Consider the following 112,465-nt stretch of genomic DNA (forward strand, 5'->3'; position numbering starts at 1 on the left):
CGTCGCGGACGACCTCGAACTCGCCGTTCTCGAGCACGAGCGACTCGCTCGTGACGACCCACTCATAGTGACCGTCGTCGTTCTTGCGCGTGCCGAGGATGAGGGGACGGATGCCGAAGGGGTCGCGGAACGCCAGCAGGCCGTAGCCCGCGATCAGCGCGATCGCCGCGTACGAGCCCTCGACGCGCTCGTGCACGCGGCTGACCGCGTGGAACACCTGCGCCGGGTCGAGCTCGAGGCCCGAGATCGAGGACTGGAGCTCGTTCGCGAGGACGTTGACCAGCAGCTCCGTGTCGGAGGACGTGTTGAGGTGGCGGCGATCCTTGTGGAACAGCTCCTCGGTGAGCTCACGCGTGTTCGTGAGGTTGCCGTTGTGCACGAGCACGATGCCGTACGGGGCGTTCACGTAGAAGGGCTGCGCCTCCTCCTCGTTCGACGCCGTGCCCTTGGTCGCGTAGCGGACGTGGCCCAGGCCGATCTCGCCGAGGAGCGCGCGCATGTCGCGCGTGCGGAACGACTCGCGCACCTGCCCCTTGACCTTGTGCATGTGCACGACGCCGTTGCGCTCGGCGGTCGAGATGCCCGTGGAGTCCTGACCCCGGTGCTGGAGGAGGAGGAGGGAGTCGTAGATCTCCTGGTTGACGGACCCGCGGCCCACCATTCCGACGATTCCGCACATGGGTGTTGCCTGCTCCTGCTGTGTTCTGACTGCGGCTCAGCGAGCCGCGTGGTCTGCGTACGCGCCCACGAGGCGCACCGCGCCGCCGTCGACGCCCTTGGCGCCCTGCTCCCAGTGGCCGTCGGCCGGGCGGTCGCCGGTGCGCACGACACCCACCTGCCACGTCGCGATGCCGTCACGGGAGAGAGCGGATGCTGCGGCCTCGGCCTTGTCGGAGGCCACGACCGCGAGGAACCCGATGCCGAGGTTCCAGGTGCCCTCGGTCGCCTCGAGCTCGAGGCCGCCGAGGTCGGCGAGGACGCGGAACACCAGCGAGGGCGACCACGTCGAGCGATCGACCTCGACCCAGGTGCCCTGCGGGAGCACGCGCGCGAGGTTCGCGGCGATGCCGCCGCCGGTGACGTGGCTGAGGGAGTGCACCGCGTCGCCGGTCGCCTCGATGAGGCGCAGCAGCGGCAGCGTGTAGAGGCGGGTCGGCTCGAGCAGGGCCTCGCCCCACGTCGTGCCGAAGTCGGCGGCGTTGTCGCCGTACTGGATGCCGGAGCCCGCCACGATGTGGCGCACCAGCGAGTAGCCGTTGGAGTGCAGGCCCGAGCTTGCGAGCGCCAGGACGACGTCGCCTTCGCGCACCCGCTCGGCGCCCAGCACGCGATCGGCCTCGACGACGCCGGTCGCGGCACCCGCGACGTCGTAGTCGTTGACGCCCAGAAGGCCGGGGTGCTCGGCGGTCTCGCCGCCGACGAGCGCCGTGCCGGTGGCCTCGCAGCCCTCGGCGATGCCCCGGACGATGTCGGCGATGCGCTGGGGGAAGACCTTGCCGCACGCGATGTAGTCGGTCATGAACAGCGGCTTCGCGCCGACCACGACGATGTCGTCGACGACCATGCCGACGAGGTCCTGCCCGATCGTGTCGTGCTTGTCGATGGCCTGCGCGATGGCGACCTTCGTGCCGACGCCGTCGGTGCTGGTCGCCAGCAGCGGCTTGTCATAGGCCTTGAACGCGGCCGCGTCGAAGAGTCCGGCGAAGCCGCCGACGCCCCCGAGCACCTCGGGGCCGTGGGTGCGCCGCACCGCCGACTTCATCAGCTCGACGGCGAGGTCGCCGGCGGCGGTGTCGACGCCGGCAGCCGCGTACGGGTTCACGGGCTCTTCGGGGCGGGAGGGGGCATCGCGTTCGGATGAGGCCACGGCTACCAGCCTACCGGCGCCCCGCCTGGACGGATGCCGGGGACCGCCGCTGTTACGCCGGGCCCCGCGAAGTGAAGACTCTCGCCTCGGCCGGGTGGCAGCATCCATGATCCCGCTCCTCGACGAGCCGGCTCCCGTGACGAGCGGAGGAGATGTGGGCAGCGGAGGACGGATGCTGCACCAAGAGGTCCTTCCCCGGCCACATCTCCGCCCGCGGTGACGAATCACGCGCCGCCGGTCGGTGCGAGATGCAGCCCCTGCGCGACCGCCTGCATGATCAGGGCCTGCACCCCGGGCCAGTCCTCCATGACCTGGATGTACCCCACTCGGATGACGTGGTACCCCATGTGGCGGAGGACCGCATCGTGGGTGTTGTCGCTTGCGCGTTGCCTTCCCACATGGTGGCCACCGTCCACCTGCAGCACCAGTCGCTCGCCGATGAGGAAGTCGACCCGGTGCCCCGCGATCCAAGCTTGGGGAACGATGCGGAGCTTCATCCATCGGAGCCGTGGCACGACATACGTTTCGAGCCCCGAGTCCGAGTAGGGACTGGCGACTTCGAGGATCTTCCGCACGCCGGGTGCGTAGGGCAGACGCAGGAGCGCTGACTTCTGCACGAGTCCCTTGTTGAGTGCGGACTCCACGATCGCAAGTGCAGATTCGAACGGCTGGCACACGCACACGAGGAGAAGCGCGTTCTCGATGGAGTCCTCGAGGGCGGCCGGGTCTCGCGGAATGACGGGCGCGGCCCGATGGACGTGGATCCCCTTCCTCACCACGACGCGACCTGCATGCGGATGCGCGGCCACGTGCGTCTCGGTGCTCTCGGCGGCGATCCAGAGCCCCAGGCGGCGTGCACGGGTGACGCATGAGATCACGACCCCTGCCTGCGCAGCCTTGAGAAGCAGTGGATCGACGCGGGGAACGGCGACCCAGACACGCCGCACCACGTGGAGGAGCCCGCCGGTGATCGCCGCCTCGATCGTGCGCTGTGCGTGCCCGGCTCTGACCAACGCAGCCCGACGGACGATTCCGCCTGCGTCGGATACCGCGGACAGGAGCGCGAGCGCGCGTTGCTCCGCCGTCAGCTTCATCGTCCTGATCATCGGGAACAGTGGGCTCGTCGGGTCGAGCCGATGTCATTGCTGTGCAGAACTCACCGCCCGGGGTGGTTGGGGAGGACCGCCTCCCATACGTCGGCCACGTCGTCCGCGCCGTGCCGCCGCGCGCGTGGCGCGTGAGGAGCGGAGGAGATGTAACGACGGGAGGATGCAAACGGCGTGTTCCGCCCTCCGTTCCCCACGTCTCCTCCCGTCATCGCGCGCGGGGTTCGAGCGGGGGTCCCGGGACGCGGTTCGCACCGCCTCGACGTCGATGCCCGGTTCTACAATGGCCACATGGGCGGCGCCGGTACTCCGGAGTGGCTGATCCGCGAAGACGCCGGTCAGCCCGTTCTCCTCGCCCTGTACCTGCGCCAGGTGCTCGGCATCCGTTCTCCGGAGGAGCTTCCGCACCTGCGCGGCATCCCTCCGCGCGCGAACGACCGGTCCGAAGAGGCCCAGGCGCTGCTGGAACGGCAGTGGCGTGAGTTCTGGGCGATGACTGTCGAGCCGCAGGCGCATCCGTCGCCGGTCCCCCTCGATCTGGTCGACGGCTTCGACACTGCGCTCGCCCTCCCCACCGAGGGATGCGACGAGCTCCGCGCAGCCTTCGTACCCCATGCGATCGAGGCGGTGGCGTTCGCGCAGTCGGCGAACGCGCGGTACCGAAAAGAGGCGTCGCACAGCACCGGAACGGCGTACCGCGCCTATGCGGGGGCGATCGCCGAGCACGAGCGGCAGGTCGGCCGCCGGGCGCACTCGTTCGAGCTCAACGTGCAGGTGCTGCCGCTGAATCAGCGCGGGGTCTGGTGGATCGGCTCTCTCACGATCGCCGTCACCGACGGACTGCGGGGCGATGTCGCGGCGTTCGACGCCGCGATCCACCCGATCATCGCCGAGCTGGCGTAGCGCTCGGGCTCAGTGGGCCGGGCCGTGGCCGTTGGTGCCGGGCTCCGGGTCGACGTGCACCTGCTGGTGGTCGACCGCGATCTGGTGCGTGTGACGCCGTGACCGGCGGTCGAGGATCAGCGCGAGGACGCCGCCGAGTGCGAGGCCGATCGGGGCGCAGATGAGCGCCAGGAAGCCGAACACCTGACCCTGCGAGTACATGACCCCGGTGTTCGGGCTGGCGTCGGCGGTGCCGTTGAACGCGAACGTCAGGATCATCGCGACGAAGACGCCGACCAGTGCACCGACGATCAGGAACACCGAGATCTTCGGTGCGCGTCGCACGCGCACGGTCTCGATGCGGTCCTGGCTGTGCTCGGGCATACATCCATTGTCCCACTCGGCGAGCGGGAACGCGCCCATAGGAGTGGCGGCGCCCCGCTCGGAAGCCGAGAGCGGGACGCCGCCGGGGTGACGGCCGGGGGTCAGCCGGCCGTCTGGTCTCCGTTGCCGCCGGCCGTCGCACGGCGGCGGGAGACCACGATCCAGACCACGGCCCCGATCCCGAGAGCCAGGGCGATCCCCACGAGCGCCCACGGCCACACGGGCGCCGTCGTCTGGTCGGCGGAGAGGACCTCGGCAGCGCCGGCCGCCGGCGCCTCCTCGGCCTTCACCGGCGCTGCAGCGACCGCGCAGTCGCCGGCCACCGGGAGCACGGCCGAGACCGGGTCGAGTTCGTCGCCCGCCGGGTACGTGCCGAAGGCGGCCGCGCCGGCGTCGGTCAGGGTCGCCGGAAGCGCGTCGAGCACGAGCCCGTCGTCGGTGACCTCGAGGTCGGGCAGGGCGAACTCGGCGAAGCGGATGCCCGCGGCCGTCACCGGCTCACCCGCCTGCGTCGTGCCGCTGACGTCGAACACCAGGTAGCCGGTGTCGCCCGCCAGCTCCACGCGGGCGTTCGCGAGCGTCGTGTCGAGCGCGCCCTGGTGACCGGTGAAACGGATGCTGCCGCCATAGGTGACGAGACCTGCCCGGGTCGCAGCATCCACCGCTCCCGTGCCCGCCGTCCAGACGAACTCGGGGTATTCGTACGCGACGTCGGTCAGCTCCCAGCCGCCGGCGGCGATGCCCTCGATGTACGTGCGGAAGGTCTCCTTGAAGCCCCAGTTCAGGCTGGCGGCCTCCACGAAGCAGCCGTCGGCGATCGCGGCGCGGGCGAGCGTGAAGCGGATGCCGCGGTCCACGGACCCCTGGAACGTCAGCGTGTGCTCGCCGTCCTCGAGCGTCGCGGGCAGCGAACCCGTCCACGTGGCGTTGCCCGAGGCATCCGCCGACACCTCGCCGAGGAGCGTCGGCGTCGAGTACACGACGACCTTGATGCCCTCCTCGTTCGGGGTGAAACCCGCCGCGGAGACCGTGACCGGCTCCCCCTTCTGCAGCGCGGAGAGGGTGTCGTCGTCGAGGTCGATGCCCGTCGATGCCGGCGGAGCGGCAGGGAGCGTCGTCGTGCGCGCGGTCGACGCGGGAGCCGCCGCGACGGTGCCCGTCGAACCCGCGGGCGCGGCCGCCGGGGCGCCGATCGTGAACGCCAGCGGGTCGAGGTCGGTCGTGTAGCCCTGGAACACCTGGCCGCGCCCGGCCGCGGTCAGCGTGGCCGGGACGCGCGAGTACGAGACGGTGCCGCTGGCGGTGACGCGCACCGCGGCCGACAGGTCGAGGTTCGCGAAGGCGACCTGCGAGCCGCCGCTCGTGACGTACAGCGTCGCCGCGTTCGCCGAGGTGATGCGCACCTGCGGGTTCGCGATCGTGACGTCGAGCACGCCGCCGTGGCCGGTGAAGCGGACCGACCCGGTGTACGAGACGGTGCCCGTGCCGGTCGCCGCGTCGAACGTGCTGCCCGTCGCCTGGCCGAACTGGAACAGGCCGCCGGAACGCGTGGCGCCGCCCGTCACGGCGATGCTGCCGTGCGCGATGCTGCCCGTGATGTAGCTCGCGAAGCTCGACGAGATCGCCCACGAGAGCGAGCCGCCCTGCACCGTCGCCGGCGGGGTCACCGGCGTGCCGGGATCGACCGGCGGCTCCGGGTCGGTCGGCGGCGTCACGTCGGGGAAGAGCTTCGTCCAGTGATCGGCGGTGAACGGCACGTCGGCGCGGGCGTAGATCGTGTCGGCACCCGGGTTGGAGTGCTGCTTCCACACGATCGCCTCGTACTGCTTCGTGCGGTCGAGCTTGTCCGTCGGCGCGACGAGGTCGACCGTGAACGCACCGCCCGAGATCGGGCGCACGCTCTGCACCGCCGCGAAGCCGTCGCCGGCGGTGACCGCCGACTCGGTGCCCTTCTCGATGATGGCGGCGTAGGCGCCGGTGACATCTCCGAGGTTCGAGGCGGCGACCTCGACGGACGCGCCGGCGGTGGCCGAGGCATCCGTCACCGTCACGTCGACGGCCGGCACCGGCGTGGGCTCGGCGAACGTGATCGGCGTGTACGTCTCGAACGCGGCGTACTTCGCGCCCGCTCCCGAGTAGGTGTAGACGCCGTAGTTTCCGGCGAGCGCCCGGGACGCCTCGCTGCGGGAGAGGGTCAGCGTCGTCTCGAACGTGCCGTCAGCGGCGATCGCGATCCCTCCGCGCGCAGCGCCGCCGATGGACGCGACATCAGCCGCGTGCACACCCCACTTCGTGTCGATGCCGGGCCGTGCGGAGGTCGGGGCACCGGAAGAAGGCGTCCACTCGTCGAGGAACTTGCCGAAGACGATGTACGAGCCGCCGAACTTCCCCGCGAGCGGCGGACGGACGCCGTCGGTCGCCGGCGCGTTCGGGACGAACCCCGAACCCGACACCGTGACGGTTTCCCCGTCGGGGTCGAGCCCCGTCGTCTTCGACACCGTCACGGTGGGCGTCGGGGTCTCGGGCTCGGGCTCGACCGGCGGCGCGGTGATCTCGTACGAGACGATGGACGAGGTCGAGCCGGTGAACGCCGTGGCGTCAGCCGGCGTGAACACGGCCCTCAGCTGCGCGGTGCCCGCGGTGGCGATGCTCGCAGTGACCGTCGTGCCGACGGGCGCGGAGCCGAGCTGCGTCTCGCCGTCGAAGTACGAGACGGTTCCGGATGCTGCGGGCTCGACGGTCGCGCCGAGCGCGAAGTCCGCGCCGGGCAGGCTCGAGGCGGCCGGGTCGACCGTCAGGGTCGTGGTCGTCGCGACGGCGGGGAGCGGCTGCCACGCGACTGCCGTCGAGGCGTTCTGGCTCGGGTCGGTGAAACCTCCGCCGTGGGCCTTGGAGGTGTAGACGGTGTACTGGGCGCCTTCGGCGTGCGCGGGGACGCTCAGCTGAACGCTGAACGTTCCGGACTCCGTCATCGGCGCGGTGCGGCCGGCGCCGGTGGAGCCCTCCGCGTTGCCGGGGGACACCCAGACGACGTCGCTCATCGTGCCCCCGTAGAAGCCGCTGAGACCTGCGACGCCGACGCCGACGTAGACCCCCGGCGCGACGCCCGAGAAGCCGGAGCCGGTGACGGTGATCGTGCCGCCCGCGCGTGGGGCCTGCGTGGCCGAGACGGTCGGGCTGGCGGCGAAGGCCGGAACGGCGGTGAGGGCTCCTGCCACGACGAGCAGGAAGGCGAGGAGCGCGGCGATGCTCGCGCGGCTGCGATCCAGGAACGGCTGCGTATTCACGGGGTGTCTCCGGCGCCGCGCGCGCCGAAGCGCACCGGCGCATCAGTGCGATTCGGGTTGGTTACTTAGGTTTGGCTAACCTAATATCGACACGAATGTAGGGCACTCTCACAGCCGGCGTCAAGCCTAAGGTAAGGCTCACCTAATGCTCCCCATCTCCTCTTCCCGCCGCGGTTCGCCGCGCCTGGCCGGCGTGATCGCGCTGCTCGTGGCCGCGGTCACCCTCGCCGGCTGTGCCGCGCCGGCCGCCGATGCCGCCGACGCGGACTGCCCCGCAGCATCCGTTCCGCTGGCGTCGCTGACTCTCGCCGAGAACCCGCGCACCACGACCGGGCCCTCCACGGCCTGCCTGGCGTCGCACGCGATCGAGCCTGTCGCGGCTGACGACGCCCCCGACCTGCCGGTGACGGTGACGGATGCTGAGGGCCGCGCGGTCGAGATCACCGATGTCAGCCGCATCCTGCCGGTCGACATCTCGGGCACGATCGCCGCGACCGTCTTCGGTCTGGGTCTCGGCGACGCGGTCGTCGGACGCGACTCATCGACGTCGTTCGACGGCACCGCGGACCTGCCGGTCGTGACGAAGTCGGGGCACACGCTCAACGCTGAGGCGATCCTCGAGCTCGCCCCGACCGTGATGCTGACCGACACCTCGATCGGCCCGAAAGAGGTGCGCCAGCAGCTGCGTGACGCCGGCATCGCCGTCGTCGTGGTCTCGAGCGAGCGGCGCGCCGACACGGTCGCCGACCTCGTTTCGGAGATCGCCGGAGCGCTGGGCGTTCCCGGCCGAGGTGACGCGCTCGCAGAGCGGCTCGATGCCGACGTCGTGGCGGCGCGCGCCGAGGTGGCCGAGATCGCGCCGGCGGCAGCATCCGATCGTCCGCGCATGCTCTTCCTCTACGTGCGGGGCAGCGCGAACGTCTACTACATCTTCGGGCGCGACTCGGGGGCGGATTCCCTGATCGAGGCGGTCGGCGGCGTCGACGTCGCGAGCGAGATCGGCTGGGAGGGCATGAAGCCCATGACCGCCGAGGCCCTCGTCGCCGCGCAGCCCGACCTCGTCGTGATGATGTCCGACGGCCTCGCATCCGTGGGTGGGGTCGACGGGCTGCTCGAGCGCATCCCGGCGCTGCAGCAGACGCCCGCGGGCGAGCACCGCCGCGTGGTCGACATGGCGGATGCCGAGATCCTGAGCTTCGGGCCGCGCACGGCGGAGATCATCCGGGCGCTCGCACGTGCCGTCTACGCGCCGGCGTCGAGCGCCACCCCGGAGCCGGCGTCGTGACGGGGACGATGACGGCTGCCGAGGTCGAGGCCGCGGAGGGCGGGACGGCCGAGGTCGTCACCGAGGTGCCGACGACGCACCGCCGTCGCCGGTTCGCGCTCACGGCGGCGGGGCTGTCGGTCGCGATCGTGCTCGTGGTCGTGGTGTCGCTCGGCCTCGGGCAGTACTGGCTCACCCCGGCGCAGGTGATCGGTGTGCTGCTGCAGTCCCTCGGGATCGACACGTCGTGGGCACCGGAGGCGCCGACCGCGGCCGGCGTGATCCTCGACATCCGACTCCCCCGCATCGTGCTCGGCCTCCTCGTCGGCGCAGCGCTCGCCGTCTCGGGCGTGCTCATGCAGGCGATCTTCGGCAACCCGCTCGCCGACGCGGCCGTCGTCGGCGTCTCGTCGGGTGCGGCATTCGGCGCGGCCGCGAGCCTCACGTTCGGGCTCGCGGTGTTCGGCATGTGGACGACCCCGGCCTTCGCCTTCGTCGGCGGGCTCATCGCGGTGTTCTCGGTGTACCTGATCAGCCGTTCGGGCGGGCGCACCGAGGTCGTGACGCTGCTGCTCACCGGCATCGCGATCAACGCCATCGCCGGCGCGGGCCTCGCGTTCCTCACGTTCGTCGGCACGACCTCGACCCGCGAGCAGATCGTGTTCTGGCAGCTCGGCAGCCTCAACGGCGCGCTGTGGCAGAACATCGCCGTCGTCGCGCCACTCGTCGCGATCGGCGTCGCCGCAGCCGTGTTCGTCGCGCACCGCCTCGATCTCTTCGCGCTGGGCGAGCGCACCGCGCGTCACCTCGGCGTACGCGTGGAACTGCTGCGCGTCGTCGTCATCGTCATGGTCGCGCTGCTCGTGTGCGCGGCGGTCGCGTTCGCCGGGATCATCGGCTTCGTCGGACTCGTCGTGCCGCACCTCATGCGCATGGCGATCGGGCCCGCGCACCTGCCGCTCATGGTCACGAGCGCCCTCGGCGGCGCGCTGCTGATCGCGGTCGCCGACCTCATCGCCCGCACGGCGGTGCCCCTCGCGGACCTGCCGATCGGCATGATCACGTCACTCGTGGGCGGCCCGTTCTTCCTGTGGCTCCTGCTGCGCACGCGCCGCAAGGCGGGGGCTGGGGATGAGCACGACGACGGATGCCGCGACCTCGACGGTCGCCGTTGCTCCGGGCGCCGTGCGGCTCAGCGCCCGAGGCGTGACCGTCACGCCGAACGGCGCCGGGCGGCCGGTGCTCGCGGACGCCGGGATCGACGTCCGCGCGGGTGAGCTCCACGCCCTCGTCGGTCCGAACGGCGCCGGCAAGTCGACGATGTTCGGGGTGCTCGCGGGGGATGTCACCCCGGATTCCGGCGACGTGAGCCTCGACGGGACGCCGCTGGGCAGCATCCGTCCGCGCCTTCTCGCGCAGCGGCGCGCGGTGCTGCTGCAGCAGAACGCCGTGTCGTTCCCGTTCACGGTGGAGCAGGTCGTGCGCATGGGTCGTGCCCCGTGGGCGCGCACGCCCGCCGAGGACGACGACGCCGCCGCGGTCGCGCGGGCGCTCGCGGCCACCGACCTCACGCCGCTGGCCGGGCGCGGCATCACGTCGCTGTCGGGCGGCGAGCGCGCGCGGGCCGCGCTGGCGCGGGTGCTCGCGCAGGGGTGCGACGTGCTGCTGCTCGACGAGCCCACCGCGGCGCTCGACCTCAAGCATCAGGAGGACGTGCTGCGCATCGCGCGGGATCGTGCGCAGGAGGGCGCGGCAGTGGCCGTGGTGCTGCACGACCTCAATGCGGCGGTCGGCGTCGCCGACCGCGTGACGCTGCTCTCGCGGGGTCGCGTCGTCGCCTCGGGTGCGCCGTCCGAGGTGCTGACGGCGGCGGCGATCGAGGAGGTCTACGGGCAGCGGGTCGACGTCTTCCCGCACCCGGTGTCGGGCACGCCCGTGGTCATGCCCCGGCGCTGACCAGGAGAATCGGCCTCATCCCCGGTCGTTGAGCGAGCGAGGAACGAGCGAGACGAAACGCCCGACGCAAACACCTGACCCGCGAGGTCAGGGGCGCAGCGGCAGGAGGTCCGAGATGTCGGCGCGCGTGCCCGAGGCGCTGATGCGACCGGCGGCGGCAGCATCCGTCCACTGCTCCGCGCCGGTCGCGAGGGCGATCCAGGTCGCGGGGTCCGTCTCGACGACGTTGGGCGGGGTGCCGCGCGTGTGCCGGGGCCCCTCGACCACCTGCACCGCACCGAACGGCGGCACGCGCACCTCGACCGAGTTGCCCGGCGCCTTCTCGGCGAGCAGCTGCAGCAGGTAGCGCACGGCCGTCGCGTTGTCGGTGCGGGCGGGAGCGACGGATGCCTCCACCGCCGCCGCGACCGCGCTCAGGGCGGCGCGGCCGTCATCGGTCGAGATCTTGCGGGCCACCCCTCCACGCTACGCCGCCCACCCCGGGCGCGTGCCCACCGCCCCACGCCCCACGCGCGGGCACCATCCCACGCCCACGCCCCGGGCCCCGGGCCCCGGGCCCCTCGTTCCGCCGTCACTTCGTGCGGGTCACCACGGGCCTCACCCACCAAAACCGACTGCGGAACACACACGCGACGGCCCGACKGCCCGCCGCCYCGTCGTTCCGCCGTTCCGCCGTTCCGCCGTCACGTCGTGCGGGTCACCACGCGCCTCACCCACCAAAACCGACTGCGGAACACCCACGCGAACGCCCCCGGCAGCCCGACGGCCCGCCGCCTCGTCGTTCCGCCGTCACTTCGTGCGGGTCACCACGCGCCTCACCCGCCAAGACCGACTGCGGAGCATCGGGGGGGGCGGAGCGGCGACGGGACGGAACACCGCCGGGGGGCGGGCGGGGTGCGGTTAGCGCCTCCGATTCTCCGAAACAGCGCGAAGGGCCGCCGGTAGGCTGGAACGCGTGAAGATCCTGGTTCTCGGCTCGGGCGCGCGGGAGCACGCCATCATCCTGGCGCTGCGGTCGGAGGAGGCGGAGCACGAGATCTTCGCTGCCCCCGGCAACGCCGGAATCGGGCAGGACGCGCAGCTGGTCGCCCTCGATCAGAACGACCCCGTGGCCGTCAGCCAGTTCGCGATCGACAACGACATCGCCCTCGTCATCATCGGTCCGGAGGCCCCCCTGGTGGCGGGCGTCGCCGATGCGGTGCGCACGCGCGGCATTCCGGCGTTCGGGCCCGGCCACGCGGCCGCGCAGCTCGAGGGATCGAAGACGTTCGCCAAGCGGATCATGGATGCCGCCGGGGTTCCGACGGGCCGCGCCGTGCGCGCGCACACGCACGCCGAGGTCGAGGCCGCGTTCGACGATCTCGGCGCCCCGCACGTCGTCAAGGCCGACGGACTCGCCGCCGGCAAGGGCGTCATCGTGACGAGCGACCGCGAGGCCGCCCTCGCGCACGCCGACGAGTACCTGCCGTCGGGCGCGGTGCTCGTCGAGGAGTTCCTCTCGGGACCCGAAGTGTCGCTCTTCTTCCTCAGCGACGGCGACCACGTGCTGCCGCTCAGCCCCGCCCAGGACTACAAGCGCCTGCTCGACGGCGACGAAGGCCCCAACACCGGCGGCATGGGCGCGTACTCCCCGCTCCCCTGGCTCGACGGCAGGTTCGGCAGCGAGCGCGAGTTCGTGGAGCTCGTCACGCGCGACATCGCCGAGCCCGTGATCCGTCAATTGGATGCTGAGGGCACCCCGTTCATCGGGCTCCTCTACGCCGGCCTCATCCTGACCGACGACGGCGTGAAGGTCATCGAGTTCAACGCCCGCTTCGGCGACCCCGAAACCCAGGTCGTGCTGCCCCGGCTCGTCGACCCGCTGTCGGAGCTGCTGCTGGCCGCGGCATCCGGTCATCTCGAGGATCTCCCCCTGCCGGCCTTCGCCAACGACGTCGCCGTGACCGTCGTTCTCGCGAGCGAGGGCTACCCGGCATCGCCGATCACCGGCCGGGCACTGACGAACCTGCGCGAGGCGGAGTCGGTCGACGGGGTGCACCTCGCCCACGCCGCCACCGCCGAGACCGACGGTGGCCTCGTCGCCACCGGCGGACGCGTGCTCAACGTGGTCGGCGTCGCCACCACCTTCGTCGAGGCCCGCGACCGCGCGTACCGGGCGCTCGGCGCGATCGGCCTCGAGGGGGGTCAGCACCGCACCGACATCGCCGCGCGCGTCGCCGAAGGGCTCTGACACATGCGTCGGCGCGCGACTGGGCCCACGCGCCCGGAGGCTCCGCGCGACGCGCCAGCGGCGCGTGGCGCGGGCGTGAGGACCGTTCTCTCCGTCGCCCTGCTGCTCGTCGGCGCGACCGTGACCGGGTGTTCGGGCGCCGTCGACATCGACGCTCCCGGCAAGGAGTTGATGGACCAGGCGCACCAGGTCGCGAACGAGGCCCTCGTGGCCGCGGCCACGACCGGGCTGCAGGCGCTGCAGGCAACCGGTGCGGTCACCGAGGACGCCGTGCGCGACGCGCTCGAGAAGGCCGGAGCGGCCGAGGTCGAGACCCGCGTCGAGGGCGACAGCCTGCTGTTCGGCGCGGAGGTCTCGGGCGGCTGCGTGTACGGCTCGGTCGGCACCTCGGGCACCGTCTCGATCGACCTCGGCGGCGTGAACGCCGGCGGCGGGTGCCTGCGCGAGCCGTGATCCACCTCGTTGCCCGACGCCTTCGTGCCGACCACCGCGATCGGGTGATCGCCTGGCTGGGTGGGATCGACAGGCCCCGTCGCCCCGAGGCGCTCGAATCGCTCGCGGCTGAGGGCGTCGACCACGAGACGGCGATGATCATCGACACCAGCGAAGGCCCGATCATCGTCTACGCGATGCAGACCGATGACCTCGAACGCTCGCGTGCCGTCACCGATGAGTCGCAGCGACCGATTGACGCGGAGCATCGCGCGGTGATGCGTGCGGCGGATGCGGGACCCGTCGCGGCGGAGATCGTGCTCGACCTGCGCGCCGACGAACGCTAGCGAGGACTGCGCGCGCCGCTGTGGAGCCTCCGCGACGAAGTGATCGGCGCGGGAGACGACCCGCTTCTACACTCGGGTGAAGACGGCGGTGAGGACGCATTGATGGGGACGACCGGGATCGTCGGTGGCGGCATTGTGGGCGTCGCGCTCGCCCGGGCGCTGAGCGCGCGCGGCGACGAGGTCACCGTCCTCGAGAAGGAGGGCCGGCTGTCGCAGCATCAGACCGGACACAACTCCGGAGTGGTGCACGCGGGCCTTTACTACAAGCCGGGGTCGCTGAAGGCGACGCTGTGCGCGACCGGGCGGGTGTCGATCCGCGAGTTCTGCGAGGAGAAAGGCCTGCCCTACCGGGAGGTCGGCAAGCTCGTGGTCGCGGTGGACGAGTCGGAGCTTCCCGCGCTGGCCGAGATCGAGCGGCGCTCGCTCGAGAACGGCGTGCCCGACCTGACTCGCATCGACGATCTCGAACACCTGCGGGAGATCGAGCCGCACGTCGCCGGGGTCGCGGCGGTGCATTCGCCGCACACCGCCGTGGTGGACTACGCCAGCATCACCGAGGCGATGGCGCAGGACGTCCGCGCCGGCGGCGGCGAGGTGCGGCTCGGCCACGAGGTCACCGCGATGACGCTCGAGAACGGCCGGGTGCGGGTGGTGACGCCGGTGTCGGAGGACGTGTTCGACCGGGTGATCGTGTGCGCCGGTCTGCAGTCCGACGTGGTGGCCCGGTTCGTCGGCGCCGACCCGTCACCGAAGATCCTGCCCTTCCGCGGTGAGTACTGGGAGCTCGCGCCGGAGCGCACCGACCTGGTGAAAGGCATGATCTACCCGGTCCCGGATCCGCGTTTCCCGTTCCTCGGGGTGCACTTTACGCGCGGGGTGTACGACAACGTGCACGTGGGCCCGAACGCGGTGCCGGCCCTCGCCCGTGAGGGGTACAACTGGCTGCAGTGGTCGGTGAAGGACACGCTCGAGTCGCTGCGGTGGCCGGGCGCGTGGCCGCTCGCGAAGCAGCACTGGCGGATGGGTGTGGACGAGGTCTCGGGATCGCTGATCAAGCCGCTGTACTTCCAGAAGGCGCGCCGGTTCATCCCCGAGCTGCGCTCGTCGGACCTGTCCCACAAGCACGGCGCCGGGGTGCGCGCGCAGGCGTGGGGCCGCTCGGGCGAGCTGCTCGACGACTTCGCGGTCGACCAGGTCGGCCCGGTCACGTTGCTGCGCAACGCCCCCTCGCCCGCCGCGACCAGCTCCATCGCGATCGCCGACTACGTCATCGACCACTACCTCGACGCGCCGGGGGCTGCTGCTCCTGCGGTGAAGACGGCGGCGACGGATGCTGCACCGCCCGCCACGCCGGCCCCTTGAGCGTCCACCGAACCAAGGCCCCGGAGCCGCGGCGCTCATGGCCGACGCGGTCGCCGTCCATCGGCCGATCGGACGAGGCGTTTCGAGCCGGGCGGCCGAAGCGGGCGACCCCTTGCCGCGGCGAACATGGCGGCATGACAACCGCCACCGCCCGCCCGCAGCCGACTCGACGCCGGCCCGAATGGCTCGTGCCCGCCGGCCTCATCGCCCTGAGTCTCGTGCCGATCGTGGCCGGCTCAGCCCGTCTCACCCAGCTCACCACGGGAGCCACGGTCACCGCCGAGAACGCCCGGTTCTTCGACTCGCCCATCCCCGTCGTGGCGCACATCATCGGGTCGAGCGTGTTCCTCGTGCTCGGCGCGCTGCAGTTCTCGCCGTCGCTGCGGCGGCGGCGATGGCACCGCATCGCCGGGCGCGTCGTCGCACCCGCGGGGCTGGTCTCGGCGCTTTCGGCACTCTGGATGACGCTGTTCTACGACATGCCGGCAGCCGTGACAGGGCCGGGACTCGCCGCCGTGCGGGTCGTGCTGGGCACGGCCATGGCAAGCGCCATCGTCGTCGCTTTCGTCGCGATCCGGCGGGGCGACGTGCGCACGCACAGCGCGTGGATGACCCGCGCCTACGCGATCGGCATGGGCGCCGGCACCCAAGTGCTCGTGTTCATGCCCTACACGCTGGTGATCGGCACGCCTGCCCCGTTCACCCACACGCTGCTGATGACCGCCGGCTGGGTGATCAATCTCGTCATCGCCGAGGTCGTCATCCGGCGGCGCGCTCGCGCCGGACGCAGCCGCCGCGGCGCCCCGATGGCGGCGACCGGTGCCCGCCTATCATGAGGGCATGACGAGCCCGGTCCGCGCGCTCTGGGACGCGCCCGCGGCGGTTCCGGCGCCGCCGCGGCGGGTCTGGCGCGACGGGGTGCTCGTCGGCGTGATCCCCGTGCTCGCGGTGTTCGAGGCATCCGTCCGCGTCGACGTGCCGTGGCGCTGGCTGTGGGCCGTCGTGCTCGCCGTGCTCGCTCCCACGCTGCTGTGGCGCCGGTCGCGGCCGTTCACGATGCTCGCGATCGCGTTCGCCGTCGGCACGGCCGTGGGCCTCGCGACGGCGGGCGACCCGCAGCTGTACACGACGGCGTACTTCCTGATCCTGCTGTACGCGGTGTTCCGTTGGGGCTCCGGGCGGGCGATGATCGGCGGCGGCGTGCTGGTGGGGATCGGGATGCTGCTCACCTTCCTCGCGACACCGCCCCAGGTCGCCGACGTCATCGGCGGCGTGGCCGTCGCGGTCATGACGGCGACCCTCGGCCTGGCCGTGCGGTGGAGGCGCCGCGCGCGCAGCCGCGAGCTCGAACAGGTGCGGCTGCTCGAGCGCGAGCAGCTCGCCCGCGACCTGCACGACACCGTCGCGCACCACGTGTCGGCGATCGCGATCCAGGCCCAGGCCGGCAGCGCCGTGGCCGCGACCGATCCCGGCGCGACGGTGCAGGTGCTGCAGGCGATCGAGGCCGAGGCGACGCGCACGCTCCGCGAGATGCGCGCGATGGTGGGCGTGCTGCGTGGGCCGGGCGACGCGCTCGCGCCCACTCCCGGGCTCGCCGACATCCGCGCTCTGGAGACGACGGATGCCGCGACGCCGGCCGTCGTCGTGAGGCTCGGCGGTGACCTCGACACCGTGCCGCAGGCGGTCGCCGCCGCGGTGTTCCGGATCGCACAGGAGGCGGTGACGAACGCCCGCCGTCATGCCCGCGACGCCAGCCGGATCGAGGTGGGTGTCGAAGTCGACGCGGAGGGTGTGCAGCTCGAGGTGCGCGACGACGGCGGGGCTGCAGCTGGGCCCACGCGCCCGGAGGCTCCGCGCAGCGCGCCAGCGCTGCGTGGAGGGGACGCCCGGAGCATTCCCTCGTTCGGCTACGGGATCACCGGCATGCGCGAGCGCGCGGCGCTGCTGGGTGGCACGTGCGAGGCCGGACCTGCGCTCGGCGGAGGCTGGGTCGTCGCCGCGAAGCTCCCGCGGGCAGGATGGACCGCATGAGCGTGCGCGTGCTCGTCGCCGACGACCAGGACCTCGTTCGGACAGGGCTGCGCATGATCCTGGACGCGCAGCCCGACATCGAGGTGGTCGGCGAGGCCGCCGACGGCGCCGAGGCGGTTGCGCTCGCGCGGAGCCTCCGGCCCGACGTCTGCCTGCTCGACATCCGCATGCCGGTGATGGACGGGCTCGCGGCGACCCGCGCCCTCGCCGGACCGGACGTCGCCGACCCGATTCCCGTCGTGGTCATCACGACATTCGATCTGGACGAGTACGTGTACGAGGCGCTGCGCGCGGGAGCGCGCGGGTTCCTGCTCAAGGACGCCGGCGCCGTGCTGCTCGCCGAGGCCGTGCGCGCGGCATCCCGCGGCGATGCGCTCATCGACCCGAACGTCACGGTGCGCCTGATCGAGGCGTTCGCGGGTGCGACGCCAGAGCCGCCGACGCCGCCGTCGGCTCCCCTCACCGACCGGGAGGAGGCTGTGCTCGCCGGCGTCGCCCGGGGGCTCGGCAACAGCGAGATCGGCGACGAGCTGCACGTCTCGCTCAGCACCGTGAAGACGCACCTCGCGAACATCTCGACCAAGCTCGGCGCCCGCAACCGCGTCGAGCTCGCGATCTGGGCACACGAGCGCGGTCGCGGCCGTCACTGAACCACGGGAAGCAAAGAAGGACGCCGGCGCCGCGTGCTGGGGGACATGCGGGCCGGCGTCCTGTCGACGCCCGGGATCGGGGAGGACCCTGCGGGCGCCGCGCGACCTGAGCTGGGGAAATCAGGTCTGACGACGGATGAAGCGCATCAGCCACGCGATCACGGCGATGACGATGATCACGAGGCCGATCCAGAGCAGGAACTTGGCCGCTTCGATGAATACGCCCAGCAGCAGCAGGACGATTCCGACGATGAGCAGGATCACTGCGAGTCCGGTCATGTGACCATGGTGGGCGGCTGAGCCGCCGCCGACCAAGCTCTTGACAAGCTCCCCGAACGGCGTTAGTCGGATGCGACAGCCGCGTTCGCGGCCTGCCAATCCTCGGTCGACGTCGTCTTCGGCCGACGAAGGAACAGCACCACGACGACGCCGACGAGCATGACCGCGGCCGGCAGCAGGATGGCCTGCGCCATCGCCTGCGAGAAGCCGTCGATCACGAACGGAGGCAGCGTTCCTTCGCCGAACCCGCCCGATGCGTCGGACGCGCCAGGAAGGTTCGCCTCGAGCCGGGCCTGCATGAAGGCCGCGATCGATGCCGAGCCGATCACCGAGCCGATCGTCCGGGTGGTGTTGTAGATGCCCGCGCCGGCACCGGCCTGTCGCGGAGGCAGGTTGCGCGTGGCCGTGGTCGCGAGCGGCCCCCACATGCCGGCGTTGCCGATGCCCATGAGCGCCGACGGCAGGAGGAACATCCAGATCGGGGTGTCGACGTTCATGAGCGACGAGTACCAGAACAGCGAACCCGCAACCATGAGCAGGCCCGGCACAAGGAGGAACCGCGGGTCGGTGCGGTCGAGGAGACGGCCGGCGAACGGCGCGCCGACGCCGGAGAGGACGGCCATCGGGATGAGCAGCAGCGCCGACTGCGTGGGGGTGAGCCCCCGGGCGAGCTGGATGAAGAACATCAGCGGCAGCGACATGCTCGTCACGGTGAATCCGACGATCGCTATGCCGAGGTTCGACACCGAGAAGTTGCGGTCACGGAAGAGCGGCAGCGGCACGAGCGGCTCGTTCTTGGTGCGCGCCTGCGTCCAGATGAAGAGCGCCATCACCGCCACGCCGCCGGAGACCATCGCCCACACCCACGGCGCCCAGTCGTACTTCTCGCCCTCCTGCAGGCCGAAGACGATCAGGAAGAGGCCGACGGCGCTCAGCACGACGCCGACGATGTCGAAGCGGTGCGGGTGCGTCTCGAGCTTGGGCACGAGAATCCACGCGAGCACGAACGCGATGACACCGACGGGGATGTTGATGAAGAAGATCCACTCCCACCCGAAGCCGTCGACCAGCAGGCCTCCGGCCAGCGGCCCGACGAGGGTCGCGACACCGGCGGTGGCGCCCCACAGGCCCATCGCCGCGCCGCGGCGGTTCGGTGGGAAGGTGCGCGTGATGACGGCCATCGTCTGCGGGGTCATCAGCGCGGCGCCGAGGCCCTGCACCGCGCGGGCGATGATGAGCATCTCGAGGGTGCCCGACAGACCACACCACAGCGACGCGAGCGTGAACACCGTCAGCCCGATCAGGTAGATGTTCTTCGGCCCGAACCGGTCGCCGAGGCGGCCGGTGATCAGGAGCGGCACCGCGTACGCGAGCAGATAGGCCGAGGTGACCCACACGACGTTGTCGAGGTTGTTGGTGTCGGGGTCGAGCGCCGCCTTGATGGCGGGGTTCGCGACCGAGACGATCGTCGTGTCGACGAGGATCATGAAGAAGCCGATGACCAGCGCCCAGAGGGCGGGCCAGGGGCTCTGGGGCTTGTGCCCGACGGCGTAGGCACCGGTGATCGGGCCGGCGACCCGGGCGGTGGCGGATGCCGCGCCCGCCGTGGGGCGGGACTGCGGCGTTTCGGGGGTGGTCACTGTCGTGCTGCCTTTCTCTGGGCGAGATAGCGTTCCGAGGGGGTGGGGGTGGGACCCCAGGCGAAGTCGGGATCGGCGATGCGCGGGAGCACCGCGTCCATCCACACGAGCTCCGCGCGCAGGAGCGCGAGCTCGCGGTCGATCTCGATGAGGTACTGCGGGGGCACGCCCTTCTCCAGGGCGTGACGCTGGCCGTCCTCGAGGGACCCGAGCGCCGCGGCGAGCGCGGCGCGTCGGACGCCGAGCAGCTCGATCGCCTCGTCGCGATCCAGTCCGTGCACCTCGGCGAGCGCGACGCGGAACTCCGCCGGGCGGTCCACGCGCGGCAGCTCGCGGCGCACCCATTCGAGCACCGCGGCGGCGCCGGCATCCGTCTGCGTATAGGTGGTGCGCTCGGGGCGGTTGCCGTCGCGGTCGACGCCGACCTCGGCGATCAGTCCCGCCCGCTCGAGCCGCCCGACGGTGTGGTAGACCGTGCCGTTCGTGATCGTGACGAGCCGGTCGTCCCGGCGGAAGTGCATCAGCCGGATCATCTCGTACGGGTGCATGTCCCCCTCGCTCAGCAGCGCGAGCACGGCCACCCCGAGCGGGGTGAGGCGGGCGACAGGGTCTGACACGGTGATCACTCCACTTCGATTAGTCCACGTGGACTATACGCTTCTTCGTCGCGACATGCATCCCTCGCGCTCTGTCGGTGGGGCGTCGTACGGTGAGGGTCATGGCAGACAAGGGCGCCGCGCGCAGGGAGAAGTTCCCCGAGTCGTACGCGATCTTCGACCCGATCGTGGCGGAATGGACGACGCGGCCCGACGTCTCGCTCGGCGCGATGTTCGGGTCCGAGGGCCTGAACGTCCGCGGCAAGGTGTTCGCCTTCGTCACCTTCGAGGGCGCCCTGATGGTGAAGCTGCCTGAGAGCCGCGTCGGCGAGCTGGCCGAGGCGGGCGAAGCCGAGCCCGCCGTCATGCGGGGGCGGCCGATGCGCGAGTGGGCGACCGCGGGGACGGATGCTGCCGACCGCTGGCCCGCGCTCGTCGCCGAGGCGTTCGCGCACGTCGACGAGATCACGCCGTGAGCCCGTCGGCCCCGATGCGACCCCGCCCCGAAACCCGCCGGAGTCACCCGGGATAATGGACGGGTGACGGCTATCCCCACCCCCACGACCGAGCTCCCCGGCTGGCGCCACGCCTACTCCGGCAAGGTCCGCGACCTCTACGTCCCGGCGGACACGCCCGAGGGGGCGACGCCCGAGCGCATGCTGGTCGTCGCGAGCGACCGCGTCAGCGCGTTCGACCACGTGCTGTCGCCGGGCATTCCCGGCAAGGGCGAGCTGCTCACCACCCTGAGCCTCTGGTGGTTCGACCGGCTCGCGGGTGCGGACGGGGGTCGCAGCATCCCGAATCATCTCGCCGCCTCGCACGAGCTCACGCTCGGGGCCGACGGCGCCGATGACCTCAAGAGCCTGATCCCGGAGGCCGTCGCCGGCCGCGCGATGGTCGTGAAGAGCCTCGACATGCTGCCGATCGAGTGCGTCGTGCGCGGGTATCTCACCGGCTCGGGCTGGGCCGAGTACGGCGAGAACGGCACGGTGTGCGGCATCGCCCTGCCCGAAGGGCTCTCGAACGGCGACCGGCTGCCCGAGCCGATCTACACCCCCGCCTACAAGGCGCCGCTCGGCGAGCACGACGAGAACATCTCGTACGAGCGCACCGTCGAACTCGTCGGCGCCGAGCGCGCGGCGGAGCTCCGCGACCTCTCGCTCGAGATCTACGCGCGTGCGGCCGCGACGGCCGAGGCGCACGGCGTGATCCTCGCCGACACGAAGTTCGAGTTCGGCCTCGACGGCAACGGGGTGCTGACGATCGCCGACGAGGTGCTCACCAGCGACTCGTCACGATACTGGGATGCCGCGGCCTGGGCGTCCGGCACGACCCCCGCCGAGCGCATGGCGAGCTTCGACAAGCAGATCGTGCGCGACTGGCTGGCCGCGAACTGGGCGGCCCCGCGCGAGGGGGAGCCGCCGGCACTCCCGGCGGACATCATCGACCGCACCACCGCCCGCTACCGCGAGCTGCTCGAGCGCCTCACCGCCGCCTGACGCCGCGGCGCGGCATCCGCCTCACGCGTTCTTCATCGCCTTCAGTCGGACGAGCAGCACCGGCCCCGTGCTGTCGAGCATCCTGCCGCCGATCAGGATGCCGGCGACGAGCACCGCGGTGCCGCCCACGATCCCGATGGCGAACGCGATCCAGCTCAGGGTCGGGTTCTGCGTGAAGTACCCGATGAGCCCGACGATGATCGCGGGCGCCGAGAGCGCGAGCGCCACCAGCCAGATGCCGAAGAACGCCATGCCCTGCAGGAACGTCGTGCCCGGGACGCGCTTGAACGGGTTGTCGCCCGAGCCCGGAACCGGCACCACGAGCTGGGCCGAGGTGACGGCGCAGACGCCGTAGCAGGTGAAGAGGATGCCGAGCGCCATGCCGAGGATGCCGGGCAGCTGCGTCCAGTCGCCCGCGAACACGAAGGGCAGCGCCGCGGCCAGCAGCACCAGCGGCACCGCGACCGCGGCGGCGGCGAGGATGCGCCCGAGCCGGTCGGCGCGACCGCGCGCGCCCGTCGCGACCTCGGTGCCGAACGCCGTGCCGTCGTACGAGATGTCGGCGTACACAACGATGCCGATGATGAACGCGATGATCGGCGCCGAGAACGCCAGCGCCACGAACGGGTCGCCGTCGCGGGCGTAGAACCACAGCAGCACCGGCACGAGCGGCACGGCGATGAGCTGGCGCAGATACCGCGGGTCGCGCGTCCAGTACGTCAGCGACCGCGCGAAGACCGCACCCGCGGCACCGCTCGGCACGCGGCCGAACCATCCGATCGACCCGGCCCGCACGGCGGCGGCCGACGTGAGCCGGGGCCGCACGAGGGAGCGTGCGAGCGAGGCGCGCCAGAGCAGCCACAGCGCCGCGAGGGTGGCGAGCGCGATGAGCAGCTTCGCCGCGGCGGCGGGCAGATCGCCGGCGGCCGCGTCGGCGGGCACGGCCCAGGCGGCGCCGAGCGGCGTCCAGCCGAGGAGCGGCACGAGCTCGGCGATGGTGTCCGCGTTCACGGTGACTCCGTTGGCGAGCCCCACGATGATGGGCCCCGCCAGGATGAGCGGGATGAAGATGAGGATGCCCGCGACCTCGCGGAAGCGTCGGCCTCCCCCGAAGCCGGAGGCGATCGTCGCGACGGCGCGTGAGGCGACCACCGCCGTGAGCACCGCCAGCGGCGTGCTCACCAGCCAGGCGACGAGCGCCGCAGGCCAGTGCGCCCACGTCGCGATCGTCGCGAGCGCGGCCGCCGACGTGATGATGCCCGGGATGCCGCAGACCGCGGCGAGCGTGAGCGCGACCATCATCCGCGAGGTCGTCAGAGGGAACACGACGAGGCGATCCGGGTCGAGCGTCGTGTCGACGCCGAACGCCACGAGAGGGATGAGGGCCCACCCCAGCGTCACCAGCGACCCGGCGCCCACGATGACGATGCCCGCGAGCCGGACGTCGGCGAAGCCCAGCGCGACGAGGCCCGCGACGATGCCCACGAGGATCAGGGCGCCGTAGAGGGCACCGAGGATGAACCCGACCAGCTGCCACGGACTGCGCGCGAGCTGGTTGCCGAGAACCCGGAACCGCAGCCTCAGGAGCGTCGCAACCATTCCGGCCCCTCCGTGTGGCGGCGGCCGCCGACGAGCTCGACGAAGCGGTCCTGCAGGGACTCCCCCGCCCGCACGTCGTCGACGGTGCCCGCGACGAGCAGCCGGCCCGCCGCGACGATCGCGACGTGGTCGCACATGCGCTGGACGAGGTCCATCGAGTGGCTCGAGACGATGACGGTGCCGCCGCCGGCCACGTAGCCGGCGAGGATGTCCTCGATGTTCGCCGCCGACACCGGATCGACCGACTCGAAGGGCTCGTCGAGCACGAGCAGCCGCGGGGCGTGGACCAGGGCGCACGCCAGCGCGATCTTCTTGGTCATGCCCGCCGAGTAGTCGACGACCATCGTGCCCGCGGCATCCGTCATGTCCATGAGGGAGAGCAGATCGGCCGTGCGCTGGGCGATCTCGTCGTGCGGCAGACCGAACAGCAGCCCGTTGTAGGTGACGAGCTGCTCGCCCGTGAGGCGGTCGAACAGCTTGACGCCGTCGGCGAGGTTGCCGACCATCGCCTTCGCCTTGACCGGCTCGCGCGACACGTCGACCCCGTGCACGAGCGCCTGACCCGCGTCCGGCATGAGGAGTCCGGTCGCCATCGACAGCGTCGTGGTCTTGCCGGCGCCGTTCGGGCCCACCAGCCCGTAGAACGATCCCGCGGGCACGCGCAGGCTGACGTCGGCCACGGCCACCTTCTCGCCGAAGCGCTTGTGGAGTCCCCGGAACTCGAGGGCGGGCGGTGTCGGCAGGGTCGCTGGGTCGGTCACGTCTCTCCGTCGGTTCTGCATCGAAGGTCCGGGTGCGAGCCGGAATCCGTCCAGCCTCTCGGATGCCGCGTGGCCGAGGCAACTCGCGCGCACCCGCTCGCTAGGGTGATCCTCGCACCATCACCCGAGCGCAAGGAGCGCGCATGCCTTTGTGGACCATTCACGGCAACGGCCGGACCGTCGAACCCGGGAAGGTGGTGAAGCCCGACGAGCGGCTGAACTGGCCCGCGACGGTCGCGATCGGCGCGCAGCACGTCATCGCGATGTTCGGCGCGACGTTCCTGGTGCCGGTGCTGACGGGTTTCCCGGTCTCGACGACGCTCCTCTTCTCAGGCATCGGAACACTGCTGTTCCTCCTCATCACGAAGAACCGCCTCCCCAGCTACCTCGGCTCGTCGTTCGCGTTCATCGCACCGGTCACCGCCGCGACCGCGTCGCAGGGCATGGGCTCGGCCCTCGCCGGCATCGTCGCCGTCGGCGTGCTGCTGGCCGCGGTCGGCTTCATCGTCCAGTTCGCGGGGCTCGGCTGGATCGAGAAGCTCATGCCGCCGGTCGTCGCCGGCGCCATCGTCGCGCTCATCGGCTTCAACCTCGCCCCGGTCGCGTGGCAGAACTTCCAGCAGGCGCCGATCACCGCGACCATCACGCTCGTGGCGGTGATCCTCGGCAGCGTGCTGTTCCGCGGATTCCTCGGGCGCATCTCGATCTTCCTCGGCGTGATCGTCGGCTACATCGTGGCGCTGCTGCGCGGCGAGGTGGACTTCACGCAGGTGAACGAGCTCGTCGCGAACGGGCAGTGGGTGGGCCTGCCGACCTTCCAGTTCCCGACGTTCGGCAACCCCGGCACCTGGAGCGTCATCGCCATGTTCCTGCCGGTCGTGCTCGTGCTCATCGCCGAGAACGTCGGACACGTGCGCGGCGTCGCGACCATGACCGAGTCCTCCGTCAACCAGTACACCGGCCGTGCGCTCATCGCCGACGGCGCCGCGACGGTGCTCGCGGGCACCTTCGGCGGTTCGGGCACGACGACGTACGGCGAGAACATCGGCGTCATGGCGGCGACCCGCGTGTACTCGACGGCCGCGTACTGGGTCGCAGGCGTCTTCGCGATCCTGCTGTCGCTGTCGCCGGTGGTCGGCGCGGTGTTCAACTCGATCCCCGCCGGCGTGCTCGGCGGCGTGACGACCGCCCTGTACGGCCTCATCGGCATCATCGGCATCAAGATCTGGGTCGACAACCGCGTGGACTTCTCGCGCCCGGTGAACCAGTACACCGCGGCCGTCTCGCTCGTCATCGCGATCGCCGGCTTCACCATGGTGTGGGGCGACTTCCAGCTGGGCGCGATCGTCATCGGCGCCGCCGCGGCCCTGCTGATCTACCACCTCGGCAACGCGATCGCCCGCTGGCGCAAGACCGGCGCCGACGACGGGGGCCCGCTCCCCGCCGTCGGCCAGCTCGATGGCGACCCGCAGGACTCGCAGGTCAAGTAGCGCCGGGCCGCAGCATCCGTCCCCGCCCTGTTTCTGGGGTTTGGGGCGCATTCTGTCCGTTGGGGCGCGATTTGCGCGCCCCAACGGAGGAATAACGCCCCAAACCCGGACGACCGTAGCGATGAAGCGGGAATGGATGCTGCGCGCAAATGGTTGTAGCTACACGTGAATGAGATCGCGCACCCTGACCGCCTCGCCGCCGCCACCTCGATGGGCGCCGTGACGCTTCTCGTCGGCGACCTCGACGGCATGACGGCGTTCTACCGCGACGTCATCACCCTCCAGGTGCTCTCGGCCGAGGGGGACGAGGTCGTGCTCGGGCGCGCGGGTCGGCCGGTCGTCATCCTGAAGCACGAGCCCGCCCTGCGCCACGCGAGCCCCGGCGCGGCCGGACTGTTCCACACGGCGATCCTCTTCGAGACGCAGGAGGCCCTCGCGGCCGCGCTCTACAGCGTCGCGCAGCGCGCGCCGCAGACCTTCACCGGCTCGGCGGACCACCTCGTGAGCCAGGCCTTCTACCTCACCGATCCCGAGGGCAACGGCGTCGAGCTGTACTGGGACCGGGTCCGCACCGAGTGGTCGTGGACCCACGGCAGTGTCGAGATGGCGACGCTGTACCTCGACCCCAACGGCTTCCTCCGTGAGCACCTGACGGAGCGGGCCGCGAGCGGCGGGACGGGGCAGGACGCAGCATCCGTCGGTCATGTGCACCTGTCGGTCGGCGACGTCGCGAGCGCCCGCGCCTTCTACGTCGACGCGCTCGGCTTCGACCAGACCGCCGAGCTCGGCAACCAGGCGCTGTTCGTGAGCGCCGGCGGCTACCACCACCACATGGCGATGAACGTCTGGAACTCGCGCGGCGCCGGCCCGCGGATGCCGGCGCTCGGCCTCGGCCGCGTCGATCTGGCCCTGCCCGACGCCGACTCGCTGGGCGAGCTCGCCGAACGCCTGCGCCACCACGGCCTCGAGGTGCGCGACGACGGCCGCACGGTGGCCTTCGACGACCCCTGGCGCAACCTCCTGCACGCGACGGTTCCCGGCCGCGCCTGAGTTCTCCCCCCAACCCCCCAAACCACGTCGCCTTCCGCAGTCACATCGTGCGGCTTCGCGGCCCCCGTTCCCGCCAAACCCGACTGCGGAGCGAAGGTCTTCGGTGTTCCGCAGTCGCAAGGTGCGGGTGCCGCCGCCCCGCGGACGCGAAAAGTGACTGCGGAACGAGGGGGCGGCGGGGGGAGCGGGGGCGGGTCAGACGGATTCGCGGATGACGAGCTCGGTCTCGAGGATCGTGACGTGACGCGGATGCCGCCCCGCGAGGAGGTCGACGAGCACCGTGGCCATGCGCTCGCCCTGTGCGAACGACGGCTGGCGCATCGTCGTCAGCTGCGGCGTGACGGAGGTGGCCACCGGGGAGTCGTCGAAGCCGATGATCGCGACGTCCTCGGGGACGCGGAGTCCCGCGGCCGTCAGCACCGTCAGCACGCCGCGCGCCATGAGGTCGCTGGCGACGAACACCGCGTCGGGCTGGGCTCCGGTCGCGAGGATGCGGCGCATCGCGTCGGCACCGCCGTCGGCGGTGAAGTTGCCGTCCTCGACCGCGATCTCGTCGAGGTCCCACGCGGCGAGCGCGTCGCGATACCCCTGCAGGCGGTCGACACCGGCGGGCATGTCGCGCGGGCCGGTGATCGTCGCGATGCGGCGGCGGCCGCTCTCGATCAGGTACACCGTGGCGTCGTAGGCCCCACGGACGTTGTCGACGTCGACGTAGTAGTCACGGTCGCGCTCGCGCACCGGGCGGCCGCCGTATACGACGGGCACGACGCTCGCGATGCGGTCGATGAAGGTGTCGCTGGTGTGGTGCGAGACCACGATCGCACCGTCCACCGCACCCGAGCGCACATAGCTCGTGGTCTTGTCGCCCGGGTCGTCGCTCGCGATGAAGAGGTTGAGCACGTAGTCCGAGCGGCTGAGGCGCGAGTTGATGCCCGACACGATCGCCGCGAAGAACGGGTCGCCGAAGAACCGGGTGGTGTCCTCGGGGACGATCAGCGCGATGGCGTGCGTCTTCTGGCTCGCCAGCGACCGGGCCGCGCGGTTGGGGACGTAGTTGAGCTCGCTGATCGCGCGGGTCACCGACTCCAGGGCCTCGGGGCTCACGGCGGTCGAGCCGTTCACCACGCGGGACACCGTCGAGCGGGAGACCCCCGCCGCGGCGGCGACCTCTTCGATCGTCACGGCGTGTGCGCTGCCGGCTCCCCGCTGGGTAGGCCGCATGGCGTCGGTGCTCATTCCTGTCCCCTCCTTCCCGGATGCTACTGCGCCACGACTCCGCGCGGCGCAGTGCTACGACGCGACCGTCGCCGCGCGCGCGGACTCCAGGTCGATCGCCCGAGCGCCGATGATGCGGCTGTACTCGAGCGCGCTGTCCTTGGGCGTGCGCTCCTGGGTGTCGTAGTCCACCCGCACGATCCCGAACCGCTTCTCATAGCCCCACGCCCACTCGAAGTTGTCGAGCAGCGACCAGTAGAAGTATCCGCGCACGTCGACGCCGGCCTCGGCCGCGTCGAGGATCGCCCCGAGGTGTCCGCGCAGGAACTCGACGCGATCGGCGTCGTGGACGTGCTTCACGTCGCCCTCCACCACGAGCTCGTCGTCGTAGGCGGCGCCGTTCTCGGTCACGTAGAGCACGGTGCCGGCCTGCTGCGCGTACTCGTCCCACACCCGCTCGAGGAGCGTGGTGAGCCCCTCGGGCTGCACCTCCCACTGCATCGGCGTGCGGGGAAGGCCGCGCTCGTGCCAGTAGATGCCCTCGTGCGAGGGGTACGGCGAGCGGGCGGGGCGGTCGGTCGGCGCGTCGCCGCCGATCGGCGGGTTCACCGGCTCTCGTCCGCCCACGTACTCGCCGTGGTAGTAGTTCACGCCGAGCGTGTCGATGGGCGTCGCGATGGTCTCGAGGTCACCCGGGCGCACGGCGGTCTCCCACGCGGCGATGGCCGCAGCATCCACCTTCCGGATGTCTTCCACGATGTCGGCGGGGTACTGCGCACGGAAGATCGGGTCGAGGAACCAGCGGTTGAACTGGCCGTCGATCCGACGTGCCGCGTCGACGTCGGCGGGGTCGCTCTCGTCGACCGGCTCGGCGACCGTGAGGTTCAGCGTGATGCCGAGCTTGAGCGACTCGTCACGAGAGCGCAGCTCGCGCACGGCCTGGCCGTGCCCGAGCAGCAGGTGGTGCGCGGCGAGCACGCCCTCCTCGACGCTGTAGTGGCCCGGCGCGTGGATGCCCGCGGTGTAGCTGAGGAACGACGAGCACCACGGCTCGTTGAGGGTGGTCCACACGTCGACCCGGTCGCCCAGGGCGTCGTGCATCGTCAGCGCGTACTCGGTGAAGAGGTCCGCGGTGTCGCGGTTCGCCCAGCCGCCCTTCTCCTGCAGCGCCTGCGGCAGGTCCCAGTGGTAGAGCGTCAGCCACGGGAGGATGTCGGCCCCGAGCAGCTCGTCGACCAGTCGCTTGTAGAAGTCGAGTCCCTGGAGGTTGACCGCCCCGCCGTCGGGCCGCACGCGCGACCACGACGTCGAGAAGCGGTACGTCTGCAGGCCCAGCTCCTTCATGAGCGCCACGTCATCGCCGTAGCGGTGGTAGTGGTCGCACGCCACGTCGCCGTTGTCGGCGTTGATGACGGCGCCCGGCACGCGGCAGAACGCATCCCAGATCGAGTCGCGGCGGCCGTCTTCGTGGGCGGCGCCCTCGATCTGGAAGGCGGCGGTCGCGGCGCCGAACAGGAAGTCCTGGGGGAAGGCGCGAGGGATCGCGGTCGTCATGAGGTCAATGATCCTCTCGGGGAACGTCGGTGTCAGGATGCCGAATGCTGTGGGGAACGGGAAGGGTCTAGCCCTTGACGGCGCCGGCCATGATGCCGCTGACCAGCTGCCGGCCCGTGAAGGCGAAGACGATGAGGAGCGGAATGGTGGCCAGGAGCACGCCGGCGAGCACGACCGAGTAGTCGACGAAGTAGTTCGACTGCAGGAGCGAGAGTGCCACCGGGAGCGTGGGGCTCTGCCGGTCGAGCACGATGAAGGGCCAGAAGAACTGGTTCCACGCGCCCACGAAGGTGAAGAGGAACAGCATCGCGGCGGCGGGGCGTGCGGCGGGCACGCCGACCGTCCAGAACGTGCGGAGCATGTTGGCCCCGTCCACGCGCGCCGCCTCGATCAGCTCGTCCGGCACGGTCTGCGACAGGTACTGCGTCATCCAGAACACCCCGAACGCGCTGGTGAGCGCGGGGATGATGATGGCGCCGATCTGCCCGGTCCAGCCCAGGTCGGAGAAGAGCAGGTAGAGGGGCACGACGCCGAGCTGCATCGGCACCGCCATGGTGGCGACCACGAAGGCGAGCAGCCACTTGCCGCCCGGGAAGCGGAGCTTCGCGAACGCCCAGCCGGCGAGGGTCGAGAACAGGACGACGGATGCCGCGATCACGGTCGAGCTGAAGATCGAGTTCCAGAGGGCCTGCCAGAAGTTCACGGCAGGGTCGTTGATGACCTTCAGGGCGTTGTCGATGAAGTTGCCGCCCGGCAGCCACGACATGTTCGGGTTGTTGATGGTCGAGGCGTCGCCCGAGCCGATCAGGAACGACCAGTAGTAGGGGAAGAGCGCCGAGACCACGACGACTCCGAGACCGACGTACACCCAGACCCCGGCGCGCACGCCGCGGATCTTCGTGGTCCGCCGGCTCCGGCGCGCGTTGGGCAGGTTCTCCTCGACGACCGCGAGGGGCGGGGTGCTGATGGCGCTCACTGCTGGGCTCCCTTCCGGCCGCGGCGGCGGCGCTGGATGACCCCGCGTCCGCCCTCGTCGCGTACGAGGGCACGGGTGATGGCGAGGTTGATGAGGCCGATCGCCAGGATGATGATGAAGAGGATCCACGCCAGGGCGGCGGCGCGGCCGAAGTTGAACTCGCCCCAGCCGATGTTGTACAGGTACAGCGTGATCGTGAGCCACTGGCCGGCGGCACCGCCGCGGCCGGTCTGGTCGAACATGCGGGGCTCGTCGAAGATCTGCAGGCCGCCGATCGTCGACGTGATGATGACGAATATCAGGGTGGGCTTGAGCGAGGGGAGCGTGATGCTCCAGAACTGGCGGAAGGCGTTGGCGCCGTCGACGGTCGCCGCCTCGTAGTACTCGCGCGGCACGGCCTGCATGGCGGCGAGGAGGATGAGGGCGTTGTAGCCGGTCCAGCGGAAGTTGACCATCGTGGCGATGGCGATGTGGCTCCAGAACGGGTCCTTGTGCCACGCGATCGGGTCCAGCCCGAGGTTCGTGAGCACGTTGTTCACGAGTCCGTGGTTGTCGCCGAAGAGGTTGCTGAAGATCAGCGCGACGGCGACCGGGGCCATGACGTACGGGAGCAGGACGCTCATCCGCCAGAAGGTCTTGGCCCGGATGTTCTTGTCGAGCATCGCCGCGATGAACAGCGCCAGGATGAGCTGCGGCACCGACGAGAGCAGGAAGATGCTGAAGGTGTTCCGCAGGGCGATCCAGAAGTCGGCCTGGGACAGGATCCAGACGTACTGGTCGAATCCGACGAAGGTGCCGGAGTTGCGGACGAGGTCCCACTCCTGGAACGAGATCACCGCCGTGTAGACGATCGGGAAGAGCCCCACGATCGCGAACAGGATGAAGAACGGCGAGATGTAGAGGTACGGGGAGAGCTTCAGGTCCCAGCGGCTGAGGCGGTGGGAGAAGGAGAGGACGCGCGGCTGGCGCTCCGGATCGGGCCGATCGGCCGGCCCGGATGCCGTCGTACGGGTGGCGGTCGTGGTCACCGGTGGCTCCGATTCGGGTGTCGAGGGGTGGGCGTGGAGGCGGAGTGCGCGCGGGCCGGGGGGACCCGCACGCACTCCGCTTCTGCTGTCAGACCTGGTCCGCGGGCGCGGACCGGATCGTCAGTGTCGGCCTATCAGAAGGCCTCGACCTCGGCGACGTACGCGTCCCACGACGCCTGGGCGTCCTGGGTGCCGTCGAAGACGCGGGTGATGGCGTCCTGGAGCGCGGTGTTGTACTTGAAGTAGTCCGCGCTCTTGTACGGGGTGACCGTGATCGCCGCGGAGCGGTCCGCGAAGATCGTGCCGGTCGGCGCGTCGGCGAAGTACTCGTTCTTCGAGTCGGTGATCGACGAAGCGCTCTGCGCGTCGAGGGCGCTCGGGTAGGCGCCGACGTTGACGAACGTCTTCTCCTGCTGCTCCGGAGCGGTCAGCCAGTCGGCGAGCTTGAGGGCCTCGTCGACGTTCTTGCCGTTGGCCGGAACGGTCAGGTACGAGCCGCCCCAGTTGCCGCCGCCGTTCGGGAACGCGTTCGCGATCTCCCAGCCGGTGACCTCGGGCGCGTTGCCCGAGATGATGCCGAGCATCCACGGCGGGCACAGCATCGCGGCGAACTCACCGTTGGCCATCGACGCGTTCCAGTCGTCCGACCACTGGCCCGAGTAGGCCGAGTTCGGGATGCCGCGCTCGACGACGAGGTTGTACGCAGCCTCGAGGTCGGGGTTGTCGGTCGCGACGACGGTGCCGTCGGGCTCGTCGTACGGGAACTCGATCTGGTTGACGATGCCCTGGAACGCGGAGTTCGCGGAGTCGAGCATCGGCTTGCCGGTCGCAGCCTTGTACTGGTCGGCCAGGTCGAAGAACGTGTCCCAGTCGCCGTCGATCGCCGAGGCGACCTCGTCGGGCGTCGAGGGCAGGCCCGCGGCCGAGAACAGGTCGGCGCGGTAGCAGACGGCCTGCGGGCCGATGTCCGTGCCGAAGCCGACGAGACGGCCGTCGGCGTCGGTCGCGGCCGCTTCCTTCCACTCGACCCAGCGGCCCTTGGCGCTGTCAGGCACCTCGGCGAGCAGGTCGGAGTACTGCATGGCCTCGGCGAACCAGTCGACCTCGACCGCCTCGATGTCGGCGAGGCCCTCCTTGCCGAGCTTCGCGAAGAAGTTCGTGCGGGCGTCGTCGGTGATGGCGGCCTTGTTGTGGACGATCTTGATGTTCGGGTTCTCGTCCATGTACTCCTGGAGGAGTTCGTCGTCGTACCCGAAGTCGTTGAACGTGGCCAGGGTCAGCGTGATCTCACCGTCTTCGCCACCGGCCTCGTCTCCGCTGCCACCGGCGCAGCCGGCGAGGACGATGGCCGAAGCCGAGAATGCGGCGATTGCCACGGCGCTTCTGCGGAAGGCGCGTGCGTTCACTGTCACTCCTTTGTGTTGTCAGGGTCGTGTGTGTTGCAGGATCGGCGCGGAGGGAACCGTGCCGTGGTGGTCGTGGGAGCGTTCCCATCGATCGAGACGCAACGCTATGGGATCGCTCCCACGAAGTCAAGGGAGCGCTCCCATGGATTGATCACGGTTGTGTCACGGGGCTCGCGCAGCGCTTCGGGCAGGGCTTCTGGACGGCCGGAGAAACGCCGCGCGCACGGCCCGTAGACTGGAGGGGACCCCTGCCCGCGACATCCGGCGTTTCGATTCCTCGCTGCGCTCGTCGCTCAACGACCGATAGCTGCGGCCTCCGGCCGCCAGGAGGATCCCGATGCCCACCATCGTCGTCGACGTCATGCCCAAGGCCGAGCTTCTGGACCCGCAGGGGAAGGCCGTCTCGGGCGCCTTCGCGCGTCTCGGCGTCTCCGACTTCAGCGCGGTGCGCATCGGCAAGCGGTTCGAGCTCACCGTCGACGGCGAGGTCACCGACGAGGTCCTCGCCGAGGCCCGGCGCATCGCCGACGAGATCCTCTCCAACTCCGTGATCGAGGACGTCGTCGGCATCGAGGTCGTCGAATGACCGCCCGCATCGGCGTCATCACCTTCCCGGGCTCGCTCGACGACCGCGACGCGCAGCGCGCGATCGAGATCGCCGGCGGCGAGGCCGTCGCCCTGTGGCACGGCTCGCACGACCTCGACGGCGTCGACGCGCTGGTCCTCCCCGGCGGGTTCAGCTACGGCGACTACCTGCGCGCCGGAGCCATCGCGGCGCTCGCGCCGATCATGGCGGAGGTGAAGGATGCCGCGGCCAAGGGCATGCCGATCCTCGGCATCTGCAACGGCTTCCAGATGCTCGTCGAGGCGCACCTGCTGCCGGGCGGCCTGATCCGCAACGCGCACCAGCAGTTCGTCCGCCGCGACCAGAAGCTGCGCGTCGAGAACAACGACACCGCGTGGACCAGCGATTTCGGCTCCGGCCAGGAGATCGTGATCCCGCTCAAGAACGCCGACGGCGGCTACATCGCCTCGGAGTCCGAACTCGACCGCCTCGAGGGCGAGGGCCTCGTCGCCTTCCGCTACCTCGGCGTGAACCCGAACGGGTCGCTGCGCGACATCGCCGGCCTCACGAACGAGCGGGGCAACGTGGTCGGCCTCATGCCGCACCCCGAGCACGCCGTCGAGCCGGGCTTCGGTCCCGACACCTCCGCCGCGATGCGGTCGGGCGTCGACGGCCTGTCGTTCTTCACGTCGGCCATCGCCGCCGTGGTGGGCGCCGCGGCCTGAGCCGCAGCATCCGTCCCGCTTCTAGACCGTCCCGGCCGGCGGCCACACGCCGATGATGAGCGCCATCACGATGATCGTGACGAGCTCGTGCGAGATGTTGAGCACGGTCAGCGACGAAGGCCGCCCCTCGAAGGCGTCGTGGGTGATGAAGCGCGCCGCCGTGAAGCCCGCCCACAGGATCACGCCGGTCAGCAGCGCCGCCCAGAGGTAGCTGCCGCCGTAGAAGTGCCAGGCGATCGACGAGGCGCCGGCCAGCACCCACGCGGTCACGAAGCTGACGAACACCGTCACCACGATCGGCACCACGGCGCTTGCGCCCGGTCGGTTCATGTCGACGTTCGCGAGCTTCGCCCATCTCGTGCCGAAGACCTTCGGCGTGTACCAGATCGAGCCGACGACCATGCTCGACGCCGTCGCGATCAGCACCGCCCAGTAATTGATCTCGGGAACCATCTCCGCCTCCTCCGCCCAGGCGCGGCCGCCCGTCGCGGTCGTCGCTCGACGCGAGCGTAGCGCCGCCCGGTGACGCCCGCCCCGCACCGCGCCGGTAGCGTGGAGCGGGTGAGCACAGACACCCGGAATCTCGTCGTCAGCGTCCCCACCGAACAGCTCGCCGCGGATCTGGGCGCCCTGCCCGAGGGGGTCGAGCTGGTGGTGTGGCCGATGGATGCTGCCGCCCCGCGTGACCGGTTCGATATCGTCGTGCCGCCGTACATGTCGATGGCGCGTGTGCTCGAACGTCTCGAGGGCGTCGAGGTCGGGCTCGTGCAGGGCCAGTCGATCGGCTACGACGGCGTCGCCGCCATCCTGCCCGAGGGTCTGGTCTTCGCGAACGCGGCGTCGGTGCACGAGACGTCGACCGCCGAGCTCGCGGTGGGTCTCGCGATCGCTGCGCAGCGGCACATCGACGCGTTCGCCGTCGACACCGCGGCCGGCCGCTGGGCCCCGGTCTTCGCGCAGAGCCTCGCCGACCGCCGCGTGCTGCTGCTGGGCTACGGCGGCGTCGGCAAGGCCGTCGCCGCGCGGCTCGAGCCGTTCGAGGTCGAACTCACCCCCGTCGCGTCGCGCGCCCGCGTCGAGGACGGCGTCGCGGTGCACGGCATCGACGAGCTGCCCGAGCTGCTCCCCCAGGCCGAGATCGTGATCCTCACGCTGCCCGGCGGTGAGGCCACCCAGGGGCTCGTCGACGACGCGTTCCTGTCGGCGCTTCCCGACGGGGCGCTCATCGTGAACGTCGGCCGCGGCACCCTCGTCGACACCGACGCGCTCGTCGACCACGTGCGTCGCGGACGCATCCGCGCCGCCCTCGACGTCACCGACCCCGAGCCCCTCCCCGACGGCCATGCGCTGTGGGGCCTTCCGGGTGTGCTCATCGCCCCGCACGTCGGCGGCGCGTCGAGCGCGATGCGGCCCCGGGTCGCGAAGCTCGTGCGCACGCAGATCGAGCGCCTCGCCGCCGGCGAGCCGCCGATCAACGTCGTGCTCGGCGGCTGAGCCACACGCTCCCCCTTCAGTTCTCCGCCGCTCTGAGGTAGACCGGAGGGGACGGACAGTGGTGCGCGATGAACGATTCCCCGAGCGATCCCCCGAGTGCAGGCCAGCCCCCCAAGGTGGAGCGGCTTGCCGCTTCGGCGTGCTGGGAGTACCTGCAGACCGCCGAACTCGGCCGGCTCGCGGTCGACAACGCCGACGGTGCGCCCGACATCTTCCCGGTCAACTACGTCGCCCACGAGGGCGCCCTGTACATCCGCACGGCGCGCGACGCGAAGCTCCTCCACATCGCGCAGCACCCGATGGTCGCCTTCGAAGTCGACGGGGCGACCGACGACGACCACTACTGGAGCGTCGTGATCCGCGGCAGGGCGGAGCGCGTCACCCGTGACGACGAGATCCGCGACAGCGGTGTCCGCCACCTCGCGTCGTGGAGCCCGACCGCGAAGTTCTTCGTCATGAAGGTCGTCGCGAACACCGTGACGGGTCGGCGGTTCCCCCAGCACGCGAGCCGCAAGGACCCCCTGATGCCGTTCGAGGGCGACGCCACGCTCCCGGCAGCGCCCGAACCGTCGCATCAGCCCCGCGCCGAGCGCCCCGCACCGATTCCGCACTTCACTCCGCGCACCGGTCCGCAGGACACGCTCCCGGGACCCCGCTCGGACGGGTGACCGCCGATGCCGACGGCGGGGGCGACGTCAGGCGGTGAAGACCGTGTGGACGTCGCCGACGACCTCTCGGCCTCCGAGCGCCGTCAGCTCCATGAGCACCGCGGTGCCCACGACCACTCCGCCGAGCGTCTCGACGAGTTCGTGCGCCGCGACGAGCGTGCCACCGGTCGCGAGGACGTCGTCGACCAGCAGCACCCGCATGCCGCCGGAGATGTCGTCGTGCGCCTCGATCGTGGCGGTGCCGTACTCGAGCGCGTAGGAGACGGATGCTGCGGGCAGAGGCAGCTTGCCCGCCTTGCGGATCGGGACCAGGCCCACGCCGGCCTCCATCGCGACGGCGCCGGCGAGCAGGAACCCGCGCGCCTCGACCCCGGCGACGACGTCGAACGACCCCTCGAACGGGGCGATCATCGCGTGGATGACGGTGCGGAGCGCCGAGGCATCCGCCAGCAGAGGCGTGATGTCGCGGAACTGCACGCCCGGCTCCGGGTAGTCGGGGATCGTGCGGATGAGGGATTCGGCGCGCGTGAGGGCTTCGGACAGCACCCGCCAACCCTACGCCCGGCCCCTGTGCGTCATTCGTTACGAGGGAGTGTAAGCGCTTGCAGTATGCTGGCCGGATGACTTCCGCAGAGACCATCGAGCGCACGGACGCGTTCCTCACCACCGTGGGTGGCGAGTGGTGGCGCACCGCCGTCATCTACCAGATCTACCCCCGCTCCTTCGCCGACGCGTCGGGCGACGGCATCGGCGACCTCCCCGGCATCACCTCGCACCTCGACGACCTCGCGCACCTCGGCATCGACGCCATCTGGCTGAGCCCCTTCCAGCGCTCGCCCCAGAAGGACGCCGGCTACGACGTCAGCGACTACTGCGACGTCGACCCGCTCTTCGGCACCCTGGCCGACTTCGACGACATGCTGGCCGCGGCGCATGAGCGCAGCATCCGTGTCATCGTCGATCTCGTCCCGAACCACTCGTCCGACCAGCACGAATGGTTCCAGCAGGCCCTCGCCGCCGCTCCCCACAGCACCGAGCGCGCGCGCTACATGTTCCGCGACGGCAAGGGCGAGAACGGAGAGCTCCCGCCCAACAACTGGGAGTCCGTCTTCGGCGGTCCGGCATGGACGCGCGTCGTCGAGGCCGACGGTGAGCCGGGCCAGTGGTACCTGCACCTGTTCGACTCGTCGCAGCCCGACTTCGACTGGTCCAACGAGGAGGTCCGCGAGGAGTTCCGCCGCATCCTGCGCTTCTGGCTCGACCGCGGGGTCGACGGCTTCCGCGTCGACGTCGCCCACGGCCTGGTGAAGGCGGAGGGGCTGCCGGACTACATCCCGAACCCCGAGGCCGGCTCGATGGGCGGCGAGGCGGAGAACGTGCCGTACTGGGGCCAGGACGCCGTGCACGAGGTGTACCGCGACTGGCGCAGGATCCTCGAGGAGTACCAGGGCGACCGCGCCCTCGCCGCGGAGGCGTGGCTGCCCACCGCCGCGCGCACGGCCGAGTGGGTGCGTCACGACGAGATGCACCAGGCCTTCAACTTCCCGTACCTCGAGACGAAGTGGAACGCCGCCGACCTCCGCGAGGTCATCGAGGTGTCGCTGCACGCGTTCCCGGGTGTCGGCGCGCCCTCGACGTGGGTGCTCTCGAACCACGACGTCGTGCGCCACGCATCGCGCCTGGCGCTGACCGCCGAGAACCCGCAGGGTCACGGCATCGGCCCGGACTCCCCCGGCCAGCCGATCCGCGAGGTCGGGCTCGCCCGCGCCCGCGCGGCCACGACCCTCATGCTCGCCCTGCCCGGTTCCGCCTACCTCTACCAGGGCGAGGAGCTCGGGCTTCCCGAGGTCATCGACATCCCGGGCGACGCCCGTCAGGACCCGACGTGGTTCCGCACGAACGGCGAGCGGTACGGCCGCGACGGCTGCCGCGTGCCGATCCCGTGGAACGCGGATGCCCCGGCCTACGGCTTCAACGCGACCGGTGCGTCGTGGCTGCCTCAGCCCGCCGAGTGGGCGACGCTCGCCCGCGACGCGCAGACCGGCGTCGAGGGCTCGACGCTCGAGCTCTACCGCGCACTGCTCGCCGAGCGCCGGGCACGGTCGCTGGGCGCGGGGTCGCTCGAATGGATCGACGGATACGGAACGGATGCTGTCGCATTCCGCAACGGGAATGTCACCGTCATCGCGAACACCGGTTCCACGCCGATCTCGCTGCCGGGCGGTATCGTGATCGCGTCCAGCGGCCCTGTCGCGGACGGCGAGCTCCCGGGCGACACGACGGTCTGGATCGAGACCGCCTGACACGCGAGCTGGGCTCCGAGAAGGTACGGTGACGACGTGGTCAGCATCGACGAGGTCGCCCGCGCGGCGGGGGTCTCGACGGCGACCGTCTCACGCGCGCTGAGCGGACGCGGGCACGTCTCGGCGGGCGCGAAGGCGAAGGTCGAGGAGGCCGCCAAGAGCCTCGGGTATGTGGTGTCGGCCTCGGCCTCGAGCCTCGCCTCGGGCCGCACGCGCAACATCGGCGTGCTGGTGCCGTTCCTCGACCGCTGGTTCTTCTCGACCGTGCTGAGCGGGATCGCCTCGGCGCTCATGCGCCGCGGCTACGACATCACCCTCTACAGCCTCACCGCCGACCGCGGCGAGCGGCACGACATCTTCGACACGTTCCTGCGGCGCCAGCGCGTGGACGGGGTCATCGCGATCTCGCTCGAGCTCGGCCAGGAGGAGACCGAGCGTCTTGTCGAGCTCGACCTGCCGGTGATCGCGATCGGCGGGCCCAATCCGCTGCTCACGACCCTCACGGTCGACGACGTGGCCGTCGCGCGGCTGGCCACCGAGCACCTGCTCGCGCTCGGCCATCGCAGGATCGCGCACATCGGCGCGAGCCCCGAGTTCGACATCGACTTCCACATCCCGACGCAGCGCCGGCAGGGCTTCGAGCTCGCCCTGGCCGACGCCGGCATCGAGGTCAGCCCGTCGCTGTTCGAGCCCGCCGACTTCACCATCGAGGGCGGCTTCCGCGCCGCCAAGCAGCTGCTGGGAAAGCCCGGCAGCCGGCCGACCGCGATCTTCGCGGCATCCGATGAGATGGCGATCGGGGCACTGCTCGCCGCACGCGAGCTCGGCTACCGGGTGCCCGAGGATCTGTCGGTGATCGGCATCGACGGCCACGAGCTCGGCGAGTTCTTCCGCCTCACCACGGTCGACCAGTTCCCCCTCGGCCAGGGCGAGCGCGCCGCGGACGCCATCCTCGAGGCGCTGGAATCGACGGATGCCGAGACCCCCGTCCACCGGCCGGGCGAGCTGCCCTTCGAGCTCATCGTGCGGGGCTCCACGGCGCGCCTGCCGCAGTGACGGTGTCGCGACTTCTTCACCGGTCTCGGGAATAGTGTCGTATCGGAGCCTCACCGTTCGTGGATCAGGTGTGCGGGCCCGTTCGGGCGCCGCGACGGAGGGTCCACGACGGGGTCCTCGTCCCGATGAGAGGAGACGACAATGCCGAAGTACCTGATCGCATTCAACGACGAGTGGGTGCCCCCGCAGACGGCCGACCAGCTGCGCAGCAAGAGCGAGGCCTCGCAGGCGCTGTTGGAGGAGATGAAGAGCGCGGGCGTCTTCCTCTTCGCGGAGGGGGGCATCGACGCCTCGACCGCGGTCTGCAGCGTCGTCAGCGACAACGGCTCGCCGGTCTTCACCGACGGTCCGTTCGCCGAGACCAAGGAGCACCTCGGCGGGTTCACCGTCGTGGACGTGCCCGACGACGAGGCTGCCCGCTACTGGGCGGGACGACTGGCCGTCGCCCTCGACTGGCCGCAGGAGGTGCACCGCTTCCCCTCCGACATGACGGAGATCGTGGAGCGGCACGCGTCCGAGTCGTGACCGGCCCCGCCGTCGATCAGGCGCTCACCCGCGCCCACCTCGAGGAGTGGGCGCGGGTGGTGGCGGGGCTCGCCCGCCGCTTCGGCGATCTCGACCTCGCCGAGGACGCCGCCGCGGAGGCGTTCACGACCGCCGTCGAGCGCTGGCCGCGTGACGGCGTGCCACCGAACCCGGGTGCGTGGCTCACCACCACCGCGACGCGCAAGGCGATCGACCGGCTGAGACGTGAGTCGCGCCGCGACGACAAGCACAAGGCGGCGCTGATGCTGTCCGACGACTCTCCTCCCGAGCAGACGGGACCGATCGACGACGACCGGCTCCGGCTGATCTTCACCTGCTGTCATCCCGTCCTCGCCATGGAGGCCAGGGTCGCCCTGACGCTGCGGCTGCTGGGCGGGCTCACGGTCGCCGAGATCGCCCACGCCTTCCTCGTGCCGGAGACCACCATGGCGCGACGGATCACCCGTGCGAAGGCGAAGATCGCGGCCGCGCACGTCCCCTATCGGGTGCCGTCGGCGACCGATCTCCGAGGGCGGCTCGCCGGCGTGCTCGCGGTGGTCTACCTCATTTTCAACGAGGGCTATCTGGCGACCGGCGGCGACGACCCGATGCGGGCGGACCTGACCGACGAGGCGATCCGCCTGGGCCGGCTCCTGCGCACGCTCCTTCCCGATGAGGGCGAGGTGACGGGACTCCTCGCGCTGATGCTGCTCATCGACGCGCGGCGAACCGCACGCGTGTCCCGCACGGGCGAGCTCGTGACCTTGGAAGAGCAGGATCGCGGGGCGTGGAGCCGCGCTCTGATCGTCGAGGGCCACGCGCTGGTCCGAGAACGGATCGCTGCCGTCGCCGCCGGCGGAGAGCCGCCGGGTCGCTACCAGCTGCTCGCCGCGATCAACGCGGTGCACACCGCCGCCCCGTCGGCTCGCGACACCGACTGGTCGCAGATCGTCGCGCTCTACGACCGCCTGCTCGCCGCCGATCCGTCCGCCATCGTGCGTCTCAACCGCGCCATCGCGGTCGCCGAGATCGACGGTCCCGACGTCGCGCTCGCCGAGCTCGACCGGCTGCGCGCACCTCTCGACGGGTATCACGCCTACCACGCGGCGCGCGCCGACCTCCTCCGCCGGCTCGGGCGCAGCGAGGAGGCGCGGTCGGCGTACGACCGCGCCGTGCAGCTCGCCGGCAACCCCGCCGAGCGTGCGTACCTCGCCCGGCGCCGCGACCAGCTGGTGTGGTGACCCCGCCCCCGCCCCCGCCCTCGTCCCCCGCCCCCGCTCCCCCTGCGCCCGTTCCCCCCGCGCTTCCGCAGTCACTTCCGGCGCGTCCGCCCCTCCCGCACCCGCACAACGTGACTGCGCAGCACAGAACGTCTTTGCTTCCGCAGTCACTTCTGGCGCGTCCACCCCGCCCGCACCCGCAAAACGTGACTGCGCAGCACAGAACGTCTCTGCTTCCGCAGTCACGTTGTGCGGGTGGGGGTGAGAGGTCGCCGAGACGGACTGCGGAGCGGGAGGGGGCGCGGCGGCGCGGCCGCGTAGGCTCGACCGCATGACCCTCGACCTCGAAGCGATCTACGTCGATCTGCACCGGCATCCGGAGCTGTCCTTCCAGGAGACCCGCACGGCGGGGGTGATCGCGCAGCACCTGACGGGGCTCGGCATCGAGTTCGAGGAGGGGATCGGCAAGACCGGCGTCGCTGCGCGGATCTCCAACGGCGAAGGTCCCGTCGTGTGGCTGCGGGCCGACATGGACGCGCTGCCGGTGCCTGAGCAGACCGGTCTCGAGTACGCGAGCACGGCTCGCGGCACCGACCCGGCCGGCAACGACGTGCCGGTCATGCACGCGTGCGGACACGACATGCACGTCACCGCGCTGCTCGGCGCCCTCGAGCGCCTGGTCGCCACGAAGGACGAGTGGTCGGGCACGATCGTCGCCGTCTTCCAGCCCGCCGAGGAGTACGGCGCGGGCTCGCAGGCGATGATCGCCGACGGCGTGCTCGACCGCTTCCCGAAGCCCGACATCGTGCTCGGCCAGCACGTCACGCCGCTGCCCGCAGGCACGATCGGCGTGCGCAGCGGCACGCAGATGGCGGCATCCGACGGCCTCACCGTCACGCTGCTGGGCCGCGGCGGCCACGGCTCGCGTCCGCAGGCGACGATCGACCCGATCGTCATGGCCGCGGCCACCGTCATGCGGCTGCAGACGATCGTGTCGCGCGAAGTGGACCCCCGCGACGTCGCGGTCGTGACCGTCGGCTCGATCCACGCGGGTCTGAAGAACAACATCATCCCCGCCGAGGCGAGGCTCGAGCTGAGCCTGCGCTACCCCGACGACGAGGCCCGCGCCCGCGTGCTCGAGAAGGTGGAGCGCATCGTCCGCGCCGAGGCGCTGGCCTCCGGCGCCGAGGAGCCGCCGGTCATCGTCACCGACCACACGCTTCCTCCGACCATCAACGACGCCGGCGCGACCGCGCGCCTGACCGCCGCGTTCGACGGGGCGTTCGGCGACGGCACCGTGATCGACCCGGGCATGTTCACCGGCAGCGAGGACGTCTCGTGGTTCGCCCGCGAGGCCGGCGTGCCGCTGGTGTTCTGGTTCTGGGGCGGCGTCGACCCGGCGGCCTTCGCCGCGGCCACCGCCGCCGGCACGGTCGAGCGCGACATCCCGACCAACCACTCGCCGTTCTTCGCCCCCGTGCTCCAGCCCACGCTGGGCCGCGGCGTCGACGCGCTCGTGGTCGCCGCGCGCGAGTTCCTCGGCACGCCGACGGCGTAGGCGGTGGACGGATGCTGCGGGCCGCAGCATCCGTTCGCTCCGGTGTCGGCGCCGAGGGCGTCAGGCGGATTCGGTGACGGCTCCCGCGCGGGCGTCCTCTGCATCGAGCAGCCGCTGGAGCCCGCGGAAGTCGCGCATGAGGATGCGGGCCAGGACGAACGTGGGAAGCAGGGCGACCAGCCGCAGCCACCCCGCGACGTCGCCCCCGTAGTCGGCGTGCACGCGCGTCCCGCGACCCTCGGCGGAGCAGGCGTACTCGACGCGCGAGTTCCAGGGCGAGGTGGAGTGCCACACGACCCGCTCGTCGGGCTCGACGACTTCGAGCACGTCCTCGAAGCGGACGCGGAACGGGCCGATGATGTGGTCGACCGCGGTCCAGCGGCTCCCTACGCTCGGCGGTCCGTCGCCGACGCGCCTGCGGAGTTCGACCGCGGGCGCCCAGTCATGCCACGTGCCGGGGTCGGCGAAGTACGGGAACACGCGAGCCGGCGGGTGGTCGAGATGCACGTCCAGCGTCACGCGTCTCCACATGGCCGTCACACCATCGCGGGAACCGGGCGGTCGGGGTAGAGCTCCCGCATCGCCCTGTCGTACTGCCGCTTCATCAGCAGCTGGTACAGCAGGCGGATCGGCGCGGGGACGTTCGTGCGCATCCACTCGTCGCGCTCGGCCTCGGGCACGCTGGCGACCAGCAGTCCGAGCTGGAGGGACATGATGTCCTTGCCGAGCTCCTTGCGGTGCGCCATGAGCTCGGCCCGCGTGTGCTCCTCCATCCAGTCCCACTCCTGCTGGGAGAGGACGGCGCCGGCCACCGGCATGATGTCGTCCTCCTCCTGCCCGAGATGCGCGGTGAGGGTGTCGCGGAGATGCTCGATGTCGCCGGCGAACGCATCGCGCAGTGTGGCATCCGCCGTCCGCAGCCACGGCTCGAGCTGCGGCTCGATCAGGGCGAGCTGAGACGCGACCTCCGCGTGCTGCGCGCGCATCTGGTCGACGTGCAGCGCGCAGCCGGGGTCGCGCGAGACCAGCTTGTCCCACAGCGCGGCGTCCTCGGTCTCGTGGTGCATGTGCAGCGCAAAGAAGTCGAGGTGGGCGTACCGGCCGACGACCGCGGCACGTTCGACGTCGCCCGGGGGCACGCGGCGCACGAGCTCCGGCAGCTCGCGGTAGAGCCAGCGGAAGATCCTGTGGACCAGGATCAGGCCGGACGTGTCGCAGCCCGGTTCCTGCCCCTCCGGCATGGCCCCGGAGGAGGGAAGCTTGGTAGCCATATCGCACCCCCGATCCCCGCAGCTCGTCGGCGCTGACGACCCCAGGCGGTGATCAGCCGGATTCTACTCCCGGGGCGACCGCACCGCACCGGCCCTGCGACGATGACACCGCGCGTCACCGGGCGTGGCTGGGACCCGGGGGCGCAGCATCCGGTTCCTGCAGCTCCCGCGCGTCGGTGAGGCGCTGACCCGACGCGAGACCGGGGAGGCCCCGACGGGTGTCGGTCGTGAAGACCAGCACGATCGACACCACCGCGAACACCGAAGCCACGAACGTCCACGCGCCGGGGAGCGCGTTCAGCACGAGGTAGCCGCCGATGCCGGTGACGAAGCGCAGGAAGCGCGCGAGCCCGACCGGGAGCGGCCCGCCGGTGAAGCGCACCTGCACGGCGTGGTCGCCGATCGTGCCGCCCGTCGCGAGCGTCGCGACGAGCCACACGACGATCGGCACCGCGGAGCCGATGAGGTTCGCCGCGGATCCGTCGCGCACGGCGGCGTCCGCACCGAGCAGGTAGAGCACGAGCTGCACCGCGACGACCACCGTGAGGGTGAGCACCCAGGAGGCGAGCCCGTCGCACAGCATCCCCAGCAGGCGCCGCCCGCGCGTGACGGGCTGCGGCCGGTCCGCGTCGGGCAGGCGCGGCGACCCGCGGTAGCGCCGCGGCACGGCGAGCGCGAGCAGCGAGCCGAGCACCGCGCCCAGGGTGTTCGTGAGCAGATCGTCCACGTCGAACACGCGGTAGGCGCACGGGTAGAGGCCCCAGACCCCGGTGAGCTGGGTGACCTCGACGAACCCCGACAGCCCGACGCCGACGACGAGGGCCGTGACCACGCCGCGTCCGCCCAGCACACGGAGGAAGAAGCCGAGCGGCACGAAGAGCAGGACGTTGAGCAGCAGCTGCAGCACGGCGGGATCCGTCGCGAACCCGCTGCCTCGACGCACGATGGCCCCGCGCAGGTCGGCGGCGATCGCCGTCACGTCGATGTTCACGCCCGCGCACGCGATCGTGTCGGGGTGGGGCAGCGGCAGGAGCGTGTAGGTCCAGATCGCCATCACGTAGACGAGCGCGGCGCCCCAGACCACGAAGCGGCCGACGCCGAATCCGCCCCGACGGCGGTAGCTGAGCGCGACGAAGGGGACGAAGAGCAGCACCCCCACGACCACCCCCAGGGTGATCGCGAGCACACCGAGGATGATCTGCTCGTCCACGCTACGAGTGTCCCAGAGAGGCACCGCATGGATTTCGTGAGGATGGTCGTCGGGATGCATCCTCACGTTCTCCTCACGAGTAGCCTTACGGGCCGTGACGAACGAAAGCCGTGAGCCGTCGGTCGATGAGAAGCCGATCGCCAAGCGCCTCATCCTGGGGGATCCGCTCGCGTCCACCGACTCGGACGAGCACCTGCTCCCCAAGAAGCTGGCGCTGCCCATCTTCGCCTCGGACGCGCTGTCGTCCGTCGCGTACGCCCCGCAGGAGCTGCTGCTCATCCTCCTCACCGGCGGCCTCGCGTTCCTCGCGTTCGCCCCCTGGGTCGCGGCAGCCGTCATCGTGCTGCTGATCGTCGTCGTGATCAGCTACCGGCAGCTCATCAAGGCGTATCCCTCCGGCGGCGGCGACTACGAGGTGGCGCGCAAGAACCTCGGCGAGATCCCGGGCGTCATCGTGGCCTCCGCGCTGCTCGTCGACTACGTGCTCACGGTCGCGGTGTCGGTCGCCTCCGGCGTCGACAACATCATCTCGGCGCTGCCCGGCCTCAACCCCTGGCGCGTCGAGCTGGCGGTGGGCTTCGTCATCCTGATCGTCATCGTGAACCTGCGCGGCGTCCGCGAAGCGTCGCGCGCGTTCGCGATCCCGACCTACCTCTTCATCGGCTCGGTCGGGATCATGATCCTCGTCGGGCTCTTCCAGATCGTCACCGGCAACCCGCCCGTCGCCTCGAGCGCCCAGTACGAGGTGCAGACCGAGAGCCTCACACAGGCCGCCGTCATCCTGCTCGTGCTGCGCGCGTTCTCGAGCGGCTGCTCCGCCCTCACCGGCGTCGAGGCCGTGTCGAACGGGGTGCAGGCGTTCCGCAAGCCCAAGGTGCGCAACGCCCAGTCGACGCTCGCGATGATGGGCGGCATCGCGATCCTGCTCTTCGCCGGGCTCACCGCGATCGCGCTGGTCTCGGGCGTGCACTACGCCGAGAACCCCTGCGACCTCATCGGCTTCGACTGCTCCAACCCGCAGCCGAGCCTCATGGCGCAGGTGTCGTCGGCCGTGTTCGGCATGAACTCGATCCCGTTCTTCGTGATCCAGGCCGCGACCGCGGTCGTGCTGCTGCTCGCCGCCAACACGGCGTTCAACGGGTTCCCCCTGCTCGGGTCGGTGCTCGCCCGCGACGGGTACGCGCCCAAGGCGCTCAACACCCGCGGCGACCGCCTCGTGTACTCCAACGGCATGATCATCCTGGGTCTGGTCGCGATCGGCGTGCTCATCGTCTACCAGGCGAACCTCACCAACCTGATCCAGCTGTACATCATCGGCGTGTTCGTCTCGTTCACGATCGGCCAGATCGGCATGATCCGGCATTGGATGCGGGGGATCCGGGCGATCCGGGAGCTCCCGGCCGACGCGCGGCGCAGCGAATCCGCGCGCACCGAGCTCTTCGGCCTGCGCAAGGGTCTCGTCATCAATTCGCTCGGCGCCACCATGACGGCATCCGTCCTCATCATCGTGACCATCACGAAGTTCACGCACGGCGCGTGGCTCGTGTTCCTCGCGATCCCGATCCTGTCGTTCCTCATGGTGGGCGTGCACCGCTACTACCGCGACGTCGAGCACGAGATCGCGATGGACGACCAGACCCACTTCGGCTCGAGGGGCGACGTCGCCCTCATCCTCGTCAACAAGCTGCAGAAGCCGGTGGTGAAGGCCGTGGACTACGCCCTGGCCGCCAAGCACGACAAGACCTTCGCGGTGCACGTCTCGGTGACGAAGGAGGACGCCGCCGCCCTCGAGGAGGAGTGGCGGGCGCACCGCATGCCGATCCCGCTCAAGATCATCGAGTCGCCGTATCGCATGTACGCGAGCCCGATCGCCGAGTTCGTGAAGAGGTACCGCGAGGAGCACGGGTCGTCGGTGGTCACCGTCTACCTGCCGCAGTACATCGTCGGGCACTGGTGGGAGTCGATCCTGCACAACCGCCGCGCCCGCCGCATCGCTCAGCAGCTCATGCTCGTGCACGGCGTCTCCATCACCCTCGTGCCGTGGCTCCTGGACTCGTCCGAGCTCATCTACGGACGCCGATCGCACGTCCTGCCCGGCGACGAGCGGGCAGGTCGCGGCACGGCGCCGCAGGTGCACCGCGTCGGCCGTCGTGCCGTGCGCCCCGGAGGACCGCCCGAAAAGGCGGATGCCCCCGAACCCCCGGTGCCGACCAAGCCCTGACGGGCGCCCCGGCGCCGGGTGCGCCCCCCGAACGAGCACCCGGCGCCAGGAGGCGGCATCCCGCGTAGCCTTGAGGGGTGAGTTCTGCCGCCCCCGCCCCCTCCCAGGCCGCGCCTCTGGACGCCGCTGTGCTGCGAGCCGACTTCCCGCTCCTCGGCGAGCGCGTGAACGGCGAGCGCCTGGTCTACCTCGACTCGGGCGCGACGAGCCAGAAGCCGCAGGCGGTCATCGACGCCGAAGTCGACTTCCTCACGCGGGCGAACTCCGCCGTCCACCGCGGGGCGCACACCCTCGCGGCCGAGGCCACCGAGCTCTTCGAGGACGCCCGCACGACGGTCGCGGGCTTCGTCGGCGCACGCCCCGAGCAGCTGGTGTGGACGAGCGGCGCGACCGCCGGCCTCAACCTCGTCGCCTACGCGATCGGCAACGCATCGGTCGGTCGCGGCGCCCCCGCCGGCGCGCGCTTCGCGCTGAAGCCCGGCGACGAGATCGTCATCACCGAGACCGAGCACCACGCGAACCTCATCCCCTGGCAGGAGCTCGCCGCCCGCACCGGCGCGGTGCTGCGCCACATCCCCGTCCGTGACGACGGGACCCTGGACACGGATGCTGCCGCCACCCTCATCGGCGAGCGCACGCGGATCGTCGCGTTCACGCACGTGTCGAACGTGCTGGGCATCGTGAACCCGGTCGCCGACCTCGTCGCCCTGGCGCAGGGCGTCGGCGCGGTGACCGTGCTCGACGCATGCCAGTCCGCCCCGCACCTGCCGCTCGACTTCCCGGCGCTCGGCGTCGACCTCGCGGTCTTCTCGGGGCACAAGATGCTGGGGCCCTACGCCGTCGGAGGCCTCTACGGCCGCGCCGAGGTGCTCGAGGCCCTGCCGCCGTTCCTCACCGGCGGCTCGATGATCACCACCGTGACCCTCGACGAGGCGTCGTACCTGCCGCCCCCGCAGCGCTTCGAGGCCGGCACGCAGCCGGTGTCGCAGGCGATCGGGCTCGCGGCTGCGGTGCGGTACCTCAACGGCGTCGGCATGGACGCGGTCCACGCGCATGAGAAGTCGCTCGAGGCGCGCATGGGTGACGGCCTGCGCGCGATCCCCGGCGTGCGGCTGCTCGGCGACGCACCGGACGCGGAGCGCGTGGGCCTCTGGTCGTTCGACGTCGACGGTGTGCACGCACACGACGTGGGGCAGTTCCTCGACGCGCGGGGCGTGGCCGTACGCGTCGGGCACCACTGCGCGCAGCCGCTGCACCGCCGCTTCGGGCTCACCGCCTCGGTGCGCGCGTCGTCGGCGCTCTACAACACGGCGGACGACGTCGACGTGTTCCTCGACGCTCTGTCGGGTGTGCGCTCGTTCTTCGGAGCCGGCGCATGAGCGGCCTCGAATCGCTCTACCAGGAGCTCATCCTCGACCACTCCAAGCGCCCGCACGGCAAGGGCCTCGGCGCCGAAGAGGGCCGGGTCGCCACGTCGTACCAGCGCAACCCCATCTGCGGCGACGAGATCACCCTCCGCGTGCGCCTGTCCGCCGACGGCACGACCGTCGACGAGGTCACGTGGGACGGCGCCGGCTGCTCCATCTCGCAGGCGTCGGCGTCGATGCTCGCCGCGCTCATCGAAGAGCAGGAACGGATGCCGCGGGCCGAGGCATCCGCTCTCATCGAGGGATTCCGCGAAGCGCTGCGCTCACGCGGCGAGATCCCCCTGGACGAAGAGGTCTTCGGCGACGCCGCCGCGCTCTCGGGCGTCTCGAAGTTCACCGCCCGCGTCAAGTGCGCGATGCTCGCGTGGGTCGCCTTCGAGGACGCGACCGCCCGCGCCTGAGGAGCGGGCGACACCCCCACCCCCGGTCGTTGAGCGAGCGAGGAACGAGCGAGTCGAAACGCCCTGGGCGTCCGCGCTCGCCCCTGGCCGCGATCTTCAGTCGCCGCCGGCGACGGGGTGCGTGCGGTGCACCGTGATGTCGCCGTACCCGGCACGGGCGTAGAGCTCGACCGACGCCTCGCCCTCGACCGGACCCGCGGCCGCTGAGAGCTCGTTGCGCACGACGCCGTGCTGACTCGACACATCGAGCCACGCCGCGGTGCCGGAGCGGATGCCGAGGTCCACCGCGCCGTACGACGCCTCCACCCGCGCGGTCCCGCCGCTGAGGTCGCCGACGCGCACCGGGCCGTACGCCGATCGCACCGTGAGCGCGGGGCCCGGGTCGCCCAGGTGCACGACGCCGCTCGACGTCGCGATGTCGGCGACGCCCGAGACCGAACCGACGTCGATGCCGGCGTCGGATCCCTTGAGCCGCAGCGCTCCGTCGACGATGCCGATGCGCGCGCGGCCGGACTTGATGTCGACGTCGGCGTCGCCGCGCACATGCTCGACGCGCAGCTCGCCGTGCCCGAGACCGAGGTCTGCGCGACCGGTGCGCTCGAGGGTCGCGTCGCCGTAGTCCAGCGCGATGCGCGCGGTGCCGACCGCGCCGGCGACGCGGATCGAGCCGTACTTCAGCGCGAGCGAGACGTCCGAACCGGTTGGGATGCGCACCGACACGTCGACGGAGTCGCCCGAGCCGAACAGGTTGAACCGCACCGGGCCGACGATGCGCAGGTCGGACCCCGCCTGGGTCACCCGCACCGCCTCGGCCGCGCTGCGGTCGCCCGCGCGGTGCGGGTTCGCCGGCGCGACCTCGACCGCGAGGTCGCGCCGTCGTTCGGCGACGACGTCGATGCGGCCCATCTGCAGCTCGATGCGCACGGCGGCCGGGCCCGACACGGGGAACGTGGGCATCAGCGCACCCAGCCGGTGTAGGCAGAGCTCGAACCGCGGGCCGCAGGGGGTGCGGGTTCGACGGCCGCGGCGACGGCGCGCACCAGCCACGTGTTGAGCGAGAGCCCGTCGGCAGTCGCGGCCGCCTCGGCACGCGCCTTGAGCGAGTCGGGCAGGCGCAGGGTGGTGCGTGCAGGGGCGTCATCGGGATCATCGGATGCTGCGGCCGCGAGCACGACCTGACCGCTGGGGGTGGTGACCGCGCCCGCTGTCGCGGGCTCGGTCTGGGGCCGTGCGACGACGAACTCGACGTCGCGCCCGCGCAGGCGCACGTCCACGGACCCGGGCGCGAGCTCTCGCGTGATCTCGCCCGCCGCCTCGGACAGCGCCTCGAGGATCGCGAGCCGCACCGCCGGCTCGAGCGCCGCCGCGAGACGCGCCGCCACTTCGGAGTCATCGGGAGGTGCGGCGGCGGCGAGCTGACGCTGGAGCTCCTCGACGTGGGTCGCGATCTGCATGACGTCAGAGTGACATCAGAGTGGTGTCAAGTCAACGACGGGATGGCTGATGCGTCTGGTTGCCGTGAGCGTCGGGCGGGACGGCGTTCGGATTCCGTGAGGACGGCGGATGCAGCATCCGTCCCGGAGTTGCATCGAATCCGCACCTGAACCGCACCTTCCAGGAGACCCCGTGCTCGATGTCATCTACCTCACCCTGACGCTCGCGCTGTTCGCGCTCGTCGGACTCGTCGCCACGGCGGTGGAGAAGCTGGGCCCACGCGCCCGAGGCTCCGCCCGGCGCGAAGCGACGAGCGGAGAGGCGCGAGGATGATCGTCTTCTCGCTCGTGGGCGCCGCGCTCGGCCTCGCCGCGATCGTCTACCTCGTCGTCGCGCTCGTGAAGCCGGAGAAGTTCTGATGGACACCGCCACCGTGTGGACCGGCGTCTTGCAGATCGCCACGGTCATCCTGATCCTGGCGCTCCTCTACCGACCGCTGGGCGACGGGATCGCCCGTGTCTACAGCGCAGACAAGGACTGGCGCGTCGAGCGCGGGATGTACCGCCTCGTCGGCGTCGACCCTCGCTCCGAGCAGACGTGGCAGGCGTACCTGCGCGGTGTGCTCGCCTTCTCCGCCGTCGGCGTGCTCTTCGTCTACGCGCTGCAGCGCTTCCAGGCCGTGCTGCCGTACTCCCTGGGCCTGCCCCCCGTGCCCGAGGGCCTCGCGTTCAACACCGCGGTGTCGTTCGTGACCAACACCAACTGGCAGTCGTACTCTCCCGAGCTGACCATGGGCTACACCGTGCAGCTCGCGGGTCTGGCCCTGCAGAACTTCGTGTCGGCGGCCGTCGGCATCGCGGTCGCCGTCGCGCTCGTGCGCGGTTTCGCGCGGCGCGGGTCCGCGACGATCGGCAACTTCTGGGTCGACCTCACCCGCGGGATCACGCGCCTGCTGCTGCCGCTCGCCGTCGTGTCGGCGATCGCGCTCATCGCCGCCGGGGTCGTGCAGAACGTCAACGGATTCGTCGACGTCGGCACCGTCGCAGGCGGCACGCAGTCCATCCCGGGCGGGCCGGTGGCCTCCCAGGAGGCCATCAAGCTCCTCGGCACGAACGGCGGCGGATTCTTCAACGCCAACTCCGCGCACCCGTTCGAGAACCCGACGCCGTGGTCGAACGTGCTGCAGATCCTGTTGATCCTCGCGATCCCGGTCGCGCTGCCGCGGGCGTTCGGACGCATGGTGAACGACGACCGTCAGGGCTACGCGATCCTCGCCGTCATGAGCACGATCGCCGTCGTGTCGATCACGGCCGTGACGTGGCTCGAGTCGCTGGGCCTCGGCACCGCGCCGCAGCTCGCCGGCGCCGCGATGGAGGGCAAGGAGGCGCGGTTCGGCATCTGGGGCTCGACGCTCTTCGCCGGCGCGACCACCCTCACCTCGACCGGCGCCGTGAACTCGATGCACGACTCGTACACGGCACTCGGCGGCATGATCCCGATGATCAACATGATGCTCGGCGAGATCGCCCCCGGCGGCGTCGGGTCGGGCCTCTACGGCATGCTCGTGCTCGCCGTGATCGCGGTGTTCGTCGGCGGCCTCCTCGTCGGCCGCACGCCCGAGTACCTCGGCAAGAAGATCGGGCCGACAGAGGTCAAGCTCGCGAGCCTGTACATCCTCGTGACGCCCGCGCTCGTGCTCGCGGGCACGGCGTTGAGCTTCGGCATCCCGGCGATCCGCTCCGACATGGAGTCGACCTCGATCTGGAACCCGGGCGTCCACGGCCTCGGCGAGGTGCTCTACGCGTTCACCTCGGCGGCGAACAACAACGGCTCGGCGTTCGCGGGACTCACCGCGAACACGCCGTGGCTCAACACGGCGCTGGGTGTCGCGATGCTGCTCGGCCGGTTCCTGCCGATCGTGCTGGTGCTCGCTCTCGCGGGCTCGCTCGCCGCCCAGACACCGGTGCCCTCGACGGCCGGCACCCTCCCCACCCACCGCCCGCAGTTCGTCGGCCTCCTCGCCGTCGTCGCGGTCGTGATCACCGCACTCACCTACTTCCCCGTTCTCACGCTGGGTCCCCTGGCGGAAGGGCTCGTCTGACATGTCCACCGACGTTTCGTCTCGCTTCGCTCGCTCAACCGCCGGGGAGGCGGAGCCGACCGCACGCCCTGTCGCGGGCACGGTCGCGCCCCAGCCGCCGAAGCCGTCCTCCCGGGCGTTCAGCGCAGCCCAGCTGTGGGCGGCCGTCCCCGGCGCGCTGCGCAAGCTCAACCCCGCGGCTCTCTGGCGCAACCCCGTCATGTTCCTGGTGTGGGTGGGCGCCGCCTTCACCACGGCGATCGCGATCGCCGAGCCGTTCCTCGGCGGCCCCGAGCAGTCCGGCGGCACCGCCGTGCCCTTCGGCTTCACGTGGGGCATCGCCGTCTGGCTGTGGCTCACGGTGCTGTTCGCGAACGTCGCGGAGTCGGTGGCCGAGGGGCGCGGCAAGGCTCAGGCCGCGTCGCTGCGCAAGACCCGCACCTCAACCGTGGCGCGTCGCGTCATCGCCTATGACGGAGGAAGGGATGCCGCGGGAGAGCGCACCGAGACGGTCGAGGTCTCGTCGTCCGACCTGAAGCTCGGTGACGTCGTCATCGTGTCGGCCGGCGAGCTGATCCCGGGCGACGGCGACATCGTCGCGGGCATCGCGACCGTCGACGAGTCGGCGATCACGGGCGAGTCCGCGCCGGTCGTGCGCGAGTCGGGCGGAGACCGCTCGGCCGTCACCGGCGGCACCCGCGTGCTGTCGGACCGCATCGTCGTGCGCATCACGTCGAAGCCGGGCGAGACGTTCGTCGACCGCATGATCGCCCTCGTCGAGGGGGCCGCACGGCAGAAGACGCCCAACGAGATCGCGCTGAACATCCTGCTCGCGAGCCTGTCGATCGTGTTCGTGATCGTGGTGCTGACGCTCAACCCGATCGCCTCGTACGCCGCGTCTCCCGTGAGCATCCCGGTGCTGATCGCGCTGCTGGTCTGCCTCATCCCGACCACGATCGGCGCTCTGCTCTCGGCGATCGGGATCGCCGGCATGGACCGCCTCGTGCAGCGCAACGTGCTCGCGATGTCGGGCCGCGCCGTCGAGGCCGCGGGCGACGTCACGACGCTGCTCCTCGCCAAGACGGGCACGATCACGTACGGCAACCGCCGCGCCTCGGACTTCGTCGCGCTGCCGGGCGTCGGCGAGGACGAGCTCGCACGGGCGGCCGCGCTCTCGTCGCTCGCCGATCCCACTCCGGAGGGCGTCTCGGTCGTCGAGCTGGCCGCGGTGCAGGGTGTGCACGTCAGCGAGCCCGCCGGCTCCACCGTCATCCCTTTCACCGCCCAGACCCGCATGAGCGGCGTCGACCTCGCGGACGGCACGCAGGTGCGCAAGGGCGCCGGGTCTGCCGTGATCGCGTGGCTCGCAGCATCCGGATCCGATGTCCCGACCGCGGTGCGCGCCCACCTGACGAGCGAGACCGACGCCATCGCGCAGTCGGGCGGCACGCCGCTGGTCGTCGCCGAGCTCGATCCCTCCGGCGCGGGCCGTGTGCTGGGGGTGATCCACCTCAAGGACATCGTCAAGGACGGTCTGCGCGAGCGGTTCGAGGAGCTCCGGTCGATGGGCATTCGCACGGTCATGATCACCGGCGACAACCCCCTGACGGCCGCTGCCATCGCGAAGGAGGCGGGCGTCGACGACTACCTCGCCGAGGCGACGCCGGAGGACAAGCTCGCACTGATCCGCAGGGAGCAGGAGGGCGGCAACCTCGTCGCGATGACGGGCGACGGCACCAACGACGCCCCCGCCCTCGCCCAGGCCGACGTCGGCGTCGCGATGAACACCGGCACCTCCGCTGCGAAGGAGGCCGGCAACATGGTCGACCTCGATTCCGACCCGACGAAGCTGATCGACATCGTGCGCATCGGCAAGCAGCTGCTGATCACGCGTGGCGCGCTCACCACCTTCTCGCTGGCCAACGACATCGCGAAGTACTTCGCGATCATCCCGGCGATGTTCATGGGGGTGTTCCCGGGCCTGGCGGCGCTCAACGTGATGCAGCTGTCGTCGCCCGCGTCGGCGGTCACAAGCGCGATCATCTTCAACGCCGTGATCATCGTGATCCTCATCCCGCTGGCGCTGCGGGGCGTGAAGTACCGTCCGGCGAGCGCTTCGCAGATCCTCAGCCGCAACCTGCTCGTGTACGGGCTCGGCGGCGTGATCGCCCCCTTCATCGGCATCAAGCTCATCGACCTCGTCGTGAGCCTCATCCCGGGCTTCTGAGCCCTTCTGGAGACGCACATGTCCACCACCCGCTCCACTGTCCGCACGACCGGCGTCGCCGTCCGCGCGATGCTCGTATTCACCCTCGTGCTCGGCGTCGGGTACACCCTGCTCGTCACCGGCATCGGCCAGCTCGCCCTGCCGTGGCAGGCGAACGGCTCGCTGGTGCACAACTCTGCGGGCGACACCGTCGGGTCGGCGCTCATCGGGCAGTCCTTCATGGATTCCTCGGGCGCGGCGCTTGCGCAGTACTTCCAGTCGCGTCCGTCCGCCGCCGGCGACGGGTACGACAGCGGGGCGTCGAGCGGCTCGAACCTCGGCCCGGAGAACCCCGACCTCGTCTCGGCCATCGAGGAGCGCAGGGCCGCGATCGCCGAGCTCGAGGGCGTGGATCCGTCGCAGGTGCCCGCCGACGCGGTGACCGCGTCGGCCTCGGGTCTGGACCCCCACATCAGCCCGGCGTACGCGCTGCTCCAGGTGCCCCGGGTCGCTGAGGTGCGAGGGCTCGATGAGTCCGACGTGCACGACCTCGTCGAGGCGCACATCCAGCAGCGCGACCTCGGCTATCTCGGCGAGCCGCGCGTGAACGTCGTCGAGCTCAACCTCGCCCTCGACGCGCTGGGCTCGTGACCCTGCCCGGGGCTGCAGCATCCGTTCCCCCTCCCGGGTCTGGGGCGCGATGTGTCCGTTGGGGCGGAGAAGTCGCGCCCCAACGGACAGGATCCGCCCCAAACCAGGGGCAGCCAGGAAGAAATAGGGTGAGCACGTGAAGCGCGGCAAGCTGCGAGTGCTGCTCGGCGCGGCGCCCGGCGTCGGCAAGACGTACGAGATGCTCGAGGAGGGCCGCCGCCTCGCCGAGGACGGGCGCGACGTCGTGATCGCGGTCGTCGAGACGCACGGGCGCGCCGCCACTGCCGCGCTCATGGACGGACTTCCCGTCGTGCCCCGCACGCTCGTGTCGCACCGTGGCGTCGAGCTCAGCGACATGGACCTCGAGGGTGTTCTCGAGCGCAGCCCCGAGATCGCTCTCGTCGACGAGCTCGCGCACACCAACGCGCCGGGCCTGACGCATCCCAAGCGCTGGCAGGACGTCGCCGACCTCCTCGACGCGGGCATCGACGTCATCACGACGGTCAACGTGCAGCACATCGAGTCGCTCGGCGGGGTCGTCGAGCAGATCACGGGGGTCGCGCAGCGCGAGACGGTTCCGGATGCCGTGGTGCGCGCCGCCGACCAGGTCGAGGTGGTCGACCTCTCACCCCAGTCGCTGCGCGATCGCCTCTCCGCGGGGCTCGTCTACCCCGCCGAGCGGATCGACGCGGCCCTGTCGAACTACTTCCGGCTCGGCAACCTCACGGCACTGCGCGAACTCGCGCTGCTGTGGCTGGCCGACGAGGTCGACAGCGCCCTCAAGACCTACCGCGCGGAGCACGGCATCGAGGGTGCGTGGCAGGCGCGCGAACGCGTGGTCATCGCGCTCACCGGTGGCCCCGAGGGCGAGACGCTGCTCCGCCGCGGCGCACGCATCGCCGCGCGGTCGGCGGGCGGCGAGCTGCTCGCGGTGCACGTGTCGAGCCAGGACGGCCTCCGCTCGGGCGACCCGGGCGCCCTCGCCGCACAGCGGGCGCTCGTCGAGTCCCTCGGCGGCACGTACCACCAGGTCGTCGGCGACGACATCCCGCGCGCGCTCGTCGAGTTCGCCCGCTCGGTGAACGCGACGCAGCTCGTGATCGGCGTGAGCCGCCGCGGCCGCCTCGCGACGCTCTTCACCGGCCCGGGCATCGGGGCGACGGTGATCCGCGAGTCCGGCGACATCGACGTGCACATCGTCACGCATGACGCGGCGGGCGACCGTTTCCCGCTGCCGCGCGTGACCGGCGGTGCCCTGAGCGTCCGCCGCCGCGTGCTCGGGTTCGCGCTCGCGCTGATCGGCGGCCCGCTCCTCACGTGGCTGCTGGTCTCGCTGCGCAGCGAGGACACGATCACCAGCGACGTCCTCGCGTACCAGCTGCTCGTGGTCCTGGTCTCGCTCGTCGGCGGCATCTGGCCCGCGGTCTTCGCCGCGGTGATGTCGGGCTTCACCCTGAACTACTTCTTCGTGGCGCCCTACTACACGGTGTCGGTCGCCGACCCGCGGAACGTCTGGGCGCTCATCCTCTACGTCGTGATCGCCGTGCTGGTGAGCTTCATCGTCGACCGCGCGGCGCGCGCGGCGCGATCCGCCCGGCGTGCCGAGGCGGAGGCCGAGCTGCTCGCGAACGTCGCGGGCAGCGTGCTGCGCGGCGAGTCCGCGGTGCCCGCGCTCATCAGCCGCACGCGCGAATCGCTCGGGCTGGCCGGCGTGCGCCTGGTCGACGCCGACGGCTCCGTCGTCGCGACCGACGGCGAGCCCGTGCGCGACGGCCGCTACGAGGCCGTGACGGTCGCGCGCCGCAACGGGGGTCCGCCCGCGATGCTCGAGCTGCACGGCCACGTGCTCGACGCCTCCGAACGCCGGCTCATCGACGCCGTCGCCGCCCAGCTCTCGGCGGCCCTCGAGCACACCGACCTCACCGCCACGGCACGGCAGGCGGGAGCCCTCGCCGAGACGGACCAGGTGCGCAGCGCACTGCTGTCGGCCGTGAGCCACGACCTGCGCCGCCCGCTGGCCGCCGCCGTCGCCGCCGTCGGCGGGCTCCGCGCCGCGGGGCCGAACCTCTCACCCGAGGACCGGGCCGAACTTCTCGCGACGGCGGACGAGTCGCTCGCGACGCTGTCGGCGCTCGTCACCGACCTGCTGGACGTCAGCCGCGTGCAGGCGGGCGTGCTCGCGGTGTCGCTGCAGTCCGTCGACACCGCCGGCGTCGTCCTGGCTGCGCTCGACGAGCTCGGCGCCGGCCCCGACCGGTTCGAACTCGCCCTCGACCCCGATCTGCCGCACGTCGAGGCCGACCCGGTGCTGCTGCAGCGGGTGCTCGTGAACGTGCTCGCGAACGCCGCGCGCTACAGCCCGGCGGGATCGCGCGTGCGCGTCGCCACGAGCAGCCTGGGCCGCACCGCCGAGATCCGCGTCGTCGACCACGGCTCCGGCGTCTCGCCGGAGCGCCGCGACGACATGTTCGTCCCGTTCCAGCGGCTCGGGGACACCGACAACACCGCCGGACTCGGACTCGGGCTCGCCCTGTCGAAGGGGTTCACCGAGGGCATGGGCGGTACGCTCGCCCCCGAGGACACCCCCGGAGGAGGCCTGACGATGGTCATCGCGCTGCCGGTCGCGGACGCGATCCCCGCCGACGAGAGGTCGCTGCCGTGAAGGTCCTGATCGCCGACGACGATCCGCAGCTCGTCCGCGCGCTGCGGATCACGCTCGCCGCGCACGGCTACGAGGTCCTCGCCGCACCCGACGGGGCCGCGGCGATCGCCCTCGCCGCGAAGGAGCATCCCGACATCGTGATGGTGGACCTCGGGATGCCGCGCCTCGACGGCGTGCAGGTCATCGAGGCGCTGCGGGGCTGGACCACGGCCCCGATCATCGTCGTCTCGGGCCGCACCGGCTCCGCCGACAAGGTCGAGGCGCTGGATGCCGGCGCCGACGACTACGTCACCAAGCCGTTCCAGATCGACGAGCTGCTCGCACGGCTGCGGGCGCTCTCGCGACGCGTGACCGCAGCATCCGGTGTCCCCGTCGTCACCTTCGGGGACGTCGTGGTGGATCTCTCGACCAAGACGGTGACGCGCACGGGCGAGCGCGTGCACCTCACGCCGACGGAGTGGAAGATCCTCGAGTTCCTGGCACGCAACCCCGGCTCGCTCGTGACACGGCAGGCGCTGCTCAAGGACATCTGGGGCACCGAGCAGGTGGCCGACACCGGCTATCTGCGGCTGTACATGTCGCAGCTGCGAAAGAAGCTCGAGTCCGACCCGGGCAACCCCGCGCACCTGCTGACGGAGTCGGGCATGGGCTACCGCCTCCTTGCCGACGCCGCCGCCTGACCCGCGCCGCGGCTCTGCTTGCCGAAACACGGGCCGGTAACCACGACACGCCGGTGACGGATGCTGCGCCCCGGCGTGTCGCGTTGCGGACCCGTGCTTCGGCAGGTTGAGGGGCCGAGCCGGCCGCGGTCCCGGGTCAACCGAGGCCCTGGCGCTCCTCGTCGGCGGTGGGCGCGGCATCCCCCGCCACGGGCTTCGACGACAGACCGACCGAGCCTGCACCCGGCGCGTTCGACAGCGCAGCGGCCACCGCGACCGACTCGTCGACGTCGGGGTACTGCGGGCGCAACTGAACGGGGGTGCGGCGGCGCTGCTCGCGCTTGGCCCTGGAGGCCGCCGCCCACAGGTTGAGCGCCTCGACGAAGATCGCGAACGCCATCGGGCCGTAGATGAACGCCTTGTCGATGTGGAAGCCGAAACCCTCGGCCACCAGGAACACGCCGATGAGCAAGAGGAACGACAGCGCCAGCATCTTCACCGTGGGGTGCTTGTTGACGAACGCGAAGATGTAGCGCGACGCGAACAGCATGATGCCGAACGACAGCACGACGACCGTGATGATCACGACGAGGTTCTCCGTCATGCCGACGGCGGTGATGACCGAGTCGAGCGAGAAGACGAGGTCGAGCACGAGGATCTGCGCGATGACCGACCCGAACGTGATGCTCTTGCCGCCGCCCGCGCCGTGCCCCTCTTCGGCGCCCTCGAGCTTGTGGTGGATCTCGGTCACGGCCTTGTAGACGAGGAACAGTCCACCGGCGATGAGGATGATGTCCTTCCACGAGAAGCCCAGCTCCCCGATGAAGAACACCTCCTCCTTCAGCGTCACGATCCACCCGGCGAAGAGCACGAGGACGACGCGCATCAGCATCGCCAGGGTGAGGCCCAGGTTGCGGGCCTTGGCCTGCTGCTCCTTGGGGAGCTTGGACGCGAGGATCGAGATGAAGATGACGTTGTCGACGCCGAGCACCACCTCGAGGACGAACAGCGTCAGGAACACGGCGATCAGATCGGGCGTGAAAGCGAAGGAGAAGTCCACCCTGCAATGCTATGGGGGACGGATGCCGCAGCCTCCGTCCCCCCGGTTCGCAGCGTCGGTCAGTCCAGCACCTCGCGGAGCCGGACAGCGAAGCCCGCGGGATCGCCGGGGAACCCCGGCTGGTCGGTGAAGCCGGCGTGGTGGCTGGGGAAGTCCGCCACCGGAACGCCGATCGCGGCTGCTGCGGTGCGTGCGCCGCGCACGGCCATCGTCCCGCCCGACTCGACACCCGCCGCGATCACGAGACGGTCGCCTCGCGCACGCAGGGCCCCGACGTCGATGCGGTACTCGATGATCGCCGGCATGTTGCGCAGCAGCGGGTTGGTGCGCGTGCCGTCGTCCTGGGGCGACATCCCGAACATCGCCGGGTCCGGTGCCGGCTGGTCGAGGTAGTCGTCGGGGACCTGGCCGTCGAGCATCACGAACGGGATGAACTTCGCCATGGCGGCGCCGTCGCCCTGCTCGGCGTAGGTGCGCTTCATGTCGGCCACCACCGCGAGCACCGCATCACGATCGGGGAGGTGCTCGGCCAGTGGCGGCTCGTGCACCACGGCGATCCGCACGTCGTCCGGGTGAGCCGCGAGCAGGGCGAGGAGGTTCACGGCCCCGCCGCTGGAGCCGAAGGCGTCGACGGGACCGGCGCCGAGCGCCTCGATGACACGATGCAGGTCGTCAGCGTGCTGCTCGGGGCTGATGTCCGCGGTGCCGACCGGGTTGCGGCCGGCACCGCGCGGGTCGTAGGTCACGACCGGACGGTCATCGATCTGCCCGGCGAGCAGCTCGAATCCGGTCGCGTCCATCGGCCCCGCGAACAGGAAGAGGGGCGGGCGATCCGGGCTCGCCGTGGCGAGGTCGCCGTGCACGTCGTAGGCGATCGCGTCCTCGCCCTCGCCCACGACGTGGGTGGTGACGGTCCGCTCGACGGTGTTCTCGGTCATCTCGGCTGTTCCTCCGACTCAGACCTGCGCGAGGACGCCCTCGAGGCGGCCGTAGCTGGCCTCCATGCCGTCGGTCATGCCGGTGGCGAGCACGATGTCGCGCGTCTCTTTGTCGGGGTACTCGATGAGCAGCGTGATGAGGGTGGCGCCGTCCTCCTCGTAGAGGTTCAGGTCGTTGAGCGTCGAGGGGAACTCGGTTCCGGTCATGTGCTCGGTGGTGACCGCGCGGTGCGGTGCCTCGGTGAGCAGCGTCTCACCGTCGAAGCCGAAGGTCTCGCCCGCGGTCCCTTCGAGCGGCTCCCACTGGTAGCGGTACTTCCCACCCACGGACGGGTCGATCTCGCACACCGACATGCGCCAGCCGTCGGGGCCGAGCAGCCACTGCTGCATGAGCTCCGGCTCCTGATGGGCGCGCCACACAAGGTCGATCGAGCCCTCGATGAGCCGCGTGATGCGCACGTGGGTGTCGTCGAGGATCTCGGTCTGGGTGCCCTTGCCAGCCGAGTAGGCGCGAAGCCCCTCGAGCACGCGATCGAGCTGGTTGATCGCCATCGTCGAGCCCTCGACGGCTCCCATCGCGACGACCTTCTCGAGCGCCTCGGCGGAGTCGAAATGGGTGGTGTTGACCAGGCGCGAGCCCGTCGGGGTCTGGTCGAAGGCGAACACCATGCGCGAGGTCGGCATCTCTGCCAGCACAGTGCCCTCCGCGTCGGCGAACGAGTCGAGAGCGGTGAACGTGCGCGGGCCGTCGATCTCGAGGAATTCCCACACCCCGTGATACTCCTCGCCCTGGGGGCTCGTCATGTGGTACCGAGCGCGGCCCCCGGCCGTGAGGTCGAACTCGGTGAAGGTGGCGGGGTAGCCCGGAGGGCCCCAGAACCGCTCGAGCTGCCGCGGCTCGGTGAAGGCCTCCCACAGCCTCTCGACGGGAGCTGCGAACTCGGCCGTGAGCGTCATGGTGAGCGCTTCGGGATCGGTGGTCACGTCGGTGACGGGCATCGTCATTCTCCTTCGTTCCTGCGGTGATCGTGCTTCGGTTCTTGGGTGGGGCCGGGCGTGCCGGCGGGTTCGGCGAGCAGCGCATCGAGCCGGTCGATGCGTGCGCGCCACAGTTCCTCGTAGCGGGCGAGCAGTGCGCGGGCGCGAGCGATCATCTCGGGGTCCGCCCGGACGAGGCGCTCACGGCCTTCGGCGCGCTTGACGATGAGGCCGGCGGCCTCGAGCACGGTGACGTGCTTCTGCACCGCCGCGAACGACATGTCGTACTCGCGAGCGAGAGCCGACACGGAGTACTCGCCTGCGAGCGTCCGACGCAGGATGTCGCGCCGGGTCGCCGCCGCCAATGCGTGGAACACGCGGTCGATCTCGTCATCGCTGAGCTCAATTCCTACAACCATTTGGTTGTACGTTAGCCCTGGTGGCAGCATCCGTCAACCCCTTTTGCTGTCACGGATGCCGCCGCCGCCCGGATCCGTCACCCCGTCCCGTGCCGAACTAGACTGTTGAGGTCCGGCATCCCCGAATTTCTGGAGCTGAGCCGCGTGACCACCCCCGCATCGACCTCTGTCGCCGACACCGTCGAGAACGCCACCGCCACGCCCGAGAAGGAGCAGCCGTACGCGGCGCTCGGTCTCAAGCCCGACGAGTACGACAGGATCCGCGAGATCCTCGGCCGCCGCCCCACGTCGGGCGAGCTGGCGATGTACTCCGTCATGTGGTCGGAGCACTGCTCCTACAAGTCCTCGAAGATCTATCTCCGCAAGTTCGGCGAGAAGGTCTCGGACGAGATGAAGGAACGGCTCATGGTCGGCATGGGCCAGAACGCCGGCGTCGTCGACATCGGCGAAGGCTGGGCCGTCACCTTCAAGGTCGAGTCGCACAACCACCCGAGCTACATCGAGCCGTTCCAGGGCGCCGCGACCGGCGTCGGCGGCATCGTGCGCGACATCATCTCGATGGGTGCGCGACCCGTGGCGGTCATGGACCAGCTGCGCTTCGGCGCCATCGACAACCCCGACACGGCGCGAGTCGTCCACGGCGTGGTGAGCGGCATCTCGTTCTACGGCAACTGCCTGGGCCTGCCCAACATCGGCGGCGAGACCGTGTTCGACGCCGTGTACCAGGGCAACCCGCTCGTCAACGCCCTCGCTGTCGGCGTTCTCCGCCACGAGGACCTCAAGCTCGCCAACGCCACCGGCGCCGGCAACAAGGTCGTGCTGTTCGGCGCCCGCACCGGCGGCGACGGCATCGGCGGGGCATCCATCCTCGCCTCCGACACCTTCGCCGACGGCGGCCCGACCAAGCGCCCCGCGGTGCAGGTCGGCGACCCGTTCGCCGAGAAGGTGCTCATCGAGTGCTGCCTCGAGCTCTACCGCGACGAGCTCGTCGAGGCCATCCAGGACCTCGGCGCCGCCGGCATCTCGTGCGCGACCTCCGAGCTCGCGGCGAACGGCGGCTCGGGCATGCGCGTCGACCTCGAGAAGGTGCTGCTGCGCGACCCCACGCTCACGCCGGAGGAGATCCTCATGAGCGAGAGCCAGGAGCGCATGATGGCGATCGTCGCGCCCGAGAAGCTCGACGCGTTCCTCGAGGTCGTCGGCAAGTGGGACGTCGAGACCTCGGTCCTCGGCGAGGTGACCGGCGACGGGCGCCTGCAGATCTTCTGGCACGGCGAGCAGATCGTCGACGTCGACCCCTCGACGGTCGCGGTCGACGGCCCCGTCTACGAGCGCCCCGTGGCCTACCCCACATGGATCGACGCGCTGCGTGAGGACTCGGCATCCGCTCTCCCGCGTCCGACCGACGCCGAGACGCTGCGGGAGCAGTTCACGAAGCTCGTCGCGAGCCCGAATCTCGCCGACACGTCGTGGATCACGAACCAGTACGACTACTACGTGATGGGCAACACGGCGCTGTCGTTCCCCGACGACGCCGGCATGATCCGTGTCGACGAGCACTCCGGTCTCGGCTTCGCGATCGCCACCGACTGCAACGGCCGGTACTGCCAGCTCGACCCGTACCAGGGAGCCAAGCTCGCCCTCGCCGAGGCGTACCGCAACGTCGCCGTCACCGGCGCCGAGCCGACCGCCGTCACCGACTGCCTCAACTTCGGCTCGCCCGAGAACCCCGAGGTCATGTGGCAGTTCTCGCAGACCGTCGACGGCCTGTCGGACGCCTGCCTCGAGCTCGGCGTCCCCGTCACCGGCGGCAACGTCTCGTTCTACAACCAGACCGGCGACCAGCCGATCTTCCCGACGCCCGTCGTCGGCGTGCTCGGGATCATCGACGACGTCGCCCGGCGCATCCCGTCGGGCTGGCAGGACGCCGGCGAGAACATCTACCTGCTCGGCGTGACCTCGACCGAGCTGTCAGGCTCGCAGTGGGCCGGCACGATCCACGACCACCTCGGCGGACGCCCGCCGGCGGTCGACCTCGCGCAGGAGAAGAAGCTCGCCGAGCTGCTCCACGCCGGCGGCCAGCAGTCGCTCATCTCGTCGGCGCACGACCTCTCGTCGGGCGGCCTGGCACAGGCCCTCGCCGAGGCCGCCATGCGCTTCGGCGTCGGCGCGCGCGTGTGGCTGAACGAGATCCAGGAGCGCGATGGGGTGGATGCCGCCACCGCCCTGTTCTCGGAATCGACGGGCCGCGTCATCGTCTCGGTGCCTCGTGAAGACGACGTGAAGTTCCGCGGACTGTGCGAGGGCCGGGGCTACCCGGTGCTGCGCATCGGCGTGACCGACGCAGCCGCGGACGGCGATGAGCCCGCGCTCGAGGTGCAGGGTCTGTTCACCGTCCCGCTCGCCGAGCTGCGGAGCCTCTCGACCTCGACGCTGCCCGACGCCTTCGGCCCGATCATCACCGAGCACACCGCCTGATCCGCGGTCGACACGAACATAGGATGGGTCGCATGGCGGCGGAAGACGACGAGTACAGCGGTTTCAACGACACCCGGCAGCGGCGCGTCAAGATCATCGCGTGGGTGACGATCGTCGCCCTCATCCTCGTCGGCGGCGGCGCCACCGTCTTCGCCCTCCTCTTCGGCTGAGGTCGCGGCGGGTGGCCGAGGTGTCAGCAGACTCCCGGCGACAACCGCGCTATATCGCGTTTATCATGGCAGGGTGGAGCCCATCCTCCTCATCGTCTCGAGCTGGTGGTGGATCGGTCCGGCGGCCGTGGGCGCCGGGGCGGCTGCCTATACCGGCATGACGACGCGCAGCCGCCGGGCACGACGCCTGGAGCTCGATGCCGCCCGCGCGGAGGAGTCCCAGGCCTACCGCGACCTCGTCGCCGCGAAGGCGCGCCTGCGCACGGCGCAGGCCGATCTGCTGACCGCCAAGTCCCGCTCCTCGGTCCCGGCCGCGCATGCCGCCGAGGCGCGGCGCGAGCTGCAGGCCGCACGGCAGGACGAGAAGACCGCCTCCCTCGCCCTGCGCGCGAGCCGCACGCGGGTGAAGGCCGGCTACGCCCAGTACCGCGCCGCATCCACCCGCGACCCGCTTCCGATCGACCGCCTCTACGCCGCACACGACAGCGTCAACACGCGATGGCTGGCCTACGAGACGGACGTGGACAAGGCGCTGGCGTATCCGCAGATGACCGACCCGCGGCATCCCGCGACCGTCGTCTTCCTGCGCGCTCAACGTGAAGCCCTCGCGAAGCGCCCGACCCTGCGCGACCGCGTGACGCCGCAGCAGTTCCTCGAGTACCGGGTCGCCGTGCGCCACCTCGAGGCGACCTTCGCGGAGGCGGAGCGTCAGTCGGGCGTTCCCGGCGCACCGCGTCCGTCATCGGCCGGAACGACGGCCGCCGCCGGACTCACCGCCGCCGCAGCGGTGCTGTCGGAGATCGCCGATCGTCTTCCCGCGCTCATCGCGCGGATCCCCCCGCCTCGCCAGAGCGAACCGCCCGCTGGCAGGGTGCCCTGAGCCGACCACGCGGCGGCGACCGGCCGTTAGCATGACAGTGTGCAAGCGTTCTGGGAGTTCGCGGGCAACTTCTGGTGGCTCGTCTTCCCACTCATGGGTGTCCTCGGCATGGTCGGCAATGCCTGGGAGCGCGGCGCGCGCATGCGCCACAAGCGCCGCCTCGAGGTGATGCACGCGAAGGCCGAGCTCAAGGCCGCCCAGGCGGCGGCGCGCGGCAAGGCGGTGCCGGCGGCATCCCTCCCTCCGATCACCGCGCCGACGGCGACCGCGGCTTCTTCGCAGGGGGCGTCGGCGTCCCGCGAGACGCAGGTGACCCAGCTCGAGCGGCTGTTCGCGACGCACGACGCCGTCACGGCGCGCTGGCTCGAGTACGAGCTCGACGTCGCGAAGATCATCGCGTTCCCCGCCATGAGCGACGGACGCCAACCGCTCACCGCCGCGTTCCTGCGGGCGAAGCGCATCGCCGACGGGCTGCGTCCCGCGTCGGCGAAAGCGCGCCTCCCGAAGGAGCAGCTCGCCGAGTACCGCAACGCGGTCGCCGACTTCGAGGTGGCCTTCGACGTCGCCGAGCGCGACGCACGGCGCCTGCGCGACTCGACCTTCACCGACGACGAGCGCAAGCGCCTCGACACCGCGAAGAAGCTGCTCACCGTCGCGATCGACGAGGCCGCGACGCCCGCCGAGCGCCAGCTCGCCTACCGCCGCGTGCGCGAGGAGCTCGACGGGCTCCTGTCGATCTCGGACGAGGCCATCGAGGTGCTCGAGAAGAAGGTCATGCTCGAACTCGGGCCTGTCACCTCATCGACGACGGTGACGGATGCTGCGGCCCCGCCGCGCGCGGAAGCCCCGGCGGCGCCCGAGCTCATCGCCGACCCCCTGCCCGCACCGAAGCGCCCGAGCACGACGCCGCCTCCCGGTGCGACGTGGCCAGTGCCCTCGCGCGGGAACGGCGATGCGCCCGGCCGCGTGACACATCCCAAGCCCCACCGCTGATCCCGCGCACCCGAAGATCCTGAGCAGCTCCTTCCTCGCTCGGTCGACAGGAGGCACCCCGATGAGAGCAGGCCTGCATGCCACGGCCGCGGCCGATGACTCCTGAGGATAAGGACGTCTCCCGCGTCCTTATCCTCAGGAGTAGTGCCGCCCATCGATGAGGGCGCGAGCAAACGAGCGACGGCACCCGCCCGTCACGTGCCACGCGTGGAACGAGCGAGCTGGAAGGGCGGAGACGCCGCTGCGGCTTCAGGCGGCGAGCTCGGGGTGGGCGTCGATCCAGCCGTCGATGCGGGCGAACCAGTCGAAGAGCCATGCGGCGCGGGCGTCGAGGTCGTCGGGGATCTCCGATCGCGGCACGCGCCACGCGCGCATCGTGATGCCCTTGTCCATCGGCAGCTCGCGCCAGATGTCGCGCAGGGTGTGGAGTCGCTCGAGTCCGGTGTGGGCGATGAACACGACGTCGGCGTCGGGTGAGGCATCCAGCGCGGCATGCATGCCACCCGGCTGCGGCGCCATCACGTGCGTCATCGCCTCGGCGCGTTCGGCCATCGCCTCCCGGCCCGCGTCGCGCAGCCGCCTGATGCGCGAGCGCCGCCTCGTCGGACTGACCTGACCGCCTTCGGGGAAGATCACGAACGCGTCCTCGGGACCGAGGTCGGTCGCGAGGTCGCGAAGCGCTGCCTCCACCGCCGCGCCGCCGCCCTTGCGCCCGTGCCCGAACCCCGACGGCACGATGAAGCGCGCAGGGATCCGGTGCAGCAGGATGTCGATCGCCGGGTCCCACTGCAGCGTGTACTTGAGCACGATGCGGGGCCGGCGCGCGACCTCGTTGAGCAGCGTGTGGATGAGGATGAACGAGTCGCCCGGGCCTCCGTGCCGGCTCGCCACCACGAGCGGGGTGCCGGGGGCGAACAGCGCCTCGAACGCGGCGCGGCCGGTGGCGGATTCCGCGTCGTCCGAGCCGGTCGTCGTGATGGTGAGCCGCAGCACGCCGCCGAAGATCCAGAACAGGAGCCGCAGGGCCCAGGCGCCCAGGCGGTAGTGCGCGGTGACGAACCCGGGCCGGCGCAGCGCGTAGCCGAAGCCCGAAGCGATCCAGAGGGCGAAGAGCGCGATCACGAGCATCGCGTCCCACAGCAGGTACACGGTCACGAGCCACAGCACGCGCGGCAGCCGGAACCGTCCGGGCACGAGCGAGGTCAGCGCGAGGGCGACCAGCAGCCACAGCGGAGTGAGCACCAGCATCACGAGCGCCGCCACGATCACGAGCGGGGCGAGAAGGATGCGGCGCACCCAGGTGGGCAGCATCCGCATCACGAATCCCCGCTTTCGGCGCCCAGCCCGCGCTCGGCGAGGAACGCGCAGCTGGCGTCGTAGGCGGCGTCGATGCGGCGGCGGACGGTGTCCATGCGGCGATACGACATGAGCGAGTCGTCGCCGTCGAGCCCGCCGCCGCTCGGGAGCACGTGGAGGGCGACCCCCTCGGGAAGCGTGGCGACGTCACGGGCGTAGCGGTGGCGGCGGGCGATCTCAAAGGCCACGCGCGCGGTGTCGACTGCCGACTGCGGGGCGACCAGCGGCGTCTCGATGCGCCCGACCTGCAGCACGTAGACCGTCGTCGCGCCGACCTCGACCGCCTGCTCGATGGGGATCGAGTTGACGATGCCACCGTCGATGAAGTGCTCGTCGCCGATGCGGGTCGGCGGCAGGAGTCCCGGCACCGAGGCCGATGCGAGGATCGCCTCGACGAGCGGCCCCGACTCGAACACGTGCTCGGCCGCACGCTCGATGCTCGCGGCGACCACGCGCAGCCGGACCGCGAGGTCCTCGAAGGTCGTGTCGGCTCCGAGGGACCGCTCGAGCAGGTGCCGCAGCGGCGCGGGCGAGTTCAGGTGCGTCTTGGTCTTCACGAGGCGCGTGAACTGGGCGAACAACGAGTCGCCGTAGACGGCGTTCGCCTCGGGCGAGGTCCAGGCGTCGAGCAGGCGCGGGATCACGGCCGGCGTCGGGTCGCTCGCGACCAGGGCCCCGTTGATGGCGCCGATCGAGGTGCCGACCACGACATCCGGGTGGATGCCGGACTCGAGCAGGGCCCGCAGCATCCCGATCTCGACGGCACCGCGCACGCCACCGCCACCGAGAACGAAGGCCACCGTCATGCCCACACCCTATTGCGGGCGCCGTCGAAGACGATGGACTTCGCTCGTTCCTCGCTCGCTCAACGACCGGAGGCGGTCAGGCTGTCGACGTACTCCTTGTTGTCGGCGACCCACTTCGCCACGACGGGGCCGTAGTCGTCGCCGTCGTAGGCGCCGAACATGGCGTCCTCGAGCGAGTACAGCAGCTCGTTGTCCATGCGGAAGGCCTCGAGCCAGTCCGAGATCTCGGGGAACTCGTCGGCGAACGAGGTCGACGCCACGGTGTGGATGCCCTCCGCATCGCCGAGCAGGCCGTCGGGGTCTTCGAGGTCCTTGAGCGGGAACGCGTTGTACGCCCAGTGCGGTCGCCAGAGGGTGACGGCGACGTCGCGTCCGGCGTCCGTCGCCGCCTGCAGCTCGGTGAGCATCGCGGGCGTGGACGACGTCACGAACTCCATGCCCTCCAGGCCGTAGCCGGGGATCACATCGTTCTGCGTGACGGTCACGAGCCCTGACCCCGCCTCGATGCCGACCAGACGGTTGCCGAACACGTCGGCGTTCGCGGCGAGCTCGGTGAGCGAGTCGATGGGGGCGTCCTCGTTCACGGCGATCGTGAGCTTGGCTTCGTCGTTCCAGGCGCCGAGGTCGACGAGCTGGTCGCCGTACGTCTCCATGTAGTCGGCGTGCGTGAGCGGCAGCCACGTGTCGAGCGTGAGGTCGTAGTCGCCCTTCGCGATGCCGGTGTACGCGGCGGCCGGGTCGGCGTACTCGAGGTCGACGGTGTAGCCCTTCTCCTCGAGCACCGCCTTCCACAGCTCGGACGCGGCGATGCCCTCGTCCCAGCCGTTGAACACGGCGATCGTCAGGTGCCCCTTGTCGGAGCCGCCGACGCCCGTCTGCACGAGCGCGCCGTTGACGAGCAGAGCGGCGGTCCCCGCCAGGGCGAGTCCGGCGGCGATGATGCGTCGCTTGGTCATGTCGATTCCTCTCCTGTCGGGTCAGGCCCGGACGGGCTCGGGTCGCTCTGCGGGAGCATCGGGAATGGTCCCCACGCCCCCTCCAGGCGCCGCTGGCGCGTCGCCCGGAGCCTCCGGGCGCGTGGGCCCAGCTGCAGCCTCGGTCTGCTCGGGCTTCGGGGTCGCGGATGCCGGGGTGGCAGCATCCGTGTCCGCCTTCGTGTCGCCGGCGGCGCGCGGCGTGCGGGCGCGCGGCTGCGAGAAGCCCGACGTGACGCGGTCGAGGATCATCGCGAGGATGACGACCGAGAGGCCTGCTTCGACGCCGAGGCCGATGTCGATGCGGCTGAGGCTCTGCACGACCTGGCCGCCCAGGCCGCCCGCGCCGACCATGCCCGCGATGACGACCATCGACAGGCTGAGCATGATGACCTGGTTGACGCCGGCCATGATGCTCGGCAGGGCGAGGGGCAGCTGGATCTGGCGCAGGATGCGTCCGGGCGAGGCGCCGAAGGCGTGGCCGGCCTCGACGATCTCGGGGTCGACGCCGCGGATGCCCAGCTCGGTGAGGCGCACGCCGGGCGCGAGCGCGAACGCGATGGTCGCGACCATGCCGGGCACGGGACCCACGCCGAAGATGAGCATCGCGGGGATGAGGTAGACGAAGGCGGGCATCGTCTGCAGGAAGTCGAGCACCGGCCGCAGCGTCTTCGAGACGCGGTCGCTGCGCGCGGCCCAGATGCCCAGCGGCACGGCGATCGCGATCGCCACCACGGCGGCGAGGATCACGAGCGCGAGGGAGTCCATCGCGTTGGACCACTGGCCGACCGCGACGATCACGAGGAGGCCGATGGCGCTGCCGACGGCGAGCACGAGGCCCCTCGACCAGTAGGCGAACGCGGCGATCACGAGGATCACGGCCCAGAACGGCGGTGTCGAGAGCGAGGCGTCGAGCCAGTCGTAGAGGCCGCGGAAGATCACGGCGACGACGTCGAAGAAGCCGCCGAGCGCGTCGATCACCCAGCGGACGCCGGTCTCGACGACGTCGCCCAGGGGGAGGCGGATCAGGTCGTTCATCGAAGGGCTCCTTCCGCGGCGGCGTGTTCGTGGGCGCCGACCTCCGTCGGCGGCGCCGCGCGACCGGCCGGCACAGCACCCGTCTGGTCGACGACTTCGAGGGTCTCGGTCATGACGCTCGCCGGGACGGTGGCGGGCACATCGATGATGGGGTTCTCGCGGGTCACGGGCGGCACGTCGCCGAGGGCTGCGAGCAGGGTCACGCGCGGGATCGTGCCCACGAGGCGTCCGGCGTCGTCGATGACGGCGACCGGCACGGGGCTCTCGACCGCGCGCTCGACGACGTCGGTGAGCGGATCGTCGACGTGCACGGCCGGCCGGCCGTTGCGCACGAGCGAGCGCAGGTCTGTGCGGCCGTCCTTGACGGCGCGGATGACGGCGCGGTCGGTGACCGACCCGAGATACCGACGGTTCTCGATGACCGATACCGAGCCGACCTGCAGGTCGCGCATGACCCGCAGCGCGCCGCGGACGCCGGCGCTCACCGGCGTCGTGGCGACCGGGGGAGCCATGACCGAGCCGGCGGTCAGCACGCGAGCGCGGTCGACGTCCTGCACGAACTGGGCGACGTAGTCGTTCGCCGGGTCGGTGAGGATCTCCTCGGGCGTGCCGTTCTGCACGATGCGGCCGTCGCGCATCACCGCGATGCGGTCGCCGAGGAACATCGCCTCGTTGAGGTCGTGCGTGATGAAGACGATCGTCCGACCGAGCTCGCGCTGCAGCTCGATGAGCTGCTCCTGCATCTCGCGCCGGATGAGGGGGTCGAGCGCGGAGAACGCCTCGTCCATGAGCAGGATGTCGGTGCCCGACGTGAGCGCCCGGGCGAGGCCCACGCGCTGACGCATGCCGCCCGAGAGCTCGTCGGGCATCGCGTCGGCACGATCGCCGAGGCCGACCTTGTCGAGGAGCTCGCGCGCCCGCGCACGGCGCTCGTCGCGTCCGACGCCCTGGATCTCGAGGGCGTACGCGGCGTTGTCGAGCACGGTGAGGTGCGGCAGCAGCGCGAAGTGCTGGAACACCATCGAGATGGAGCGCTGACGGATGCCGCGCAGCGCTTTGGCAGACGCCTTGGTGACGCTCTGCCCCTGCACGAACACGTCGCCGGCTGTCGGCGGCAGCAGCCCGTTGAGCATGCGCAGCACCGTCGACTTGCCCGAGCCCGAGAGACCCATGATCACGAAGATCTCGCCGGGCTGCACGACGAAACTCGCGTCGATCACGGCGGCGGAGCCGGCATCGGCGACGTCGGCGCGCGTCGCGCCGGCACGGAGCCGCTTGACGGCGTCCTTGGGATTGCGTCCGAAGACCTTGAAGAGGTTCCTCGCCTCGATGGCAGGCGGAACTGTCACTGTGCACCTCGGCAGCTCCGGTGCAGGAGCTGCATCGGTCGCGCCCGGGTGGCGGCCGTTCCTGCGGCGGATGTCGGATCCGCGCCGCGGCCGCCGACCATACGCTCACCGGTCTGACGCTCAGGCGTCACCGGAGACCGCGGACTGGTCGGGAGGGGCCCGTGAAGGCCTCAACCACCGTTTCATGCGGCCCCAGGGCTCGCAAATTCGACACCGATCGGCCGTTTCGGTACCTCGCGCACGCGTGATAGCACGGCGAGCGGCAACCCGGGCCGTCGGAGGAACGGGGCTTGACGGCGTCCGACTTCCATGGTTACTTAGTCAAGTAACTAACCGACCAAGCGGAGTTGATGTGATCGAAGAAGGCCGGGCGCTGTTCCTCCAGATCGCCGAGAGCGTGGAGGACGCGATCATCGACGGCAGCCTCGCCGAAGAGGCGCAGGCGCCGTCGACGAACGAGCTCGCCGCCTTCTACCGGATCAACCCCGCCACCGCCGCGAAGGGAGTCGCGATGCTGACCGACAAGGGCGTGCTGTACAAGCGGCGCGGCATCGGCATGTTCGTGGCGCCCGGTGCGCGCGAACTCCTGATGAACGAACGCCGCACCGCATTCGCCGACCGCTTCGTCGAGCCGCTGCTCGCCGAGGCCCGCAAGCTCGGGCTCGGGCCCGAAGACCTGGAACAGCTCATCCGCGACCGCGCCGGGGCGCACGTCGCGACCACCACGGAAGGGAACGCACGATGACGACCGGGAACAACGTCATCGAGGTGAAGAATCTCACCAAGCGCTACCGCGACCTCGTCGCGGTGGACGACGTGAGCTTCACCATCGAGAAGGACACCATCTACGGCCTGCTCGGCCGCAACGGCGCCGGCAAGACGACGGTCATGTCGATCCTCACGGCGCAGAACTTCGCGACGTCGGGCGACGTGCGGGTGTTCGGCATGCAGCCGTACGAGAACGCGAAGGTGCTCTCGCGCATGTGCTTCGTGCGCGAGAGCCAGAAGTATCCCGACGACGCGCTGCCGAAGCACGCGTTCGGCGCGGCGAAGCTCTTCTTCCCCGCCTGGGACGACGAGCTCGCCGCGCAGCTCATCGACGACTTCCAGCTGCCCCAGAAGACGCGCATCAAGAAGATGTCGCGCGGGCAGCTGTCGGCGGTCGGCGTGATCATCGGCATCGCCTCGCGCGCCGAGATCACGTTCTTCGATGAGCCGTACCTCGGCCTCGACGCCGTCGCACGGCAGATCTTCTACGACCGGCTGCTGGAGGACTACACCGAGCACCCGCGCACGGTGATCCTCTCGAGCCACCTCATCGACGAGGTGTCGAACCTCATCGAGCGCGTGCTCGTCATCGACCACGGGCGCATCGTGATGGACGAGGCGACGGATGCCGTGCGCGACCGCGCCGCGAACATCGTGGGCGACGCGAGCGCCGTCGACGCGTTCGTCGCCGGCCGACAGGTGATCCACCGCGAGAGCCTGGGGAATGTGGCATCCGTCACCGTCCTCGGCGCGCTGTCGCTCGCCGACCGCGAGCGACTCGCGGCCGCCGGCCTCGACGTCGCGCCGGTCTCGCTGCAGCAGCTGATCGTACGCACCACGCAGAACGCGGCCGGGTCCGCGGCATCCGAGGAAGGAGCACTGCGATGAACCGCACCGTCAACGTCGTGCGCATGCAGCTGATCAACAAGCAGACGTTCGTCTGGGTGCCGCTGATCGTGCTCGGCGCCTCGTTCGCGATGTCGATCGCGATCTACGCGATCCTGAACTCGTCGGGCCTGGAGGGCCCGTTCTACGGCGGCGGCTCGCAGGCGCCGCTGTGGATCCTGCTGTTCGTGGGGATCTCGTCGCTGACGCTGACCTTCCCGTTCTCGCAGGCGATGAGCGTCACGCGCCGGGAGTTCTTCTTCGGCACGATGCTCGCCGCGGCGATGTGCGCCGCGCTGCTGGCGGCGGTGTTCGCGATCGGCGGGCTGATCGAGGAGGCGACGAACGGCTGGGGCATCAACGGGTACTTCTTCGCCCTGGACTGGGTCGTCGAGGACGGCGCGCTCGGAGCTGCCTTCTTCTACTTCGTGATGGCGATGCTCATCTTCATGCTGGGGTTCTGGTCGGCGACCGTCTACAAGCGCTCGGGTGCGCTCGTGCTGACGCTCATCTGGGTCGGCGTCGGCGTACTCCTGCTCGTGGCGATCTGGGCGATCACCCGCTTCGAGGTGTGGGGCGAGGTCATCTCGTCGCTGGTCGGACTGGGCGCCGTCGGCCTCGCCGCGTGGGGACTCCTCCTGACGCTCGTGCTCGGCGCGATCTCCTACCTCACCCTCCGGCGCACGGTTCCCTGATCACCTCCCGCTCGTTGAGCGAGGTTGTGAGTCGGAACGGATGCTGCCACCCGGCGTGATCGCCGGGTGGCAGCATCCATATGTTCCACGTGAAACGGAAGTTCAGCGGGAGTCGGCCGCCTCGGTGTGGTGGCGGATGACCTCGGCGACCACGAAGTTGAACCATTTCTCGGCGAAGGCCGGGTCGAGGTCGGCCTGCTCGGCGAGGCTGCGCAGGCGCGCGGTCTGCTGCTCCTCGCGGGCGGGGTCGGAGGCGGGCATGCCGTGCTCGGCCTTCAGATGGCCGACCTGCTTGGTCGCCTTGAAGCGCTCGGCGAGCAGATACACCAGGGCGGCGTCGATGTTGTCGATGCTGCTGCGCAGCCGGGCCAGCGTCGTCGTGGGGTCTTCGGTCATGGCGCTCCTTCTCGCTCCTCGACGATACCCGAGCGACCGGACGCCTCCGGCGGGATGACGCCGGCTCACGCGATCCGCATGAACTTCCCGCGCGCACCTCGTCGCGCGCACCCCCCAGTCCTAGAGTGTGTCCCATGACCGATGCCTCGCCCACCCTCGGTGCCACCGCAGCCGAGGCCGCTGAACCGCTGTCCGTCGACGCTGCGGCCGGCACGGACAGCCAGACCACCACGTCCGCGTCCGTCGACGGCGCCGTGGACACCGCACCCGAAGACACCCCGGTGTTCACCGGCGAGGCGCCCGCGGGCAAGACGTTCTGGGCGAACCTCAACAGCCCGTTCCGATTGGGGCTCGTGCTGACGCTCGGCGCGCTGGCGGCGGTCGCCCTGGGACTGGCGTTCTGGAACCTCTCGACGATCATCATCTACGTCGTCTTCGCGCTGTTCGCCGCGCTCGGCCTCGATCCCGTCGTGCGATGGTTCGGGAGGCACAACGTCTCGCGGCCGTGGGCGATCGTGATCGTGTACACGGCGTTCGCACTCGTGCTCGCCGGCATCCTGCTGCTCGTGGTGCCGACCCTGATCAAGCAGATCAGCGCGTTCTTCACGGACCTGCCGACCACCATCGCGAACTTCCAGAAGTCCGACTTCTATGGGTGGCTCAGCGACACGTTCGGGTCGCAGGTGGGTCAGATCACCGACCAGGTCGAGAAGTTCCTCACCAACCCTGCGAACATCGCCGCGATCGGCGGCGGCGTGGTGAACTTCGCGGTGAGCGTCGGCACGACCATCTCGGGCCTCATCATCGTGCTGGTGCTGAGCCTGTACTTCCTCGCAGGCCTTCCCAACATGAAGGTCGCCTTCAACCGCTTCGCCGCGGCCCGCAACCGCAAGAAGGCCGCGGCGATGACCGATCAGATCACCGACTCGATCGGCGCCTACCTCATGGGCATGGTGGTGCTGGCGTTCTGCAACTCGGTCGTCGCGTTCCTGCTGCATCTGTTCCTGGGGCTGCCGTTCCCAGCTCTCATGGGCGTGCTCGCGTTCCTCATCACGCTGATCCCGCTGATCGGTTCGGTGCTCTACTGGCTCACGGCGACGACGCTCGCGCTCTTCACGGGCTGGGTCCCGGCGCTGATCTTCGCGGTCATCTACCTCGTCTACATGCAGCTCGAGGCGTACGTCCTGACCCCGAAGGTGATGAACAAGGCGATCTCGGTGCCCGGTGCCCTCGTCGTGATCGGCGCGATGGTCGGCGGCACGCTGCTCGGCCTCCTCGGCGCGCTCGTCGCGATCCCGGTGACGGCGTCGATCCTCCTGATCATCAAGCAGGTCTTCATCCCGAAGCAGGACGCCAAGATCTGACGGGCGTCTGCGCAGCCCGAGACCGCACAAACGCACCTCAGGGGGGTTCCACCAGGTGCTGTTGTGAGGTCTCGTCACGTTCGGCGCACCGATGCTGTGGTGGCGCGACAAGAGGTCGGCGGCGGACTCCCGCGTGCGAGACCGCACAAACGCACTCAGGGGCGTCTCCACCAGGTGCTGTTGTGAGGTCTCGTCGCGATTGCGCGCGGCGGGGCGCGGCGGCGCGGGGATGGGATCGCCGGGTCGCGGGGGACCTGCGCCGAGAGTCAGCGCACGGGGAGCAGGCAGGTCGGCGACGGGGCGTCCGTGCGCTGTCGCACGCGGCCCGGAACCCCCGTGCGCACGTCGAGCGTGAGCGACGCGACCTCGTGCGACAGCTGCCCGGCGACGAGCAGGATGTCGCGCACCACCACGTGGTGCCGGGGCCAGTCGACGCCGGCGTCGACGAGGGCGACCGGTTCGACGTACTCGCCGGCGCCCCGCACACGGAGGGTCGCGAGCGTATTGCTGCCGCGCACGCCGGCGTACAGGAACTCGCCGTCACGCGACGCGGCGAGCTCGGCGGCGCTGTCGCCCGGGAGGGTGCCGGCGCCGAGCGGCGTACCGCCCACGAGGCTCCACGTGCCGTCGACGGCCGGGGCGAGCACGAACAGCTCGCAGGAGAACTCGGTCACGACGTAGAGATGCCCGCTCGGGTGCCACACCATGTGCCGCGGCCCGCTGCCCTGCGGCAGCGCGACCTGGTGCACCTGACGCAGCCCGTTCGCGCCGTCACGCCAGAACCGCACGACGTCGTAGCCGAGATCGGTCGTCGCGATGAGCCCACCCGGCAGGAACGCCGCCTGGTGCGCACGGGAGGGACGGGAAGCGGATGCTTCGTCCTGTGCTCCGTCCGTGGCGGCAGGCTCTTCGCGGTCATGGTCGGGGACGAGGTGCGCGTACTCCTCGCCGGCGGCCTCCCGCAGTGCACGGGCAGCCGCGGCGAGGTCGATGTCGCCGGCCTGTTCCGCGGCGCCGTCGGGTCCGTACGGGTCGGTCGCGGCAGGAGCGATCACCGGCGACGAGGGACGGCCCGCAGCATCCAGGGTCATGCGAACGACGTGTCCGTCACCCCAGCAGCTCGCGATGAGGAAGCGGCCGTCGGGCGACACCGCCACGTGGCACACCGCCGCGCCGGCAGCCACCGGGGCGCCGAGCGGCGCGAACGTCGCCTCGCCGGTGCGGCGGAACGCCTGCACCTGCTGCCGCGCTTCGAGCGCGGCGTAGACGACGTCCCCCGGCGCCACCGTCAGCGAGCCGGGATGCGGCGCCAGCCATGACGGCGAGTCGGTCGTCGCGACCTCGCCGGCGAACGCCAGCGCGCCGCCCGCGGAGGCGTCGTCGGCGGCGCCGGCGAGCAGCATCCCGAATCCGGACGCGCTGCCCCCCATGTCGGCGGTGTACCCGCCCAGCCAGAACTTCATGACCCTCCGTGGGGCTCGGGGCGTTTCGACTCGCTTCGCTCGCTCAACGACCGGGAAAGGATCAGTCGACGAGGTCGTGGCGCACGATCACGGCGTCGCGGGCAGCGCCGACGCCGATCACCGAGATGCGCGTGCCGCTCATCGCCTCGAGCGCGAGGACGTACTCCTGGGCCTCGCGCGGAAGCTCGTCGAAGGTGCGGGCACCCGAGATGTCCTGCTTCCAGCCGGGGAAGTACTCGAGGATCGGCTTGGCGTGGTGGAAGTCGGACTGGTTCACGGGGACCTCGTCGAACCGCTCGCCCTCGACGTCGTACGCGACGCAGACCGGGATCTGGTCGAGGCCGGTGAGGATGTCGAGCTTGGTCAGCACGAGGTCGGTGATGCCGTTGATGCGGGTCGCGTAGCGCGTGATGGGCGCGTCGTACCAGCCGACGCGGCGCGGGCGGCCCGTCGTGGTGCCGAACTCGAAGCCGCGCGAGCGCAGGAAGTCGCCGTTCTCGTCGAACAGCTCGGTCGGGAACGGTCCCGAGCCGACGCGCGTCGTGTACGCCTTCACGATGCCGACGATGCGGTCGAGGCGGTTGGGTCCGACGCCCGAGCCGGTCGCGGCGCCACCGGCGGTCGCCGACGACGACGTGACGAACGGGTAGGTGCCGTGGTCGACGTCGAGCATCGTCGCCTGGCCGCCCTCGAAGACGACCACGTCGCCCGCGTCGAGGGCGTCGCCCAGAAGCAGCGACGTGTCGGCCACCATCGGGCGCAGACGCTCGGCGTACGACAGCAGGTCGTCGACGATCTCGTCGGCGGTGATGGCACGGCGGTTGAAGATCTTGACCAGCAGGTGGTTCTTCTGGTCGAGGGCGCCCTCGACCTTCTGGCGCAGGATGTTCTCGTCGAAGAGGTCCTGCACGCGGATGCCGACGCGGTTGATCTTGTCGGCGTAGGCCGGCCCGATGCCGCGACCGGTGGTGCCGATCTGGCGCTTGCCGAGGAAGCGCTCGGTGACCTTGTCGAGCGTGCGGTGGTATTGCGTGATGATGTGCGCGTTGGCACTCACGCGCAGACGCGAGGTGTCGAGACCGCGGGCGTGCAGCGCCTCGAGCTCGTAGAAGAGCACCTCGAGGTCGATGACGACGCCGTTGCCGATCACGGCGTTCACGCCGGGAGACAGGATACCGGACGGCAGCAGGTGCAGCGCGTACTTCTCGTCGCCGATCACGACCGTGTGGCCGGCGTTGTTGCCGCCGTTGAACTTGACCACCCAGTCGGTGCGCTCACCCAGGAGATCGGTGGCCTTGCCCTTGCCCTCGTCTCCCCACTGGACTCCGACGATCACGATGCCTGGCATGGGCTACTCCCCCGTTATCGGACGGTTACACCCCATCCTATCCGGATGCTTCGTTACGCCTTCTGGCGCCGCGAGTCCTCCCGTGACGATCGGGGTTGGACGTACGCACGACCCCGCGGGAATCGTGAACAGCGGATCGCCTCGTGCGAAGAAGGAGAATTCTCGTGACCGACCAGGTTCACCTCGCCGTCGCCCTCGAACGGGCCGGCTGGCACCCCGCCGCGTGGCGCGAGGCCACCGCCCGCCCGCACGAGCTGACATCGGCGCGCTACTGGCGCGACCTGCTGCGCACGGCAGACGACGCCGGCATCGCCCTCGCCACCATCGAGGACGCCCTCGCCCTCCCCGACCGCTTCGAGTCCGCCGAGGCCCTCCGCCGCGACCGCGTCCGCGGACGCCTCGACGCCGTGCTCATCGCGTCGTACGTCGCGCCGCTGACGCGCCGGATCGGCCTGGTGCCCACCGTCACGACCGCGCACCCCGAGCCGTTCCACGTCGCCACCGGCATCCAGACGCTCGATTTCGCCAGCCGCGGCCGCGCCGGGGTGCGGCTGGTCGCGGGCGCCTCGGCCGCTGAGCGCGCCAACTTCGGCCGGCGCGCCTCTGGCGTCGACGCGATCCCCGCGTCGGGGCGCGTCGAGGACTCCCCCGAGATCCTCGCGGCGTTCCGCGAAGCCGGCGAGTTCGCCGACGTGCTGGCGCGCCTGTGGGACTCGTGGCAGGACGACGCCATCATCCGGGATGCCGCGGCAGGCCGCTTCCTCGACGCCGACCGCGTGCACAACATCGACTTCGAGGGCGAGTTCTTCTCGATCACCGGCGCTTCGATCGTGCCCCGGTCGCCCCAGGGTCGCCCGCTGATCACGGTGCTCGCGCACCAGACGGTGCCGTACCGCCTGGCCGCGGAGCACGCGGACGTCGTGTTCATCACACCCCACGTCGAGGGCGGGCGACCCGGGTTCGCCCTGCCCGGCATCCTCTCGGAGCTGGATGCTGCCGCCGAAGACCTGCGCAGCGGTGACGAGCCCGTGCGGGTCTTCGCCGACCTGCTCGTGCTGATCGAAGACACCGGGGCCGCGGCGCGCGAGGCGCTGGCGCGACTCGACGAGTGGGACGGCGAGCAGCTCGCGTCCGACGCCCGCATCGTCGTCGGCACGCCCGGCGACGTCGCGGACGCGGTGCGCGAGCTCGCCGCCGGGGGTGTCGACGGCGTGCGCCTGCGCCCTGCCCGCCAGCCCGCCGACGTCGTGGCGATCGCCGAGCAGGTCGTGCCCCTGCTGCGCGGAACCGGCACACTCCGCGAGGACGACGGCGGGTCGCTCCGCGCCCGCCTCGATCTCGCACGCCCCGAGAGCCGCTATGCCCGAGAAGAGGAGTTCGCGCTGTGAGCCGTCCCGTCCGCCAGATCCATCTCGCCGCGCACTTCCCCGGCGTCAACAGCACCACCGTCTGGACCGACCCGACGGCCGGCAGCCAGATCGACTTCTCGTCGTTCGAGCACTTCGCCGCAACCGCGGAGCGCGGGCTGTTCGACTACGTGTTCCTCGCCGAAGGGCTGCGACTGCGCGAGCACAAGGGCCGCATCCACGAACTCGACGTGCTGGGCCGCCCGAACACGCTGTCGATCCTGGCTGCGGTCGCCGCGATCACCGAGCACGTCGGCGTCGTCGGCACGCTCAACACGACGTTCAACGAGCCCTATGAGCTGGCGCGCGAGCTCGCGACCCTCGACCACCTCTCGGACGGCCGCGCGGGCTGGAACGCCGTGACGAGCTCCGACGCCTTCCACGGTGCGAACTTCCGCCGCGGCGGCTACCTCGACCACGCCGACCGCTACGAGCGCGCCCGTGAGTTCGCCGCACTCGCGAAAGAGCTGTGGGACTCGTGGAGCGAGGGTGGTGTGCGAGCGGATGCCGCAACCGGCGCCTTCCTCGACGACGGGGTCCCCGCGCGGGTCCGCCACAGCGGCCCGCAGTTCGACGTCGACGCACTGTTCGACGTTCCCCGCTCCCCGCAGGGACGCCCTGTCATCGTGCAGGCCGGCGACTCGGCCGACGGACGGACGTTCGGCGCCGAGCACGCCGAGGTGATCTTCTCGCTGCACCAGGAGTTCGCGGACGCGCGCGCGTTCTACGACGACGTCAAGGGCAGGCTCGCCGCCTACGGACGTGAGGAGGACTCGCTCAAGATCCTCCCGGCGGCGACGTTCTCCATCGGCGACACCGACGCGGAGGCACGCGAGCGCGCCCGCGAGGTCGCGCTGCAGCAGGTGCGGCCCGAGGTCGCGCTCACGTACGTCGAGCAGGTGTGGGGCCGCGACCTGTCCGGCTACGACCCCGACGGCCCCCTTCCGGATGTCGACCCCGACACCGGGTCCGAGACCGCGCGCGGCTGGGCGAACCGGCACGCGGCGGTGCGCGCCAGGATCGCGAAGCTGCGGGAGCTGTCGGAGACCGAGGGGCTCAGCATCCGTGAGACCGTCATCCGCCTGACCGCCGCCCCGACCTTCGTGGGCACGCCCGAGCACATCGCGGCCGAGATCGACCGCTATGTGCAGGAGCGCGCGACGGACGGCTTCACCGTCGTCGGGCACCTCACGCCGCACGGCCTCGACGAGTTCGCCGAGCGCGTCGTACCGCTGCTGCAGGAGCGCGGCTCGTACCGGCGGTCCTACGAGGAGGGCGCGACACTGCGCGATCTGCTCGGTCTTCCGGCGCCGGTCGCCGCACCGGCGCTCGCGGCCCGATGACCGGCCGCGCGCGCCTGCTGTTCGTCGGAGCCGGCCCCCGGGCGATCATGCTCCTCGAACGCGTGCTGGCGCGCGCGGACGAGCACACGCTGCTCGACATCGATCTCGTCGACCCGCATCCCCCCGGTGCCGGCCGCATCTGGCGGCACGCCCAGTCGCCGCTGCTGAAGCTCAACTCGATGACGCGCGACGTCACCGTGTTCACCGACGACAGCTGCACGATCGAGGGGCCGGTGCGCTCCGGCCCCTCGCTCAGCGAGTGGCTGGACCTGTGGCGCGCGGGCGAACTCCCGGACGTCGACCTCGACGAGCTGTCGGAGGCCGAGGCGCGGGCACTCACCCCCGAAGGCTTTCCGACGCGGCGCCTGCACAGCCACTACCTCGACTGGTTCTTCCGCCGCACCGCGGCGAGCGCGCCCGAGGGCGTGAGGATCCGGCTCCATGTCGACGAGGTGACGTCGGTGCGGACGTCGTCGTCGGGACAGCACGCCGTTTCGCTCGCGAACGGTCGAGTGATCATGACGGATGCTGTCGCCTACTGCCTCGGCCACACCGAACGCGAGCCCGACCCGGCGTCGGCAGCGCTTGCGGCGGCCGCGGTCCGCGAGCGGCTCGCGTACGTGGGTCCCGCGTTCACCGCGGACGCCGATCTGTCGACGCTCGCCCCGGGCGCCGACGTGATCGTGCGCGGGATGGGCCTCGCCGCTGTCGACCTCGTCGTGCTCCTCACTCAGGGCCGAGGCGGACGCTTCGACCGCGGCGCCGACGGCGCCCTGCGCTACGTGCCGTCGGGGCAGGAGCCTCGGCTGCACCTCGGATCGCGGCGAGGGGTGCCGTACCGGTCGAAGGTGACGTCGACGCTGCAGGGCTCGCCCCCGGAGCGGGACGTGCTGACGCCGGACGTGATCGCCGCGCTCGTCGACGCGGGGCGCCCGATCGACTTCGACCGCGACGTGTGGCCGCTGGTCGCCGCCGAGCTGCTGCACGGGCATTACCGCGAGCTCTTCACGGGGCATCCGGAGCGGGTCAGGGGCACGTGGGACGAGCTCCGCGCCCTCCTGCAGGCGCACGCGTGGGACGACCCGGCCCTGCGCGCCGCGATCGCCGCGGCGGTGCCCGATCCGCTCGACCGGTTCGACGTCGCCGCGTTCGACCGGCCGTTCGCCGACGCGGAGTTCGCCGACGCCGACGACGCTCACGACCGGGTGCGGGCGCACATCATCGACGACCTCGAGCTGCGGACGACGCAGGAGCGCAGCCCCGCACAGGGCGTGTTCATCGCCGCGCTGCTGTCGTTCATGGCGCTGTCGGAGATCCCCAAGGAGCGCTTCACCGCCCGCTCGCGGGCGTACACGCTGCCCGTCCGCTGGCATACGTTCTTCAGCTACCTCGCGAGCGGTCCGCCCCCGCACCGGCTGGAGGAGCTGATCGCCCTCGCCGATGCGGGAGTCGTGCGCTTCCTCGGACCCGACGTGGACGTGGTCGTCGAGCCGCGCGGGTTCGCAGCATCCCGTCTCCGCGTGCCGGGCGAGACGGTCGCCGGCGCCCTCGTCGACGCATGGCTGCCGGCCGCCGACGCGGAGCTCAGCACCAACGCGGCGCTGCGGGAGCTCGCGACCGTGCACGGCAGCGTGCTGCACGTGACGGATGCCGAGTACTCGGGCTCGCTCGGACGCGTGCGGGTCGCCGACGACGGCCGGGTGCTGCGCCCCGACGGCGCGCCCCACGACGCGCTGTTCGCGATCGGCCCCTTCACCTCGCAGACCGAGGCCGGCGCCTTCACCCGTCCGGCGGCGAACTCGCTGTCGCTGCGCCAGACCGACGTCGTCGCGGGGGCGATCGCCGCCCATCTCGGCGTCGCGGTTCCGGTCGCCCCCTGATCCGGCCCCTCCGTCCTCGGCTCCGCCCTCCCGCCGCTGCTCCTCTGTTCCGCAGTCACCTTTTGCGGGTGCATGGCCCACGAACCCGCCAAACGTGACTGCGGAGCCTCCACGCCGCGGGCTCCGCAGTCACTTCGGGTCGCGGATAGGGCGCGGGACCCGCACGAAGTGACTGCGGAACATGACGTCAGATGACGGGGCGTGAACGATCGTGACCGACGTTCACGCCGCGTGACATCACCGATCGAGCCGCGCACCGCCTCTCCGAGACGCTGAGACCACGAGCCGGCACCACCGCCGCGCCTCGCACCATCACAGCTTCTGGAGACCCCATGTCGTTCACCCGACCCCGTACCGCCGCGCTGGCGGCGATCGGCGTGGTCGCGCTCGCGCTCACCGCGTGCGCGACCGGCGCCGGCGACGCCGCACCCACCGCATCCGCCGACGCGGAGCCCGTCACGGGCGGCAACCTGACCTTCGCGATCTCGGTCGACAGCCAGTGCATCGATCCGCAGCAGGTCGGCAACAACGACGCGATCGCGATCGCGCGACAGACCGTCGCATCGCTGACGATCCAGGACCCCGAGACCGGCGAGATCCTGCCGTGGCTGGCCACCGACTACGAGGTGAACGACGACGCCACGAGCTTCACGTTCACGCTGCAGGACGGCCCCACGTATGCCGACGGCGAGCCCATCGACGCGGCATCCGTCAAGACCAATTTCGAGGCGATCCAGGCGCTGGGCGCGAAGGCGAGCCTCGGCTCGTCGTACCTCGCCGATCTCGAGAGCATCGAGGTGCCGGACGAGCAGACGGTCATCGTCAACTTCTCGGAGCCGAGCGCGCAGTTCCTGCAGGCGACCTCGACGTTCTCGCTCGGCCTCCTGTCGCCCGCGACCGCCGCGGTGAGCCAGGCCGACCGCTGCCTCGGCGACTACATCGGCTCGGGTCCGTTCTCGGTCCAGAGCTACACGCCCAACGAGGGCGCCGTGCTCGAGCGCCGCGAGGGCTACGAGTGGGGCCCGTCGACGGCCGCCCACACCGGCGAGGCGTACCTCGACACGATCACCTACAAGGTCGTCCCCGAGTCGGGCAACCGCACCGGAAGCCTGCAGTCGGGTCAGATCGACGCGACCACGGGCATCGCGACGGCCGACGCCGTGCTGTTCGAGGGCGAGGACTTCTGGAGCCTCAACCGCGCCAACCCCGGCTCGGTCTACAACCTGTACGCGAACCAGTCGACCGAGAAGCTCGCCGACGAGAACGTGCGTCTCGCGATCCAGAAGGGCATCGACCGCGAGCAGATCACGTCGACCCTCCTCGGCCCCGACGACGTGCCCGCCGTGTCGCCGCTCGCCTCGTCGACGCCGTACTTCACCGACCTGAGCGACGTGCTCGAGTACGACCCGAAGGCCGCCGCCGAGCTGCTCGAGGAGTCGGGCTGGACCGAGGGCGATGACGGCATCCGGGAGAAGGACGGCGAGAAGCTCAGCTTCCACGTCACCTACTGGCAGTCGCCCAAGGAGGTGCTCGAGCTCGTGCAGCAGCAGCTGCGCCAGATCGGCATCGACCTGCAGCTGACCTTCGCGAGCATCGCCGACGTGCAGGCCGCGAACGCCGACGGCACGTACGACTTCTCCTACGGCAACCTGACGCGCGCCGACCCCGACGTGCTGCGCACGGTGTTCTCGGTCAGCGGCACCAACAACGCCACCAAGCGCACCGAGCCCGCCGAGATCGACGAGCTGCTCGACGAGCAGGCCGCGATCATCGACCCGGCCGAGCGTCAGAAGGTCGTCGACGAGGCCGCGGAGCTGCTCATCACGGGCGGCTACTCGATCCCGATCTACCAGCTGTCGACCACGATCACCGCCGCGTCGAAGGTGCAGGGGCTCGGCTTCGAGGCCTCCAGCCGCCTGGACTTCTACGACGCCTGGATCGCCGAGTAAGCCCGCACCGGGCGCATCGCACAACGAAAGGGATGAGGAACGAGATCATGTGGGGTCGATACATCGCCCGGAGGATCGGGCAGGGCGTGATCGTCCTGTGGGCCGCGTACACGATCTCGTTCCTCATCCTGTATCTCCTCCCGGGGGACGCCGCGACGCTCTTCGCGGGGGGCGGCGACCAGGAGGCCATCGATCCCGAGCTCGTGGCGCAGCTGCGCAGCGAGCTCGGGCTCGACCGCCCGCTGTACGAGCAGTACCTCGTCGCCCTCGGCAAGGCGCTGACCGGAGACTTCGGGGTGTCGACGCAGACCGGCCGCCCGGCATCCGATCTGCTCCTCGAATCGCTCCCCCCGACGCTCGCGCTGACCGCTTTCGCGTTCGTGCTGTCGGTGGTGTTCGGTGTCGTCCTCGCGCTGTCGGCGTCGCTCGCCCGCGCGCAGTGGCTGCGCAACGTGCTGTCGTCGCTGCCGCCGCTGGGCGTCTCGATCCCGGTGTTCTGGATCGGCCTCCTGCTGCTGCAGGCCTTCTCGTTCCGCATCCGCCTCTTCCCCTCGATGGGCAACGAGGGCTTCGAGAGCCTCGTGCTGCCGGCGATCACGATCGCGATCCCCTCGGGCGCGTTCATCGCGCAGCTGCTGTCGCGGAGCCTGCGATCGACCCTGGCCCAGCCGTACGTCGAGATCGTGCGTGCGAAGGGCGCGAGTGAGCGCCGGGTGCAGCTCGGCCACGCGTTCCGCAACGCCGCGATCCCCTCGCTCACGATGGTCGGCGTGCTCATCGGCGGTCTGCTCTCGGGTGCCGTCGTGACCGAGACCGTGTTCTCGCGCCTCGGAATCGGACGCCTCGTCGTCACCGCCGTCAACAACCGCGACGTGCCCGTCGTGCAGACCGTCGTCGTCTTCGCCGCCCTCGTCTTCGTGGTCGCGAACCTCGTCGTCGACCTCGTCTACCCCCTCATCGACCGCCGTATCACGCTCGCCCGCACGGCGTTCGTCGCCGCCTGACAGGAGCCGCCATGATCGCCCCGAACGTGCTCTCCCCGCCCGCGCGCACCCTCGAGCCGCACGATCCCGTCCTCGAATCGATCGTCGACCCCGACGCCGATCCGTCGGGCAGCCCCCGCGCGGCCGCCCTCGGAGAAGAGCGAGCGGATGCTGCGTCCCGCCGCTTCGCGCTTCGCCCGGTGATCGCCGTGCTGAAGCAGCCGACCCTGGTCGCGTCGATCCTCGTGCTCGCCCTCGTGACGCTGTGGGCGCTGGTGCCGTCGTGGTTCACCGCGTGGGACCCGATCGTCGGCGTCCCCCAGGACCGCCTGCTGCCGCCGAGCCCGGAGCACCTCTTCGGCACCGACAACCTCGGCCGCGACCTGTACGCCCGCGTCGTCTACGGCTCGGCGACCTCGCTCGCCGCGACCTCGGTGGCCGTGATCGTCGGCCTCGCGGTCGGGTCGCTGTTCGGCCTGCTCGCGGGCTTCCTCCGGGGCATCGTGGACGACGCGATCATGCGCTTCATGGACGTGCTGCTCGCGATCCCGAGCCTGCTGCTGTCGCTCGCGCTCATCACGGCGCTCGGATTCGGCACGCTCAACGTGGCGATCGCGGTCGGACTCGCGAGCATCGCCTCGTTCTCCCGCGTGATGCGCGCCGAGGTGCTGCAGATCGCCACCGCCGTCTACGTCGAGGCTGCGCACGTCTCGGGCGTGCGCTGGTACACGGTGCTGCGCCGGCACGTGCTGCCGAACGCGTCCGGACCCGTCGTGGCGCTGGCCGCCCTCGAGTTCGGGGTCATGGTGCTGGCGATCTCGTCGTTGTCGTTCCTCGGCTTCGGCGCACCGCCGCCCACACCCGAGTGGGGCTCGCTCGTCGCCGGCGGGCGCGACTATCTCGCCGTCGCGTGGTGGCTCACGACCTTCCCCGGCCTCGTGATCGTCGCCGTCGTGCTGTCAGCCAACCGCATCTCGCGCGCACTCGAGCGCAACGGAGGAATCCGATGACCGCACTGCTGGAGGTCTCGAACCTGTCCGTCTCGTACACGCTGGGCGGCGCGTCGCGCCCCGCCGTGCGCGATGTGAGCTTCACCGTCGACCGCGGAGAGGTCGTCGCGATCGTCGGCGAGTCGGGCTCGGGCAAGAGCACGACTGCGCACGCGGTGATCCACCTGCTCGCCTCGAACGCGTCGGTGGACGCCGGCTCGATCGTCTTCGACGGCACCGACCTCACCGGGCTCTCGCGTCGCGCGTGGCGCGAGGTGCGGGGTCGTGCGATCGGGCTCATCCCGCAGGACCCGACGACGAGCCTGAACCCCGTCAAGCGCGTGGGTCGCCAGGTCGGCGAGCCGCTCGTGATCCACGGCCTCGCCACGCGCCGCGGCGCCGACGCGCAGGCCGTCGAGCTGCTGCGTCTGGCCGGGATCGGCGAACCTGAGGCACGCGCCAAGCAGTTCCCGCACCAGTTCTCGGGCGGCATGAAGCAGCGCGCGCTCATCGCGACGGCGCTGGCCGCCGAGCCGAAGCTCGTGATCGCCGATGAGCCCACGAGCGCGCTCGACGTCACCGTGCAGAAGCAGATCCTCGACCACATCGACACGCTGGCGTCGACGCTCGGCACCGCCGTGCTGCTCATCACGCACGACCTCGGCGTCGCCGCCGACCGCGCCGACCGCATCATCGTGATGCAGAACGGCGAGATCGTCGAGACGGGCACCGCACGCCAGGTGCTCGAGAACCCGCAGCACCCGTACACCCGCGCGCTCATCGCCGCGGCACCCGGGCTGCGCGGCGGGACGCCGCGCGTGTCCGAGCTGCCGCTGCGGACGGAATCGGATGCTGCCACCCCCGCACTCCTCGAAGTCATGGGCCTTCGCAAGGAGTTCCCGCTCCCCGGCCGTGAGAAGCTCCTCGCCGTCGACGACGTCACGTTCCGCATCGACCGGGGCGAGACGCTCGCGATCGTGGGCGAGTCGGGGTCGGGCAAGAGCACGACGGCGCGACTGGCGCTGCGGCTCGAGAAGCCGTCGGCGGGCAGCATCCGTTTCGATGGAGACGATCTCGTCGCCGCGAGTCGTGAAGAGCTGCGCGCGCTGCGCCGGCGGTTCCAGCTCGTCTACCAGAGCCCGTTCGCATCTCTCGACCCGCGCTTCACGATCGCCGAGGTGATCGACGAGCCGCTGCGGGCGTTCGGCGTCGACAAGGCCGAGCGGGCGCGCCGCGTGCGCGAGCTGATCGACCAGGTGGCGCTGCCGGCGAGCACCGCGTCGCGGCGGCCGGCCGAGCTCTCGGGCGGCCAGCGGCAGCGCGTGGCCATCGCACGCGCGCTCGCGCTGCGTCCCGACCTCGTCGTGCTCGACGAGGCGGTGTCGGCGCTCGACGTGTCGGTGCAGGCGCAGATCCTCGACCTCCTCGCCGCGGTGCAGCGCGACGTCGGGGTGTCGTACCTGTTCATCAGCCACGACCTCGCCGTGGTCCGCGAGATCTCGGACCGCGTCGCGGTGATGCAGCACGGCCGCATCGTCGAGCAGGGCTCGACCGCGCAGGTGCTCGGCGCGCCGCGCGAGGAGTACACGCGCCGGCTCATCGAGGCGATCCCGGGCGCGACGCTGTCGGCGCCGGCGCTCGCGGGCGAGGCTGCCGCATGAGCGCGCAGGCAACACTGGCGCAGCAGACGACCGGGCTGCTGCAGGAGCTGATCCGCAACGCCGCCGTCAACGACGGCACGCCCGACTCGGGTCACGAGGACCGGCAGGTGCAGACGCTCCAGCGCTTCTTCGAAGGCTCCGGGCTCGAGGGCGTCGTCGTCGAGCCGCACCCCGGCCGCGCGTCGCTCATCCTCCGGATCGAGGGCACCGATCCGACAGCGCCGTCGCTCGCGCTCGTCGGGCACACCGACGTGGTGCCGGTCGAGCCGTCGGGCTGGTCGCGCGACCCGTTCGCGGGCGAGATCATCGACGGCGTGCTGTGGGGCCGGGGCGCGATCGACATGCTCAACCTCACCGCCGCGTACGCCGTCGTGACGCGGGCGGTCGCGACCGGATCGTTCCGCCCGCGGGGCGACCTCATCTTCGCCGCGGTCGCCGACGAGGAGAACGGCAGCCGGTTCGGCGTCGGCTGGCTCACCGAGCACCGCCTCGACCTCATCGACGCCGACTACGTGCTGACCGAATCGGGCGGCGCACACGCCGGCGCGCAGCCGCACCTCGGCGTCATGGTGGGCGAGAAGGGTGGCGCCGGCCGCCTGCTGCGCGTCACGGGTGCGCCCGGGCACGGCTCGGCGCCATGGGGCTCGCGCAACGCCGCGGTCATCGCGGCGGAGGCCGTGACCCGCCTCGCGCGGCACCGCGGCACCACTGTCATCACCCCGCAGTGGCGCGCGTACGCCGGGGCGCTCGATCTCGACCCCGAGATCCGGGCCGCGCTCACCGACCCCGACCGGTTCTACGAGGGCCTGCCGCACCTCGGCACTCTCGACGGGTTCGCGCACGCCTCGACGCACACCACGATCTCGCCGACGATCGTGCGCGCCGGAGAGAAGGGCAACGTCATCCCGGGCACCGCGACCGTGCAGCTCGACATCCGCATCCTGCCGGACGTCACCCGCGAGGACGTCGAGGGCCTCATCCGCGACGCGATCGGCGATCTCATCGAGCACATCGAGATCGAGGGCGACTGGTTCGGCGAGTCCACCCTGTCTCCGATCGACACTCCGCTCTTCGATGCGCTCGGCAGCGCGGTGCGCCGCGCCTACCCGTCCGCCGAGCTGCTGCCGATGCTGGGCGTGGGCGGCACGGACGGCCGCTTCTACCGGCGCCGCGGCATCCCGGCCTACGGGTTCGGCGTGCTCAGCGAGCGCTGGGACTACGGCACCTTCCGCCGGCTCTTCCACGGCAACGACGAGCGCATCGACCTCGACTCGATCGCCCTCACGGTCGAGGCACTCGACCACGCCGTGCGCACGTTCCACGCCGACACGAGCACCGCGAGGCGCACCCGCGTCGCGGAGCCGGCGACCGCCTGAACGCGGATGCTGCGCGGGCCGCAGCATCCGTTCCCCATCCACCCCACCGAGGAGCACCCATGACCACCACCCTCAACTCCGATGTCGATCGCGCCATGTTCGGGCGCGAGTGGGAGGACTGGCACCGCACGCACGAGACGCGGCGCGCCGACGCCCTCGGCTTCTTCGCGATCACCGGTCTGCACTGGCTCGGGGCCGACCCGATCACCCTGCCGGGTGCGCCCGGCACGTGGCGACTCGGCGCCGAGGGCGTCGAAGTGGAGCTCGCCGACGGCGAGAGCCTCGCTCTCGACGGCGCGACGATCACGGGGACGCACGCGTTCGGCGAGATCGCCGAACGCGGCAGCGTCACCCCCACCTTCACCGACGGCGACATCGCCGGCGCCGTCGAGATCGCGATCCGCGGCGGGCACACGATCCTGCGTCCGCGCCGGGCCGATCACCCGTTCCTCGCGGAGTACTCGGGCACCCCGACGTACGTCCCGAACCCGCGCTGGCGGGTCGCGGCGCGCTTCCGCCCGTTCGATGCACCCGTCCCGACCGAGGTCGGCGCCGCCGTCGACGGGCTCACCCACGTCTACGACGCCCCCGGCGTGCTCGAGTTCTCGTGGCGGGGCGAGGAGTTCTCGCTCACGGCGTTCGAGGGCAAGGCGCCGGGCGACCTGCTCGTGCTGTTCACCGACGCGACGAGCGGCATCACCACGTACGCCGCGAACCGCTCGGTGGGCATCGACGCACCGGACGCCGACGGCTGGACCACGATCGACTTCAACCGCGCCGTCAACCTGCCCTGCGCGTACACGGACTTCGCCACGTGCCCGCTGCCGCCGGAGGGCAACCGCCTGCCGATCGGCATCGAGGCCGGCGAGAAGACGCCGCTCGCCCGCGTGATCTCGAACGCCGAGCTCGTCGCGCCGGGGGTGGCCGCATGAGGTTCCAGCTGCTCGACATCGTCCCCTACCGCGCCGACCCGATCACCGGCCACCAGGTCTCGCCCGCCGAGCGTTTCGCCGAGACGCTGCAGCAGGCGATCCGCGCCGAAGAGCTGGGATTGGATGCTGTGGCCATCGGCGAGCGTCACGCCGGGCACTTCATCTCGTCGTCGCCGACGGTGCTGCTGGGTGCGATCGCGGCCCGGACGCGCAGCATCCGTCTCAATTCCGGCGTGACCGTGCTCTCGGTACTGGATCCGGTGCGCGTGGCCGAGGACTACGCGACGATCGACCAGCTGTCGGGCGGGCGCCTCGACCTCACGATCGGCAAGGGCAACGAGGCCCTGCAGTTCCCGTTGTTCGGGCTCGACATCGACGACCAGTGGGAGCTGCTCGCCGAGAAGTACGAGCTGTTGCGGACGCTCTGGCGCGAGGAGGACGTCACGTGGCCGGGCACCGAGTTCACACGGGCCTTGACCGGCGTCACCACGCTGCCGCGACCCTTCGCCGGAGCGCCGCGCGTGTGGCACGGCTCGGCGACGACGCTCTTCTCTGCGGGGCTCGCCGCGCGCTTCGGGGATCCGCTGTTCAGCGCGAACGCGATCCAGCCCCTCGAGAACTACGGGGTGCTGGTCGACCACTACCGCTCCGAGTTCGCGCGACACGGCCACGATCCGGCGGGCGCATTCGTCGCTGCGGGCTCGGGAGCGCTCTTCATCGCCGACACGACACAGGAGGCGATCGCGCAGTACGGCCCGGTCTACAACGCGATCGTCGCCGCCACCAACGTGCCCGGGAACAACACGCCGTTCCGCGACATCGAGCACGCCGTCGCCGAGGGCCCCGCGCTCGTCGGCACGCCGCAGCAGGTGATCGACAAGATCGCGCGGTTCCACGGCCGGCTCGGGCACGACCTGCAGTCGATCAGCCTGCCGACGACGGTGCCGTTCGCGCAGCAGCTCGAGATCCTCGAGCGGTTCGCCGAGGACGTCGCACCCGTGCTGCGGCGGGAGTTCCCGACGACACTGTGGACGGAGGCCGACCCGCTCGGTCAGCGGGAGCGCGAGCTCACGACCGCATGAGTGGCGAGAGCGCGGTCCGCGAGGCGGCTGCTGCCGTCTCCGGCGAGCGCGGCGTCGCGCGACGCAGCGGTCGCAGGGAACGGCAGCGGTCGCACGCGCGGCCCGCGCTCTGGGCGTGCCTCGCGGCGGGCTTCGCAACGCTGTTCGACGCGGTGGTGATCACCTACGCGGCACCGGCGGTGAGCGCGTCGCTGGGCGGCTCCACCGCGGGCGTGCAGTGGCTGCTCGCGTCGTTCTCGCTGACGTTCGGGCTCGGGTTGATCCCCTCGGGGCGGCTGGGCGATGTGTACGGGCGCCGGCCGCTGTTCCTCGTCGGCCTCGGGATCTTCCTGGTCGGAGGCGTCGCGGCCGTGGTCGCCCCGACGATCGTCGTGCTCGTGGCGGCCCGGTTCGTGCAGGGGCTGGGTGCCGGCGTGATCAGCGCGCAGGTGCTCGGCGCGATCCAGGACCTGTTCACCGGCAGGGCCCGCCTGAGCGCCCTCGCCGCGTACAGCGCCGTCGGCGGGCTCGCGGGCGTGCTCGGCCCGGTGCTCGCGGCCGTGGTGATCGTCGCCGTTCCCGCCGACGTGGCATGGCGCGTCGTGCTGCTGACTCCCCTGCCGCTGGTGATCGCCGCCTTCGTCCTCGGATGGCGCGGGATGCCGGGCCCCCGCGCCCGTCCGGAGCCCTCGGGGTCGGCGCGGGTGTGGCTCGATCTGCCGGGCATCGTGCTGCTGTGCCTCGTGGTGGTGGCGCTGACCCTGCCCGTCGTGGAGCCGGGGCTCTCGGGCGTGTCCGGCCTGGCTGTCGTCGGCGCGGCGGTGCTGCTCGGGCTCGTGCTGGTGCTGTGGGAACGCAGGTACGCACGGCGTGGACGGCTTCCGCTGTTCGCGCCGGCGCTGGTGCGCTCGCGCGGTTTCGTCGTGGGGAACGTGGTCGCGCTGCTGTGGTTCGGCAGCGGCTTGGCGGCGGGGTCGGTCGTGACCCTGTACTTCCTGCAGTCGCCGGCGCTGTCGGCGCTGGCGATCGCGCTCGTGTTCGCGCCGGGCGCGCTGGCGCGGCTCGTCGGCTCGCTGTTCAGCCTGCGGGTGGTGGGGCGTATCGGGTCCTCGGCCACGGTGTGGCTCGGCCTGGGCCTGCAGGCGGCGCTGTTCACCGGGCTCGCGATCGCGGCGCCGCTGTTGCCGGACGGAGTGCTCTTCGTCGTCGCCGCGGCCGCCCAGATCGGGCTGGGAATCGGCGGCGGCCTCGTGGAACCGGTGGTGCGTGCCACGACCCTCTCGTTCGCGCCCGCTGAGCTGCACGGCGTAGCGGCATCGTTCCTGCAGCTCACGCAGCGGCTGGCCGCGACCTTCCTGGTGGCCCTGGCCACCGGCATCCTTCTCACGTCGTCGGGCGTCTCGACCGTCGCCACGCTGCAGGCCGCACTCGCGACGTGCGCGGTGGGCTCGGTGGTGGCGCTCGTGGCGTCAGCGGATCCAGCGTTCCGGCGGGCAGGCACACGCGCGGAGGTTCCGGCGCCGCTGCGACGTGCAACGCACACGACCCCCGCTCGTTGAGCGAACGAGGGTCCTGCCTGCCGACCCGCCGCTACGGCACGATGTTCTGGTTGAGGTGGAACATGTTGTCCGGGTCGAACGCGCGCTTCACCGCCCGCAGGCGGTCGTAGTTCGCACCGTAGTTGCTGGAGGCCTTCGGCTGGTCGTCCTGCGACGCGAAGTTGATGTAGCCACCCGGCTGCGAGAAGGGCTCGATCGCCGCGTAGTAATCCTTCACCCACGCGGTGTTGGCGGTGTTCTGCGTCGGATCCGGCCACATCCCGGCGATCACCAGCGCGAAGTTCGCGTCGCGATGCCCGAAGGCCGTCGCGTCGGACGCCACGTCGTGGCACGCCCCATTGATCGGGTAGAAGTGGACCGTCGAGTTGACCGTCGGCACTCGCGGGCCGTGCTCCATGTGGGCGGCCACCGACTCCGACGTGAGCTCGTCGAGGAACGCCGCCTTCCAGTAGTGCTGCAGGCCGGGAGGAACGAGTCCGTCGAAGAGACCGTTCATCGCCGGGTAGGGCATCGGGCCCACCATCTCGGCCACCGGCTTCGCGACGTCGCGGAACCCCTGGACCATCTTCTCGGCCTTCGACGCCGGGCCGTTGATGCAGAAGACCACCGCGACGAACGGCTCCCCGGCGCGGTCCTCCGGCACGAAGGGCAGCGGAGGAGCGATCTGGAACGCGGGGAACCCGCCGAACTCGCGCGGTGCGGTCCGCACATGATCGGCGAAGTAGGCCAGGATCGCCGGACCGTCCGCGAGCTCGAAGAACATCGGGCCGCCATAGATCTCGTCGACCGGATGCAGCTGGAAGGTGAACTTGGTCACGACGCCGAAGTTCCCTCCCCCGCCGCGCAGAGCCCAGAACAGGTCGGGCTCCTCGTCCGCGCTGGCGGTGACGATCTGGCCGTCGGCGAGCACGACTTCGGCCGCGAGCAGGTTGTCGCACGAGAAGCCGTAGCCGCGGGCGAGATACCCGATGCCGCCCCCGAGCGTGAGGCCGCCGACGCCCGTCGTCGAGATGATGCCGCCGGTCGTCGCGAGGCCGAATTGTGCCGCCGCTTCATTGAACATCCCCCAGGTGGCCCCGCCACCCACGTCGGCGGTCGAGGACGCCGGGTCGACCGCGACCGAGGTGAGGTCTCCCAGATCCGCGACGAGCGCGCCGTCGGCGGTGCCGAACCCCGGCACGCTATGACCTCCGCCTCGCACCGCGAGGCCGCTCCCATCCTCAGCGGCGGCGCGGACGACGGCCGCGACATCCGCGGCATCCTGACACCGCACGACCGCGGCGGGTCGGCGGTCGATCATCGCGTTGTAGACGACCCGCGCCTCGTCGTATCCGTCGTCGCCTTCTTCGACGACCGAACCCTTCACGCTGCCCCGCAGCGAATCCATCACCTTCATGGACATGGTCGACCTTCCCATCGACGCAAACGGGCACAGCGACCGCACGGTGCGTGCGGGCGTCGGCACCGGTTTGAATCGACGGTCCTCGCGTTCGAGGGCACTGTCAAGAAGGTCGGTCGCCACCGGGTGAGGCAGCGGAACCCGGGTGGTCAGCCGATCCGCGCCGCCGATCCCGACACGACGATCCCGCCCGTCTCGGGGATGTCGACGGTGAGCTCGCTCGGCCGGCCGACGTGGCTCCCCTGGAGGATCACGACGCGCGCCGGGGTCTCGACAGCGCCGCCGGCGCGGAGGTACCCGCCGGTCGCGGCCGCCGCGGCTCCGGTGGCCGGGTCCTCGATGATCGGGCCGACCGGGAAGACATTGCGGGCGTGCCACCTGCCGGCGCCTTCGGGCCAGAGCACGATCATCGTCGCCGGCCATCTCCGCGCGTCGAGCACCGCACGGGCGCGGTCGGGATCGATCGTGAACGCGTCGAAGACCTCCCGGTCGGCGAGCACGACGAGCGGGTGCCAGTTGCCGCCGAACGCCTGCGCGGGGGCGAAGTCCGGGTGCAGGTCCCGGTCCGTCAGGCCGATCGCTCCGAGCACGTCGGCCAGGGCCTCCGCGGGCAGCGGGGCCGTGCCGGGCTCGACGCTGGTGAACGAGACGCGCCGCTCACCGGAGTCCGTCGCCGTGACGATCTCGACGACGCCGACCGGAGTCTCGAACGCGATCGCGCCGTCGCCGTCGGCCTCAGCGATCGCTGCCGCCGCAGCGACGGTGGCGTGACCGCAGAACGGCACTTCGGCGAGCGGCGAGAAGTAGCGGATGGCCCGACGGCCGTCGTCACCGGCGACGACGAACGCCGATTCGGCATACCCGAGGTCTGCGGCGATGCCGAGCATCGCAGCATCCGTCAGTCCATCTGCGTCCAGCACGACACCGGCGGGATTTCCTCCCGCGGGTTCGGAGGAGAAGGCCGTCCATCGCTGGATGTCGATCGCGCTCATCCGGTCACGATAGGTCACGTCGGTGCGGCGCGGTCGCCAGGCACCGACCGATTCCTGCCGATCAGGGGGTGCGCCGCCGGCGCCGCGCGATCCCGATGCCCATCAGCACGAGCCCCACGACGAGCACGATCGGTCCGATCGTCGCCCACAGCGTCGACCCGGTCATCGCCGATCCCTGCAGCACCCCGACGCCCTGTAGCGTCCACACCAGTCCCACCGCGGCGAGGATCACGCCGGGCACGAGGAACGGCCACATTCGCTTCACGGCCCCGACCTTAGTCCGGCCGCCTGCCCTGCGACAGAGCCCCGCTCACCCGTCGCCGCGCAGCCAGCTCACCACGTGCGCCGGGGCCGTGTCGGCGGCCTCGAGGGCGATCGCGACGTGCGACCCGTCCATCCAGTAGAGCTCCGAGCCGGCGATGCGCGCGTGGGCGTACTCGGCGTTGGCGGGAGGTGCCACCCGGTCCGACCGCGCGTGCACGATCAGCGTCGGACACGTGATGCGCTCGAGCGCGGCCGGCACGAGCTCGGTGTAGTCGTTCTTCATCCCCGCGCGGCGCCGCTTCGCTCCGAGCGATGCCCGCAGCGTCGCCTCCATCGTGTCGGTCCGGCCGGGAATCGCGGCGAGCTCCTTCGCCCGCGCCGACACGACGGCACGGCTCTCGGTGCCGGCGCCGCCCATGAGCGCGCCAAGCGCCTGCCTCGGTGCCTGCCGCAGCAACCACAGCTGCATCTTGGCCGCCCAGTCCCAGGCGAGGAGGTTCGATGCCAGACGAGGAGGCCGACCCGGGATGCAGACGGCGTCGACCTCCACGAGCTTTCTCACCCGATCCGGATGCCGCGCGGCGAGCTCGTAGCTCGCCGGCCCGCCGCCCGACGCCGCGATCACGATGATGCGCTCGATCCCGAGCGCATCCAGCAGCGCCGCCAGCGCGTCGCCCTGCTCCGGGAAGGTGCGCCCCGTCGACAGCGGCGTGCCGAGGTATCCGGGCCGGCTCGGCGCGATGATCCGGAAGCCGTTCACGCGCAGGAACTCCCCCGCCACGAGCCCCTGATCCCAGCCGCCGAGCGTGCCGTGGACTGCGAGCACCGCCTCACCGGTCCCGCGCTGGGCGTACTCGACCGGCCCCGACGCCGTGGCGACGGTGCGGGGAGTCTCTGCCAGGCACGCGAGGTAATCCTCCCGCGTGGGCAGCTGCGGCGCGGCGGCCATAGTCCACTATCCCCACGCGGGGTCCCGCCGAACAGGGCGGTGGCAGTATCGAAGCGTGGACGACGGCGAACGGATGTCCCTGACGCAGCCGGCGAGCGCGGACTGGCGCGAGCATCCTGAGGGCTTCCGACGCTGGGAGAAGTCCACCCGCCTCGGCGACGGACCGGAGATCTGGACCTGGGCGAGCACCGAGGTGCTGCGGTGGGGCGTCAAGACCCGGAGCGGCTTCACCGTCTCGCCGGCGGCAGCCGCGGTCCGACCCGGCGACCGCCCGGTCATCACGGCGCACCCGTTCGGGCTGTCGGTGCGCGAGCCCGTCGAGGTCGTCGCCGTCGTCGACGGCGAAGACCGCGTCGGCTTCGCCTACCGCACCCTCCCCGGCCACCCGGTCACCGGAGAAGAGGCGTTCATCGTGCACCGCACCGGCAGTTCGGTGAGCCTCACCGTCCGCTCGCTGACGCGGCCTGGCCGCGGGCGCTGGCGTGCGCTGTATCCGGCACTGCTGATCGCGCAGGCTGTCGCCCGCCGCCGCTATCTCCGCGCCTTGCGCGTCCGCGCGGGCCGCTGAGCCCGCCCGCCGCAGTCCTACTCCCCGCCGAGCTCGCCCGGATGCGTGAGACGCCAGGAGTCGGTCGGCGGGACGATGGTGCCCTCGATCTCGATCGGAACCGTCACCGTGTTCGGACCCGCGGTCCACGTGATGCTCCCGACCTCTTCGCCGTCGGTGTACGTCTTCGGCGTGGTCGTCGTCATCTCGACGGTGATCGGGGTGTCGGACCACGTGAAGATCGTCGCGTAGTCCGAGACGACGATCTGCGCCGACGCGCCCCATCTCGTCGTGATCGTGCCGACCGGCTGATCGCGCTTGGCGACCGGCACCTCGTGGAAGCCGGCACGGATGCTGTCGATCAGCCTCATCACGTCGTGATTCACGTTCGCTCGGGTGAAGCCGCCGAGCACCACCCCCGTCACGCTGAGCGGCTGCGCCGTTCCGACGGGGACGGATGCGGTGAACAGCAGGTTGTACGTGCCCTCGCCCAGGTTGCCCGTCTTCAGGCCGGTGATCCCGTTGCTGCCGAGGAGGTCGTTGGTGTTGTGCATCGCACCGGGGCCGGACAGCGCCAGCGAGCGCGTCGCGACGATGCTCGCGATGACCGGATTCGCGGCGGCGAGCTTGCCGAGCGCGATGAGGTCTGCCGGGGTGCTGGTGTTGCGCGCGTCGAGGCCGGTCGGCTCGACGATCGTGGTGCCGGTGAGGCCGTTCGCGGCGAGCCACCGCTGGGCGGCCCCGCGGAACGCGCCCTGCGAGCCGAACGCCCATGTCGAGACCGCCTCCGCGTAGTTGCTCGCCGAGGGGATGAGCATCGTCGCGAGCGCGTCGTGCAGCGACATCGAGCTGCCCGTCGGCATCGCCGCGATGGTCGCGCCGCGCACGTAGTACTGGTCATAGAGGTCGTGGTCGGCCTTGCTGAAGGTGATCGTCGGGCCGGGATCCGCGGCATCCGCCAGGGGATGACGATCGAGGATCACGAGCGCCGTGATGACCTTGGTGATGCTCGCGATCGACTGCGGCTCGCTCGTCCCACTCGTCGCCCAGATGCCGCTCGCCTCGGCCCCGAGGTACTCGTCGCCACCGGCGACGGCGATCGCCGAAGCGCCGGTGGACGGCAGAGCGACCGCGGCAGCCGCAGGCACCGTCACGGGCGGCTCGTGCGTCTCGACGAGTGGCGCGCTCACCGGTGCCGTCAATGCCCACCACACGTACCCGCTGGGAACGGCGAGCAGCACGACGAGCACGATCGCCGTGACGATCCAGCCGATGCGCCGTCGGCGGCGCCGCGCCTCGGGATCCGCCGCGCGCCGCGGCGGACCGCCGAACATCTGCTCCTGACTGATCAGCTGCGTGAACTCTTCGAGCTCATCAGTCGGCTGCTGAGGTGTCGAAATGGAAGGCTCCCGTCCCGAATGCTGAACCCATCATGCAGCATTTGAGACTCCTCGTCTCAGGAGGATCGACCGACGGAACCCCGTGCTCACACCGGCGCAGCGAGCTCCTTCGCGAAGCACTGCGAGAAGGCGAACGCCGTATACGGCTCGAAGATGGGGATCGGGCGGTACCCGATGCGCTCGTAGAGCACGACCGCGTCGTGCTGGCGGTCGCCGGTCTGCAGAATCAGGCGGCCGGCCCCGCGATCCTGCGCGATGCGCTCGAGCTCTCGCATCAGGGCGCGGCTCGCACCCGTGCCGCGTGCGCGCGGCTTCACGAACACGCGTTTCACCTCGAGGTCGCGGGTGCCGTCGTGGGCGAGATCCCGCAGCGCCGCGTGACCGACCGCGTCGCCTGCGGCGTCCACGGCGAGCACCGTCGCGACGATCGTGTCGGGGTCGACCGCGAACGTGCGCTGAGCCTCCTCCGCCGCGGCGGGTGCAGCATCCGTGAGCCGATCCGCGTAGCGCGGCGAGACCTCGACGTCCATCTCCGCGCGGAGCTCCTCGGCGCGCGGGTCGTCCCAGGGGACCGTCTCGAAGGTCCACGCCTGCTCGCCCGGCGACGCGTCTGCGGGCTCGGGCGCGAGGTCGTAGCCGAACGTGTACAGCTCGATCCAGCGGCCGGGCTGCACCTCCCACAGCCCTTCGCGCTCCGAGAGCCTCCGAAAGCCGAGCTTGGCGTACAGCGCGTGGGCGCCGGTCATCTCGGGGCCGCTGTTCATCACGACGCGGTGCGAGCCCCGCTCGCGAGCGAGGTCGATGACGTGGCGGGTGAGCGCCTCGCCGATACCCCGACCGCGGGCGGCGGGAGCCACCGCGAGCTGCCGGAAGTCCGTCTCTCCGGGCCGCGCGACCTCCGCGAGCGGGCGGTTCGGCCGCGCGACCCACACGGTGCCGAGGATCTCTCCGTCGGGCTCGACGGCCACCCATACGTCGCCTTCGCGCACGCGGCCGGCGACGTCGCGCAGCGAGGCGACGTACTCGTCGGACAGCTTGTCGTAGCTCGAGAGGTACGCCTGTGCGGTCACGTCACCCGCCTGCTCGTACTCCTCGGTGCGCACGAGCCGGATGGTCCAGTCGGAAGACACGGATGCTGCAGACCCGGCGCTCGCGTCGGGTTCGGCGTCCCACGCCTCGGCCAGCAGTTCGTACGAGCGCACCCGGTCCACGGGGTCGTGCGTCACCGTCGTGACGAGGAGCTCGTCGGCGCCGGTCACCCGCTGCAGCGTCTCGAGCCGCTCGACCACGGTCTCGGGCGAACCGACGAACTGCGTGTCGAGGCGGTCGCGGACGACCGCGAGCTCCTCGGCCGTCAGCGGATCGGCCGCGGCCTCGTCGGGCGAGGGGAAGGGGACGGCGCCCTGGCCGGCGCGGATGCTGTGCACCCATCGACCGTAACCCGCGGCGATACGGCGGGCCGCGGCATCCGTCTCGGCGACGACGGCGTCGACCGACACGATGACGTAGGGCTCGGCGATGCGGCCCGGGCGGAACGCGGCGCGGTACTCGGCGATCGCCTCGAGCACGAAGCCGGGGGCGACGTGGTAGTTCGCGCCGAACGGAAGCCCGAGCTCGCCGGCGAGACGTGCGCTCGGGCCGGCAGTCGAGCCGTGGATCCACACCGTGACGTCGGCGCCCTCGGCGGGCGTGACGTGGATCGGCACGTCTTCGGGGGGTGAGAACGTACCGTCGAAGAACGACAGGATGTCGGCGACCTCGTCCGCGAAGCGCTCGGCGTCGGCCTCGGTTCGGCCGAGCAGCCGCGCCTGCACGACGAAGCGCTCCGAGTCGAACCCGGCGAACGGACGGGCGGCGGGCAGCAGGAGCCCGTCGACGACGCGATCCTCCGGTGCGGCGGGCAGCGCGGCCGCCGCGGCGCTGCGTGATCCCGAGCGCCCGATGCCGAGGTCGAACCGGCCGGGGTGCAGCTGCGCCACGACGCCGGCGGCCTCGGCGACCTGCGCCGGCGAGTAGTTGCCGATGATGGTGGCGGCCGTGCCGACACGGATGCTGTGCGTCACGGCCGCGACGGAAGCCAGCAGCACGTGCGGAGCGGCGCCGGCGATCCCGGGATTGAAGTGGTGCTCGGCGACCCAGTAGCGCCGGTAGCCGAGGCGCTCGGCCGCGCGCGCCAGGCCGATGCTGGCGCGGAGGCCGTCGGCGGGTGTCTGACCCGAGCCGAACGGCGACAGGTCGAGGACGGAGAGCGGAACGCGGGACATGGGTGCTCCCTAGACGTGGTGCAGACGTGGAGAACGAGGGCACAGAATCGGAGGTTCTCGGCGACACGCCGGGTGGCGGCATCCGTCCCCGGCGTGTCGTCCGAAACCTCCGATCCTGTGCCGATCTGTCAGGACTTGGGCAGTCCCGGCGGGTTGACGAGGCTCTCGTCGACGCGCTCGGACGTGAGGTCCCAGATCTTGAGGACCTCGTCGTACTGGCCGTTCTCGATGAGGTGGTTGAGCGCGATGGCCACGGGCTCGATGAGGCCGTTGCCCTTGGCGGTCGCGGCGGCGATGTTCGCCGTCAGCGGCCAGCCGCCGGGCACGAGGCCCACGAGCTTGGTGTCACCGGTCTCGCGAGCGGCCCAGGCCGACGTCGCGTTCGGACCGAACGTCGCGTCGATGCGGCCCGACTGCAGCGCCAGCACGGTCGCGGCGTTGTCGTCGAAGTACTGCAGCTCCGCCGGCTCTTCGCCGGCGGCCTCGAGCTCCTCGTTCCACGCGAGCAGCACCTGCTCCTGGTTCGTGCCCGAGCCGACCGCGATCTTGAGGCCCGTGATGTCGGCGGCCTCCTCGATCTTCTCGATGTCGCTGTCGCTCTTCACGTAGAAGCCGAGGAGGTCCTCGCGGTAGCTCGCGAAGTCGTAGAGCTCCTTGCGCTCCTCGGTCACCGTGACGTTCGAGGTGATGAGGTCGTACTTGCCGGACTGGATGCCGAGGGGCCAGTCCGCCCACGCGACGACGACCGGGTTGTACTCGAGGCCGAGCGCGTCGGCGATCAGGGCGCCGATGTTCGGCTCGGTGCCGGCGGGGTTCGTCTCGCCCTCGGGGATGTAGCCCAGCGGGGGGACGTACGCGGAGTGCGCCACCGTGAGCTTGCCCGGCTCGACCGGCTCGAAGCCGCTCGCCTCGAGCGCCTCCACGGCTTCGGCGACGGGCTCGTCCAGGCGAACCCACTGGATGTCGTCGGTCGCGACGTTCGCCGACTCCTCGGTCGCCTCGGGGGCGGCCGCCTCGGCCGGGGCGTTCTGGTTGACGCCCCAGACGATGCCGCCGACGATCGCGGCCACCGCGACGACGCCGACGCCGATCGCGATGCCTTGTTTCTTGCTCAGTGCCATTGCTGTGTTTCCTTTTCTCGGGTGAGGACTCGAAGGCGAGATCTCGGGGGGTTCAGGCCAGGACCTTCGCGAGGAAGTCCTGGACGCGGGGATGCTTCGGTGCGACCAGCACCTCGGCGGGCGGACCCTGCTCGATGACGCGGCCGCCGTCGAGGAACACGACGCGGTCGGCGACCTCGCGGGCGAACCCGACCTCGTGCGTGACGATCACGAGCGTCGTGCCGAGCTGCGCGAGGTCGCGGATGACGTCGAGCACCTCGCCGACGAGCTCCGGATCGAGCGCGCTGGTCGGCTCGTCGAACAGGATCACCTTGGGCTTGAGCGCGAGGGCGCGCGCGATCGCGACGCGCTGCTGCTGCCCGCCCGACAGCTGCCGGGGGTAGTGCTCGGCCTTGTCGGCGAGTCCCACGCGATCGAGCAGGCCCAGCGCGAGCTCGCGGGCGTCGTCCTTCGAGAGCCGGCCGAGCGCGACGGGCGCCTCGGTGACGTTCTCGAGAGCGGTCAGGTGCGGGAAGAGGTTGAAGTTCTGGAAGACGATGCCGATCTGCGTGCGGCGCTCCAGCACCTCCCGCTCACGCAGCTCGTAGAGCTTGCCGCCGCGCAGCTCGTATCCGATGAGCTGGCCGTCGACCGTGACCGAGCCGCGGTCGACGCTCTCGAGGTGGTTGATCGTGCGCAGGAGCGTCGACTTGCCCGAGCCGCTCGGCCCGAGGATCGCGACGACCTCGCCCGGCTGGACGGTCAGGTCGATGCCGCGCAGCACCTCGACGCCGCCGTAGCTCTTGTGGACGTTGTGGATCTCGACGAGGCCCTTCGTGGGGGTCTCCGTGGGGGTCTCCGTGACGGTGCTCATGTCAGCGCCCTCCGAACTTCGCGTCGTTGCCGTTGCTGTGCTGTGCCGCAGTGGGCAGGGGTGCAGCATCCGATCCCTCCAGAGGAGGTGGGGACGCACCGGAGTCCCCGAGACGCGCCCACTGCACGCCGAGCCAGTGACGGGCCCGCTGGACGGGCGTCGGCGGCAGCACGCGCACCGTGCCGCGGGCGTAGTGCCGCTCGATGTAGTACTGCGCGATGCTGAGGATCGTGGTGATGATCGTGTACCAGACCACCGCGACGAGCAGCAGCGGGATCACGCGGCTGTTGCGGTTGTAGATGACCTGCACCGCGTAGAACACCTCGGGGATCGCGATCACGAACACCACCGATGCGCCCTTGACGAGGCCGATCACCTCGTTGGTGGCGTTGGGGACGATCGAGCGCATCGCCTGCGGCAGGATGATGCGGGTCAACCGGCGACGCGGAGGGATGCCGAGTGCCGCGGCCGCCTCGAGCTGGCCCTGGTCGACCGACAGCAGGCCGCCGCGGATGATCTCCGCCGAGTAGGCCGCCTGGTTGAGGCTGAGGCCGAGGATGGCGGCCGCGAAGGCGCTGATGAGCTGCACGGTCGGGAACTCGACGATCCAGAAGTCGGTCGTGAACGGGGTGCCGAGGCCGAGGGTCGGATACAGGTAGCCGAGGTTGTACCAGACGATGATCTGCACCACGAGCGGCACCGAGCGGAAGAACCAGATGAAGACCCAGGCGGCGGAGTTGAGCAGCGGCGACTTCGCCAGACGGGCGAGCGCGAGGAGCGTGCCGAGGAAGAAGCCGATGGTCGCCGAGATCACGGTGAGTGCCAGCGTGATGCCGACGCCCTGCAGCACCGGCTCCGAGAGGAAGTAGTGGGCGAAGACGTCCCATTCGTAGTTCTCGTTCGTCACCAGCGACCAGGCGAACTGGGCGACGACGAACAGCACGACGATGCCGATCGACCACCGGAACCAGTGCCGGGTGTGGACCACGCGGAGGTCGCCCAGGTCGACGCGCGACGACGCCGCGGACGACGGCGGGGCGGCCTCGGCGGCGCCTGCCTGGCGCGGAAGTGTGTCGGTCATGAGGGGCTCCTCGGTCGGGGCGCGGGGGGTCTGCGGGCTGCGCCGGTAGGCCGACGGTAGGGCCCCGCCGGGCCGACCGCCCAGCCGCGCGGGCCGTCAGGCGACACGGATCGTGACGGTCTGCAACGCGGCGTCACACTCCGGAACCCGGCGACGCAGTCCGGCCCCGTGCGGGTGCGGAGACCTACCGTGGCTCGCATGTCCGACACCCCGTTCGCTGTCGCCCTGGAGCTGGATGCCCACGGCGCCCACCCCGCGGCATCCTCCGCCTCCGCTGCGCTGTCGCCCCGCCTGCTCGCCTCGCGCGTCGCGAGCGCCGAGCGGCTCGGCTTCACCGCCGTGACATTCGACGACTCACCGCTGCCGGTGGGGGATGCGGTCGCGCGTCTGGACGCCGTGCAGCGCGCGGCGTTCGTCGCGCCGCTCACCTCCGCCATCGGGCTCGTGCCGGTCGTGCACGTCGCCTACAGCGAGCCGTTCCACGTGGCCACGCAGCTCGCGAGCCTCGACTGGACCTCGAAACGCCGCGCGGGCTGGATCGCCGCCGCCTCCGGGTCCGCGCGCGAAGCCGCCGCGTACGGACGCGAGGCGTTGACCGACGCCGAGCTCGACCGCGAGCGCGCGGACGTCATCGAGGTCGCGCGCCGGCTCTGGGACTCGTGGGAGGACAACGCCGTCATCCAGGACGTCGCGACCGGCCGGTATCTCGACGCCGACAGGCTGCACTACGTCGACTTCGAGGGCGAGAGCTTCTCGGTGAAGGGCCCGCTCATCACGCCACGGCCGCCGCAGGGGCAGCTCGTGGTGGTGGCGCCCGCGGGCACCGCGGGTGCGGACGTCGCGCTGGTCACGGGTGCCGATCCGGCGGAGATCTCGGATGCTGCCGCCCGCGCACGTGCGGCAGGCGCGAGCCTCGTCTGGGCCGAGGTCGAAGTGGTGCTCGACGCCCGAGGGGTGTCCGCGGCTCGGCGGCTGTCCGTGCTGGGGCCCTGGCCGGAGGTCGGGCGCCTGCGCTACGCAGGCGAGGCGGGCGGTCTGGTCGCTCTGCTCGCCGAGCTCGCAGCATCCGTGGACGGCGTCCGCTTGCGCGCCGCCGAACTCGATGTCGATCTCGAGGAGGTGGGCCACGCGGTGCTGCCGGCGCTGCGGAAGCGGGTCGGGTTCCGCTCGCCGCGCGCCGGGGAGACCTTGCGCGACGCGCTCGGACTCGACAGGCCTGTCAATCGCTATGCCGCTGTGAAGGAGTTCGCATGACCACGTCCCGTCGCATCCAGTTCGGTGTCTTCTTCCAGGGGGTCAACTTCGGCACCATCTGGTCGAGCGACCGCAGCGGGTCGCAGTACGACTTCGAATCGTTCCGCCGCATCGCGCAGACCGCCGAGCGCGGGCTCTTCTCGGCCTTCTTCCTCGGTGAGGGCCTGCGGCTGCGCGAGCACTTCGGGCGCATCCACGACCTCGACATCGCCGGCCGGCCGGACGCGCAGACGCAGCTGGCGGCCCTCGCCGCCGTCACCGAGCGCATCGGCCTCGTGGCCACGCAGAACACCACGTACAACGACCCCTACGACCTCGCGAAGCGCCTGAACTCGCTCGACCTGTTGAGCGGCGGCCGTGCGGGCTGGAACATCGTCACGACCGACAACGCCTGGACCGGTGCGAACTTCCGTCGGGGCGGCTACCTCGAGCACGCCGACCGCTACCGACGCGCGGCGCAGTTCGTGGCCGCGGCGCAGCGGCTGTGGGATGCCGGAGCCGACGGCGTCGGCACGCCCGTGTCGGTGGCCGATCAGCTCGTGTCGTTCGAGGGACCCGCGCCGCTGCCGCCGAGCGCGCAGGGGCGGCCGGTGCTGTTCCAGGCCGGCGACTCCGACGAGGGCCGCGAGTTCGCGGCATCCAGCGCGGACGTGATCTTCTCGGGGCATCCGGGTCTGGAGGACGCCGTGGCGTTCGCCGCCGACGTGCGCCGGCGTCTCCCTCGCCACGGACGGAGCGAGGACGACCTCAAGTTCTTCCCCGGCGCGCAGTTCATCCTGGCGGCGACCGACGCCGAGGCCCGCGAGAAGGCCGAGTGGGTCACGCGCGCGCAGGTGCCGCCGCAGACGGCGATCCGCTTCCTCGAGCCGATCTGGGGCCGCGACCTCTCCGAGTTCGACGCCGACGGACCTCTGCCCGACATCGACCCCGTCGTCGACGAGGTGGACGGGCAGCGCGGGTCGCTGTTCCAGGGCCGCCGCGCGGTCGAGACGGCGCGCGAGTGGCGCGAGAGCGCGGCCGCCGAGGGCCTCTCGATCCGCGAGTTCGTCATCAAGCGGTCGTCGCTGCGCACCTTCGTGGGCGGGTACTCGACGATCGCCGACCGGGTGCAGCAGTACGTGGAAGCGGGCGCCGTCGACGGCTTCAACGTCTCGCCGTACCTCGTGCCCGAGGGACTCGACGACATCGTGGACGGCCTCATTCCCGAGCTGCAGGAACGCGGCATCTATCCGACCGAGTACGTGGGAACGACGCTGCGGGAGAACCTCGGGCTGCCGGAGGTGGGCGAGAGCGCGGAGCTCGCGGCCTGACGATCGGCCGGGAGCCGGCTCAGCCGAGGGCCGCGAGGAGATGCGCGTTGCGGTTGCGGATGAGTCGGCGCAGGTAGGGCACGAGCACCAGTCGCTCAGCGAGTGACCCGAAGACCGGGGAGGCGAGCGTGACGGTGTCCGTCATGCGGGAACCGGCCTCGAGCCGCTCGAACCGGTGCTCGTGGATGAAGCTCCGGAACGGACCCCGAACCTGCTGATCGACGAACCGGGTCGGCCTGTCGAGCGTCGTGATCTGCGAGGTCATCGTCCACCAGACGCCGAGATGACGAGCACGCCACGTGACCGTCTCACCGAGGCCGATCCGCCCGCTCACGACGCCGGCGACGGCTCGCTCACGCGACCGCGCCATCGAGGCGACGTGGGCGTCGATGTCGAGCGACAGGTCGAAGAGCGCCTCGACCGACAACGGGGTCTCGGTCACGAGCGTGAAGGTCGACGGCACCCTTCCATCATGGACGTACTCACAGGGGTCGCAGTGTCGGAGGTATGTTCTATGGTCGGAGCATGTTCATCGACCCGGAGCTCCCCCACCTGGTGCTTCCGGATGAGCTCGATCTCGTCCTCGAGGCGGCCGACATGATGACGGTGCTCGCCGCGCAGCGGCTGGTGCGCATCGACGTGATGCGGCGTGAGGCACTTCGCGAGGCGACCCGCAACGGCAGGGTTCTGACCGACGTTGTGGAGCGGGGGGTTCGGCTCGAACTCGCGGCCGCGCTGCGCATCACCGAGCAGGCCGCCGGTGACCTGCTCGCCCTCGCAGAGGCGATGGTGCACACCTACCCCGTGGTGCTGGCATCGATGGAACGGGCACGCATCACGGAGCGGCACGCCGAGATCCTGGTCTCCGCGGTGAACGAACTCGAACCCGAGTTCCGCACGCAGGTGCTCGCGCCGGGCCTCGCACTGGCGGAGGCGGAGCCGGTGGGAACGTTCCGGCGCAAGCTTCGTTCGCTCATCGACACCGTGCGATCAGCGACGCTCGCCGAACGCTATGAGCGGGCCGTGACGAGGCGCCGGATCGCCGTCGAGCCCGACGACGACGGGATGGGATGGCTGCATCTCTACGCTCCCATGGTTGCGATCACCGCCGTACATTCACGGGCCACCGCGATGGCCAAGGTCGTCAAGGCGGCCGACGGCGACACGCGCACCCTCGACCAGGCGCGCGCCGATGTCGTGCTCGACCTCCTCGTCGACGGTGCTGTCGAGGCTCATCCCGAGCAGGCCCGTGGTGTGCGGGCGACGGTTTTCGTCACGGTCCCGGTGCTCGCTCTCCTCCACGAGTCCGACGCGTCCCGCGCAGCCGCGGGGATCGACCCGCCGGTCGTCGAGGGCATCGGGCCTATCCCCTTGCCCCTGGCGCGGCAACTGGTGGGCGGCGCGCCCGGCTGGACGCGGGTGCTCACCCACCCCGAGACCGGAATGGTGCTCTCCGTCGGACGCGATCAGTACCGGCCACCGCCGGCGCTGGCGAAGCTCGTGAAGTGGCGCGCGGATCGGTGCATGGGACCCGGCTGCGGGATGCCGGCTTCCCGGTGCGACATCGATCACAACGTCGATTGGGCGCTCGGCGGAAGCACCGAACTGACGAATCTGGGGCCGCTGTGCGAAGGTCATCACACTGTCCGACACCACACCGACTGGACGATCGAACAGGTCGCCGGGTCGGGCGGCGCGATCCTCTGGACCTCCCCCGCGGGTCGCCGGTACCTCGTCAAGCCGGAACGCGCAGTTCCCGTGTTCCGGTCGGCGGACCACGACGACGCGCCGTTCTGACCATCGCAGCCCGCGCGCATGCGCGGGACCGGCGCGTTCGTTAGCCTGCTGGCGATGAGTTTCGACGTGGCGACCTGCGGGATCAACGCCCGGACGTGGGCGCTCGCCCACGAAGGCTCGACGGCGTACGCGACGCGCTGCCTGGCGTTCGTGGAGGACGCGATCGAGCGCTCGAACGACCTCGAGATGTTCGGCGGCGACGATGCGGCGGAGTCTGCGCGTCTCTATGGCGCAGTCGGGAACACCGGCGCACCGCCGGCCGACGCGCTCGTCTTCTACGAGAGTGTCGGCGAGCTCTTCGGCGAGCGCCGCGATTGGGGTCATGTCGGGCTCAGCCTCGACGACGGCCGCGTGGTGCATGCCTGGGACCGCGTGCGCGTCGACGAGTACCGCGCCCTCGAGGCGCTGACGCCGGCGACCGGGTGGGAGCCTCTGCGGTGGGTCGGCTGGGTGCCGCTCAGCCGCGTGCTCGAGGGGGCCCGACCGCGCACGTGGGATGAGGACCCCGCGGCTGCGGCCGCGCGGATGCAGGCCGAGCGCTTCGGCGGTTGACGGCCCCGCGAATCACCCGAAGGGCAGCCGGAACACGGCGAGGAGACCCCCGCGTGACGCCGGGATCGTCTCCCGCTCCGGCAGCCGGTCGAAGCCGAGGCGGTGGTAGAGCCGCTGCGACCGCTCGTTCTGCGGGCCGGTGTCGAGCACCAGAGCCGGCGCACCCCACGTCCGGGCGCGGGCGATCGCCTCGGCCATGAGCGCCTCGCCGATCCCCCGGCGGCGCGCCTCGGGCAGCACCGCCAGCAGGCGCAGCTCCGCCTCGCCACCCCGCGACTGCCGCACCAGAGCACTGTCGGCGCGCAGGAGGCTCGCCGTGCCGAGGATCGCCCCCGAGTCATCGACGGCCACGAGCAGGTCGCCGGCCTCGGCCCGCGCGGCCGCCCCGTGCAGCAGCGCGAGCCGTTCGGCGTCGGGCTGCGTCGCGCCGGGCTCGCCGTGCCCGAAGCCGAGGTAGGTCACCTCGCCGACCCGGTCGTACTCGTCAGGGCGGGCGGTCCGCACCAGGAAGCCACCCGTCGCGGCGGTCGACGCGGGACCCGACGCACCGGTGTGCGCGGCATCCGTCTGCAGCAGCTCCGCGGTCATCGCGCGACGACCAGGCGATCGGCACGATCGGTGTGAGCGACGAGGGTCTCCCGGGTGATCACTCCCACGATCCTTCCATCGCGCAGGACGGATGCTGCCGCCCAGCCGGGATGCGAATCATCCAGCGCCGCGAGCACCTCGCCGGGCGAGCGCCCGATGCCGACGGTGGGCGGTGGCGCGGCCACGCGGTCACGCACGAGGCCCTCCCCGGCACCGGCGGCGAGCGCGCGCCGGAGGCCGTCGAGGGTCACGAGACCGGCAGCGTCACGCGCGGAGAACGGCGCCTCGTGATCGCTGCGCAGGTATACGGCGAGCACCGGGGCCGCAGCATCCGTCCCGCTCTCCTCGAGACGCTCCACCGCCTCGGCCACCGACAGGTGCAGGCCCACGCGCGCCGCGGGCTCCTCCACCAGACCCTCCAGCGTCGGCGCATCGCGCTGCTCGAAGACGAAACCCCGGTCGGCGAGCCACTCGTCGTCGAAATAGGTGGAGAGCGCGTTGCGTCCGGAATCGGGCGCGAGGGCCACGACCACGTCGTCGCGGCCGAGCCGTCCGGCCAGCCGCAGCGCCGCGGCCAGCGCGGTGCCGGCAGAACCGCCCAGCAGCAGTCCGTCCTCACGGGCCGCGCGCCGGGCGGTGAGGATCGCCTCGCGATCGTCGACGGTGACGTACTCGTCGACGACGTCGAGGTGGAAGGACTGCGGCCAGATGTCCTCGTCCGCCTCGGGGTGCACCGTGTGGCCGGCGCCCTCGATGTACTTCGGGCTGCCGTCACCGCCCGAGTACGACGAGCCGGCCGGATCGGCCGCGATCACGCGCACCGCCCCACCACTGAGCTCCTTGAGCGCACGGCCCGTGCCCGAGATGGTGCCGCCCGTGCCCACGCTCGCGACGAAGTGCGTCACGGCCCCCTCGGTGTCGGCCCAGATCTCCGGGCCGGTCGAACCGACGTGCGCGGCGGGGTTGGCGGGGTTGTCGTACTGGTCGGCACGCCAGGCGCCGGGCGTCCCGTCGACGAACCGGTCCGCGGCCGCGGACAGGCTGTCGGGGTGCCCCTTCGGCACGAACGCGTCGACGAGTCGCACCTCGGCGCCGTACGCCCGGAGCAGGCTGATCTTCTCCGCCGCGATCTGGCTCGACGTGAAGATCACCGCGCGATAGCCGAGGTGCGCCGCCACGAGCGCCAGACCCACGCCGGTGTTGCCGGAGGTCACCTCCACCACGGTCCCACCCGGGCGGAGCGCACCGTCGCGCTCGGCGGCGCGGATCATCGAGAGCGCGGCGCGATCCTTGACGCTGCCACCGGGGTTCTGGTGCTCCAGCTTCACGTAGACCCTCGGCAGCAGCCCGGCCGCGAGGCGATGCACACG

105 protein-coding genes (2 of these 105 cut by a window edge) are annotated in these 112,465 nt (G+C 71.2%); 58 read left to right on the forward strand and 47 right to left on the reverse strand.

Annotated features, from left to right (window positions below; translation table 11 throughout):
- The 3 genes from purF to ASF40_RS00990 all read right to left on the reverse strand — a co-directional run.
- On the reverse strand, positions 1-679 hold the beginning of the coding sequence (gene purF / locus ASF40_RS00980; RefSeq protein WP_056365162.1) for an amidophosphoribosyltransferase. The gene continues 782 nt to the left of window position 1, outside the view; 679 of the gene's 1,461 nt are visible here — the first part of the coding sequence; the start codon lies at positions 677-679; its stop codon lies beyond the left edge, outside the window.
- A gap of 36 nt (positions 680-715) precedes the next feature.
- On the reverse strand, positions 716-1,867 hold the full coding sequence (gene purM, locus ASF40_RS00985) for a phosphoribosylformylglycinamidine cyclo-ligase (protein ID WP_056365166.1): 1,152 nt from the start codon (positions 1,865-1,867) through the stop codon (positions 716-718).
- A 224-nt stretch (positions 1,868-2,091) separates the two neighbouring features.
- A complete protein-coding gene (locus tag ASF40_RS00990) occupies positions 2,092-2,961 on the reverse strand; it encodes an endonuclease domain-containing protein (protein WP_056366623.1) in 870 nt (289 codons plus the stop codon).
- 303 nt (positions 2,962-3,264) lie between these two features.
- On the opposite strand from ASF40_RS00990, the gene ASF40_RS00995 reads away from it, so the two are divergent.
- Positions 3,265-3,876 (forward strand): hypothetical protein, encoded by a 612-nt coding sequence (locus ASF40_RS00995; protein ID WP_056365169.1) that lies wholly within the window; start codon positions 3,265-3,267, stop codon positions 3,874-3,876.
- A gap of 9 nt (positions 3,877-3,885) precedes the next feature.
- Here ASF40_RS00995 and ASF40_RS01000 read toward each other — a convergent pair whose 3' ends face one another.
- Positions 3,886-4,239, reverse strand: coding sequence for a hypothetical protein (locus ASF40_RS01000; protein ID WP_056365172.1), 354 nt, complete (start codon positions 4,237-4,239; stop codon positions 3,886-3,888).
- A 101-nt stretch (positions 4,240-4,340) separates the two neighbouring features.
- Positions 4,341-7,526, reverse strand: coding sequence for an HtaA domain-containing protein (locus tag ASF40_RS01005; RefSeq protein ID WP_056365175.1), 3,186 nt, complete (start codon positions 7,524-7,526; stop codon positions 4,341-4,343).
- A gap of 145 nt (positions 7,527-7,671) precedes the next feature.
- Between ASF40_RS01005 and ASF40_RS01010 the strand changes: the two genes are divergently transcribed.
- From ASF40_RS01010 to ASF40_RS01020, 3 genes are read left to right on the forward strand one after another with little or no spacing between them, the layout of a single operon-like run.
- Positions 7,672-8,811 carry a heme/hemin ABC transporter substrate-binding protein gene (locus ASF40_RS01010; protein WP_056365178.1) on the forward strand — a complete coding sequence of 380 codons (1,140 nt, stop codon included), beginning with the start codon at positions 7,672-7,674 and terminating at the stop codon, positions 8,809-8,811.
- A gap of 8 nt (positions 8,812-8,819) precedes the next feature.
- A complete protein-coding gene (locus ASF40_RS01015) occupies positions 8,820-10,067 on the forward strand; it encodes a FecCD family ABC transporter permease (RefSeq protein ID WP_200919406.1) in 1,248 nt (415 codons plus the stop codon).
- Complete coding sequence (locus tag ASF40_RS01020; RefSeq protein ID WP_200919424.1) at positions 9,997-10,746, forward strand: heme ABC transporter ATP-binding protein; 750 nt, start codon at positions 9,997-9,999, stop codon at positions 10,744-10,746. Before ASF40_RS01015 ends, ASF40_RS01020 begins: the two co-directional genes overlap by 71 nt.
- Before the next feature lie 87 nt (positions 10,747-10,833).
- On the opposite strand, the gene ASF40_RS01025 is transcribed toward ASF40_RS01020, so the two are convergent.
- Positions 10,834-11,202, reverse strand: a complete 369-nt coding sequence (locus ASF40_RS01025; RefSeq protein WP_056365184.1) for a sterol carrier family protein — start codon at positions 11,200-11,202, stop codon at positions 10,834-10,836.
- Positions 11,203-11,701: 499 nt separating this feature from the next.
- Between ASF40_RS01025 and purD the strand changes: the two genes are divergently transcribed.
- The 7 genes from purD to ASF40_RS01060 all read left to right on the forward strand — a co-directional run bounded on the left by purD (position 11,702) and on the right by ASF40_RS01060 (position 17,798).
- Entirely contained in the window at positions 11,702-12,976 is a 1,275-nt protein-coding gene (purD, locus tag ASF40_RS01030; RefSeq protein ID WP_056365187.1) for a phosphoribosylamine--glycine ligase, read from the forward strand.
- A gap of 75 nt (positions 12,977-13,051) precedes the next feature.
- A complete protein-coding gene (locus tag ASF40_RS01035; RefSeq protein ID WP_056365190.1) occupies positions 13,052-13,429 on the forward strand; it encodes a hypothetical protein in 378 nt (125 codons plus the stop codon).
- Positions 13,426-13,755, forward strand: coding sequence for a DUF6176 family protein (locus tag ASF40_RS01040; RefSeq protein ID WP_157549343.1), 330 nt, complete (start codon positions 13,426-13,428; stop codon positions 13,753-13,755). Before ASF40_RS01035 ends, ASF40_RS01040 begins: the two co-directional genes overlap by 4 nt.
- A gap of 102 nt (positions 13,756-13,857) precedes the next feature.
- On the forward strand, positions 13,858-15,117 hold the full coding sequence (gene lhgO / locus ASF40_RS01045) for an L-2-hydroxyglutarate oxidase (RefSeq protein WP_082496781.1): 1,260 nt from the start codon (positions 13,858-13,860) through the stop codon (positions 15,115-15,117).
- 134 nt (positions 15,118-15,251) lie between these two features.
- Complete coding sequence (locus ASF40_RS01050; protein ID WP_056365197.1) at positions 15,252-15,953, forward strand: DUF2306 domain-containing protein; 702 nt, start codon at positions 15,252-15,254, stop codon at positions 15,951-15,953.
- Between the two features lie 4 nt (positions 15,954-15,957).
- The gene (locus ASF40_RS01055) at positions 15,958-17,148 is read left to right on the forward strand and encodes a sensor histidine kinase (RefSeq protein ID WP_056365201.1); all 1,191 of its coding nucleotides are present in this window, start codon (positions 15,958-15,960) and stop codon (positions 17,146-17,148) included.
- Positions 17,145-17,798: a response regulator transcription factor gene (locus ASF40_RS01060; protein ID WP_056365204.1), complete on the forward strand. Its 654-nt coding sequence runs from the start codon at positions 17,145-17,147 to the stop codon at positions 17,796-17,798. The genes ASF40_RS01055 and ASF40_RS01060 overlap by 4 nt, the downstream gene beginning before the upstream one ends.
- Positions 17,799-17,918: 120 nt before the next feature.
- Here ASF40_RS01060 and ASF40_RS21295 read toward each other — a convergent pair whose 3' ends face one another.
- The 3 genes from ASF40_RS21295 to ASF40_RS01070 form a co-directional block, all read right to left on the reverse strand.
- Positions 17,919-18,077, reverse strand: coding sequence for a hypothetical protein (locus ASF40_RS21295; RefSeq protein WP_169583593.1), 159 nt, complete (start codon positions 18,075-18,077; stop codon positions 17,919-17,921).
- A 62-nt stretch (positions 18,078-18,139) separates the two neighbouring features.
- Positions 18,140-19,642: a DHA2 family efflux MFS transporter permease subunit gene (locus ASF40_RS01065; RefSeq protein ID WP_056366627.1), complete on the reverse strand. Its 1,503-nt coding sequence runs from the start codon at positions 19,640-19,642 to the stop codon at positions 18,140-18,142.
- Between the two features lie 71 nt (positions 19,643-19,713).
- Positions 19,714-20,334: a PadR family transcriptional regulator gene (locus ASF40_RS01070; protein WP_056366631.1), complete on the reverse strand. Its 621-nt coding sequence runs from the start codon at positions 20,332-20,334 to the stop codon at positions 19,714-19,716.
- Between the two features lie 101 nt (positions 20,335-20,435).
- On the opposite strand from ASF40_RS01070, the gene ASF40_RS01075 reads away from it, so the two are divergent.
- Both ASF40_RS01075 and ASF40_RS01080 read left to right on the forward strand, forming a co-directional pair.
- Positions 20,436-20,789, forward strand: a complete 354-nt coding sequence (locus ASF40_RS01075) for a hypothetical protein (protein ID WP_056365207.1) — start codon at positions 20,436-20,438, stop codon at positions 20,787-20,789.
- Between the two features lie 72 nt (positions 20,790-20,861).
- Positions 20,862-21,812, forward strand: a complete 951-nt coding sequence (locus ASF40_RS01080; protein WP_442922680.1) for a phosphoribosylaminoimidazolesuccinocarboxamide synthase — start codon at positions 20,862-20,864, stop codon at positions 21,810-21,812.
- A 21-nt stretch (positions 21,813-21,833) separates the two neighbouring features.
- On the opposite strand, the gene ASF40_RS01085 is transcribed toward ASF40_RS01080, so the two are convergent.
- Both ASF40_RS01085 and ASF40_RS01090 read right to left on the reverse strand, forming a co-directional pair.
- Positions 21,834-23,411 (reverse strand): hypothetical protein, encoded by a 1,578-nt coding sequence (locus ASF40_RS01085; RefSeq protein WP_056365213.1) that lies wholly within the window; start codon positions 23,409-23,411, stop codon positions 21,834-21,836.
- On the reverse strand, positions 23,393-24,193 hold the full coding sequence (locus ASF40_RS01090) for an ABC transporter ATP-binding protein (RefSeq protein ID WP_056365216.1): 801 nt from the start codon (positions 24,191-24,193) through the stop codon (positions 23,393-23,395). The genes ASF40_RS01085 and ASF40_RS01090 overlap by 19 nt, the downstream gene beginning before the upstream one ends.
- A gap of 122 nt (positions 24,194-24,315) precedes the next feature.
- Here ASF40_RS01090 and ASF40_RS01095 point away from each other — a divergent pair, with 122 nt between their 5' ends.
- Both ASF40_RS01095 and ASF40_RS01100 read left to right on the forward strand, forming a co-directional pair.
- Positions 24,316-25,662 carry a uracil-xanthine permease family protein gene (locus ASF40_RS01095; RefSeq protein WP_056365219.1) on the forward strand — a complete coding sequence of 449 codons (1,347 nt, stop codon included), beginning with the start codon at positions 24,316-24,318 and terminating at the stop codon, positions 25,660-25,662.
- A 210-nt stretch (positions 25,663-25,872) separates the two neighbouring features.
- Positions 25,873-26,712, forward strand: coding sequence for a VOC family protein (locus tag ASF40_RS01100; protein WP_157549387.1), 840 nt, complete (start codon positions 25,873-25,875; stop codon positions 26,710-26,712).
- Positions 26,713-26,907: 195 nt separating this feature from the next.
- On the opposite strand, the gene ASF40_RS01105 is transcribed toward ASF40_RS01100, so the two are convergent.
- The 5 genes from ASF40_RS01105 to ASF40_RS01125 form a co-directional block, all read right to left on the reverse strand.
- A complete protein-coding gene (locus ASF40_RS01105) occupies positions 26,908-27,948 on the reverse strand; it encodes a LacI family DNA-binding transcriptional regulator (protein WP_082496782.1) in 1,041 nt (346 codons plus the stop codon).
- A 54-nt stretch (positions 27,949-28,002) separates the two neighbouring features.
- Positions 28,003-29,481 (reverse strand): glycoside hydrolase family 1 protein, encoded by a 1,479-nt coding sequence (locus ASF40_RS01110; RefSeq protein ID WP_056365225.1) that lies wholly within the window; start codon positions 29,479-29,481, stop codon positions 28,003-28,005.
- 67 nt (positions 29,482-29,548) lie between these two features.
- On the reverse strand, positions 29,549-30,457 hold the full coding sequence (locus ASF40_RS01115; RefSeq protein ID WP_056365228.1) for a carbohydrate ABC transporter permease: 909 nt from the start codon (positions 30,455-30,457) through the stop codon (positions 29,549-29,551).
- Positions 30,454-31,485, reverse strand: a complete 1,032-nt coding sequence (locus ASF40_RS01120) for a carbohydrate ABC transporter permease (protein WP_056365232.1) — start codon at positions 31,483-31,485, stop codon at positions 30,454-30,456. The genes ASF40_RS01115 and ASF40_RS01120 overlap by 4 nt, the downstream gene beginning before the upstream one ends.
- A 134-nt stretch (positions 31,486-31,619) precedes the next feature.
- The gene (locus ASF40_RS01125; RefSeq protein ID WP_311293421.1) at positions 31,620-32,861 is read right to left on the reverse strand and encodes an ABC transporter substrate-binding protein; all 1,242 of its coding nucleotides are present in this window, start codon (positions 32,859-32,861) and stop codon (positions 31,620-31,622) included.
- A 367-nt stretch (positions 32,862-33,228) separates the two neighbouring features.
- Between ASF40_RS01125 and purS the strand changes: the two genes are divergently transcribed.
- Both purS and purQ read left to right on the forward strand, forming a co-directional pair.
- The gene (gene purS, locus ASF40_RS01130; protein WP_056365237.1) at positions 33,229-33,477 is read left to right on the forward strand and encodes a phosphoribosylformylglycinamidine synthase subunit PurS; all 249 of its coding nucleotides are present in this window, start codon (positions 33,229-33,231) and stop codon (positions 33,475-33,477) included.
- Positions 33,474-34,181, forward strand: coding sequence for a phosphoribosylformylglycinamidine synthase subunit PurQ (gene purQ / locus ASF40_RS01135; RefSeq protein ID WP_056365240.1), 708 nt, complete (start codon positions 33,474-33,476; stop codon positions 34,179-34,181). Before purS ends, purQ begins: the two co-directional genes overlap by 4 nt.
- 21 nt (positions 34,182-34,202) lie before the next feature.
- Here the strand turns inward: purQ and ASF40_RS01140 are convergent, their stop codons facing one another.
- Complete coding sequence (locus ASF40_RS01140) at positions 34,203-34,634, reverse strand: DUF1761 domain-containing protein (RefSeq protein WP_056365243.1); 432 nt, start codon at positions 34,632-34,634, stop codon at positions 34,203-34,205.
- A 108-nt stretch (positions 34,635-34,742) separates the two neighbouring features.
- Between ASF40_RS01140 and ASF40_RS01145 the strand changes: the two genes are divergently transcribed.
- Positions 34,743-35,675 carry a 2-hydroxyacid dehydrogenase gene (locus ASF40_RS01145; RefSeq protein ID WP_056365246.1) on the forward strand — a complete coding sequence of 311 codons (933 nt, stop codon included), beginning with the start codon at positions 34,743-34,745 and terminating at the stop codon, positions 35,673-35,675.
- Between the two features lie 68 nt (positions 35,676-35,743).
- Positions 35,744-36,343, forward strand: a complete 600-nt coding sequence (locus ASF40_RS01150) for a pyridoxamine 5'-phosphate oxidase family protein (RefSeq protein ID WP_082496783.1) — start codon at positions 35,744-35,746, stop codon at positions 36,341-36,343.
- A 27-nt stretch (positions 36,344-36,370) separates the two neighbouring features.
- Here ASF40_RS01150 and ASF40_RS01155 read toward each other — a convergent pair whose 3' ends face one another.
- Positions 36,371-36,889 (reverse strand): adenine phosphoribosyltransferase, encoded by a 519-nt coding sequence (locus tag ASF40_RS01155; protein WP_056365252.1) that lies wholly within the window; start codon positions 36,887-36,889, stop codon positions 36,371-36,373.
- 74 nt (positions 36,890-36,963) lie between these two features.
- On the opposite strand from ASF40_RS01155, the gene ASF40_RS01160 reads away from it, so the two are divergent.
- The 5 genes from ASF40_RS01160 (at position 36,964) to ASF40_RS01180 (ending at position 43,005) form a co-directional block, all read left to right on the forward strand.
- A complete protein-coding gene (locus ASF40_RS01160) occupies positions 36,964-38,646 on the forward strand; it encodes a glycoside hydrolase family 13 protein (RefSeq protein ID WP_056365255.1) in 1,683 nt (560 codons plus the stop codon).
- A 36-nt stretch (positions 38,647-38,682) separates the two neighbouring features.
- The gene (locus ASF40_RS01165; protein ID WP_045296269.1) at positions 38,683-39,702 is read left to right on the forward strand and encodes a LacI family DNA-binding transcriptional regulator; all 1,020 of its coding nucleotides are present in this window, start codon (positions 38,683-38,685) and stop codon (positions 39,700-39,702) included.
- 141 nt (positions 39,703-39,843) lie between these two features.
- Positions 39,844-40,227: a YciI family protein gene (locus ASF40_RS01170; RefSeq protein ID WP_056365258.1), complete on the forward strand. Its 384-nt coding sequence runs from the start codon at positions 39,844-39,846 to the stop codon at positions 40,225-40,227.
- On the forward strand, positions 40,224-41,468 hold the full coding sequence (locus ASF40_RS01175) for an RNA polymerase sigma factor (RefSeq protein ID WP_056365262.1): 1,245 nt from the start codon (positions 40,224-40,226) through the stop codon (positions 41,466-41,468). Before ASF40_RS01170 ends, ASF40_RS01175 begins: the two co-directional genes overlap by 4 nt.
- 310 nt (positions 41,469-41,778) lie before the next feature.
- Positions 41,779-43,005, forward strand: coding sequence for an amidohydrolase (locus ASF40_RS01180; RefSeq protein ID WP_056365265.1), 1,227 nt, complete (start codon positions 41,779-41,781; stop codon positions 43,003-43,005).
- A 60-nt stretch (positions 43,006-43,065) separates the two neighbouring features.
- Here ASF40_RS01180 and ASF40_RS01185 read toward each other — a convergent pair whose 3' ends face one another.
- The 3 genes from ASF40_RS01185 to ASF40_RS01195 form a co-directional block, all read right to left on the reverse strand.
- On the reverse strand, positions 43,066-43,524 hold the full coding sequence (locus ASF40_RS01185) for an SRPBCC family protein (protein ID WP_056365267.1): 459 nt from the start codon (positions 43,522-43,524) through the stop codon (positions 43,066-43,068).
- Between the two features lie 17 nt (positions 43,525-43,541).
- Complete coding sequence (locus ASF40_RS01190; protein WP_082496785.1) at positions 43,542-44,276, reverse strand: hemerythrin domain-containing protein; 735 nt, start codon at positions 44,274-44,276, stop codon at positions 43,542-43,544.
- A gap of 115 nt (positions 44,277-44,391) precedes the next feature.
- A complete protein-coding gene (locus ASF40_RS01195) occupies positions 44,392-45,486 on the reverse strand; it encodes a VanZ family protein (RefSeq protein ID WP_056365274.1) in 1,095 nt (364 codons plus the stop codon).
- Between the two features lie 94 nt (positions 45,487-45,580).
- Between ASF40_RS01195 and ASF40_RS01200 the strand changes: the two genes are divergently transcribed.
- The 3 genes from ASF40_RS01200 to sufU all read left to right on the forward strand — a co-directional run bounded on the left by ASF40_RS01200 (position 45,581) and on the right by sufU (position 49,535).
- Positions 45,581-47,707, forward strand: coding sequence for an APC family permease (locus ASF40_RS01200; RefSeq protein WP_082496787.1), 2,127 nt, complete (start codon positions 45,581-45,583; stop codon positions 47,705-47,707).
- 77 nt (positions 47,708-47,784) lie between these two features.
- Complete coding sequence (locus ASF40_RS01205; RefSeq protein ID WP_056365281.1) at positions 47,785-49,086, forward strand: SufS family cysteine desulfurase; 1,302 nt, start codon at positions 47,785-47,787, stop codon at positions 49,084-49,086.
- Positions 49,083-49,535 (forward strand): Fe-S cluster assembly sulfur transfer protein SufU, encoded by a 453-nt coding sequence (sufU, locus tag ASF40_RS01210; RefSeq protein WP_056365284.1) that lies wholly within the window; start codon positions 49,083-49,085, stop codon positions 49,533-49,535. Before ASF40_RS01205 ends, sufU begins: the two co-directional genes overlap by 4 nt.
- A 96-nt stretch (positions 49,536-49,631) precedes the next feature.
- Here the strand turns inward: sufU and ASF40_RS01215 are convergent, their stop codons facing one another.
- On the reverse strand, positions 49,632-50,492 hold the full coding sequence (locus tag ASF40_RS01215) for a DUF4097 family beta strand repeat-containing protein (RefSeq protein WP_056365287.1): 861 nt from the start codon (positions 50,490-50,492) through the stop codon (positions 49,632-49,634).
- Positions 50,492-50,989, reverse strand: a complete 498-nt coding sequence (locus tag ASF40_RS01220) for a toxin-antitoxin system HicB family antitoxin (protein ID WP_056365290.1) — start codon at positions 50,987-50,989, stop codon at positions 50,492-50,494. Before ASF40_RS01220 ends, ASF40_RS01215 begins: the two co-directional genes overlap by 1 nt.
- A gap of 172 nt (positions 50,990-51,161) precedes the next feature.
- On the opposite strand from ASF40_RS01220, the gene ASF40_RS21015 reads away from it, so the two are divergent.
- The 7 genes from ASF40_RS21015 to ASF40_RS01250 all read left to right on the forward strand — a co-directional run bounded on the left by ASF40_RS21015 (position 51,162) and on the right by ASF40_RS01250 (position 59,248).
- Positions 51,162-51,302 carry a hypothetical protein gene (locus ASF40_RS21015; RefSeq protein WP_157549346.1) on the forward strand — a complete coding sequence of 47 codons (141 nt, stop codon included), beginning with the start codon at positions 51,162-51,164 and terminating at the stop codon, positions 51,300-51,302.
- Positions 51,299-51,388: a potassium-transporting ATPase subunit F gene (locus ASF40_RS01225; protein ID WP_045302164.1), complete on the forward strand. Its 90-nt coding sequence runs from the start codon at positions 51,299-51,301 to the stop codon at positions 51,386-51,388. Before ASF40_RS21015 ends, ASF40_RS01225 begins: the two co-directional genes overlap by 4 nt.
- Positions 51,388-53,070 (forward strand): potassium-transporting ATPase subunit KdpA, encoded by a 1,683-nt coding sequence (kdpA, locus tag ASF40_RS01230; RefSeq protein WP_056365293.1) that lies wholly within the window; start codon positions 51,388-51,390, stop codon positions 53,068-53,070. The genes ASF40_RS01225 and kdpA overlap by 1 nt, the downstream gene beginning before the upstream one ends.
- Before the next feature lies 1 nt (position 53,071).
- Positions 53,072-55,276 carry a potassium-transporting ATPase subunit KdpB gene (kdpB, locus tag ASF40_RS01235; protein ID WP_056365295.1) on the forward strand — a complete coding sequence of 735 codons (2,205 nt, stop codon included), beginning with the start codon at positions 53,072-53,074 and terminating at the stop codon, positions 55,274-55,276.
- 18 nt (positions 55,277-55,294) lie between these two features.
- Positions 55,295-55,906, forward strand: coding sequence for a potassium-transporting ATPase subunit KdpC (gene kdpC / locus ASF40_RS01240; RefSeq protein ID WP_056365298.1), 612 nt, complete (start codon positions 55,295-55,297; stop codon positions 55,904-55,906).
- A 136-nt stretch (positions 55,907-56,042) separates the two neighbouring features.
- Positions 56,043-58,568, forward strand: a complete 2,526-nt coding sequence (locus tag ASF40_RS01245; RefSeq protein ID WP_056365300.1) for a DUF4118 domain-containing protein — start codon at positions 56,043-56,045, stop codon at positions 58,566-58,568.
- Positions 58,565-59,248 carry a response regulator gene (locus ASF40_RS01250; RefSeq protein ID WP_056365303.1) on the forward strand — a complete coding sequence of 228 codons (684 nt, stop codon included), beginning with the start codon at positions 58,565-58,567 and terminating at the stop codon, positions 59,246-59,248. The genes ASF40_RS01245 and ASF40_RS01250 overlap by 4 nt, the downstream gene beginning before the upstream one ends.
- Positions 59,249-59,384: 136 nt before the next feature.
- Here the strand turns inward: ASF40_RS01250 and ASF40_RS01255 are convergent, their stop codons facing one another.
- The 4 genes from ASF40_RS01255 to ASF40_RS01270 are packed head-to-tail and all read right to left on the reverse strand — an operon-like array spanning position 59,385 to position 62,622.
- Positions 59,385-60,287: a TerC family protein gene (locus ASF40_RS01255; protein ID WP_056365306.1), complete on the reverse strand. Its 903-nt coding sequence runs from the start codon at positions 60,285-60,287 to the stop codon at positions 59,385-59,387.
- Between the two features lie 59 nt (positions 60,288-60,346).
- Positions 60,347-61,225 carry an alpha/beta fold hydrolase gene (locus tag ASF40_RS01260; RefSeq protein WP_056365309.1) on the reverse strand — a complete coding sequence of 293 codons (879 nt, stop codon included), beginning with the start codon at positions 61,223-61,225 and terminating at the stop codon, positions 60,347-60,349.
- Positions 61,226-61,243: 18 nt separating this feature from the next.
- Positions 61,244-62,224: an SRPBCC family protein gene (locus tag ASF40_RS01265; protein WP_056365314.1), complete on the reverse strand. Its 981-nt coding sequence runs from the start codon at positions 62,222-62,224 to the stop codon at positions 61,244-61,246.
- A 2-nt stretch (positions 62,225-62,226) separates the two neighbouring features.
- Positions 62,227-62,622 carry an ArsR/SmtB family transcription factor gene (locus ASF40_RS01270; RefSeq protein ID WP_056365317.1) on the reverse strand — a complete coding sequence of 132 codons (396 nt, stop codon included), beginning with the start codon at positions 62,620-62,622 and terminating at the stop codon, positions 62,227-62,229.
- 144 nt (positions 62,623-62,766) lie between these two features.
- Here ASF40_RS01270 and purL point away from each other — a divergent pair, with 144 nt between their 5' ends.
- From purL to ASF40_RS01285, 4 genes are all read left to right on the forward strand, one after another.
- On the forward strand, positions 62,767-65,100 hold the full coding sequence (gene purL / locus ASF40_RS01275) for a phosphoribosylformylglycinamidine synthase subunit PurL (RefSeq protein ID WP_056365320.1): 2,334 nt from the start codon (positions 62,767-62,769) through the stop codon (positions 65,098-65,100).
- 32 nt (positions 65,101-65,132) lie between these two features.
- A complete protein-coding gene (locus ASF40_RS21300; protein ID WP_181911767.1) occupies positions 65,133-65,270 on the forward strand; it encodes a hypothetical protein in 138 nt (45 codons plus the stop codon).
- A gap of 73 nt (positions 65,271-65,343) precedes the next feature.
- Positions 65,344-66,150, forward strand: a complete 807-nt coding sequence (locus ASF40_RS01280; RefSeq protein WP_056365323.1) for a hypothetical protein — start codon at positions 65,344-65,346, stop codon at positions 66,148-66,150.
- 39 nt (positions 66,151-66,189) lie between these two features.
- The gene (locus ASF40_RS01285; RefSeq protein WP_056365326.1) at positions 66,190-67,143 is read left to right on the forward strand and encodes a hypothetical protein; all 954 of its coding nucleotides are present in this window, start codon (positions 66,190-66,192) and stop codon (positions 67,141-67,143) included.
- A 249-nt stretch (positions 67,144-67,392) separates the two neighbouring features.
- On the opposite strand, the gene ASF40_RS01290 is transcribed toward ASF40_RS01285, so the two are convergent.
- The 5 genes from ASF40_RS01290 to ASF40_RS01310 are packed head-to-tail and all read right to left on the reverse strand — an operon-like array spanning position 67,393 to position 72,666.
- Positions 67,393-68,460 (reverse strand): 1-acyl-sn-glycerol-3-phosphate acyltransferase, encoded by a 1,068-nt coding sequence (locus tag ASF40_RS01290; RefSeq protein WP_056365329.1) that lies wholly within the window; start codon positions 68,458-68,460, stop codon positions 67,393-67,395.
- Complete coding sequence (locus tag ASF40_RS01295) at positions 68,460-69,305, reverse strand: patatin-like phospholipase family protein (protein WP_056366635.1); 846 nt, start codon at positions 69,303-69,305, stop codon at positions 68,460-68,462. The genes ASF40_RS01290 and ASF40_RS01295 overlap by 1 nt, the downstream gene beginning before the upstream one ends.
- 59 nt (positions 69,306-69,364) lie before the next feature.
- The gene (locus ASF40_RS01300; RefSeq protein ID WP_056365332.1) at positions 69,365-70,261 is read right to left on the reverse strand and encodes a glycine betaine ABC transporter substrate-binding protein; all 897 of its coding nucleotides are present in this window, start codon (positions 70,259-70,261) and stop codon (positions 69,365-69,367) included.
- Between the two features lie 21 nt (positions 70,262-70,282).
- Positions 70,283-71,317 carry an ABC transporter permease gene (locus ASF40_RS01305; RefSeq protein WP_082496788.1) on the reverse strand — a complete coding sequence of 345 codons (1,035 nt, stop codon included), beginning with the start codon at positions 71,315-71,317 and terminating at the stop codon, positions 70,283-70,285.
- On the reverse strand, positions 71,314-72,666 hold the full coding sequence (locus tag ASF40_RS01310) for a quaternary amine ABC transporter ATP-binding protein (protein WP_056365333.1): 1,353 nt from the start codon (positions 72,664-72,666) through the stop codon (positions 71,314-71,316). Before ASF40_RS01310 ends, ASF40_RS01305 begins: the two co-directional genes overlap by 4 nt.
- Before the next feature lie 352 nt (positions 72,667-73,018).
- Here ASF40_RS01310 and ASF40_RS01315 point away from each other — a divergent pair, with 352 nt between their 5' ends.
- Genes ASF40_RS01315 through ASF40_RS01325 form a run of 3 tightly spaced genes read left to right on the forward strand, consistent with a single transcriptional unit; the run spans position 73,019 to position 75,014 of the window.
- Positions 73,019-73,411, forward strand: coding sequence for a GntR family transcriptional regulator (locus ASF40_RS01315; protein ID WP_056365338.1), 393 nt, complete (start codon positions 73,019-73,021; stop codon positions 73,409-73,411).
- Positions 73,408-74,322, forward strand: coding sequence for an ABC transporter ATP-binding protein (locus tag ASF40_RS01320; protein ID WP_056365340.1), 915 nt, complete (start codon positions 73,408-73,410; stop codon positions 74,320-74,322). Before ASF40_RS01315 ends, ASF40_RS01320 begins: the two co-directional genes overlap by 4 nt.
- Complete coding sequence (locus ASF40_RS01325; protein WP_056365343.1) at positions 74,319-75,014, forward strand: hypothetical protein; 696 nt, start codon at positions 74,319-74,321, stop codon at positions 75,012-75,014. The genes ASF40_RS01320 and ASF40_RS01325 overlap by 4 nt, the downstream gene beginning before the upstream one ends.
- 102 nt (positions 75,015-75,116) lie before the next feature.
- On the opposite strand, the gene ASF40_RS01330 is transcribed toward ASF40_RS01325, so the two are convergent.
- Entirely contained in the window at positions 75,117-75,410 is a 294-nt protein-coding gene (locus ASF40_RS01330) for a chorismate mutase (protein ID WP_045302127.1), read from the reverse strand.
- A gap of 134 nt (positions 75,411-75,544) precedes the next feature.
- Between ASF40_RS01330 and ASF40_RS01335 the strand changes: the two genes are divergently transcribed.
- Positions 75,545-76,774: an AI-2E family transporter gene (locus ASF40_RS01335; protein ID WP_056365346.1), complete on the forward strand. Its 1,230-nt coding sequence runs from the start codon at positions 75,545-75,547 to the stop codon at positions 76,772-76,774.
- A gap of 266 nt (positions 76,775-77,040) precedes the next feature.
- Here the strand turns inward: ASF40_RS01335 and ASF40_RS01340 are convergent, their stop codons facing one another.
- Positions 77,041-78,237 (reverse strand): lactonase family protein, encoded by a 1,197-nt coding sequence (locus ASF40_RS01340; RefSeq protein ID WP_056365350.1) that lies wholly within the window; start codon positions 78,235-78,237, stop codon positions 77,041-77,043.
- Between the two features lie 61 nt (positions 78,238-78,298).
- On the reverse strand, positions 78,299-79,585 hold the full coding sequence (locus ASF40_RS01345) for an adenylosuccinate synthase (RefSeq protein ID WP_056365353.1): 1,287 nt from the start codon (positions 79,583-79,585) through the stop codon (positions 78,299-78,301).
- Positions 79,586-79,749: 164 nt separating this feature from the next.
- Here ASF40_RS01345 and ASF40_RS01350 point away from each other — a divergent pair, with 164 nt between their 5' ends.
- The 11 genes from ASF40_RS01350 to ASF40_RS01400 all read left to right on the forward strand — a co-directional run bounded on the left by ASF40_RS01350 (position 79,750) and on the right by ASF40_RS01400 (position 94,724).
- Positions 79,750-80,973: an LLM class flavin-dependent oxidoreductase gene (locus ASF40_RS01350; RefSeq protein WP_235560087.1), complete on the forward strand. Its 1,224-nt coding sequence runs from the start codon at positions 79,750-79,752 to the stop codon at positions 80,971-80,973.
- Complete coding sequence (locus ASF40_RS01355; protein WP_056365355.1) at positions 80,970-82,334, forward strand: NtaA/DmoA family FMN-dependent monooxygenase; 1,365 nt, start codon at positions 80,970-80,972, stop codon at positions 82,332-82,334. The genes ASF40_RS01350 and ASF40_RS01355 overlap by 4 nt, the downstream gene beginning before the upstream one ends.
- Positions 82,331-84,214, forward strand: coding sequence for an FAD/NAD(P)-binding protein (locus tag ASF40_RS01360; protein WP_056365358.1), 1,884 nt, complete (start codon positions 82,331-82,333; stop codon positions 84,212-84,214). Before ASF40_RS01355 ends, ASF40_RS01360 begins: the two co-directional genes overlap by 4 nt.
- Before the next feature lie 332 nt (positions 84,215-84,546).
- On the forward strand, positions 84,547-86,163 hold the full coding sequence (locus ASF40_RS01365) for an ABC transporter substrate-binding protein (RefSeq protein WP_056365361.1): 1,617 nt from the start codon (positions 84,547-84,549) through the stop codon (positions 86,161-86,163).
- Positions 86,164-86,195: 32 nt separating this feature from the next.
- Positions 86,196-87,167, forward strand: a complete 972-nt coding sequence (locus ASF40_RS01370) for an ABC transporter permease (RefSeq protein ID WP_235560088.1) — start codon at positions 86,196-86,198, stop codon at positions 87,165-87,167.
- 11 nt (positions 87,168-87,178) lie between these two features.
- Positions 87,179-88,156 (forward strand): ABC transporter permease, encoded by a 978-nt coding sequence (locus tag ASF40_RS01375; protein ID WP_082496789.1) that lies wholly within the window; start codon positions 87,179-87,181, stop codon positions 88,154-88,156.
- Complete coding sequence (locus ASF40_RS01380) at positions 88,153-89,796, forward strand: dipeptide ABC transporter ATP-binding protein (protein WP_056365364.1); 1,644 nt, start codon at positions 88,153-88,155, stop codon at positions 89,794-89,796. The genes ASF40_RS01375 and ASF40_RS01380 overlap by 4 nt, the downstream gene beginning before the upstream one ends.
- Positions 89,793-91,172 (forward strand): M20/M25/M40 family metallo-hydrolase, encoded by a 1,380-nt coding sequence (locus ASF40_RS01385; protein ID WP_056365368.1) that lies wholly within the window; start codon positions 89,793-89,795, stop codon positions 91,170-91,172. Before ASF40_RS01380 ends, ASF40_RS01385 begins: the two co-directional genes overlap by 4 nt.
- A gap of 59 nt (positions 91,173-91,231) precedes the next feature.
- Positions 91,232-92,104 (forward strand): DUF1684 domain-containing protein, encoded by an 873-nt coding sequence (locus tag ASF40_RS01390; RefSeq protein WP_056365370.1) that lies wholly within the window; start codon positions 91,232-91,234, stop codon positions 92,102-92,104.
- On the forward strand, positions 92,101-93,186 hold the full coding sequence (locus ASF40_RS01395) for an LLM class flavin-dependent oxidoreductase (protein WP_056365375.1): 1,086 nt from the start codon (positions 92,101-92,103) through the stop codon (positions 93,184-93,186). Before ASF40_RS01390 ends, ASF40_RS01395 begins: the two co-directional genes overlap by 4 nt.
- Positions 93,183-94,724 carry an MFS transporter gene (locus ASF40_RS01400; protein WP_056365378.1) on the forward strand — a complete coding sequence of 514 codons (1,542 nt, stop codon included), beginning with the start codon at positions 93,183-93,185 and terminating at the stop codon, positions 94,722-94,724. Before ASF40_RS01395 ends, ASF40_RS01400 begins: the two co-directional genes overlap by 4 nt.
- 31 nt (positions 94,725-94,755) lie before the next feature.
- On the opposite strand, the gene ASF40_RS01405 is transcribed toward ASF40_RS01400, so the two are convergent.
- From ASF40_RS01405 to ASF40_RS01420, 4 genes are all read right to left on the reverse strand, one after another.
- Positions 94,756-96,126, reverse strand: a complete 1,371-nt coding sequence (locus ASF40_RS01405; RefSeq protein WP_056365380.1) for an FAD-binding oxidoreductase — start codon at positions 96,124-96,126, stop codon at positions 94,756-94,758.
- 146 nt (positions 96,127-96,272) lie between these two features.
- Positions 96,273-97,115: a PhzF family phenazine biosynthesis protein gene (locus ASF40_RS01410; protein ID WP_056366645.1), complete on the reverse strand. Its 843-nt coding sequence runs from the start codon at positions 97,113-97,115 to the stop codon at positions 96,273-96,275.
- A gap of 61 nt (positions 97,116-97,176) precedes the next feature.
- Positions 97,177-97,371 (reverse strand): hypothetical protein, encoded by a 195-nt coding sequence (locus tag ASF40_RS01415; protein WP_056365383.1) that lies wholly within the window; start codon positions 97,369-97,371, stop codon positions 97,177-97,179.
- 54 nt (positions 97,372-97,425) lie between these two features.
- On the reverse strand, positions 97,426-98,328 hold the full coding sequence (locus ASF40_RS01420) for an alpha/beta fold hydrolase (protein WP_056365387.1): 903 nt from the start codon (positions 98,326-98,328) through the stop codon (positions 97,426-97,428).
- Between the two features lie 55 nt (positions 98,329-98,383).
- Here ASF40_RS01420 and ASF40_RS01425 point away from each other — a divergent pair, with 55 nt between their 5' ends.
- A complete protein-coding gene (locus tag ASF40_RS01425; protein WP_235560089.1) occupies positions 98,384-98,896 on the forward strand; it encodes a DUF1990 family protein in 513 nt (170 codons plus the stop codon).
- A 17-nt stretch (positions 98,897-98,913) separates the two neighbouring features.
- Here ASF40_RS01425 and ASF40_RS01430 read toward each other — a convergent pair whose 3' ends face one another.
- The 5 genes from ASF40_RS01430 to ASF40_RS01450 form a co-directional block, all read right to left on the reverse strand.
- Positions 98,914-100,209 carry a D-alanyl-D-alanine carboxypeptidase family protein gene (locus ASF40_RS01430; RefSeq protein ID WP_200919408.1) on the reverse strand — a complete coding sequence of 432 codons (1,296 nt, stop codon included), beginning with the start codon at positions 100,207-100,209 and terminating at the stop codon, positions 98,914-98,916.
- 152 nt (positions 100,210-100,361) lie between these two features.
- A complete protein-coding gene (locus tag ASF40_RS20755; RefSeq protein ID WP_082496790.1) occupies positions 100,362-102,539 on the reverse strand; it encodes an LLM class flavin-dependent oxidoreductase in 2,178 nt (725 codons plus the stop codon).
- Between the two features lie 128 nt (positions 102,540-102,667).
- A complete protein-coding gene (locus tag ASF40_RS01440) occupies positions 102,668-103,660 on the reverse strand; it encodes an ABC transporter substrate-binding protein (protein ID WP_056365393.1) in 993 nt (330 codons plus the stop codon).
- A 52-nt stretch (positions 103,661-103,712) separates the two neighbouring features.
- The gene (locus ASF40_RS01445; protein WP_056365397.1) at positions 103,713-104,513 is read right to left on the reverse strand and encodes an amino acid ABC transporter ATP-binding protein; all 801 of its coding nucleotides are present in this window, start codon (positions 104,511-104,513) and stop codon (positions 103,713-103,715) included.
- Between the two features lies 1 nt (position 104,514).
- Entirely contained in the window at positions 104,515-105,594 is a 1,080-nt protein-coding gene (locus ASF40_RS01450; RefSeq protein WP_056365399.1) for an amino acid ABC transporter permease, read from the reverse strand.
- 198 nt (positions 105,595-105,792) lie between these two features.
- Here ASF40_RS01450 and ASF40_RS01455 point away from each other — a divergent pair, with 198 nt between their 5' ends.
- Together ASF40_RS01455 and ASF40_RS01460 are read left to right on the forward strand one after the other, a co-directional pair.
- Positions 105,793-106,848, forward strand: coding sequence for an LLM class flavin-dependent oxidoreductase (locus ASF40_RS01455; protein WP_056365402.1), 1,056 nt, complete (start codon positions 105,793-105,795; stop codon positions 106,846-106,848).
- Positions 106,845-108,158: an LLM class flavin-dependent oxidoreductase gene (locus ASF40_RS01460; RefSeq protein ID WP_056365404.1), complete on the forward strand. Its 1,314-nt coding sequence runs from the start codon at positions 106,845-106,847 to the stop codon at positions 108,156-108,158. Before ASF40_RS01455 ends, ASF40_RS01460 begins: the two co-directional genes overlap by 4 nt.
- A gap of 19 nt (positions 108,159-108,177) precedes the next feature.
- Here the strand turns inward: ASF40_RS01460 and ASF40_RS01465 are convergent, their stop codons facing one another.
- On the reverse strand, positions 108,178-108,621 hold the full coding sequence (locus ASF40_RS01465) for an SRPBCC family protein (RefSeq protein ID WP_056365407.1): 444 nt from the start codon (positions 108,619-108,621) through the stop codon (positions 108,178-108,180).
- Between the two features lie 62 nt (positions 108,622-108,683).
- Here ASF40_RS01465 and ASF40_RS01470 point away from each other — a divergent pair, with 62 nt between their 5' ends.
- Together ASF40_RS01470 and ASF40_RS01475 are read left to right on the forward strand one after the other, a co-directional pair.
- Entirely contained in the window at positions 108,684-109,955 is a 1,272-nt protein-coding gene (locus ASF40_RS01470) for an HNH endonuclease signature motif containing protein (RefSeq protein WP_056366650.1), read from the forward strand.
- Positions 109,956-110,009: 54 nt separating this feature from the next.
- On the forward strand, positions 110,010-110,507 hold the full coding sequence (locus ASF40_RS01475) for a hypothetical protein (RefSeq protein WP_056366653.1): 498 nt from the start codon (positions 110,010-110,012) through the stop codon (positions 110,505-110,507).
- Between the two features lie 12 nt (positions 110,508-110,519).
- Here ASF40_RS01475 and ASF40_RS01480 read toward each other — a convergent pair whose 3' ends face one another.
- On the reverse strand, positions 110,520-111,095 hold the full coding sequence (locus ASF40_RS01480) for a GNAT family N-acetyltransferase (protein WP_056365410.1): 576 nt from the start codon (positions 111,093-111,095) through the stop codon (positions 110,520-110,522).
- Positions 111,092-112,465, reverse strand: the 3' portion of a protein-coding gene (locus tag ASF40_RS01485) for a pyridoxal-phosphate dependent enzyme (protein WP_056365412.1). It continues 51 nt past the right edge of the window; 1,374 of the gene's 1,425 nt are visible here — the last part of the coding sequence; its start codon lies off the right edge, out of view — the gene reads right to left on this strand; it ends in the stop codon at positions 111,092-111,094. The genes ASF40_RS01480 and ASF40_RS01485 overlap by 4 nt, the downstream gene beginning before the upstream one ends.

The sequence above is a fragment of the Microbacterium sp. Leaf288 genome (assembly GCF_001422925.1).
Lineage (GTDB): Bacteria > Actinomycetota > Actinomycetes > Actinomycetales > Microbacteriaceae > Microbacterium.

What these genes read in the sequence shown, in the direction of transcription:
- ASF40_RS01090 (WP_056365216.1), bottom strand. Translation starts at nt 24,193, where the DNA reads ATGCAGAACCGACGGAGAGACGTGACCGACCCAGCGACCCTGCCGACA.
- ASF40_RS01170 (WP_056365258.1), top strand. Translation starts at nt 39,844, where the DNA reads ATGCCGAAGTACCTGATCGCATTCAACGACGAGTGGGTGCCCCCGCAG.
- sufU (WP_056365284.1), top strand. Translation starts at nt 49,083, where the DNA reads ATGAGCGGCCTCGAATCGCTCTACCAGGAGCTCATCCTCGACCACTCC.
- ASF40_RS01150 (WP_082496783.1), top strand. Translation starts at nt 35,744, where the DNA reads ATGAACGATTCCCCGAGCGATCCCCCGAGTGCAGGCCAGCCCCCCAAG.
- ASF40_RS01095 (WP_056365219.1), top strand. Translation starts at nt 24,316, where the DNA reads ATGCCTTTGTGGACCATTCACGGCAACGGCCGGACCGTCGAACCCGGG.
- ASF40_RS01055 (WP_056365201.1), top strand. Translation starts at nt 15,958, where the DNA reads ATGACGAGCCCGGTCCGCGCGCTCTGGGACGCGCCCGCGGCGGTTCCG.
- ASF40_RS00990 (WP_056366623.1), bottom strand. Translation starts at nt 2,961, where the DNA reads ATGAAGCTGACGGCGGAGCAACGCGCGCTCGCGCTCCTGTCCGCGGTA.
- ASF40_RS01110 (WP_056365225.1), bottom strand. Translation starts at nt 29,481, where the DNA reads ATGACGACCGCGATCCCTCGCGCCTTCCCCCAGGACTTCCTGTTCGGC.
- ASF40_RS01440 (WP_056365393.1), bottom strand. Translation starts at nt 103,660, where the DNA reads ATGGCACTGAGCAAGAAACAAGGCATCGCGATCGGCGTCGGCGTCGTC.
- ASF40_RS01290 (WP_056365329.1), bottom strand. Translation starts at nt 68,460, where the DNA reads ATGCGGATGCTGCCCACCTGGGTGCGCCGCATCCTTCTCGCCCCGCTC.
- ASF40_RS01460 (WP_056365404.1), top strand. Translation starts at nt 106,845, where the DNA reads ATGACCACGTCCCGTCGCATCCAGTTCGGTGTCTTCTTCCAGGGGGTC.
- purS (WP_056365237.1), top strand. Translation starts at nt 33,229, where the DNA reads ATGCCCACCATCGTCGTCGACGTCATGCCCAAGGCCGAGCTTCTGGAC.
- ASF40_RS01375 (WP_082496789.1), top strand. Translation starts at nt 87,179, where the DNA reads ATGATCGCCCCGAACGTGCTCTCCCCGCCCGCGCGCACCCTCGAGCCG.
- ASF40_RS01010 (WP_056365178.1), top strand. Translation starts at nt 7,672, where the DNA reads ATGCTCCCCATCTCCTCTTCCCGCCGCGGTTCGCCGCGCCTGGCCGGC.
- ASF40_RS20755 (WP_082496790.1), bottom strand. Translation starts at nt 102,539, where the DNA reads ATGTCCCGCGTTCCGCTCTCCGTCCTCGACCTGTCGCCGTTCGGCTCG.
- lhgO (WP_082496781.1), top strand. Translation starts at nt 13,858, where the DNA reads ATGGGGACGACCGGGATCGTCGGTGGCGGCATTGTGGGCGTCGCGCTC.
- ASF40_RS01225 (WP_045302164.1), top strand. Translation starts at nt 51,299, where the DNA reads ATGATCGTCTTCTCGCTCGTGGGCGCCGCGCTCGGCCTCGCCGCGATC.
- ASF40_RS01420 (WP_056365387.1), bottom strand. Translation starts at nt 98,328, where the DNA reads ATGGCCGCCGCGCCGCAGCTGCCCACGCGGGAGGATTACCTCGCGTGC.
- ASF40_RS01265 (WP_056365314.1), bottom strand. Translation starts at nt 62,224, where the DNA reads ATGCCCGTCACCGACGTGACCACCGATCCCGAAGCGCTCACCATGACG.
- ASF40_RS01180 (WP_056365265.1), top strand. Translation starts at nt 41,779, where the DNA reads ATGACCCTCGACCTCGAAGCGATCTACGTCGATCTGCACCGGCATCCG.
- ASF40_RS01470 (WP_056366650.1), top strand. Translation starts at nt 108,684, where the DNA reads ATGTTCATCGACCCGGAGCTCCCCCACCTGGTGCTTCCGGATGAGCTC.
- ASF40_RS01140 (WP_056365243.1), bottom strand. Translation starts at nt 34,634, where the DNA reads ATGGTTCCCGAGATCAATTACTGGGCGGTGCTGATCGCGACGGCGTCG.
- ASF40_RS01100 (WP_157549387.1), top strand. Translation starts at nt 25,873, where the DNA reads ATGGGCGCCGTGACGCTTCTCGTCGGCGACCTCGACGGCATGACGGCG.
- ASF40_RS01085 (WP_056365213.1), bottom strand. Translation starts at nt 23,411, where the DNA reads ATGGTTGCGACGCTCCTGAGGCTGCGGTTCCGGGTTCTCGGCAACCAG.
- ASF40_RS01455 (WP_056365402.1), top strand. Translation starts at nt 105,793, where the DNA reads ATGTCCGACACCCCGTTCGCTGTCGCCCTGGAGCTGGATGCCCACGGC.
- ASF40_RS01385 (WP_056365368.1), top strand. Translation starts at nt 89,793, where the DNA reads ATGAGCGCGCAGGCAACACTGGCGCAGCAGACGACCGGGCTGCTGCAG.
- kdpA (WP_056365293.1), top strand. Translation starts at nt 51,388, where the DNA reads ATGGACACCGCCACCGTGTGGACCGGCGTCTTGCAGATCGCCACGGTC.
- ASF40_RS01220 (WP_056365290.1), bottom strand. Translation starts at nt 50,989, where the DNA reads ATGCAGATCGCGACCCACGTCGAGGAGCTCCAGCGTCAGCTCGCCGCC.
- ASF40_RS01415 (WP_056365383.1), bottom strand. Translation starts at nt 97,371, where the DNA reads ATGTGGCCGTTCCTCGTGCCCGGCGTGATCCTCGCCGCGGTGGGACTG.
- ASF40_RS01345 (WP_056365353.1), bottom strand. Translation starts at nt 79,585, where the DNA reads ATGCCAGGCATCGTGATCGTCGGAGTCCAGTGGGGAGACGAGGGCAAG.
- ASF40_RS01445 (WP_056365397.1), bottom strand. Translation starts at nt 104,513, where the DNA reads ATGAGCACCGTCACGGAGACCCCCACGGAGACCCCCACGAAGGGCCTC.
- ASF40_RS01015 (WP_200919406.1), top strand. Translation starts at nt 8,820, where the DNA reads ATGACGGCTGCCGAGGTCGAGGCCGCGGAGGGCGGGACGGCCGAGGTC.
- kdpC (WP_056365298.1), top strand. Translation starts at nt 55,295, where the DNA reads ATGTCCACCACCCGCTCCACTGTCCGCACGACCGGCGTCGCCGTCCGC.
- ASF40_RS01410 (WP_056366645.1), bottom strand. Translation starts at nt 97,115, where the DNA reads ATGAGCGCGATCGACATCCAGCGATGGACGGCCTTCTCCTCCGAACCC.
- ASF40_RS01270 (WP_056365317.1), bottom strand. Translation starts at nt 62,622, where the DNA reads ATGGTTGTAGGAATTGAGCTCAGCGATGACGAGATCGACCGCGTGTTC.
- ASF40_RS01160 (WP_056365255.1), top strand. Translation starts at nt 36,964, where the DNA reads ATGACTTCCGCAGAGACCATCGAGCGCACGGACGCGTTCCTCACCACC.
- ASF40_RS01370 (WP_235560088.1), top strand. Translation starts at nt 86,196, where the DNA reads ATGAGGAACGAGATCATGTGGGGTCGATACATCGCCCGGAGGATCGGG.
- ASF40_RS01190 (WP_082496785.1), bottom strand. Translation starts at nt 44,276, where the DNA reads ATGGCTACCAAGCTTCCCTCCTCCGGGGCCATGCCGGAGGGGCAGGAA.
- ASF40_RS21295 (WP_169583593.1), bottom strand. Translation starts at nt 18,077, where the DNA reads ATGACCGGACTCGCAGTGATCCTGCTCATCGTCGGAATCGTCCTGCTG.
- ASF40_RS01380 (WP_056365364.1), top strand. Translation starts at nt 88,153, where the DNA reads ATGACCGCACTGCTGGAGGTCTCGAACCTGTCCGTCTCGTACACGCTG.
- ASF40_RS01395 (WP_056365375.1), top strand. Translation starts at nt 92,101, where the DNA reads ATGAGGTTCCAGCTGCTCGACATCGTCCCCTACCGCGCCGACCCGATC.
- ASF40_RS01405 (WP_056365380.1), bottom strand. Translation starts at nt 96,126, where the DNA reads ATGTCCATGAAGGTGATGGATTCGCTGCGGGGCAGCGTGAAGGGTTCG.
- ASF40_RS01480 (WP_056365410.1), bottom strand. Translation starts at nt 111,095, where the DNA reads ATGACCGCGGAGCTGCTGCAGACGGATGCCGCGCACACCGGTGCGTCG.
- ASF40_RS01000 (WP_056365172.1), bottom strand. Translation starts at nt 4,239, where the DNA reads ATGCCCGAGCACAGCCAGGACCGCATCGAGACCGTGCGCGTGCGACGC.
- ASF40_RS21300 (WP_181911767.1), top strand. Translation starts at nt 65,133, where the DNA reads ATGGCGGCGGAAGACGACGAGTACAGCGGTTTCAACGACACCCGGCAG.
- ASF40_RS01320 (WP_056365340.1), top strand. Translation starts at nt 73,408, where the DNA reads ATGACGACCGGGAACAACGTCATCGAGGTGAAGAATCTCACCAAGCGC.
- ASF40_RS01325 (WP_056365343.1), top strand. Translation starts at nt 74,319, where the DNA reads ATGAACCGCACCGTCAACGTCGTGCGCATGCAGCTGATCAACAAGCAG.
- ASF40_RS01360 (WP_056365358.1), top strand. Translation starts at nt 82,331, where the DNA reads ATGACCGGCCGCGCGCGCCTGCTGTTCGTCGGAGCCGGCCCCCGGGCG.
- ASF40_RS01075 (WP_056365207.1), top strand. Translation starts at nt 20,436, where the DNA reads ATGGCAGACAAGGGCGCCGCGCGCAGGGAGAAGTTCCCCGAGTCGTAC.
- ASF40_RS01475 (WP_056366653.1), top strand. Translation starts at nt 110,010, where the DNA reads ATGAGTTTCGACGTGGCGACCTGCGGGATCAACGCCCGGACGTGGGCG.
- ASF40_RS01430 (WP_200919408.1), bottom strand. Translation starts at nt 100,209, where the DNA reads ATGTTCGGCGGTCCGCCGCGGCGCGCGGCGGATCCCGAGGCGCGGCGC.
- purQ (WP_056365240.1), top strand. Translation starts at nt 33,474, where the DNA reads ATGACCGCCCGCATCGGCGTCATCACCTTCCCGGGCTCGCTCGACGAC.
- ASF40_RS01295 (WP_056366635.1), bottom strand. Translation starts at nt 69,305, where the DNA reads ATGACGGTGGCCTTCGTTCTCGGTGGCGGTGGCGTGCGCGGTGCCGTC.
- ASF40_RS01400 (WP_056365378.1), top strand. Translation starts at nt 93,183, where the DNA reads ATGAGTGGCGAGAGCGCGGTCCGCGAGGCGGCTGCTGCCGTCTCCGGC.
- ASF40_RS01215 (WP_056365287.1), bottom strand. Translation starts at nt 50,492, where the DNA reads ATGCCCACGTTCCCCGTGTCGGGCCCGGCCGCCGTGCGCATCGAGCTG.
- ASF40_RS01365 (WP_056365361.1), top strand. Translation starts at nt 84,547, where the DNA reads ATGTCGTTCACCCGACCCCGTACCGCCGCGCTGGCGGCGATCGGCGTG.
- ASF40_RS01390 (WP_056365370.1), top strand. Translation starts at nt 91,232, where the DNA reads ATGACCACCACCCTCAACTCCGATGTCGATCGCGCCATGTTCGGGCGC.
- ASF40_RS01330 (WP_045302127.1), bottom strand. Translation starts at nt 75,410, where the DNA reads ATGACCGAAGACCCCACGACGACGCTGGCCCGGCTGCGCAGCAGCATC.
- ASF40_RS01105 (WP_082496782.1), bottom strand. Translation starts at nt 27,948, where the DNA reads ATGAGCACCGACGCCATGCGGCCTACCCAGCGGGGAGCCGGCAGCGCA.
- ASF40_RS01050 (WP_056365197.1), top strand. Translation starts at nt 15,252, where the DNA reads ATGACAACCGCCACCGCCCGCCCGCAGCCGACTCGACGCCGGCCCGAA.
- ASF40_RS01300 (WP_056365332.1), bottom strand. Translation starts at nt 70,261, where the DNA reads ATGACCAAGCGACGCATCATCGCCGCCGGACTCGCCCTGGCGGGGACC.
- ASF40_RS00995 (WP_056365169.1), top strand. Translation starts at nt 3,265, where the DNA reads ATGGGCGGCGCCGGTACTCCGGAGTGGCTGATCCGCGAAGACGCCGGT.
- kdpB (WP_056365295.1), top strand. Translation starts at nt 53,072, where the DNA reads ATGTCCACCGACGTTTCGTCTCGCTTCGCTCGCTCAACCGCCGGGGAG.
- ASF40_RS01260 (WP_056365309.1), bottom strand. Translation starts at nt 61,225, where the DNA reads ATGACCGAGAACACCGTCGAGCGGACCGTCACCACCCACGTCGTGGGC.
- ASF40_RS01340 (WP_056365350.1), bottom strand. Translation starts at nt 78,237, where the DNA reads ATGAAGTTCTGGCTGGGCGGGTACACCGCCGACATGGGGGGCAGCGCG.
- ASF40_RS01335 (WP_056365346.1), top strand. Translation starts at nt 75,545, where the DNA reads ATGACCGATGCCTCGCCCACCCTCGGTGCCACCGCAGCCGAGGCCGCT.
- ASF40_RS01060 (WP_056365204.1), top strand. Translation starts at nt 17,145, where the DNA reads ATGAGCGTGCGCGTGCTCGTCGCCGACGACCAGGACCTCGTTCGGACA.
- ASF40_RS01450 (WP_056365399.1), bottom strand. Translation starts at nt 105,594, where the DNA reads ATGACCGACACACTTCCGCGCCAGGCAGGCGCCGCCGAGGCCGCCCCG.
- ASF40_RS01305 (WP_082496788.1), bottom strand. Translation starts at nt 71,317, where the DNA reads ATGAACGACCTGATCCGCCTCCCCCTGGGCGACGTCGTCGAGACCGGC.